Raw genomic sequence first — 111,015 nt, 5'->3', positions numbered from 1 at the left:
GGTCTCGCCGCCGTCCACGACGAGTTCCTGGCCGGTGATGAACCGGGCCCCGTCCGACGCCAGGTAGTGGAAGGCGGCGGCGATCTCCTCCGGCAGGGCGTGCCGCCCGGCCGGGATGCGGGCGTTGACCTCGTCGAGCATGGCCGGGGTGTACTCCGCCTCCTGCATCGGCGTGAGCACCGCCCCCGGGGTCACGCACGCGGTCCGCACCACCGGGCTCAGCTCCATGGCGAAGGTCTGGCAGAGCGAGGCGACCCCGGCCTTGGAGGCGTTGTAGTCCGCGTAGAGCGGGTAGCCGCGCGAGCCGTTGACGGACGCCGTGGCGAGCAGCACGCCGTGGCCCTGGCGGACCATGTGCCCGGCGGCGTGCCGCCACAGTGCCAGGACGCCCATGAGGTTGACGTCCAGCGTCCTGCGCGCCTCCGCCTCGGTGAGTTCGAGGACGCCGTGGCGGATGCTGATCCCGGCGTTGGCGATCACCACGTCGAGCCGGCCGGTGGATGCCTGGACGGCGGCGACGGCCTCGCCCACGGCGTCCCAGTCGGCCACGTCCACGTCGAGCCACCGGACGCCGGGGACCTCGCCGTCCGGCTTCGCCACGTCCAGGTTGACGACGTGGTCGCCGTCCAGGGCGAACCGGGCGGCGACCGCCCGGCCGATGCCGCTGGACGCGCCGGAGACGACGACCGTACGGCCCCCGGTCACAGGATCACCCGGTGGCTGTCCGTGGTGGACGTGTTCAGACCGCGCCGCAGGTTGCGGCTGACCAGCTGCTTCTTCAGCCAGCGGTCGGTGCCGTCGTAGCGGGCCCGGAAGGAGCGGCGGCCGTGCGCGGCCAGGTAGTTGTCCACGACGAGCAGGGAGCCCTGCTCCACGACCACGTCCTGCTGGACCCGTTCCAGCTCCTCCATGAGCCGGTCCAGGGCGCCGACGGCCCGGGGGTCGTCGTCCACGCAGCGCATGAAGGGCCGGTCGATGCGCAGGTACGGGTTGAGCCGGTCGCCGAGCAGGACCGCGCTGGGCACCGGCCGCTCCAGCATCCGGCGGGCCTCGGCGAGCGCCGGGTGGTCCGGGTTCCACGCCTCCAGCTGCCGGATGTGCTCGGTGTCGGGCAGGATGTGGAAGCTCTCGGAGGCGAGGATGTCGCGGTCCTCGTCGGAGAGCCGGATGTCGCGGACCGAGGCGACGATGGTCGGCACCCGGTCGTGGTTGCGCAGGCCGAGCAGCATCAGGTAGTCGCAGCGCTGCGGGTGGAAGCCGTCCTCGGTGTGGAACTCCAGGAGCGATGCGCTGCCGTAGCCGCTCTGGTTCTCCTCGTCGCCGGCGATCGGCAGGACGTTCTGCACGAGCCGCCCCTGCTGGAGGGTGGCCCAGGCGAACGGCTCGCCGAGCACCATCCCGCAGAGCGCGAGGGCGAGTTCCTGGTCGAGGGCGTTCTTGACGGTGATCGCCTCGCTCCAGTGGGCGGGGGTGGCGCCCAGGGCCTCGTCGTCCACGGGGAAGCCGTGGACCAGGCAGGCGGCGGACTGCTCGGTGCGCCGGAAGTCCTCCAGGAAGGCGCGCAGCCCGGCCGGCAGGACCTCGACGGCCTGCCAGGAGTGGTCGTAGAAGTCGGGGAACGACGGGTCGCCCGCGCTGTCGCGCAGCGAGGCGATCCCTTCCCCGAGCTCGGCGGTCTCGCGGCCGGTGAGGGTGTACGCGGCGACGCTCTCCAGGACGGTCATCGGGCACTCCCCCCGGTGGCGGCGACCAGGCTCTTGGGCCGCATGTCGGTCCACTCGGCCTCGATGTACGCGAGCGCCGACGCCCGGTCGGACTCCCCGAGCGCGGTCGTCCAGCCGGCCGGGACCTCCGCGAAGGCCGGCCACAGCGAGTGCTGCCCCTCGTCGTTGACGAGGACCATGAAGGTCCCCTCCTCGTCGTCGAACGGATTCGCCATCGTCGTGTCCTCTCTCTGGCCGGCCGGGGCCGGTCGGGTCCGGTCCTGTTGCGGCCCCATCGGCCGCGGGGTGGTGCCGCCCTCGGAACCGGCCGAGCAGGGTCCCTGCCGGGTCGTCGTGGGGCGTGGCCCCCGGCGCGCACGGGCGCGCCGGGGAGGTCTCAGGCGGAGTCGTCGTCCCACTCCGCGGTGAACTCGTCCAGCTCGTCCTGGTCCAGGGCGACCAGGGGCTCCTCGGGGGCCGCGGCGGGCTGCCGGGCCTCGGAGCCGAGCCGCTTCGCCAGCGCGGCCAGACCGGCCACCGTGCGGCCCGCGAAGACGTCGCGCGGGGCGATCTCGTACCCGGCCCTGCGCGCCCGGGTGACGAGCTGGATGGACGTGATGGAGTCCCCGCCCAGGTCGAAGAAGCTGCTGTCCGCGCCGGCCCGGTCGACCTGGAGCACCTCCTGGAAGAGCGCGCAGAACAGCTCCTCCGCCTCGCCGCGCGGGGCGCGCCCGGTCGCGGCGGCACCGAAGTCCGGGGCGGGCAGGGCGTTCCGGTCGAGCTTGCCGCTGGGGGTGACCGGCCAGGCGTCCAGCTCGACCACGGCGGCCGGGACCATGTAGTCGGGCAGCACCGCGCCGACCCGCTCCCGCAGCGCCGCCGGGCTGACCCGCTGGCCCGGTGCGGCGACGACGTACCCGACCAGGCGCCGGATGCCGGGGGCGTCCTCGCGGGCGACGACGACGGACCGGTCCACGGAGGCGTCGGCGGTGAGCGCGGCCTCGACCTCGCCGGGCTCGATCCGGAAGCCGCGCACCTTGACCTGCTCGTCGCTGCGGCCCAGGTACTCCAGCTGCCCGTCGGCGGTCCACCGGGCGAGGTCGCCGGAGCGGTACATCCGGGTGCCGGGGGCGCCGTACGGGTCGGCGACGAAGCGCTGGGCGGTGAGCGCGGTGCGGCCGAGGTAGCCGCGGGCGAGCCCGGCGCCCGCGATGTGCAGTTCGCCGGGGACCCCGGGCGGCACCGGGCGCAGCGTCTCGTCGAGCACGTAGACGCGGCTGCCGGCGACCGGGCGGCCCATGGGCGGGGCGGTGCGGCCGGCCAGGGGGGCGCTCATGGTGGCCATGACGGTGGACTCGGTCGGCCCGTAGGCGTTGACCATGCGGCGCCCGGCGGACCAGCGGGCCACCAGGTCGGGCGCGCACGCCTCGCCGCCGACGACGAGCGTGACGCCCTCGGGCAGCCCGCCCTCGGGGACCACGGCCAGCGAGGACGGCGGCAGCAGCAGGCAGTCCACCCCGTACCGGGCGACGGTGTCCACGAGCGGCTGCCCCGGCAGGAGCTCGCCGGCCGGTACGACGACGGCGCAGGACCCGGTGAGCAGCGCGGTGCACAGCTCCCACACGGAGGCGTCGAAGCTGGGCGACGCGTAGAGCAGGACCTTGCCGAGCGGCTTGGCGTCGAGCCCGTCCGCCTGGGCGGCCATCATCGAGGCCAGCCCGGCGTGGGTGACCAGGACGCCCTTCGGGGTGCCGGTGGAGCCCGAGGTGTAGATGACGTACGCGGCGGACGCCGGGCGCAGCGGGCCGGTCCGGTCGGCGTCGGTGAGGTCGGCGTCGGAGGTGGACTCGGGGACCGTCAGCTCGTCCACGTACAGCCGGGTGGGGCCGTCGTCCTCCTCGGCGGGCAGGCCCGCGGCGGCCTCGCGGGTGGTGAGGACGAGGTGCGGGGCCGCGTCGCGGAGCATGAACGCCACCCGGTCCGCCGGGTAGCCGACGTCCAGCGGCAGGTAGGCGGCGCCCGCCTTGAGCGCCGCGACGATCGACACCACGGAGTCCGTCGAGCGGGGCATGGCGACCACGACCAGGCGCTCCGGGCCGGCGCCGTGGGCTGCCAGGACGCGGGCCAGGCGGTTGGCGCGGGCGTCCAGCTCGGCGTACGAGAGGGTGCCCCCGGGTCCGGTCACGGCGGGCGCGTCCGGGCGGGCGGCGACCTGCCGGGCGAACAGCTCGGGGAAGGTGGCCGGGGTCGCGGTCCGGGCGTCGGCCGCCCGGTTGGGCTCGCCGACCAGGCGGTCGAGTTCGGGCGCGGAGAGCAGGCCGATGCGGCCGGCCGGCAGGTCCGGGGTGGCGACGAGGGCGTCCAGGACCCGGCCCACCACGGCGAGCAGCCCGTCCGCCTCGTCGTGCGTGAACAGGTCGCCCCGGTAGTTCAGTTCGAGGCTCAGGCGCTCGCCGGGCACCACGACCAGGCTGAGCGGGTAGTGGGTGGCGCCCGGGGCGGCGGTGTCGTCCACGGAGATCCGGAGACCGGGCACCTGCTCCTGGACGACGGCGCGGTCGACCGGGGTGTTCTCGAACCCGAGGACCGTGTCGAAGAGTTCGCCGTGGCCGGCGCTCTGCTGCACGGCGGCCAGGGAGACGTGGTGCGCCTCGCCGAGGGCGGCCTGCTCGTCCTGGAGCCGGGCCAGGACGCCGGTCAGGGGCTGGCCGGGTTCCCAGCGCACCCGGACCGCGATGGTGTTCATCAGCATGCCGACGACGGACTCGGCGCCGGGCAGCTGCGGGGTCCGTCCGGCGACGGTGGCACCGAAGACGATGTCGCGGCGGCCGGTGAGGCGGCCGAGGGCGACCGCCCAGGCGTACTGGAGGACGGTGTTCAGGGTCAGCCCGTGGGCGCGGGCGGCGGCGGTGAGCGCCCGGGTCTCGTCGGCGCCGAGGCGGTGCGCGACCAGGTCCGGCACGACGGCGGCGGCCGCGTCGGCGCCGGGCGCGACCAGGGTCGGCCCGTCGAGCCCGGCGAGCGCGTCCTTCCACAGCCGGTCGCCCGTACCGTCCTGGGCGGCCAGCCAGCCGAGGTGGTGGCGGTACGGGGTGACGGCCGGCAGGGACGCGGCGGCGCCGCCGTTCGCGTACAGCTCGAACAGGTCGCGGAACATCAGGGGCAGCGACCAGCCGTCGAGCAGGATGTGGTGGTGGGTCAGCAGGAAGAGGTGCCGGTCGTCGGCGAGCTTGACCAGGGTGACCCGGACCAGCGGCGGTTCGGCCAGGTCGAAGCGGCGGACCCGGTCCTCGGCGAGCAGCGCCGCGACCCGGTCGCGCCGGGTCTCCTCGTCGAGCCCGGTGAGGTCGATGTCCGTCCACGGCAGGGCGACGGCGGCGGGCACCACCTGGACGGCGGCCCCGCCGGCCGGGCGGACGAACGCCGCGCGCAGGTTGTCGTGGCGGGCGAGCAGCGCCTCGCAGGCGGTCCGCAGCACGCCCGGGGCCAGCTCTCCGGCGAGGTGCAGGGGGCGCTGGGTGTTGTAGACGTCCACGCCGTCCTCGGCGAGCAGGGCGTGGAAGTGCATGCCCTGCTGGAGCGGGGTGAGCGGCAGGACGTCCAGGTGGCCGGGGAAGTCCCGGTCCAGCTCGGCCCGTTCCTCGGCGCCGAGGGTGACGAGCGGCCCCTCCGGCGGTACGAAGGACGGCTCGGTGTCGGCGGTCGCGGTGGCGGCGGAGGCCAGCGCGGCGACGGTGCGGTGGGTGAAGACGTCCTTCGGGGTGAGCGACAGGCCCGCCTTGCGCAGCCGGGAGACCAGCTGGAGCGAGAGGATCGAGTCGCCGCCCAGGTCGAAGAAGCTGTCGTCGGCGCCGACCCGTTCGACGTGCAGCACCTCGGCGAACAGCTCGCACAGCAGCCGCTCCCGGTCGTTCCCGGGCGCCCGGCCGCCGGCCGCCCCCGCGAACTCCGGGGCGGGCAGGGCGCGGCGGTCCAGCTTGCCGTTGATCGTGAGCGGCAGCTCGGGCAGCGTGACGACGGCGGCGGGCACCATGTGCGCGGGCAGCACCCCGGCGAGCCGCCCGGTCAGCCCGGCGATGTCGGCGGAGGCGTCGGCGGGCACCACGTAGGCGACGAGGCGCTTGACGCCCGGCCGGTCCTCGCGGGCCAGGACGGCCGCCCGTGCCACGGCCGGGTCGGCGGCGCAGACCGCCTCGATCTCGCCGGGCTCGACGCGGAAGCCGCGGATCTTGACCTGGTCGTCGGCGCGCCCGGCGAACACCATCGTGCCGTCGGGCAGCCACCGGCCGAGGTCCCCGGTGCGGTACATGCGGGCACCGGGCGCGCCGAACGGGTCGGCGACGAAGCGTTCGGCGGAGAGCCCGGGGCGGCCCAGGTAGCCGCGGGCGAGGCCGGCCCCGGCGATGTACAGCTCGCCGTCCGTACCGGCGGGCACCGGGCGCAGCCGGTCGTCCAGGAGGTAGACGCGGGTGTTGTGCGCGGGGCGCCCGATGGCGGGGCGGTCGCTGTCGCCGGTGCGGCACAGCATCGCGTCGACGGTGCACTCGGCGGGGCCGTACAGGTTGTAGCCGTTCAGGCCCTCGGTGGCGCGCAGTTCGTCCCACAGGTCGTCGCCGACGGCCTCGCCGCCGAGCGCGAGCGTGGTCGGGCGGTGGCCCGCTCCGGCGCCGAGGAGGCCGGCCGCGAGGAGGGAGCGGGCGAAGCTGGGCGTGGTGTCGAGGACGTCGATCCGCCGCTCGGTGACGTACGCGGTCAGCGCGTGCGGGTCCTTGCGGGTCTCGTCGTCCACCAGGTGCAGTTCGTGGCCGCCGGTCATCCACAGGAGCTGGCTCCACGAGGCGTCGAAGACCAGGGCGTTGGTGAGCGCGACCCGCATCCGCCGGCCGCCCGCCGCCTCGGACTCCGGCGCGAAGAACCGGTCCCGGTGGCTGTGGAACATGTTCACCAGGGCGCGGTGCTCGACCGCGACGGCCTTGGGCGTGCCGGTGGAGCCCGAGGTGGAGATGGTGTACGCGAGGTGCGCGGGGAGCAGCGGGGCGGTGCGGTCGGCGTCCGTGAGAACGGCGTCGGAGGGTGCTCCGGCGCCGCCGTCGAGCTCGGCCGCGAGGGCGTCCAGCGAGAGCCGGTCCGGGCCGCCGTCCGGGAGTCCGGCCGCCACGGCGTCCGTGGTCACCAGCAGGACCGGCGCGGTGTCGGCGAGCAGCGCGGTGATCCGGGCGGCCGGGTACTCCGGGTCGATCGGCAGGTAGGCGGCGCCGGCCTTGAGCACGGCGAGGATCGCCACCACGGTGTCGGCGGTGCGGGGCAGGGCGAGCGCGACGAGGGTGTCGGGGCCTGCGCCGCGGGCGGCGAGGAGCCGGGCGAGCCGGTTGGCGCGGGCGTCGAGGGCGCCGAAGGTGAGGGCCTGCCCGCCGCCGACGAGGGCGGTCGCGCCGGGCGTGGCCCGCACCTGCGCCTCGAACACCTCGGGGAGGGTGGCGTCGGGCACCTCGCGGGCGGTGTCGTTCCAGGTGTGGAGGGTGCGGCGGCGCTCCTCCTCGGTGAGCAGGTCGACGCGGCCGGCCGGGGTGTCCGGGGCGGAGACGAAGCGTTCGAGGAGCAGCCGGAGCCGGCCGAGGAGGGCGGTCGCCGCCTCGGTGTCGAAGAGGTCCTGGCGGTGGTTGAGTTCGAGGCGCAGTGCGTCGCCCGGGTAGACCGCGAGGCTGAGCGGGTAGTGGGTGCCCTCGTGGGCCTCGTGGCCGGTGGCCTCCACGAGGGAGATGGCCATGCCGGGGATCGCCTTGGAGGCGGCCAGCGGGTCGATCGGGAAGCTCTCGAAGGCCACGGTGGTGTCGAAGAGTTCGGTGTGCCCGGTGGTCCGGTGGATGTCGGCAAGGCCCAGGTAGTGGTAGTCGCCGAGCCGGGCCTGCTGGTCCTGGAGCCGGGCCAGCATCGCGGACAGCGGCTCGTCCGGGTCGATGCGCAGCCGGGCCGGCACGGTGTTGATGAGCAGGCCGACCATCTGGTCGACGCCGGGGATCTGCGGCGGACGGCCCGCGACGGTGGCCCCGAACACGATGTCGTCGCGCCCGGTCAGGGAGGCGAGGAGCAGCGCCCAGGCGCCCTGGACCACGGTGTTGAGGGTGAGCCCGCGCTGCCGCCCGGCCGCGGTGAGCGCGGCGGTCAGCTCGGCCGGCAGGTCCGCGATGACGCGCTGCTGGCGGCCCGGGGTGCCCGCGGTGGCCGCCGGGGCGACCAGCGTCGGGTCGTCCAGGCCGTCCAGCGCCTCGGCCCAGGCCCGTTCGGCCTCGCCCCGGTCCTGGGCGTCGAGCCAGCCCAGGTAGTCGCTGAACGGGGCGACCGCCTCCAGACCGGGCAGGCCGGCGTCGCCCCGGGCGCGCCGGTAGAGGCGGAAGACGTCGCGCAGCACGATGGGCAGGGACCAGCCGTCGACCAGGATGTGGTGGTTGGTGATGACCAGGACGTGGCGCTCGGCGCCGAGGCGCACGAGGGTGAAGCGGACGAGCGGGGGCCGGGCCAGGTCGAAGCGGCGCTCGCGGTCGGCGGCGAGGAGCCGGGTGAGCCGGGCCCGCTGCTCGGACTCGCCGAAGCCGCTGAGATCGCTCTCCTCCCAGGGCACCTCGACCGCGCGGGCCACGGCCTGGACGGCCTGTCCGGAGCGGCGTTGCAGGAAGCCCGCGCGCAGACCGGAGTGGCGTTCCAGGAGCTGCCCGCAGGCGCGCTTCATGGCCTGCGCGTCCAGCGCCCCGGCCAGCTCCAGGGGCGTCTGCATGTTGTAGAAGTCGACGCCCTCGGTGTCGTAGAGAGCGTGGAAGAGCATGCCCTCCTGCAAGGGGGACAGCGGCAGCACCGCTTCCAGTGAGGTCTGCTTCACTTCGAATTCTCCCATTGGGCTTCGAGCTCTTCGAGCTCGTCCAGGTCGAGCGGGACGAGGGGCTGCTGGGCGGGGGCCCAGGTGCCCTCGCCCGCCGCGACGTCCGTGGCGTGGGGGGCGAGCGCGGCGACGGTCTTGTGGGTGAACACGTCGCGCGGGGTGAGGTCGAGCCCTTCGGTGCGGGCGCGGCCGGCCAGCCGGATCGACATGATCGAGTCGCCGCCGAGGCCGAAGAAGTCGTCGTCGATGGAGACCCGTTCCAGGCCGAGCACTTCGGCGTACAGGCCGCAGAGCAGCGTCTCGCGGGCGTCGCGCGGTTCGCGTCCGGCGGGGGCCGCCGAGAACTCCGGTACGGGCAGGGCCTTGCGGTCCAGCTTTCCGTTCGGGGTCAGCGGCAGGGCGGCGACCTCCATCAGGACGGACGGCACCATGTAGCCGGGCAGCGAGGCGGCGAGGTGTTCCCGGAGCGCGTCGGCGTCGAGGGCGTGTCCGGCAGCGGGGACGGCGTACGCGACGATGCGCGGGGCCCCGGCCCGGTCCTCCCGGACGATGACGGCGGCGCGGGCCACCGAGGCGTCGGCGGTCAGCACGGTCTCGATCTCGCCGAGCTCGATGCGGTGGCCGCGGATCTTCGTCTGGTGGTCGGCGCGGCCCAGGTACTCCAGCTCCCCGTCGGCCCGGCGGCGGCCGAGGTCGCCGGTGCGGTACATCCGGGTGCCGGGCGCGCCGTACGGGTCGGCGACGAAGCGTTCGGCGGTGAGCCCGGGCCGGCCCGCGTAGCCGAGGGTGACGCCGGGTCCCGCGATGCAGATCTCGCCGCTCACCCCCGGCGGCACCGGACGCAGCCGGGCGTCGAGCACGTACACCCGCAGGTTCGAGGCGGGGCGGCCGACGGGCACGGCGGCGGGTTCGGCGCCCGCGACCGCCAGGTGGCTGGTGGAGTAGACGGACACCTCGGTCGGCCCGTACAGGTTGTGCAGGGCGGCCCCGCTCACGGCGCGGAACCGTTCCACCAGGCCGGAGGTCATGGCCTCGCCGCCGCAGAACACCCGCCGCAGTCCGTCGCAGAGGTCCGCGCCCGGCTCCTGGACGAAGACCTCCAGCGTGGACGGGACGAACTGGGCGACGGTGACCTTCTCGCGGCGGATGAGGTCGGGCAGGTAGCCGGGCCGGGTGTGCCCGTCCGGCTCGGCGATCACGACGGCGGCGCCGGTGATGAGCGGCCAGAAGATCTCCCAGACCGAGGGGTCGAAGCTCATCGAGGTGCGCTGGAGGACCCGGTCGCCGGGGCCGAGCGGGAACGCGTCCTGCATCCAGTGCAGGTAGTTGGCGACCCCGGCGTGCGCCACGACGATGCCCTTGGGGCGGCCGGTGGAGCCGGAGGTGTGGATGACGTAGGCCGGGTGCAGGGGCAGCGGCCGGTCCGGGGCCGGGCCGTCGGCGGCCGGGGCGCCCGAGGTCAGGGCGTCGTAGTTGGCCGGGTCGATGACGAGGACCGGGTCGGCGTCGCTGAGCATGTTCCGCACCCGCTCCGCCGGGTACTCCGGGTCGATCGGCAGGTAGGCGGCGCCGGCGCGGTGGACGGCGTGCAGGGCCACGATCAGCTCCACCGAGCGGGGCAGGCTCACCCCGACGACCCGTCCGGGCCCGGCGCCCTTGGCCACGAGCGCGGCGGCGAGGCGGCCGGCCCGCGCGTCCAGTCCGGCGTACGTGACCGTCTCGTCGCCGCAGACGACGGCGACCGCGTCCGGGGTGCGGGCGGCCTGGGCCGCGAACAGCTCGGGCAGGGTGGCGTCCGGGAAGGCGCGGACCGGGCCCGCGCCCGCCGCGAGCGCCCCGGCCGTCTCCTCGGCGGTGAGCAGGGAGATCCCGGCGACCGGCCGGTCCGGGTCGGCCGCGAACGCCGCGAGGGCGAGCCGGAGCCGGGTGAGGACGGCGTCGGCCTCCGCCCCGGTGTACAGGTCGGCCCGGTAGGTGAGTTCCAGGCGCATCCGGTCGCCGGGGGCGGCGATCAGGCTGAGCGGGTAGTGCGTGGCGCCGGTGGCGTCGGACTCCTCGACGCTGATCCGCAGGCCCGGGACGGCCCGGCCGATGGAGGCGCGGTCCACCGGCGCGTTCTCGAAGACGGTGCTGGTGTCGAAGAGTTCGGGCATCCCGGTCAGCCGCTGGAGCACGGGCAGGCCGAGGTGGTGGTGGCCGGTGAGCGCGGCCTGCTCCGCCTGCACGGTGGCGAGGAGCTCGGCGAACGGCCGCGCGGGGTCGACGCGTACCCGGACCGGGACGGTGTTCATCAGCATCCCGACCATCTCCTCGACGCCCGGGAGCAGGGGCGGCCGGCCGGAGACGGTGGTGCCGAACACGACGTCGTCGCGGCCGGTGAGCAGGGCGAGGAGCAGCGCCCAGGCGCCCTGGACGACGGTGCTGGTGGTCAGGCCCCGGGTGCGGGCGGCCGCGTTCACCGCCCGGGTCAGCTCCTCGTCCAGCTCGGTGACGGCGAGGGCGGGGGCGCCGGTGGCGGCCTGGGCGCCGGGGGCGACGAGGGTCGGCTCGTCCAGGCCCGAGAGTGCGGTGCGCCAGGCGTCCTCGGAGGCCGTGCGGTCCTGGGCGGCGAGCCAGGCGAGGTGGTCGGAGACCGGGACGGCGGGCGGCAGCGCGGCCCCGGCGCCGCCGTCCGCGTACAGCAGGAAGAGGTCCCGCAGCACCAGCGGCAACGACCAGCCGTCGTACAGGATGTGGTGGTTCGTGAGGACGAGCAGGTGCTCGTCCGGGGCGGTGCGCACGAGGCCGAAGCGGATGAGCGGCGGCGCGTCCATCGGAAAGCGGCGGGCCTTGTCCGCGGCGAGCAGCCCGCTCAGCGCGGCGGACCGCTCCGGCGCGGGCAGGTCCGCGAGGTCGTGGAAGGCCCAGTCCGGTTCGAGGCCGCCGCAGATCACCTGGACCGGCACCCCGGACTCGGCGCGGTCGAACGCGGCGCGCAGCGCGGGGTGCCGGTCGAGCACGCCCCGGCAGGCCCGGCGCAGCGCCTCGGCGTCGAGCGGCCCGGCGAGCCCGAAGACCTTCTGCACGTTGTACGGGTCGGGGCCGGCGTCCGCGTCGCCGTCGCGGAGGGCGGCGCCGGAGTAGAAGGCGTGGAAGAGCATGCCCTCCTGGAGCGGGGCGAGCGGGAGCAGCGCCTCCGCGTTCCGCCCGGCCCAGCGGGCACGCAGGGCGGCGGCCTCCTCGGGTCCGACGGGCTCCGGGAGCGGCGGGGCGGCCGGAGCCCCGTCCCCGGGGGCGTCGACGCCCGCCGCGCGGGCGGCCATGGCGGCGACCGTGCGGTGCGTGAAGACGTCCTGCGGGGTGAGCCCGATCCCGGCGCGGGCGGCCCGGGTGACGAACTGGACGGCCACGATCGAGTCGCCGCCCAGGTCGAAGAAGTTGTCGTCGATGCCGACGGCGGTGGCGCCGAGGAGTTCGCCGATCAGCCCGCACAGCAGGCGCTCGCGCTCGTCGCGCGGGGCGCGGCTCTCGGCGGCGCCGGTGAACTCCGGTGCGGGCAGCGCGTTGCGGTCCAGCTTGCCGCTGGGCGTGAGCGGCAGCGCGTCGAGCACCACGACGGCGGCGGGCACCATGTACTCGGGCAGTCCGGCGGCGGCCAGCTCCCGCAGCGCGGCGGGCTCCGGCAGCGCGCCGGGGCGGGGCACCACGTAGGCGACGAGGCGGCGCACACCGGGGGCGTCCTCGCGGACGACGACCGTGGCGTGCCCGACGGCCGGGTCGGCCGCGAGGACCGCCTCGATCTCACCGGGCTCGATGCGGAAGCCGCGCACCTTGACCTGGTCGTCGCCGCGCCCCAGGTATTCCAGCTCGCCGTCGGCGGTCCAGCGCGCGAGGTCGCCGGAGCGGTACATCCGGGCGCCGGGCTCCCCGTACGGGTCGGCGACGAACCGCCCGGCGGACAGGGCGGGGCGGCTCAGGTAGCCGCGCGCCAGGCCGGAGCCGGCGATGTACAGCTCACCGGCCACGCCCGCCGGGACCGGGCGCAGCGCCTCGTCCAGGACGCGTACCCGGGTGCGGTGCACGGGGCGCCCCATCCGGGGGACGGTGCGCCCGGCCAGCGGGTCGCTCATGGTGGTGATGACGGTGGATTCGGTGGGCCCGTAGGCGTTGACCATGCGGCGCCCGGGCGACCAGCGCTCGACCAGGTCGGGCGGGCACGCTTCGGCGCCGACGACGAGCGTGACGCCGGGCGGGATGGAGCCCTCCGCCATCACGGAGAGCGCGGAGGGGGCGAGCAGCAGGCAGCTGACGCCGGTCTCGGCGATCAGGGCGGCCAGGGCGGGGCCGGGCCGGAGCCGTTCGGCGGGGGCGACGACCGCGCAGCCGCCGGTGAGGAGGGCGGTGCACAGCTCCCAGACGGAGGCGTCGAAGCTGGGCGAGGCGAACATCAGGACGCGCTCGCCTGGCCGCAGCGCGAGCCGGTCGGCCTGGGTGGCGGCGAGGGCGGCGATCCCGGTGTGCGGGACCAGGACGCCCTTGGGGCGCCCGGTGGACCCGGAGGTGTAGATGACGTACGCGGTGTGGCCGGGGCGCAGGGGCGCGGCGCGGTCCGCGTCGGTCAGGTCGCTGTCGTCGGCCTGCGGCGCCAGGGACGCCTCGTCCAGGACGAGTTCGTCCAGGAAGAGGTCGCCGACGAACAGCTCGTCCAGGAACAGCTGCTCGGGGAGGTCCGCGAGACCGGTGAGCCGGGCGGCGGCGGCGCGGGTGGTGAGCATCAGGGCGGGGCGGGCGTCGTCCAGCATGTACGCGATGCGCTCGGCCGGGTACGACACGTCGACCGGCAGGTGCGCGGCGCCCGCCTTCAGGACCGCCAGGACGGCCACGACCGCCTCGGGTGAGCGGTCCATGGCGACGGCGACCCGGGTGTCGGGCCCGGCGCCCTTGCGGGCGAGGAGCCGGGCCAGCCGGTTGGCGCGGGCGTTGAGCCGTTCGTACGAGAGCGTGGTCTCCCCCGCCCGTACGGCGTCGGCGTGCGGGGTGGCCCGGACCTGGCGCTCGAACAGCTCGGGGAAGGTGGCCCCGGCCTCCGGGCGGCCGGTGTCGTTCCACTCCACGAGGACCCGCTCGTGCTCGGCGGGGCCGAGGAGCGGGACCCGGCCGATGGGGAGGTCGGCCGGGGCGGTGGCCAGCGCGGTGAGGTAGCGCAGGAAGCGGTCCTGGTGGGCGGCGAGTTCGTCCTCGGTGTAGCGGTCGGCGGGGGCCTCGAAGTCGATGGCGGCGCCCTGGCCCGCGCCCTGGGGGCGGACGCTGATGTTGAGGTCGGGGACCGGGCCGCCCTGGAGGGTGCGGGCGTAGGTGGGGTGGCCGTCGAAGAGCAGGTCGCTGCTGGTGGGCAGGATGTTGACCTGCACCCCGAAGAGGTGGCCGCCGCTGCCGACCAGCTTGAGGTCGCGCCGCAGGTCGTCGTACGGGTAGTTCTGGTGCTCCAGCAGCTCGGCCAGCCGGGTCGCGACCTGGCGGAGCAGCTGGGAGCGGGTGGTGGCGGGGTCGACGGTGAGCCGCAGCGGGAGCTGGTTGGCCATCATCCCGGGGTTGTTGCGGGCGACGTCGGTGCGCCGGGCCGCGACCGGGACGCCGATGGTGAGGTCGCGCTGCCCGGTCATGCCGTGGAGGTACGCGGCGACCGCGGCGAGCACCGGCACCGTCCAGGTGGTCCGGGCCTCGCGTCCGGCGGTCCGGAGCGCGGCCAGCGCGGACTCGGGCAGTTCGGCGGTGCGGGTGGGCAGCACCTCTCCGGCCCGGCCCGGCACCGTACGGTCCGACAGGGTGGCGGTCTCCGGCCGCACCGCGAACCGGTCGAGCCAGTAGGCGCGGTCGCGGGTGAAGCGGTCGGAGGCGCGGTAGGCGGCCTCCTCGGCGACCAGCTCGGCGAGGGTGTTGAGCGGGGCGCCCGCGGACTCCTCACCGGCCGCCTCGGCGGCGTAGAGCTCGGCGACCCGGCGGGTGAAGAGGACGCTGCCGAAGCCGTCGATGAGGATGTGGTGGCAGCGCTTGTACCAGATGAAGTGCTGGGGGCCCAGCTTCAGCAGCACCTCGTTGAACAGCGGGTCGCGCACGAGGTCCAGGGCGGTGTGCCGGTCCTCGGCCATCCAGCGCAGCGCCTCGGCGTGCGGGTCCGGGCGGCCGGAGAGGTCGATCTCCCGCAGCAGCTCGCCCGCCTGCGGGACGGCCGTCTGGTACGGGCCCTGCGGGCCCTCGCCGAAGGCCACGTCGAAGGTGCCGCTCTCGACCTCGGCCCGGCGGACCGCGCGCCGGAGGACGCCGGCGTCCACCGGTCCCCGGATCTCCAGGTAGTCGGCCAGGTTGAACGTGGAGGTGGGTGAGGCGAGCCGGTGTGCGAACCAGACCCCGCGCTGGGCGGCGGTCAGCGGAAACGGGGTGCCTTCGGTGACGAGCGGAGTCATCGGACGACGACCACCTTCCCGGCGCGTTCCAGCGCGCCTCGGTCTGGTGCCCTGGGCCGGATCGCGGGGTGTTCGGCGCGGTCCGCAGGGCGGGACGTCCGGCGGTCGTGGGGCGCCGGGGTGACGGCGGGCGCGGCCGCCCCGGGACGTGCGGGGCGGCGACGGCAGGGTGTCGACGGGCCGGCGCCGTGGCATCGATGCTCGCCGAACGCGCGTGCGGTCACCAGGAAAGGGACCGGCAACCGGTGTCGCCGGCTGCCGGTCGGCCGCCGGGGCGAGTTACCGGATTCTTGCCTGGAAGAGGCCCGCCGCCGCTCGGCATGATGCGCAGCAATGCCCGCAGAGGCTGAGAGGACCACTGCTTTGACCCGTCCCGAGAGCTATCCCGACCGCGCCCTGCTGGAGTGGCTGACCGACGCGCCGGCCGACCGCGGGCTCTACTTCGCCGGACCCCGTGACAGCTGGGACTTCCACTCCTACCGGTCGCTGGCCCGGCTGACCCTCACCACGGCCGCCGCGCTGCGCGCGCACGGGGTGCGCCGCAACGACGTGGTGGTCGTGGTGCAGCGCTCCAGCCCGGGCTTCGCGGCCAGCCTGTTCGGCGCGCTCGCGGCCGGGGCGACGCCGTCCTCGATCGCGCCGCCGTTCGCGTTCCAGCGCAGCGAGGACTACCAGCGCCACGTCGACCACCTCTTCCGCACGGCGGCCCCGGCCCTCACCATCTGCGACGAGGACTCCTTCGAGGCGGTCAGCAAGACGGCCGCCGGGCTCGGCATCCGCCAGCCGGTCCTCTTCGACGAGCTGGTGCGCGGCGTGGAGCCGGCGCCCGCCCCGTACCCGCTGCCGGACCACGCGCTGCTCCAGTTCACCTCCGGGTCGAGCGGCTTCTCGCGCGGCGTCCGGGTCGCGTCCGACGCGCTGCGCGCCAACATCACCGCGATGCGGCGCCGGCTGCGGTGGCGCCCCGAGGACGCCGGCATCAGCTGGATGCCCGTGCACCACGACTTCGGCCTCACCGGCTGCCTGATCAACATGGTGGTCACCGGGTGCGACGGCTGGCTGATGCAGCCCGAGCACTTCCTGCGCGACCCGATGCGCTACCTGCGCTGCATGAGCGAGAACCGGATCGGCCTGACCGCGATGCCCAACTTCGGCCTCGCGTACATCCTGCGCCGGGTCCGCCCGGCCGCCCTGGAGGGCCTGGACTTCAGCGCCCTGCAGTCGGTCAGCCTGGGCGCCGAGCGCATCGACCCGGACGCCCTGGAGGCGATCGAGGCGCTGCTCGGCCCGTACGGCTTCCGGCGCGGCGTCTTCACCCCGGCGTACGGGGGCGCGGAGGCGACGCTCGGGGTGACCGGACTGGCCCCGGACGAGGGCTGGACGGCTTCCGCACCGGACGGCGAGGACGGGCGGCCCGGCACGGCCCGGATCGTCGGCTGCGGGCGCCCGATGGAGGGCGTCACGGTCTCCGTGCTGGACGAGGACGACCGGCCGGTGCCCGACGGCACCGTGGGCGAGATCGTCGTCGGCGGGACCTCGGTGCGCGGCAACAGCTATGTCGGCGAGGCGGGTTCGGCCTCCGGCACCAGTCTGGCGTCGGGGGTGCTGCGCTCGGGCGACGCCGGGTTCCTGCGGGACGGGCAGCTGTTCGTCCTCGGCCGGCTCGGTGACGGCATCAAGATGAACGGCAAGATGGTCTTCGCGGAGAGCCTGGAGGGCCGGCTGCACGAGCTGGGCGTCACCGAGCGCCGGGCGGCCGTGCTGCTGGGCTTCCGGGACGGCGTCGCGACGGCCGCCGTGGTGATGGAGGGCGCCAAGCCGGAGTGGGACGCGGTCGCCCGGGAGGTCGTCACGGAGTCGCTCCCCGACGCGGAACTGCTGCTCGTCCACGTCCGCCGCAGCGGCCTGGCGGTCACGTCGAGCGGCAAGCCGCGCCGCCGGCTGATGTGGAAGCGGCTGTGCGACGGCACGCTCACGGACACGGTGGCCTGAACCGTACGCGTACGGGAGGAGGGGGCCGGTCGGCGACCGGCCCCCTCTTCTGTGGCGTCTACGAGCGGAACGCCAGCACCACGTTGTGGCCGCCGAAGCCCGCCGCGTTGGACAGGGCCGCGAGGTCGCCGGCCGGCAGGGCGCGGGGCACGGTGCGGACCACGTCCAGCGCGATGGCGTCGTCCACGTCGGCCAGGTTCGCGACGGGCGGGGCCGTGCGGTCCCGCAGGGACATGACGGCGGCGAGCGCCCCCAGTGCGCCGGAGCCGCCGATCAGGTGGCCGGCCGCCGACTTGACCGCCGAGACGGCGTAACCGGACTCCCCCAGTACGTGGTTGAGCGCCCGGCTCTCCGCGATGTCGCCCTGCGGGGTCGACGTGGCGTGGGCGCTGACGTGCGCCACGTCCGCCGGGGCCAGGGCCGCGTCCGCGAGTGCCTTGCGCAGGGCGCTCGCCAGGCCGAGGCCGTCCGGTTGGGGCCGCACCATGTGGTGGGCGTCCGCGCTCACCCCGGCCCCCGCCAGCTCGCAGTAGACCCGGGCGCCCCGGGCCCGGGCGTGCTCGGCGGACTCCAGGACGAGGACGGCCGCGCCCTCGCCGAGGACGAACCCGTCGCGCTGCTTGTCGTAGGGGCGGGAGGCGCCCGCCGGGTCGTCGTTGCGCCGGGAGACCGCGTGCATCGAGGCGAACGCGGTGAGCGTCAGGGGGCCGATGATCGCCTCGCTGCCGCCGACCGCGACGACGTCGGCGCGGCCGAGCCGGATCATGTCCAGGCCCGCCGCGACCGCCTCCGCCCCGGCCGCGCAGGCCCCCGCCGGGGAGTGGGCGGCGGCGCGGGCGTTGAGCGCGAGGCTGACCGCCCCGGCGGCGCCGTTCACCATGACCATGGGCACGGTGTACGGGGAGATGGCGCGCTCCCGTCCGGTGCGCAGCTGCTCCTGGGCGCGCAGGAGGGCGCCGACGCCCCCGATGCCGCTGCCCAGGACGACGCCGACGCGTTCGGCGGGCGGCTGCCCGTGGTCACCGGCCGGGCCGCGGAAGCCGGCGTCCGCCCATGCCTCCTCGGCGGCGACGAGCGCGAACCGGGCGGCCCGGTCGAGCCGGCGGGCCCGGGTCCGGTCCAGGACGGTGTCGGGTTCGACGGCGGCCCGGGCGGCGATGCGGACGGGCAGTGCGCCGGCCCAGGGCTCGGTGAGGGCGCGGGCGGCGGACCGGCCCGCGACGATGCCGCGCCAGGTGGTGGGGGCGTCGCCGCCCAGCGGGGTGGTGGCGCCGAGGCCGGTGACGACGACCTCGGACAGGCGGGTACGGGCGACGGACATCGCCGGCCCTCTCCTTCCGCTTCGGGGTGCGGACGGGCCCGAGGGCCTGTCCTAGGCGGTGCGCAGCGCCTCGGGCCGGGCCAGGTTCTCGGCGAGGAACAGCTCGCGCAGCTTCGGGGTGAGCAGGCCGAGCTGCCGCAGGACGTGGATCACCTGCTGGAACAGCAGCTGCCGGTAGCCGAACATCATCGGGTCGGTACGGGCGAAGGCGAGGCCCCGTTCGACGTCGAGGCCCATGTTCTCCCAGACCTCGCGGAGCAGGAACCGGCGGGACATCAGGTGGACGGCCTCCAGCAGGAACGCCTCGCGCTCCTCGCGCTCCCGGGTCGTCATGTCGTTGTAGAGGCCGGTCAGGGAGACCACGCCGAAACCGATGTGGCGGGCCTCGTCCTTGGCGATCATCCGGGTGATCGAGGTGATCAGCGGGTCGCCGAAGCCGCTGCTGGCGAGCCGGGTCGCGGCCAGGGCGAGCCCTTCCACGATGACCTGCATGCCGAGGTAGACCACGTCCCAGCGGGACTCGGCGAGCAGGTCCCGCAGCAGGGACTTGAGGCCGGGGTTGATCGGGTAGGAGACGCCGATCTTCTCGTCGATGTACCGGGCGAACGCCTCGACGTGCCGGGCCTCGTCGGCGACCTGGGAGGCCGCGTACACCTTGGCCTCCAGATCGGGGACGGTCTCCACCAGCCGGGCCGTGGTGACGAGGGCGCCCTGTTCCCCGTGCAGGAACTGGCTGACCATCCACGCCTGGTACTCCCAGCGGAAGCTGTTGAGCAGTTCGCGGGGGACGGGGCTGTTCTCGGAGACGACGAACGAGGCGAGGCCCGCGCTCTGGTCGTCGGACAGCGGGGCGCCGAAGCGCACGTCGTAGTCCCAGTCGATGTCCGTGTCGGCGTCCCACTGGTTCTGCTTGTTGCGCTGGTACAGCTTCCAGATGCGGGTGTCGCGCCCGTCGTAGTCCCAGGTGAGGCAGGCGCGGATGGAGGCGTCGACCTCCATCAGGTCCTCGCGGGCCCGGTCGAGGGTGAAGAGCGTCGAGTCGGCCGTGCCGTCCTCGCCGCGCGGAGGGGCCGAGCCCTCAACGGAAACGTCGGTCATCGGGAACGCGATCCTTTCATCCACCGTGGCCCGTCGGCCCCGGCCCACACCCTCCCGTCCCCGGTGGCCGGCGGCCAGGAAGGCCCTGGGCAATTTGCGGGCATCAACAGCTGCCGGTCGGTTGCCTGGTGGCGTGTGCGCCCGCGCGCCGAGCATGGGCGCCCACGCCCCCGCAACCCGGCGGGCGCCACCTCCCACCACCCTCATGGAGCTGTTCCCATGACCCTGGAGCACGCCCGGCCGACCCTCGACGTCGTCGCCTCCCTCGAAAGGCTGCTCGGCGACCCAACCGACGGCGAAGGGCCGTTCTCGTTCGCCGGGATCGTCGCGGCCGAGGAGCGCGGCGAACTGCCCGCCGGAGCGAAGAAACTGCTGCTGGAATGGGGGTTCGCCGACTTCCTGGTCCCGGAGGGCGACGGCGGACGGCTGCGGAACCTGGAGACGGCCCTCCTGCTGACCCGCACCCTGGCCCGGCGCAACCTGACGTTCTCCGTGCTGTTCGGCTCCACCCTGCTGGGCGCCGCGCCCGTGTGGCTGTGGGGCACCGACGAGCAGCGCGCCCCGGTCGCCGCGGGGCTGGCCGCCGGGGCGATGGCCTGCTTCGGCATCTCGGAGCGCGACCACGGCAGCGACCTCGCGGCCGGCGGCACGACGGCCGTCTCGGACGGTGACGACGTCGTCCTCAACGGTGAGAAGTGGCCGGTCGGCAACGCGACCAGGTCGCGGTTCGTCAGCGTCCTCGCCCAGCACGACGGGCGCGGGCTGTCCCTGTTCCTGGTGGACAAGGAACGGCTGGCGGACGGCATGTGGACGAACACCCCGTTCGTGAAGGGCGCCGGTCTGCGCGGCCACGACCTGAGCGGGATCACGTTCCACGACGCGCGCATACCCCGCACGGCGCTGGTCGGCCGGCCGTACCGGGGGCTCGCCTCGGTGCTGAAGACGCTCCAGATCACCCGGACCGCGATCGGCGCGATGTCCCTGGGCACCATGGACTCGGCGCTGCGGATCGGGATGCGGTACGCGAATGAGCGGGTGCTCTACGGGGCACCGGTCAAGGAGATCCCCGTGGTGCGGGAGCACCTGGTGGGCGCCCATCTCGACCTCCTGATCGCCGAGTGCGTGGCGCTGCCCGTGGCGCGGGCCCTGTCGGTGGTGCCGTCGCGGATGAGTCTGTGGTCGTCGGTCGTGAAGTACCTGGTCCCGGTGATGGGCGAGGAGGTGCTCGACCACATGGGCAAGGTGCTGGGCGCGCGCGGCTACCTGCGCGAGGGCGTCGCGTCGGGGGCCCTCCAGAAGCTGCGCCGCGACCACGCCATCACGACGGTCTTCGAGGGCACGACGCACGTCAACCTGCACAGCATCGCGACCCAGTTGCCGACGGTCGCCGCCGTCGCGGACCGGCCGGCCGAGGGGGGCCGCGAGGTGCTGCGCGCCCTGTTCGACTGGTCGCGCGAGGCGCCGGTGTGGTCCCCGTCCGGCGATGTCCTCCAGCTCACCAGCGCCGCCCAGGACGAGATCACCCGGGGCTGGACGGATGCCGTGCGGGAGGCGGCGGCCGTCGCGAAGGAGCGGCTGGACGAGGAGTCGGCGGCCGAACTCGCCCTCGTACTGGCCGAGCTGTCGGCGCACCGGACGGCCCTGTACGCCGATGTGGCCGGGGCGGGCCGGGCGCCGGACTCGGTGGCGGCGTCCCGCGCGGCGGCCCGGCACTGCGTGCTGCACGCGGCGGCGTCCTGCCTGTACGTGTGGCTGTACGGGGGTGAGCGGGAGCGGAGCGCGGTGCGCGGCGACGGATGGCTGATTCTGGCGCTCCAGCGCCTCGTGCAACGGCTGGAACCCGGCCGGCTGCTGGGCGAGCGGCACCAGCGGGAATTTGTGCGCGGTGTGGAGGAATCGCTGGCGAAAGGTGAAGACTTCTCGCTTCTCCCTACCGTGTCTTGACCCTCTTTTGACCGGCACTAGGCCAACCGTGCCGTCAAAAGATGCGGACATATACGCATACACGCACCTACAGTCAACCCTTCACCGGAGCTACACTCCTGCGGGTCGAGGGGCCGATGGACAGGGGCCCCACAGGGGTGCGCACCGGTTGCGTCACTCCTCGGTATGCGTTGTGGGGGACAACAATGCTGAGCAGATTGGGCTTCGAATCCCATGAAGAGGATGTGTACCGGCTCATCCTCGAGAACCACGGGCTGCGGCCGAGCGATGTGCGGCAGCGGCTGAATCTGACCGAGGAGCAGGTGCGGCGGGCAGTCGACCAGCTGATCGACCGCAAGCTCCTGGCCGTCCCGCACCACGACGAGCTGCGGCCCGTGGACCCGAACCTGAGCCTGTACTCCCTGTTGAGCGATCAGCTCACCGAACTGCACGACCGGCAGAAGGAGTACGAGCGCACCCGGGCGGACATCCGCGCGATGCTGGCGGAGTTCGGGCATCTGTACCCGTCGCGTTCGCAGCCGGACGCGGAGCGCCTGATCGGCATGGACTCCGTACAGGAGCGCATGCAGGATCTGGCCGACGCGGCCCGGCAGGAGTGCATGACGTTCAATCCGGGCGGCGGCCAGTCGGCGGCGAGCCTCGCCGCGAGCAAACCGCTCGACAGCGACGTCATCGGGCGCGGGGTGCGGATGCGCACGGTCTACCTGGACAGCGTCCGCAACGATCCCACGACCGTGGAGTACGCCGGCTGGCTGACCGGCATCGGCGGCCAGGTGCGGACCGTGCCGGTGCTGCCGATCCGGATGGCGGTGATCGACCGCACGGTGGCGATCCTGCCCATGGACCCGGACCACACCCGCAAGGGCGCCGTCCAGATCAACTCGCCCGGGGTGGTGAAGGCGCTCGTCGAGCTCTTCGAACGGGTCTGGTCGGACGCCGTCCCGCTCGGCGACGGGCACGACCGCTGCGAGGAGCTGGACCAGCACGGACTCGCGCGGCGGGAACAGGAGTTGCTGCGGCTCCTCGCCCAGGGCCTCACCGACGCCGCCGCGAGCAAGAGCCTCGGTGTGTCCCTGCGCACGGTGCGCAGGATGACGGCCGACCTGAGCGAACGCCTCAACGCCCGGAGCCGGTTCGAGGCCGGTCTCCGGGCGGGGCAGCGCGGCTGGATCTGAACTAGTTCACCCCGGCGGCGACCGTGCAGACGGGCGCCGAGTCCCAGTTCAGGTTCCCGTCGGGCAGGTCCACGTCGAGACCGAGGTCCAGGTCCAGGCCGTCGGGCACGGAGTCCCAGTTCAGGTTCCCGTCGGGCACCAGGTCCCAGTTCAGGTTCCCCTCCACGGACGCGCCGGCGCCCTCGCAGCGCAGGGAGACCCCGGCGTCCGCGGGACCGGCGCCGGTGTCGGCCTGGGCGGTCGCACCCAGAGAAACGAACGAGAACACAACCGCGGCGGTCGCGAAGCCCAATATTCGACCAGCGCTGCTCATGTCTTTGTCCCCCCATTGTCATCCCCCGCCCGGTGGTCCTGGAACCGGCCTGCGACGGGTAACTCTGTTCTGTCCGTGATCCATTCTGGGCGAAAAGACGGCGCCGGGAAAGGTTTTCCGGTGGCAGCAAAGGACCAGCGGCAGCCTCATGCCACGTCGGCCGCCGAGCCGGGTGTCACCGCAGATGGCGAGGGGTGCGGCGAGCCGGCGGCCCGTCCCCGTGCCGCTCCTTTGGCACCGTGCTGCCATCGGGAAAATGCTGCCACCAATACCCCCTTCCGTGCGTGTGTTCGCATGAGCAGAATCCACCCGGCGGGGGTTTCTTCCATCATGTACGGACGACCCCCCGCCGGAAACGCCAACGTCAACATCTGGCCGGATTCCCTCCATCTCTCATTCGCCTCAACGGAATCCGGACCGCTTCGAAGGGGGAACTTCCCGATGCGCCGCACCATGCTCAAGTCCAAGATCCACCGGGCGACGGTCACCGAGGCCGACCTGAACTACGTCGGCTCACTCACCCTGGACCCCGACCTCATGGAGGCGGCGGACCTGCTGCTCGGCGAGCAGGTGGCCATCGTGGACGTCAACAACGGCTCGCGCCTGGAGACGTACATCATCGAAGGCGAGCGCGGCTCGGGCGTCGTCTGCATCAACGGCGCGGCGGCCCGGCTGGTCGCCCCGGGCGACATCGTCATCATCATCGCCTACGGGTCGATGGAGGAGGACGAGATCGGCAAGCGGGAGCCGCGCGTCGTCTTCGTCGACGAGAACAACCGCATCGCCCACGTCGGCAGCGACCCCGCCTCGTGACCAGGTGACACCGGACGCCCCCGTGCCCCAGGGCCTTGCCTTTGGATCAGGCCGGATCAGGGAGCGGGCTCTGGTGCCGTGCATCGCAAGGCGGAGGATTGAATCAACGCGGAGCGTTGGTGATTGACGACAACGCCGCGAGGCGCGGCACCAGAGCCCGCGAGCCCGGCATGATCCAAAGGCAAGGCCCTGGTCCGCTCCCGGGCGGACGGGGCGGGGCGTCACACCGCCACGGCCACGAGAGGGAATCGGGGGATCTGCACCATGATCGAGGCCATCGAACAGCCCATGTCCGCGACGCCGGACGTCCGCCGGCTGCGCCACCTGCTCGCCGAGCGAAGACAGGCGCGCGGCTGGACCCAGGAGGAGCTGGCGGAGCGCTCCGGGGTCAGCGTACGCACCATCCGCAACATCGAGACCGGCTCCAACAAGCGGCCCCGCCGCGCCTCCGTCGACCTCCTGCTGGGCGCCTTCGGGACCTCGCTCGCCGAACTCGCCGGCGCCGAGGGCCTCCACCCCGGCCACGAGGTCACCCCGCTCTTCCTGCCCCGGCAGCGCGGCGGCTCCGGGCACTGGCCGCACCCGGTCGACCCGGACCGCTGGCGCGGCCCCCGCCCGCTCACCGAGGCCATGGCCGGGCGCGACGACGACCTGCGCCATGTCCTGGGCACCATGCGGCGGGGCAGGCTGCTCGTCCTCACCGGACCCGGCGGCGTCGGCAAGACCCGGCTCGCCCTGACCGCCGCCGCCCGCCTCCAGGAACGTTTCCGCAACGGGGTCGGCGTGGTCGAGCTGGGCCCGTGCGTCCCGGAGTCGGCGGACCCGGCCGCCGCGCGGGACCAGGTGCACCGGGCCGTGGACGCGGTCCTCGCGGACGCGGGCGCCCGCGAACCCGGCCGGGAACTGGACCTGCTGCTCGTCGTGGACAACGCGGAACACGTCGTCGCCACGGTGTCCCGGCTGGTCCTGCGGCTCGTCGTGACGCACCCCGGGCTGCGGGTGCTCATCACCTCACGGCGACCGCCGGCCGTCCTGTCCGCGGACGTCTGGGAGGTGTCCCCGCTCCCGGCGGGCGAACCGGGCCCGGACGCGGCGGCCGGCGGGCCGAGGGGGGACGGCGAGGCCCTGCCCGCGGCCGTGGAGCTGTTCCTGCGCCGCGCCAGGTCCACCGTGCCCACGCTCGACCTGGGCAGCCGCCTGCCGCAGGTGGCGGAGCTGTGCCGGCGCCTGGACGGGCTGCCGCGCGCGATCGAGGCCGCCGCGCACTGCATCCGGACCGTGTCGCTGGAGTCCCTGCTGTACAGCGGGCCCGGGCTGTACATGTTCGACCGGTTCGACCTGTCGGCCGTCTCGCACCACAGGACCCTCGCGGACAGCGTGCGCTGGAGCTACGACCTGCTGACCGCCGAACAGCGGGACCTGCTGCACCATCTGGCCCGGACCTTCGACTCGTTCACCGTCGAGGACGTGGTGAGCGACCATCCGGCGGGCGCCTGGACGGCGGGCAGCGTCGTCTGCGGCCTGGCCGAACTCGCCGACGCCTCACTGATCCGCGTGCACCGCGGCACCCGCTACGGCTACCGGGTCTACGGCTGGATCAAGGCGTACATCGACACGCTCGACCAGGAGTCCGGCCGCACGCTCGGCGCCTGACGCCGCCCGGAACCCCCGCGCCCCCTCCCCCTCACCCCGCCCGCAGGGCCAGCGCCACCTGGTGGCCGCCGAAGCCCGACGCGTTGCTCAGCACGGCGGCCGGTCCGGCGGGCAGGGGGCGCGGGGCCGCCCGGACCACGTCCAGCTCGATGGTCTCGTCCAGCTCCTCGATGTTCACGGCGGCCGGCGCCACCCGGTCCCGCAGCGCGAGCACCGCCGCCACCGCGGACAACGCCCCGGCGGCGCCCAGGAGATGGCCCGTCATCGACTTGATCGCGGACACCGGGACCCCGCCCGGCCCGAACAGCGCGCCGATCGCCCGGCTCTCGATCATGTCGCCGCCCGGGGTCGAGGTGGCGTGGGCGCCGATCTGGACCACGTCCGCGGTGGTCAGGCCGCCGTCCGCGAGCGCCCGCTCCATCGCCCGGGCCAGGGACCTCCCGGTGGGCTCGGGCCGGGCCATGTGGTGGGCGTCCGCGCTCGTCCCGGCCCCGGCGACCTCGCAGTAGACCCGGGCGCCGCGGGCCCGCGCGTGCTCGGCCCGCTCCAGGACGAGGACCGCGGCCCCCTCCCCCATCACGAACCCGTCCCGGTGGACGTCGAAGGGGCGCGAGGCCCGCTCCGGGTCCTCGTTGCGCCGGGACAGCGCGGTCATGTTCGCGAAGCCGGCCATCGCCAGCGGATGGATCGCCGCGTCGGTGCCGCCGGCCACGACCACGTCGGCGCGCCCGAGCCGGATCAGGTCGAGCCCGGCCGCGACGGCCTCGGCGCCCGCGGCGCACGCGGTGGCCGGGGCCTGGGCGCAGGCCCGGGCTCCGACGACCATGCTGACCTGGGCGGCCGGGCTGTTGGCCATCAGCATGGGGACCGCGATCGGGGAGACCCGCCGGGCTCCTCCGGTCCGCAGCACCTCCTCGTTGGTGAGGGCCGTGCCGAGCCCGCCGAAGGCGGTGCCGACGACCGCCGCCGTCCGGTCGGCGTCGGGACCGCCGTCCTTCCCGGCCGGGGCGGTGAACCCGGCGTCCGCCCAGGCCTCGCGGAGCGCGACGACGGCGAACTGCCCGGCCCGGTCCATCCGCCGGGCCTCGATCCGGTCCAGGACGGACGCGGGTTCCACGGCGGCCCGGGCGGCGATCCGTACCGGGAGGTCCTTCGCCCAGCGCCCGGTGAGCGCGACCGCGCCGCTGCGGCCGGCGAGCAGCGCCTCCCAGGTGGCCGGGGCGGTGCCCCCGAGGGGGGTGGTGGCTCCGAGGCCGGTGACCACGACGTCGTGGAGGGTGCGGGACATGGGCTCGTTCTCCTCAGCGGCGTACGAAGGGGGGCGGGGTGTTACGCGGTGGCGTCGACGAGGCTCTTGGGCCGCATGTCGGTCCATTCGGCCTCGATGTACGCGAGCGCCGACGCCCGGTCGGACTCCCCGCGCGCGACGGCCCAGCCGGCCGGGACCTCCGCGAAGGCCGGCCACAGCGAGTGCTGCCCCTCGTCGTTGACCAGGACCACGAAGATCCCCTCCTCGTCGTCGAACGGATTCGCCATCACTGACTTCCTTCCTGTGGTTCCCGTACGGGTGCGAGCACCGCGGCCAGGGCGGCCGGAGTGCGGTGACGGTGGATCTGCACGAGGTCCGGTTCGACGCCCAGCGCCTCCCGGACGCGCCCGGCGAGCCGGAGCGCCCGCAGCGAGTCGCCGCCCGCGTCGAAGAAGTCCTCGCCGGGGCCGACCTGTTCGCGGCCGAGCACCGAGGCGAACAGCGCGCACAGCACCTCGGTGCGCTCCGGTGCGGCGGCGGGGGGCGCGGGCGGCACGGGCGGCGCGGAGCGCACGTCCAGGACGGGCAGCGGGGTCCCGGGCAGCGCCCCGGTCGCGGTCTCCGGGTCCTCGGCGAAGGCGGTGAGCAGCGCGGTGAGCCGGTCGAGCACGGCGGCGGCGCGTCCGGCGTCCACCAACTCGGCGCGGTGGCTGACCTCCAGGTACATCCGGTCGCCGGGGACGGCCATCAGCTTGAGCGGGTAGTGGTAGGCGTCCCGGCCGTGGAAGTCCGCGACGCGCAGCCCCGCGCCCGGCACGGCGGGCAGGGCGGCGGCCCGGGGGTAGTTCTCGAACACGATCGACGTGTCGTACAGCGGACCGGCGCCCGCGAGGCGCTGGACGTCGGCCGGGCCGAGGTGGTGGTGGTCGGCCAGTTCGGCCTGCGCGGCCTGTACGCGGACGAGCAGGGCGCGCAGCGGTTCGGCCGGGTCGGCCGCCTCGACGCGGACCGGCACGGTGTTGATGTACAGCCCCACCATGTCCTCGATGCCGGGCAGTTCGGGCGGCCGGACCGAGACGGTCGCGCCGAACACCACGTCCCGGCGCCCGGTCAGCTCGGCGAGCAGCAGCCCCCAGGCGCCCTGGACCACGGTGTTCGGGGTGACCCCGGCCGTGCGGGCGGCGGCGGTGAGCGCGGCGGTGAGGTCCTGCGGGAGTTCGGCGGTGATCCGCTCGGGGAGCGTCGTCAGGGTGCCGGTGTCGTGGCCGGGGGCGATCAGGGAGGGCCCGGGCAGGCCCTTGAGCGCGGTGCGCCACGCCTCGCGGGCGGTCTCGCGGTCCCGGCCGGCCAGCCAGGCGGCGTACTCCCGGGCGGGGACGGGCCGGGGCAGCGCGGCGGGGTCGCCGCCGCTCAGGTACAGCGTGAACAGATCGCGCAGCAGCACCGAGGTGGACCAGCCGTCGGTCAGGATGTGGTGGCTGGTGAAGACCAGGGCGTGCCGGTCCGGGCCCGTCCTGAGCAGCGTGAAGCGCAGCAGCGGCGGCCGGTCCATGGCGAACCGGGCCCGCCGGTCGCGGGCCAGGAATGCGTCCAGGCGGGGGCGGGGCGACGACCCGTCGGGGCGGGTCAGGTCCAGCTCGGCCCAGGGCACGTCGACGCGTCCGGCGACGGCCTGGACGGGTTCGCCGGCGTCCAGGAGCGGGAAGCCGGTGCGCAGCGCCTCGTGCCGGTCGGTGAGGGCCTGGCAGGCGCGGCGCAGGGCCGCGGTGTCCAGGGCGCCTTCGAGTGCGGCGACGAGCTGGACGTGGTAGACGTCGGCGGCCCCGCCGTCGTACCGGGCGTGGTGCAGCAGCCCCTCCTGGAGCGGGGTGGCGGGCAGCAGCCCGGCGAGCGGGCCCGGGTGCCAGGTGGCCTCCAGGGATTCCAGCTCGTCCTGTCCGATGTCCACCAGCGGTACGTCGGAGGGCGTGAGGCCGCCCGCTCCGGGCCGCGCGGTGTGGGCGACGAGGTCGCGCAGGGCGGCGAACCACGCCTCGCCCAGCTCCGCCGCGTCGGCCTCGGTGAGCAGGGCGCCGGGCCAGGACCAGGTCGCGGTGAGGCGGGGCCCGTCGGGCAGGTCGTGGGTGGCGGCGTTGACCTCGATGACGTGCGGCATGGGCAGCCCGTCATCGGTCCCGGGCACCACGGCGTCCGCCTCGGCCGCGATGTCCCACGCGCCTTCGCCGGGCCCGGAGAACCGGCCGAGGTAGTTGAACCCGATCTGCGGGGGCGCGTACGCGGCGAGCTTGCCCGCCGTGTCCGGGTTGAGGTGGCGCAGCAGCCCGTAGCCGATGCCGTGGTCCGGGACCGCCCGCAGCTGCTCCTTGACCCGCTTCACCGCCCGGTTCAGGTCACCGGGGCCGGGGTCGATCCGTACGGGGTAGAGGCTGGTGAACCACCCGGCGGTACGCGAGAGGTCGAGGCCGTCCGCGATCTCCTCGCGGCCGTGCCCTTCCAGGTCCACGAGCACCCCGCCCGCGCCGTCCGTCCCGCGCGCCCGGCGCCAGGAGTCGACGGCCAGGGCGAGCGCGGTGAGCAGGATGTCGTTGACCCCGGTCCGGAAGGCGGCGGGCACGCTGGTCAGCAGCGGTTCGGTGGACGCGGCCGGCAGGGTCAGGGTGAGCGAACGGGCACTCCCGTACACATCGCGTCCGGGGTCGAGCGGGCGCGCGGCGAGCGCCGGGTCGCCGCCCGACAGGACCTCCTCCCAGAGCGGCAGCCGGTCCGTGTGCCAGGGCTCGCGGGCCGCCGTGTGCAGCCGCTCGGACCAGGTGCGCAGCGAGGTGTGCACGGGGTCGAGTCCGGCCGTACCGCCGTCGTCGGCGGCACCCTCCCACGCCCGGTGCAGGTCCGGGAGCAGGACGCGCCAGGAGACGCCGTCCACCGCGAGGTGGTGCACGGTGAGCAGGAGGCGGCCGTCGGCGCCGGGGCCCGCGTCGAACCAGACCGCCTCGACCATGCGGCGCGCGGCGGGGTCGAGCCGGTCGCGCGCGGCGGCGGACTCCTCGGCAACCGCGGCCCGCAGCGCGTCCGGGTCCAGGCCGGCGGCGTCGCGGCGGCGCACCAGGTCCTCGGCGCGGACCGTGCCGGGCGCGGCGATGTCGAGGGCCCAGTCCCGGCCGCCCGGCCCGGTGGCCAGGCGGCGCATGCGGAGCGCGTCGTGCCGGTCCAGCAGCCGCTGCACCGCACGGGCCAGCCGGTCGGTGGTGCCCAGGTGCGGGACACGGACCAGGACCGACTGGTGGAAGCCGTCGGAGGGCCCGCCGCGCTCGCGGAGCCAGTGCATGACCGGGGTGGGCCGGAGCGGTCCGATGCCCGCGTCCGGGTGCTCGGCCGGGCGGTCGGCGACCGTCCGGGCGACCCGGGCGAGGGCGGCGACGGTCCGGTGCGTGAAGACGTCCTTCGGGGTGATCACCAGCCCCGACTTGCGGGCGCGGGCGACCAGTTGGATGGAGACGATCGAGTCGCCGCCGAGGTCGAAGAAGCTGTCGTCGACCCCGGGGTCCGCGACGCCCAGCACCTCGGCGAACAGCGCGCACAGGACCTCCTCGGCGCGGCCCGACGGCGCCCGCCCGCCGGAGCCGGTCGCGGCGGCCGGGGCGGGCAGCGCCCGGCGGTCCAGCTTGCCGTTCGGCGTCAGCGGCAGCCGGTCCAGCCGGACCACGGCCCCGGGCACCATGTACTCGGGGAGGGCACCGGCCGCGTGTGCGGTGAGCGCGGCCGGGTCCAGTTCCGGGGTCCCCGTGGGGACCACGTACGACACCAGGCGCTTCACGCCCGGCTGGTCCTCGCGGACGACGGTCGCGACCTGCGCCACCGAGGCGTGGCCCGCCAGGACGGTGTCGATCTCGCCGAGCTCCACGCGCAGGCCCCGGATCTTGACCTGGTCGTCGCTGCGGCCCAGGTACTCCAGGACCCCGTCGGCCGTCCAGCGCACCACGTCACCGGTGCGGTACATGCGGGCGCCGGGCTCCCCGTACGGGTCGGCGACGAAGCGCTCGGCGGTGAGGACGGGCCGGTGCGCGTAGCCGTGGGCGAGCTGCGCGCCCGCGAGGTACAGCTCGCCGGGCACGCCGGGCGGGACGGGCAGCAGCGCCTTGTCGAGCACGCGGAGGCGGGTGTTCCACACGGGCCGGCCGATGGGGACGGACCCGGCCCCCGCGTTCGGCCGGCACTGCCAGTACGTGACGTCGACGGCCGCCTCGGTCGGGCCGTACAGGTTGTGCAGCTCGGCGCCCGCCGGCCCGAGGAGGTCCAGGAAGCGGTTCTGGGTGGCGACGGGCAGCGCCTCGCCGCTGGAGAAGACGCGCCGCAGCCCGGTGCACCGCGCGGCGGCCGGTTCCTGGAGGAAGACCTGGAGCATCGAGGGCACGAAGTGGGCGACGGAGACGTCCTCGCGCCGGATCAGCTCCGCCAGGTGGGCCGGGTCCTTGTGGCCGTCCGGGCGCGCCACGACCAGGGTGGCGCCGGTGTGCAGGGGCCAGAAGAACTCCCAGACCGACACGTCGAACCCGCACGGCGTCTTCTGGAGCACCCGGTCCCCGGGCCCGATGGGGTAGCGGTCCTGCATCCAGCGCAGCCGGTTGACCACGGCGGCGTGCGGCACCATGACGCCCTTGGGCCGTCCGGTCGACCCGGACGTGAAGATGACGTAGGCGGCGCTCTCCCCTCCCGGCGCGTCCGGCGCGGCGGAGACGTCCACCGGATCGCCCGGCGCGTCCAGCAGCAGCCGGGGCGCGTCCGTCTCCGGCAGCGCGGCGGCCGTCGCGGTCTCGGTGAGCAGCAGCGCGGGCGCGGCGTCCTCCAGGAGCCACCCGATCCGCTCGGCCGGGAGGTCCGGGTCGACCGGCACATAGGCGGCGCCCGCCGCCTGCACCGCGTGCAGGGCGACGACCAGGGCGGCCGACCGGGGCAGCGCGACGGCCACGGTGTCGCCGTGCCGGACCCCGTGCCCGCGCAGCCGTGCGGCCAGGGCGCGGACCCTTTCGGCGGTCTCGGCGTACGTCAGCGTGGCGTCCTCGGCGACGAGGGCGACGGCGTCGGGCGTACGGGCCGCCTGCTCGGCGAACATCCGGGGCAGGGTGGTGGGCTCGACCGGATGCGCGGTGTCGTTCCAGGTGTCCAGCACCCGGTCGCGCTCGCCCGGGGTGAGCAGGGCGACCCGGCCCACCGGGGTCTCCGGGGCGGTGAGCCAGGTCTCCAGGAGGTGGCGGACGCGGGCGGCGACGCTTTCCGCCTCGGCCCGCTCGTACACGTCCGGCCGGTAGTTGACCTCCAGCCGCAGCCGCTTGCCGGGGGCGGCCATCAGGCTGAGCGGGTAGTGGGTGGAGCCGGCCGATCCGTCGCCCTCGACGGCGGTCAGCCGCAGCCCGCCGGCCGGGGCGCGCACGTCGTCCCAGCTCATCGGGGCGTTCCCGAACGCCACCGAGGTGTCGAAGAGTTCGCCGAGCCCGGCCCGCCGCTGGATGTCGGCGAGCCCCACGTGGTGGTGCGGTTCCAGCGCCGACTGCTCGCGCTGGATGCGGGCGGCCAGCGCGCCCAGCGCCTCGTACGGGTCGAGCCGCACCCGGACCGGGGCGGCGTTGATGAGCAGGCCCACGATGTCCTCGACGTCGTCGAGCCCGGCCGGGCGGCCGGACACGGTCTGTCCGAAGACCACGTCCCAGCGCCCGGTCAGCCCGCCGAGGACCAGCGACCAGGCGGCCAGGACCACGGAGTTGAGGGTGAGCCCGGCCGCCCGGGCGGCGGCGGTGAGCGCCCCGGTCGTCTCCTCGGTCAGCTCGGCGGCGGCCATGCGGGGCATCGCGGCGCCCCCGGCCGCGTCGGCCCCGGGCGCGACGAGGGTGGGCTCCCCGAGCCCGGCCAGCGCCTCGGCCCAGGCGTCCTCGGACGCGGCCCGGTCCTGCCCGGCGAGCCAGGAGAGGTAGCGGGCGAAGGGGACTGCGGGCGGCAGCGCTCCGCCGTCGCCCCCGGCCGCGTACAGCACCAGCAGGTCGCGCAGCACGATCTGGAACGACCAGGCGTCGAGCAGGATGTGATGGTAGGTCAGGATCATCGCGTGCTCGTCGTCGGCGAGCCGGGCCAGGGTGAAGCGGATCAGCGGCGGGCGGCCCATGTCGAAGCCCCGGGCCCGGTCGTCGGTCCGGTAGCGGGCGAGCCGGTCCTGCTGCTCGTCCGCCGGGAGCGCGCTCAGGTCGAGGTCCGTCCAGGGCACCGCGGCCCGCCGCCGCACCAGCTGGACGGGCTCACCCGTCTTCCGCTGCTGGAAGCCCGCCCGCAGCACCGGATGCCGTTCCAGGAGCGCCCCGCACGCGGCCCGCAGCCGGTCCGCGTCGAGCGCGCCGCTCAGCCCGAAGGCGACCTGGATCGTGTAGACGTCGACGCCCTCCTCGTCGTACAGGGCGTGGAAGAGCATCCCTTCCTGCAACGGCGACAGGGGCAGGGCCGCTTCGAGAGGAGACGGCTTCACGGGGGAGCCTCCGGCGGGAGAGGGCGGGCGGGGTGGTCAGGCGGCGGCGGAGCGGGACGGCTTGGCCGCGACGAACGCGGTGATCGCGTCGACGGAGCAGAAGTGCACTTCGTCCAGCTCGTCCGTGCCGACCTGGACGCCGAACGCGCGCTCCACGTAGGTCACGAGCTGGATGGTGAACAGCGAGTTGGCGAGGCCCGCGCCGAAGATGTTGAGGTCGTCGGCGACGGGCGTCGCCAGCTCCTCGGTCAGATAGGCCCTCACCTGGGTGCGGATGGCTTCGGTCTGCTCGGTCGTGGTCACCGGGACGGTCCTTCCTGTAGGGGGTGTGCGGGGACCGGCAGAACGCCGGCCAGTGCGGCGACGGTCGCCGCCGGTTCGGACTGCGGGAAGCCGTGCCCGCCGGGCAGCAGCGTGATGGTGTGCCCGCCGCCCGCGCAGGCCCGCCACTCCTCGGTCAGGGCGGGCGGTGCGAGCGTGTCGTCCGCCCCGCCGAACACATGGAGCGGGCAGCCGACCCGCACCGGCCCCGGGGTCACGATCCGCTCGGCCAGCGCCAGGTCGGCGCGGACCGTGCGGAACACGTACGCGGCGTACGCGGCGTGCCGCAGCAGCTCCGGGGGCAGCCCGCCGATCCGGGTCAGCCAGGCGGCCAGACGCCGGTCGTCGTACTCCGCGACCGACGCCGCCGGCGGGGTGTGCGGCGCCCGCGACCCGGCCACGACCAGCGCGGCGGGCGCGGGTGCACCCTCCCGGGCGGCCCGCACGGTCACCGCGTGGGCCAGCAGCGCGCCCAGGCTGTGGCCGAACAGGACGTACGGCACGTCGAGTTCGGGGAGCAGCCCGTCGAGCAGCCGGCGCGTCACGGTGTCCGGGTCCGGCGGCAGCGGTTCGGCGGCCCGGGGGCCCCGGCCGGGCAGCGTCACGGTGGCGATCTCGACGCCGGGCGGCAGGCGGTGCCGCCAGGCGGTGAACGCGGCGGGCCCCGCACCGGACTGCGGCAGGCAGATCACCCGCGTACGCGGCCCCTCCACGGCCCCGAACCGGCTGCCGATCCACGGGTTGTCCCGGGGCTTCGTCATCGGTCAGGCCAGGTATCCGGTGAGCCGGGCGAGCATGGACTCCGCGAGCCGGTCGCAGAAGGCGCCGGACGTCCGGTCCGGGTGGTAGCCGATCACCAGCCGCCCGTGCGTCCCGGCGGCCGGCCAGACCTCGGCGTGCACCTCGCCGGAGACCCCGGGGTAGCGCGGCCGGAAGAACTGGGACGGCAGCCCCTTCAGGGCCAGTTCGCCGAGGCCGTTGTCCTGGAGCACGAACATCGTCTGGAACATCCGGTTGCGGTCCGTGGACTCCGTCTTCAGCTGGAGCCCGGCGATCTCCGAGATCGACAGGTCCTGGGCCGAGAACGCCTCCGCGACGGCCGCCGCGGTGGCGGCGATCGAGGCGGCGGGCGAGGCGTCCGGGTCGGTCCTGGGCCGCAGCGGCAGGATGTCGATGAGGCAGCCCGCGGCCCGGCTGAGGACGCTGTTGCCGCGCCGGTTGACGGGTGTGCCGACACCGAAGTCGTGGTCGCCGACGAGTTCGGCCATGGCCTGCCCGTACGCGCTGAGGTACACGGCGAACGGGCTGACCCCGTGGCGCTGCGCGAGCCCCTCGACCCCGTCGGCGAGCCCGGCGGGCAGCGGCAGGTCGACCATCCGGCAGGGCGTCCCGCGCGGCGCCTCCGCACCGCCCGGGTACGCCAGCGGGGTCATGCCGTTGATCGTGCGGCGCCAGTACTCGCGCTGGGCGTCGAGGTCCACGTACGGCAGGTGCGCCTCCAGCGCCTCGGCCACCTCGCGCGGACCGGGGGCGGGCTCCAGGGCGGGCGTCCGGCCCTCGGCGTACGCGTTGTAGGCGGCCGACAGGTCGTGCGCCAGGACCTCCGACGAGCCGCCGTCGAACGCCACGTGGTGGACGGCGTACCCGAAGAGGGTGACGTGCGCCTGCCGCACCGCCACGAAGACCGGCCGCCACACGTCGCCGCGCACCAGCCGGAAGGGCTTGGCCAGTTCGCGGGCCAGGACGTCCTTCGCCTCCTCCTCGGTGTCCGCGAGGAACGCGCCGAGCGGCGGGGCGGGCAGCTCGGCGGGGCGGACGTAGGGCTGCTCCTGGAAGAGGTACTCGGCGCTCAGGTAGCGGTGCCTGCGGTGCAGGTACTCCACGGCGGCGGCCAGCGCGGCCCGGTCGGGGCGGCCCTCGATGCGCCAGCAGCGCACCGAGTGCAGCGAGAGGTCGTCGGGCTTGAAGACGTGCTTCATGAACATGAAGGTCTGCGTCGGCGAGAGCGGGGCGCGCGTCCCGTCGCCGGGCCCCGCGCCCTCGCCGGGTGCCGCGTGCGGACGCCCGTCCGTGGCGTGAATCCACTCCGCGAGCCCGGCCGCGGTCCGCTGCCGGTAGATCTGCGAGATCGGCACCGGCCGCCCGAGCGCGTCGCCGAGCCGGGCGCAGATCCGGCCGATCTCCAGCGAGGTCACGCCGAGCGCGGTCAGTCCGGTCTCCCACGGCACGTCGTCGGCCGGCAGCCCGGTGACCCCGGCGAGCGCGGCGGCGACGGCCGCCCGGATCTCGGGCAGCCCCCGCCCCGCCGCGTCCCGGCCCCGCTCCGGGCGGCCGGGGTCACCGGCCGCCACCCCCTCCGCTGCGACGGTCGCCGCGAGCGGGACGACGGCATGGGGGCCGGTGCTGGCGGGCATGGCGGGTCTCCTCTGTACGTCTGCCGGAACGGGCCGGGGGCCGGTCCCCGGTGATCCTGCCAACGCCCGGGAACCGCTTCCAGGCAGGAACCCGGCAACTGACGGCCCGCGCCGAACGGCCCCGTACTGCCGGTTCGTTGCCTGGTGGGCGGTGTTTCGCCCCGGCAGCATCGAATGGGACCAGTGCGCGAACCCCCGCCGAAAGGAATCCCAGGGCATGCGACGTGACGGTACGGAGACGGGGCCGCCCCAGGACGATCCGCCCGCCGGCGCCCGGCCCTCGCTGTGGCGCAACCGGGACTACGTCGGCTGGTGGGCGGGGCACGGCCTCTCCGCGCTCGGCACCAGCGTCTCGAACATCGCCTTCCCGCTGCTGATCCTGTACGCCACCGGATCGGTCGCCCGGGCCGGGGTGATCACCGCCGCCACGATGGTCGGCACCCTCGCGACCACGCTCCTCGGCGGGGCCCTCGCGGACCGCGTCTCCCGCCGCCTCATCCTGATCACCGGACCCCTGGTGCAGGCGGCGGCGCTCGGCGCGGTCGCGTACGCCGTCCACCGGGGCGAGTTCGCGCTGTGGCTGCTGTCCGCCCTGGCCTGCGTGGCCGGTGCCGCGTCCGGGATCACCTCGGGGTCGACGATCCCGTCGCTGCGCCGGATCGTGCCGAAGGAGCAGATCGGGGAGGCCACCGCCCGCTCGATGGGCCGGGACATGGCGGCCCGGGTCATCGGTGCCCCGCTGGGCGGGCTGCTGTTCTCGGCGGCGCGCTGGGCGCCCTTCCTGGCGGACGCGGTGTCGTTCCTCTTCGCGTCCCTGGGCGCCGCGCTCATCCGCCGCCCGCTCGGCCCGGACCGCGAACGGGGGGCGGAGCGCCCCGGCATCGGCCGGGACGTGGCGGCCGGCTACCGCTTCGTCCGGGACCACGCCTATCTGCGGTTCACGGTGATCTGGGTGGCGCTGCTCAACGCGGTGGCCCAGGGCTTCTTCCTGCTGCTGATCGCCCTCGTGAAGCACCGCGGCGGCGATCCGCAGACCATCGGCTTCGTCAACGCGACGGCCCTGGTCGGCGGGGTCGTCGGCGCGGTGATCGGCCCGCTCCTGCTGGCCAGGGTCCGCGCCCGCACCGCCCTGCTGGTCTCCGCCTGGGTCTTCGTGGAGTCGTTCGCCGTGGTCGCGCTGGTCCCCGAGCCCTGGCAGATCGGCGCGGTGCTCCTGGTGGCGACGGCCGCGATGGTCCCGCTGAACGTGATCCTGGAGTCGTACGAGGTCCGGCTCGTCCCCGACGAGTACAGCGGCCGGGTCTCCGCCGTGAGCCGCTTCGGCATGCAGGCCCTGCAATGGACGGGCCCGCTGGCCGCCGGCTTCCTGGGCGACCGGTTCGGGGTGCAGGGCGCGGTGCTGATCCTGATGGTGCTGATGGCCGCGCTGGCGGTCGCCCTGCACCTGACCCGCTCCCTGCGGGTGCTGGACGAGCCGGTGGACACGGTGGCGGAGCTGGCGGTGCCGGAGGCCCGGGAGGGGGCGGGGGTCTGAAACGTCGGGGGTTCGGGGGGGGCCGGACGTCCGGCGCGGGCCTCAGGCCCGGTCGAGCGCCCAGGTCTGGAGGGCGTACGGGCGCCCCTTCTCCTCGCCCTCGATGAGGGGTACGCCGAGCAGCCGGAAGCCGTTCGCGGCGGCGACCGCGACGCTGGCCGCGTTCTCCGCCTCCAGTTCCAGGATGACCCGGTCGACGCCCAGCTCCTCGAACGCGTACGCGGTCATCACCCGCACCGCCCGCCCGGCGAGCCCCTGCCCGCGGTGGGCGGGGCCGACCGCGTAACCCAGCTCGGTGCCCTCGGGGGCGCGCCGCAGCATGACCTCGCCGAGCGGGGCGCCGCCGTCGAGCGTGATGGCGAGCAGGACCGCCGTGCCGTCCGCGCGCAGCTGCCGGGCCTTCGCCAGCCGGGCGCGGGCGGCCTCGGCGTCGAAGGGCGAGACGATCGGCGTCCAGTACGCGATGTCCGGGTGGTCGAACAGCTCCGGCATGGCGGCGAGGTCGTCCTCGGTCCAGTCGCGCAGGACGAGCCCCTCACCCGTGAGTTCGACGTGCTCGGGAAAGGCGGGTGCGGCGCTGCTGGTCATGGTGCGGACCCTATCCGGGCGCTCCCCGGACACCAAGCCGTTTGTGCCGCCCCGGCCCGCTCAGCCCAGGGCCTCGTCCAGCAGCGCCGCCCACTGGGCGACCACCTTGCGGCGGCGGGCGGTGTCGTCGGTGAGGACGTTGGCGAGGCCGAGCCCCCGGGCCATGTCCAGCAGCCCCTGCACGGTCTCCCGCACCCCGGGCCGCTCCTCGTCGGCGCGCAGGAGGTGGACGGCGATGCGGTGGGTCTCGCGGCCCACCCGGGCCTCCAACTCCGTCACCCGGGGGCGCAGTTGCTCCTCGTTGGACGCGGCAACCCAGAGCTGGAGGGCGGCGCGGAAGAGGGGCCCGGTGTAGAGGTCGACCAGGGCGGCGACGACGGCGGCGCGGTCCTGGTCGGGGACGGCGCGCAGGGCGGCGGAGCGTTCCTCGGCGACGTATTCGACGGCGGCGGTGAACAGGTCCTCGCGGGTGGGGAAGTGGTGCTGGGCCGCGCCCCGCGAGACCCCGGCCCGTTCCGCGACGACGGCGACGGTGGACCCGGCCCAGCCGTGCTCGGCGAGGCAGGCCACGGCGGCCTCCAGGAGGCGCCGGCGGGTGGCGCGGCTGCGGTCCTGTTTGGGGCCCGGGCCGGTGGAGCCCGGAGTCACAACGCCCATGCGGGGTCCCGTCGTTCGAGGAAGGCCGTCATCCCCTCCCGGGCCTCGTCGGAGGCGAAGAGCCGGGCCGAGCGGGCGATGAGGTCTTCGGCGTGCTGGTCGAAACTCTGGAGCACAGTAGCCGTGACCAGCGCCTTGGAGGCCGCCAGCCCCTGCGGCGAGGCCCGCCGCAGATCGTCCAGTACGCCGTCGAGCGAGCCGTCCACGTCGTCGGCGGCCATCGTGACGAGGCCGATACGCTCGGCCTCGTCCGCGGAGAACTTCTCGCCGGTCAGGTAGTAGCGGGCGGCGGCGCGCGGGTCGATGCGCGGGAGCAACGGCATCGAGATCACGGCGGGCGCGAGCCCGAGCCGCGCCTCGGTGAGCGCGAAGGTGGCCCCGGTCCCGGCCACGGAGATGTCGCACGCCGCGAGCAGCCCGAGCCCGCCGGCCCGGACGTGCCCGGTGACCCGGGCCACCACGGGCTTGGGCAGCGCGACGATCCGCCGCATCAGGGCCACGAAGTCGTGCGGATCGGCCGGGGCGCGCAGATCGGCGCCCGCGCAGAAGGTGGTGCCGGTGTGGGTGAGGACGACGGCCCGCACGGACGCGTCGGCCGCGCACGCGTCCAGCGCCTCCGCAAGACCGGCGACGAGCCCGGCACTGAGGGCGTTGCGATTGCCGGGCGAGTCGAGCGTGAGGGTGGTGACGCCGCGCACGTGGGCGGGCGGGGCGAGCGGGCTCATCCGCGGTCTCCTTCTCTGCCGGCCGTCGCGTCGAGCGTGGCAGCAGGAACGAGAACAATCAAGCGCGCTTGCATGATTTCACGGAGCGGCGCGCGGAGCGGCGCGCGGAGCGGCGCGCGGCGGGGCGGGCAGCGCCGGTCGCGCCCCAGGAGACCGCCTCGCTCAGGAGTCCGCCGCGGACAGCCTCTCCGGTGCCGTGTCCTCCGAGGGGGCCAGCTCCTGGGTCCCCACGACGGACAGCAGTTCCAGCTGCTCGGCCGCCGGGCTCCCGGGCGGGGCGGTGAACCACAGCAATCGCTGCCGTCCGTCCTCGCTGAGGAGGTTGTGGCAGTCGAGCTCGATGACGCCGAGCATCGGGTGGACGATCCTCTTGTGGTCCATGCGCCGCACCGCGACGTCGTGGGTGTCCCAGAGGTCCGCGAACTCCTGGCTGCGGCGGCGCAGCGCAGCGACCATCTTCGCGACCTCCGCGTCCCGGCCGCGCCGGGCTGCCGCCGCCTGGAGGTCGGCCACGAACACCCGGGAGTGGTGGGGGTGGTCCTCCGCCGGGTGCATCTCACGGGCCCGCGGGTCGGTGAACCAGCGGTACACGAGGCTCGCCGCCGGGCCGCGGCGGTCCGGCGACCTGCCGAGCAGGGCCGAGGCCAGGCGGTTCTCCACCAGGGTCTCGTGCAGGTCGGTGATGACGCGCGCGGGGGTGTTGGAGAGCCGGTCCAGGAGCCCGAGGAGCGCGGGCTGCACATGTGCCGACGCCCCGCCCGCGGGCGGCGGGACCGGACGTTCGGCCAGGTGGAACAGGTGGTCGCGCTCGTCGCCGTTCAGCCGCAGGGCCCGGGCGAGGGCGGCCAGGGTCTGCGCCGAGGGCTGCACACCGTTCTTCGTGCTCCCGCGTTCCAGCTCGGTGTAGTAGTCGGCCGACAGCCCCGCCAGCTGCGCGACCTCCTCGCGGCGCAGCCCGGGGACGCGTCGGCGCGGGCCGTGGGGCAGGCCGACCTCGGCGGGGCGGATGCGGTCGCGACGGGTCCTGAGGAAGGCCCCCAGCTCTGGAAGGTTCACCGCTCCATGGTCGCTCGTACGGCGGAACGCAGCCAGGGGGTGGCGCCCCCCGGGTGGACACAGCCCTGGCTGGGCTCGGAGAACCGGCCGATCGTGGAGGACACCGCAGGGCGACGGCCGGGCCGCCGCCCGGCCCCCACCCCACTCACCACAGGAGTCAGTCATGCCGCTTACCGCTTCCCCCGACGCGTCCGCCGCCCCGGAGCAGCCCTCCGCCCCGCCCCGTGTCGCGATCGTCACCGGCGGCTCGCGCGGCATCGGCCGCGGCACCGTCGGCCGGCTGGCCGCCGACGGGTACGCCGTCGTCGTCGGTTACGCGGGCCGCCGAGACGAAGCCGAAGCCGCCGTGCGGGAGGCCGTCACCGCCGGCGGCCGGGCGCTCGCGGTGCGCGCGGACGTGGCGGACGAGCACGCGGTCGCCGCCCTGTTCGACGCGGCGGAGGCCGAGTTCGGCGGGGTCGACGTCGTCGTGCACGCGGCGGGGCGGATGCACCTGGCGCCGATCGCCGACATGGACCTGGCCGTCCTGGACGACCTGCACCGCACCAACGTCCGCGGCACGTTCGTCGTGGTCCAGCAGGCCGCCCGCCGGGTGCGCCCCGGCGGCGCGATCCTGACGTTCTCCACGTCGGTGCTGGGGCTGGCCTTCCCGACGTACGGCGCCTACGCCGCAAGCAAGGGGGCCGTGGAGGCGCTGACGATGATCCTGGCCCGGGAGCTGCGGGGCCGGGACATCACCGCCAACACCGTCGCGCCCGGGCCCACGGCCACCGATCTGTTCCTGGACGGCAAGGACGAGGAGACCGTCGCCCGCCTGGCCGCCCAGCCCCCGCTGGAACGCCTCGGCACCCCGGGCGACATCGCCGAGGTGGTCGCGTTCCTGGCGTCCCCCGCCGGCCACTGGGTCAACGGGCAGGTCGTCCGCGCCAACGGCGGAATCGTCTGAACCACCCCCTGACCGTCCGCATCACCCCATCTGGAAGAAGAAGGAAGAACCAGCCATGCCTTTCGCGAACTTCAAGGTCCCCGAAAAGACCCTCACGCCGAAGCAGAAGGAGGAGATCGTCACCCGCACCACCGAACTGTTCGTCGAGATCTACGGCGAGCGCGCCCGCGCCAACACCATGGTCCTGGTCGAGGAGGTCGCCGACGGCGGCTGGGGCATCTCCGGCAACGTGCTGACCCTCGCCATGCTCGGCGAGGCGGAGGCGGAGGCGGAAGCGGCACCGGCCGGCGCCTGACCGCACCGCCGCCGCCACGGGCCCCGCGGCCGTTCACCGCGGGGCCCGCCCGTCACCCCAGTGCGGCCCGCGTCACCGGGCGATCGGCGCGGCCCCCGTGGCGGCCACGGACAGGTCCCACAGCCGCGCCGCCGCGTCCGGGTCCACGGCGTACGCGCGCACGCCGTCGCCCTCGGGCGATGCGGGGTCGAAGAGACCGGCGACCTCGCAGTCCTCCAGGTAGAGACCGCCCCGGCCGGCCAGGAGCGGGGACGTGGCCGCCCACAGGCCGGTGGCGGCGCCCTGGGACGGGTTCTTGAAGCCCTCGCCGATCACCTTGCCGTCCTCGTCCACCCATCCGCGCTCGACCTGCTCCTGGAGCGTCATGTCGCGCTGCAACCCGGTGATGATCGCCCCGGGGTGGAGCGCGAAGGCCCGCACGCCGTCGCCCCGGCCGAGCGCGTCGAGGTGCACGGCGAAGAGCACGTTGGCCGTCTTGGCCTGGCCGTACGCCTGCCACTTGTCGTAGCCGGTGCGGAAGTGCGGATCGTGCCAGCGGATGTCCGTGATGCCGTGGCCGCCGGAGCTGTAGACGACGACACGCGCCCCGTCACGGGCGGCGGCGAGGAGCGGGTACAGCTCGCAGACGAGGGCGAAGTGCCCGAGGTGGTTCGCCGCGAACTGGCTCTCCCACCCGGGCCCGACGTGCCGCTCCGGGGTGGCCATGACCCCGGCGGTGGCGAAGAGCAGGTCGATCGTGGTCAGCCTCTCGCGGATGTGCGCGGCCGCCGCCCGCACGGTCCCGAGGTCGCACAGGTCCATGGCGACGACCTCGGTGTCGCCGCCCACCCCGTCGAGGGCGGCGCGGGCGGTGTCGGGCCGCCGCGCGGGCACGATCACCCGCGCCCCGGCGGCGGCGAGCGCGCGGGTCGTTTCGAGCCCGAGCCCGGAGTACCCCCCGGTCACGACGGCGGTCCGGCCGGTGAGGTCGAGCCCGGCGGTGACGTCCTGGGCGGTGCTGACGGCGGAGAAGGGCGAGCCGAGCGGCTTCTGTTCGGTGTGGGTCATGGCGACGAAGCTACGATCTAGACCTCGCTCTAGATCAAGTCCTACGCTCCACCGCATGACCACCACCACCGGCACGCTGAGCATCGGCGAGGTGTCCGACCGCACCGGCCTCAGCGTGCACGCCCTCCGCTACTACGAACGCGAGGGCCTGCTCGTGGGCCCGGTGCACCGCACCTCCGGCGGCCGGCGCCGGTACAGCGCGCTGGACGTCGACTGGCTCCTGATCTGCGTGAAGCTGCGCGAATCCGGCATGCCCCTGGCCGAGCTGAAGCGGTTCGCCGCACTCGTACGCCGGGGCCCCGGCAACGAGGCCGAACGCCTGCACCTGCTCGACACCCACCGCCGACGCGTCGACGCGCAGATCGCCGCCCTGGAGGAGTGCCGCTCGGTCATCACCTGGAAGGTGGGCATCTACGCGGACCACCTGGCCCGGGGCGAGGCGAACGGCCTCTGGGACCCGACGGCCTGACGGGCGCCGGCACCGCGCCGAGCCGGCCCGGCCCCGTCACCTCGCGGCCTTCAGCACATCCAGCTCGCACCCCGGCGCCGCCGGGTCGAAGCCGTGCTGGACCAGCCAGCGGTACGCGGTGAGGCTGCGCAGCGACCACCAGGCGCGGACGATGTCCGTGTCGACGCCGGCGCCGTACCCGGCGACGAGCTCGCCCAGGCGCTCCTCGTGCCCCAGGGTCAGCGTCGCCAGGTCGAACAGAGCGTCCCCCCGCGCCGCCTCGGACCAGTCGATGATGCCGGTGACCTCGTCGTCGTCGCCGGTGAACACATGGGTGATCTGGAGATCGCCGTGCACGAACACCGGCTCCCACGGCCGCAGCGCCGCTTCCGCGATCCGGCGGTTGCGGGTCACCAGCGCGGCGGGCAGGACCTCATGGGCCAGGAGCCAGTCGCACTCCCGCTCCAGCTCGGCCGCCAGGCCGTCCGCGCTCCGCCCGGGCCACGGCGGCAACGGCGCCTCGTGCAGCGTCCGGATCGCGGCGCCCGCAGCGGCCCACGCCTCCGGTGACGCGGGCGACGGCTCCCCGAGGCGGCCGAGCGCGGTGCCCCGGACGGCGGCGAGCGCCAGCACGGACGGCTTGCGCCACAGCACCTCCGGCGTCGGGACCGGGGCCAGCGCCAGCGCCTCGGCCTCGACGTCGGTCCGCGCCTGATCGGCGTCCACCTTCAGGAACACGTCCCCGACGCGCAGGGTCGTACGCTCGGAGTGGGCTACGACGACTTCGACCTCATCCATGCCGCCCAGTCTCCCGGCCACGACCGCTGCCGGCACCGGGTTTCCGGCTACCGCCCGTCCAGCTGCAACGGCGGATTCGGGTCGTTCTCCTCGCTCATGAAGTCCTTCATGCCCTGCCACAGCGAGCGGGCCCGGTGCACCGTGGCGCCCCGGGCGCCGGCCAGGACCTCGGCGCGCTCGCCGAAGCCGGCCGGGAGCGGCGGGAGGCCGAGCGCGGTCAGGGTGCGGATCAGGAGCTCCGAGGGGGCGCCCGGGTCGCGCAGCAGCCGCGCGATGTCGCGGGCGTCGCCCCGGCCGGCCGCCGCGACGAGCAGTTCCGCGTGCTGGTGCGCGGTCTCCTGGGAGGGCGTCGCACCGGCCCCCGCCCACCGGTGGCGGGCGGCCGTCCGCCCCTTGGCGACGACGGACAGCACCCGCGCGTCGCTCCCCTCGCACCGGGCGACCAGCGTGGTGAGCCCCGGGGAGTCGAACGCGCTCTCCGCCACCGCCGCCAGCCCGTCGAGCCGCAGCACCGTCGCCCGGCGCCCGCGCTTGCCCGGGGTCTCCTGCGAGGGGGCCGACTCCATCAGCGTCCACCGCCCGGCCGGCGCGAGCCACACGGTCGCGCCGCACAGCAGCAGCTCCTGCGAGACGTGCTGCGGCGGGCCGGGCACGTACGCGATCTCGTGGGCCGCCTCCACCCGCGCGGAGGCCGGCAGGGGCACGGCGGGAGCGGGGACGGTGCCGTTACGGGGGACGGAGGCGGCGAGTTCGGCGCGGGCGCCGTCCCGGATGTCCCGGAACGCCTTCAGCGGCTCGTCCATGTAACGCCACGGGGACGCGGTGGCGTACCGCCCGATGGAACGGTAGACGTCCAGCGATTCGGCCCAGCGTTCGCGCCCGTTCAGCGCCCACACCAGGTGGTTGCGGATGAGCCGGGCCGCGTGGTCCTCGGGCGGGCGCGAGGCGGAGTACGCCTGCGCGGTCGCGATGATCGCGTCGGCCTGTCCGGGGGTGGGGGCCCCTCCCTTCTTCTCCTGCGGGGTGACCTCGGCCAGCGCCACGACCTCCAGGGCGCGCAGCGGCGAACCCTCCGGCGCGCCGGCGGCGACGCGGGCCGCGTAGCCGAACATCTCCTCATGGCTGCCGTGCCACTTGGCGGCGAGGTACTGGAGGGCGTTCAGGTGGGTGGGCAGGTGGTGCGGCCCACGGCTGACCGCCTGGTTCAGACAGCCGTCGAAGACCTCGCGCGGCGCCTGGGCACCGATGCAGTGGGCCAGGGCCGCGGACCACGGCACCGGGTCGCCGGGGCTCGCCGCGACGGCCGCCTCGATGACCGGGAGCGCGTCGTCCAGCAGCGCGTGGAAGGCGCGGAACCGCTCTTCGCTCACGTCCTTGGCCCGCGCGGCCGTACGGACCGCCCACGCTTCCTCGATGCGCCGGAACGCCTCCACGACCAGCGCGTCGGGGTCCTCCGGCGACGCGTCCAGCCAGGTGTTCAGCCAGGCCGCGTCGTCCACGGCGATCTCCGCGAGGGCGGTGACGGCCTCGTGCCGGAGCGTCCAGTCGCCCTCGGCGCGGGTGGCGGCGAGGAGCGCGGCGGCCGGCGCGTGCGCACCCCGGCGGGCGGCGCCCAGCGCCTCGACGGCCCGTGCGTCCGGGGCGTCCACCTCCACCGCGTGGTCCGGCACCAGCCCGATCCCGGTCGCCTCCAGGTTCCGCACCATGCGTGCCACCTTGCCGAACACGTACGCCCCCTCCGTAGAACCGCCTGTAGCGGCCATGATCTCCGCCGCACCGCACGCGGGGCACTCCGGCACCCGAGTCGTGTCCATCCCGCCGCCCCTGCGTGACCCGGCGGGCGCGCCCCGTACCGTGCACCCATGGGATTCTCAGGTCACCTGGTCTTCGCCCGCAGTCAACACCGGCTCCTTGAGGCGCCGTTGTTCGCCGACATCGCCCCGGCACCGGGCGACGAGGCACACGAGTGGCCGATCCGCCCGGGCGGCTGGCGGACCCTGCAACTGGAAGTCGGCATCTGGGAGTACGAGATGCTGTCCGGCCTGGTCGAGTGGACCGGTGCGCCTGCCTGCGTCGCGCATGTCACCGACAGCGGCACCGCGCTCGTCACCGGCCTGGACCCCGAGGGCCGCCACTGGCACGCGTGGCTCAATCCGGACAACGCCGCGTCCGCGTTCCTCAGGACCGCCGCGGACGTGGGCGACGCGGGTGTGTGGGTCGACTCCCCGGAGTTCGAGGAGGCCCGCGCCCGTAAGCGGGCCGAACTCGAGGCCGAGATCCCCGCCAACGCCGGACGCGCCCTCGCCTGGGCGACAGCGGCCGGCGTCCGCACCACGGCGGAGCAGCACCACATCGAGGAACTGCTCCGCACCCACGCCACCTTCGCGGAGGACCTGTTCGCGTCGCTCCTGGACGAACTGGACTTCCCGGAGGCGCCGTTTGCCTGACCGGCATAGCCACACCCCTCCGACCTCACGAGGAGCCCGCCTAAAGTGTGCGCATGTCGCTCAGTCGCATAGTTCTGCCGTCGGGCCGCCGAGCCGACCTCACCGAGATGCGCATGTCCTCGACGTACGCCGGATTCCTGGAGGGATACCCGTCCAAGCCCGTCAATGAGATGGTGATCCGGAGGCTGCTACGGCAGACGGAGCAGGCGTTTCCCTCCACACCGTGCCATGTGGTGCCGCCGCGCCTCGAACATCCGGACCGGCCCGCCGGTGGCTTCGGGCCTGTCGTGGCGCTGCCCCCCATGGCCTGTGCCGGCCTCTTCCGCTCCACGCCGGTCGACCCCGGCCTGGACCCGGCTCTGCACCGCTCGTCCCTCGCCGTGATCTGGTTCCAGAGCACGCCGAACGTCCCGGCGGGCGAGGCTGCCGGCCCCGCGCTGCGCGACCTGCACTGGGACGAGCTGGCACGGGACTACGAGCTTTAGGCGACACCCCCTCGGAGGGGCAGCGCTTCCCGGAGGCGAGCTCGAACGTCAGGGACGCTCCACGCTCTCGTCCTCGTCCAGCCATTCGAGGTCGGCACTGCCCCGCCCCGCGGCCACCGCCGGCGTCACGGTGATGAGCTGCGCGGCAAAGTCCAGCAGCCGGGCGCGCGCCGCCGCCCCACACCGCCTGGGTCGCCCTTCGTCGCCGAGCGTCCGGCACCACCGGCAGGCCGAGCGCGGCCCGTGCCCCTACGCCTCACGCGCCCCCGCCTCGGCAGGAGCCGCGGCCGTCCCCGTCATCGGCGCCCCCCGGAACGACAGCACCAGGGCCAGCGCGCAGCCGCCGGTGATCGCCCAGTCGGCCAGGTTCATCACGCTGAAGTCCCGCACGGCGATGAAGTCGACCACGGCGCCCTGGAGGTCGCCCGGGGTGCGGAAGAGGCGGTCGGTGAGGTTGCCCAGGGCGCCGCCGAGGAGCAGGCCGAGCGCGACGGCCCACGGGGTGCTCGCCAGGCGGCGCGAGTAGCGGATCACGACGACGGCGACGGCCGTGGCGACCAGGGTGAAGACGATCGTCGTCGCCTCGCCCACTCCGAAGGCGGCGCCGGGGTTGCGCTGGACCCGCAGGACGAGCCAGTCCCCGAGGACGGACACGGTCGTCCGGCCTTCGAGCTTCGCGACCACGGCCAGCTTGCTCGCCAGGTCGACGGCGTACGCGAGGGCGGCGACCGCCCACAGCAGGCGGGCGTGCCCGCGCGCGCCCGTGCCGCTCGTCGTCACGTCCGGCATGCTCGCCCTCCTGACCCTCGTCGCGCCGCGAACGGCACGCTCCCCTCAGGGGAACGTATCCCGCTCAGGGGCTCCCCGTCACCGCCCGCCCGTTCCTCGTCGTGGAGGGGAGCGGGGGCGACCGTCACCGGCGGGGCGGAGTGAGCTTCTCCAAGTCGAGGTTGATCTCGAAGGGCACCGGCCGGGTGAGCGAGCCTCTGAAGATGCCGACGGGTACGTAGGTGGCGGTCGGCTCGTCCAGTTCGTAAACGTGGACGGCGGGCGATCCGTCCTCGTCCTCGACACGCCAGTAGTGCGGGATGCCGGCCTCCGCGTATTTCCGCAGCTTAACCGTGCGGTCCCGGTGCGCGGACTCCGGGGAGACGACCTCGACGGCAAGACGTACCTCGTCCGGTGCGAACCAGGTGCGGTCACCATCGAAGTCGGCCGTCGTCACCACCAGATCCGGCTCGGGCCGATTGCGCTGATCGAGTTTGATGGTCATCTCCCGTCCGACCCTCACATCGGCGGGTGCCTGCTCCATGAGAGCCACGGTGAGCGTCGTGACGAGATGGCCGTGCCACCACCGCTGCGGGGACATCATGAAAACGAGGGCTCCGTCGATCAGCTCGGTGTGGCGCGGTGCTTCCGGGAGGCGGTCCAGGTCGTCCGCGAACCAGCCTTCCGCGCGGGGCGGGCGCATCCAGTCGGGCAGTGCGGTCATGACCCAACCCTAGCGACTCGGCCCGCCCCTCACCCCCGCACGGCCTCCCGGTCCCGCAGTTCCCGCCGCAGGATCTTCCCCGACGCCGCCCGGGGCACCGTCCCGATGAACTCGACCGCCCGGACCTTCTTGTACGGGGCCACCCGCTCCGCGACCCACGCCGTCAGCTCCTCCGCCGTCACCGCCGCCCCGGGCCCCCGCACCACGTAGGCCTTCGGGATCTCGTTGCCGTCGGGGTCCCGGACGCCGATCACCGCCGCGTCCGACACGTCCTCGTGGCCGAGCAGCAGCGCTTCCAGCTCCGCGGGGGCGACCTGGTAGCCCTTGTACTTGATGAGCTCCTTCACGCGGTCGACCACGAAGAGCCAGCCCGCCTCGTCGACCCGGCCGACGTCGCCGGTGTGGACCCAGCCGTCGGGGTCGATCATCGCGGCGGTGGCGTCGGGGCGGCCCAGGTAGCCCTTCATGACCTGGGGGCCCCGGATCAGGATCTCGCCGGGCTCGCCGGGCGGGGCGTCGGCGGTCGGGTCGTCCAGGGACACGATCCGCATCTCGGTGCTCGGGAGCAGCGTGCCGACCGCGCCCGGGGGCGGGTCCTCGGCGGCGAGGGGGACGACGTGCGTGCCCGGGGACAGCTCCGTCATGCCGTACGCCTGGCGGACCGGCGGCAACCCCAGGCGGCGGGAGCACGCGGTGGCCAGGTCCGCGTCCAGGGGGGCGGCGGCGCTGACGATGTACTCCAGCGAGGACAGGTCGTAGCGGTCCACCACCGGGTGCTTCGCGAGGGCCAGCACGATCGGCGGAGCCACGTACAGGCCGTTGATGCGGTGGGTCTCGATCGCCGCCAGGAACTGGGTCAGGTCGAAGCGCGGCAGGACGACGACGGTCGCGCCCAGCCGCAGCGGGGCGTTCATCAGGGCCGTCAGGCCGTAGATGTGGAAGAAGGGCAGGACCGCCAGAATCCGGTGGCCCTCCCCCAACGGCACGAACGGGCCGAGCTGTTCCAGGTTCGTCGCCATCGAGCGGTGCGTCAGCATGACGCCCTTCGGGGCGCCCGTCGTGCCGGAGGAGTACGGGAGTGCCGCGACGTCCTCAGCCGGGTCCACGGCCACCATCGGTTCCGGGGCGGTCGTGGTGAGCATGTCCAGGAGCGAGGTGTGCCCCTCCGCGTGGTCGCAGACGAACACCTCCTCGATGCCGCCCACGAGTTCCGCGGCCCGGCGCGCGACCGCGAGCAGCGGGGACACCGTGACGATCCAGCGCGCGGAGGAGTCGCGGAGCTGCTTCGCGAACTCCTCCGCCGTCGCCAGCGGGTGCACCGGCGTGACCGTGGCGCCCGCCCGGGTCGCCGCGTGGAAGACGGCCGGGTACGCGATGGTGTTCGGGCTGTGCAGGGCGAGCACGTCGCCCTTGACCAGGCCGGCGGCGGCGAGGCCGGCGGCGATTCTTCGGTGGAACGCGTCGAGCTGCGCGTACGTGAGGCGGCTGCTCTCATTCGTCCCGTCGATCAGGGCGACGGTCTCCCCGAACCGCTCGGCGGCGTGCCCGAGCACCGCGTCGTGGATGGCGGCGTCGAGCGGCTGGACGTCGGGGTAATCGCTGCGGAACACGTGCGCCATGGTGGGTCGGTCCCTTCGGTGCGGTGCGGCGGCCTTCGCGTGCGTACCGGCAACTGTGCGCTTCTCAGTACGACTTGGGGAGACCCAGGGTCTGGTGGGATATGTAGTTCAGGATCATTTCCCGGCTGACCGGCGCGATCCGCGCCACCCGCGCCCCCGTGATCAGCGAGGCGAGCCCGTACTCGCGTGTGAGCCCGTTGCCACCCAGCGTGTGCACCGCCTGGTCCACCGCCTTCACGCACGCCTCGCCCGCCGCGTACTTCGCCATGTTCGCCGCCTCGCCCGCGCCGAAGTCGTCGCCCGCGTCGTACAGCCGGGCGGCCTTCTGCATCATCAGGCGGGCCAGTTCGAGTTCGATGTGGGCCTGGGCCAGCGGGTGGGCGATGGCCTGGTGGGCGCCGATGGGCTCCTTCCAGACCTGGCGGGTCTTCGCGTACTCGACCGCCCGGCCGAGCGCGTAACGGCCCATCCCGATACCGAAGGCCGCGGTCATGATGCGCTCCGGGTTCAGCCCCGCGAAGAGCTGGAGCAGCCCCGCGTCCTCATCCCCCACCAGCGCTTCCGCCGGCAGCCGCACGTCGTCCAGGACCAGTTCGAACTGCTTCTCCGGGGCGTGCACCTCCATGTCGATCCGGTTCCGCCGGAAGCCGGGCGTCTCGCGCGGGACGATGAACAGGCACGCCTTGAGCTTCCCGGTCCTCGCGTCCTCCGTGCGGCCGACGATCAGCGTGGCGTCCGCGATGTCGACGCCCGAGACGAACACCTTGCGGCCGGTGAGCAGCCAGTCCCCGCCGTCCCGGCGCGCCGTGGTCGTGATGCGGTGCGAGTTGGAACCGGCGTCCGGCTCGGTGATGCCGAACGCCATGGTGAGGGAGCCGTCGGCGAGGCCGGGGAGCCACTGCCGCTTCTGCTCGTCCGTGCCGAAGCGCGCGATCACCGTGCCGCAGATCGCGGGCGACACGATCATCATCAGGAGCGGGGAGCCGGAGGCGCCCAGCTCTTCGAGCACGATGGACAGCTCCGCCATGCCGGCGCCGCCGCCCCCGTACTCCTCGGGGAGGTTCACGCCCAGGAAGCCCGCCTTCGCGGCCTCCGCCCACAGTTCGCGGGGGTGGCCGCCCTCGCTGACGAGGGACGTCATGTACTCCCGCCCGTACCGCTTCCCGAGGGCGGCGACGGCGGCGCGCAGGGCCTGGTGCTCTTCGGTTTCGAGGACGGTGCTCGTGCTCATGCGGGCTGCTCCTCAGCGGGGTCGGTGACTACGGCGAGCAGGGCGCCGACCTCCACCTGGAGGCCGGGCGCGGCGTGCAGGGCGGTGAGCGTGCCGGAGGCGGGGGCGAGGATGCGGTGCTCCATCTTCATCGCCTCCAGCCAGATCAGCGGCTGCCCGGCGACCACGGCGGCCCCCTCCGCGAGCCCGTCCGCGAGGCGGACCACCGTGCCGGGCATGGGGGCGAGCAGGGAGCCGGGCTCGGTGCGGTCGGCCGGGTCGGTGAAGCGGGGCAGGGCGGTGAAGGTGTGCGCGCCGGATGCGGTGTCCACGTACGCCTTGGTGTCGTGGACGGTCACGTGGAAGGTCCGCGTCACCCCGTCGGTCTCCAGCGTGACGCGGCCGGGCGCGGCGGCCACGACGCGGACGCCGTCCTCGGGGACGGACAGCCCGTCGCGGCCGGAGCGGTACCTGATCTCGTGCTCGACGCCGTCCGGCTCGCTGCGGTAGCCCCGGGCCTGGGACCGGGAAGGCAGGTTCCGCCAGGCGCCGAAGCGGGCGACGCCACCCGCCCCCGTACCCCGCGCCGCCTCCGCCAGGGCTGCCGCGGTGGCCGCGAGCCGGACCGCCGCCTCGTCCGCCGGAGCCGTCAGTTCCGGCAGGTGCCGGTCGTAGAACCCGGTGTCCGGCCGCCCGCCCACGAAGTCCGGATGCCGCAACGACCGGACGAGCAGGTCCCGGTTGGTCACCGGCCCGTGGACGCGCGCCCGCTCCAGCGCGCGGGCGAGCAGCCGCACCGCCTCGGTCCGAGTCGGCGCCCGGGCGATCACCTTGGCGATCATCGGGTCGTAGTGCACGCCGATCGTGTCGCCGCCCGTGTACCCGGTGTCGAGGCGCACCCCCGGCTCCTCCGGCACGTCCAGCGAGAGCAGTGCTCCGGTCTGCGGCTGCCAGTCCCGCGCCGGGTCCTCCGCGTACAGCCGGGCCTCCACGGCGTGCCCGGCCGGCGCCGGGGGCCCGTCGGCGGGCAGCGGCTCGCCCTCGGCGATCCGGAGCTGGAGCGCGACGAGGTCGAGCCCGAACACCTCCTCGGTGACCGGGTGCTCCACCTGGAGGCGCGTGTTCATCTCCAGGAAGTACGGCCGCCCGTCCGCGGCGACCAGGAACTCCACGGTCCCGGCCCCCCGGTACCCCACGGCCCGGGCGGCGGCCACCGCCGCGTCGTGCAGCCGCCCCCGCAGCTCGTCCGGCAGACCCGGCGCCGGGGCCTCCTCGATGACCTTCTGGTGCCGGCGCTGGAGCGAGCAGTCCCGGGTCCCGAGCGCCCACACCCCGTCGTGCTCGTCCGCCATGACCTGGACCTCGACGTGCCGGCCGCGCTCCACGTACGGCTCGGCGAACACCTCGCCGTCCCCGAACGCGGACAGCGCCTCGGCCCCGGCGGCGGTCAGCTCGCCCGGCAGGTCCACGAGTTCCCGGACGATCCGCATCCCGCGCCCCCCGCCGCCGGCCGCCGCCTTCAGCAGCAGCGGCAGGTCCTCGGCGGTCGCGGCGGCCGGGTCCACCGGCGCGAGCAGCGGCACCCCGGCGGCGCCCATCAGCTCCTTGGCGCGGGTCTTCGACGCCATCAGCTCGATCGCCTTGACGGGCGGCCCGATCCACCGCAGCCCGGCGTCCTGCACGGCGGCGGCGAAGCCCGCGTTCTCGGAGAGGAACCCGTACCCGGGGTGCACGGCGTCCGCCCCGGCCGCGCGCGCGGCGGCCACCACCAGATCGCCGCGCAGATACGTATCGGCGGGGGCCGCGCCCGGCAGCCGCACGGCGGTGTCGGCCTCCCGGACGTGCAGCGCACCGGCGTCCGCGTCCGAGTACACGGCGACGGTGGCGATGCCGAGCGCCCGGCAGGTGCGGAAGATCCGGCAGGCGATCTCGCCGCGGTTGGCCACGAGCAGACTGGTGATCACTTCACTCCTCACATCCGGAAGACGCCGAAGCCGCCGCGGGCGCCCTCGACCGGTGCGGTGTGGATGGCGGACAGGCACAGGCCGAGCACGGTCCGGGTGTCGCGCGGGTCGATCACCCCGTCGTCGTACAGCCGCCCGGACAGGAACATCGGCAGCGATTCGGACTCGATCTGCTGCTCGACCATCGCGCGCAGGGCGGCGTCCGCCTCGTCGTCGTACGGGCGGCCCTTCGCGGCGGCCGAGGCCCGGGCGACGATGGAGAGCACCCCGGCCAGCTGCTGCGGGCCCATGACGGCGGACTTGCTGCCCGGCCAGGCGAAGAGGAAGCGCGGGTCGTACGCCCTGCCGCACATCCCGTAGTGCCCGGCGCCGTACGAGGCGCCCATCAGGACCGACAGGTGCGGGACCTTCGAGTTCGAGACGGCGTTGATCATCATCGCGCCGTGCTTGATGATGCCGCCCTGCTCGTACTCCTTGCCGACCATGTAGCCGGTCGTGTTGTGCAGGAAGAGCAGCGGGATGTCGCGCTGGTTGGCGAGCTGGATGAACTGCGCGGCCTTCTGCGACTCCTCGCTGAACAGCACGCCCTGGGCGTTGGCGAGGATGCCGACCGGATAGCCGTGCAGCCGCGCCCAGCCGGTGACCAGGCTCGTGCCGTACAGCGGTTTGAACGCGTCGAAGTCCGAGCCGTCGACCAGCCGGGCGATCACCTCGCGCGGGTCGAACGGCACCTTCAGATCACCGGGCACGATCCCGATCAGCTCGTCCTCGTCGTACTTCGGCGGCTCGGCGGGCCCCGGATCGGCGTGCGCCTTGCGCCAGTTGAGGCGGGCGACGATGCGGCGGGCCTGGCGCAGGGCGTCGTGCTCGTCCACGGCGAAGTGGTCGGCGAGCCCGGACGTACGGGCGTGCATCGCGGCGCCGCCGAGCGATTCGTCGTCGCTCTCCTCGCCGGTCGCCATCTTGACCAGGGGCGGTCCGCCGAGGAAGACCTTCGAGCGTTCCTGGATCATGACCGTGTGGTCGGACATGCCGGGGACGTACGCGCCGCCGGCGGTCGAGTTGCCGAAGACCACGGCCACGGTCGGGATGCCGGCGGCGGAGAGCCGGGTGAGGTCGCGGAAGAGCGCGCCGCCCGGGATGAATATCTCCTTCTGCGACGGGAGGTCGGCGCCGCCGGACTCGACCAGGCTGATGACCGGCAGCCGGTTGGCGAAGGCGATCTCGTTCGCGCGCAGGGCCTTCTTCAGCGTCCACGGGTTCGACGCCCCGCCGCGCACGGTCGGGTCGTTGGCGGTGATCAGGCACTCGACGCCCGCCACCACCCCGATCCCGGTGACGAGCGACGCGCCGACCGCGTACTCGCTGCCCCAGGCGGCCAGCGGTGACAGCTCCAGGAACGGCGTGTCCGGGTCGACGAGCAGCTCGACGCGCTCCCGGGCCAGCAGCTTGCCGCGCTTGCGGTGCCGCTCGGTGTACTTCTCGCCGCCGCCCTCCAGCGCCTTGGCGTGCGCGGCCTCCAGCTCGGCCAGCTTGTCGAGCATGGCTGCCCGGTTGGCCGCGTAGTCGGGGCTCGCGGTGTCGAGCCCGGTGGGCAGGACGGTCATGCGGGCACCTCCAGAAGGGTCACGGGTATCTCCAGGCAGCGGGCGCGCAGCCACTCCCCCAGCGCTTTGGCCTGCGGGTCGAACCGGTGCTGCGCGGCGACGCCTTCGCCGAGCAGCCCGTGCACGGTGAAGTTCAGCGCCCGGAGGTTGGGCAGGACATGGCGTACGACAGTGAGCCCGTCGGTCTCCGGGAGGAGCGCGCGGAAGCGGTCGACGGTCAGCTCGTGCGCCAGCCACCGCCAGGCGTCCTCGTCCCGGACCCACACCCCGACGTTGGCGTCCCCGCCCTTGTCGCCGCTCCGGGCCCCGGCGACCCGGCCGAGGGGGGCGCGGCGGGTCTCCCCCGGCTCCAACGGGTCCGGCAGCGGGGGCTGTTCGACCTCGCGGAGCTCCAGCGTCCGCACGGGGTGGTCAACCGTGTGGCGCGTCCCGTCGGGCAGTACGGCGATGTGCTCCACGTCCTGCGCCGGTACGTGCCGCGCCTCGAACACCCCGTACGGCGCGCCCTTCCCGGGCGGGGCGGTGACGTGGAAGCCGGGGTAGCTGCCGAGGGCCAGCTCGATCGCCGCACCCGACAACGCCCGCCCCACGGCGTCCTGTTCGCGGTCCCGGACCACCAGCCGGAGCAGGGCGCTCGCGGTCTCCTCGGTGTCGGCGTCGGCCCTGTCCGTACGGGCCAGCTCCCAGCGCACCTCCTCCGGCCGGCGCCCGGCGCGCGCGAAGGCGTCCGCGAACTGGTCCTGGACGAGCGCCGCCTTGGCCTCGATGTCCAGACCGGTGAGCACGAAGACGACCTCGTTGCGCCAGCCGCCGAGCCGGGTCAGCCCGGCCTTCAGCGTGGGGGGCGGGGCCTCGCCGCGTACGCCGGTGACCGCGACCCGGTCCGGCCCGTCCTGCGCCAGCCGTACGGTGTCGAGCCGCGCGGTGACGTCGGGGCCCGCGTACCGGGCGCCGCCGGTCTCGTACAGGAGCTGGGCGGTGACGGTGCCGAGGTCCACGACGCCTCCGGTGCCGTCGTGCTTGGTGATCACGGAGCTGCCGTCCGCGTGGATCTCCGCCACCGGGAAGCCGGGGCGGCGGACGTCGTGGTCGCGGAAGAAGGCGTAGTTGCCGCCCGTGGCCTGCGTCCCGCACTCCAGGACGTGCCCGGCGACGACGGCTCCGGCGAGCGCGTCGTGGTCCTCTGGCCCCCAGCCGAAATGGGCGGCGGCTGGGCCGGTGACGAGGGCGGCGTCCGTCACCCGGCCGGTGACGACGACCTCGGCACCGGCCCGCAGGCACGCCGCGATGCCTGCTCCCCCAAGGTACGCGTTGGCGGTCAGGTAACCGTCCGGTACGGGGATGTCGTCGCCCTCCACGTGCGCCACCCGCACCGGCACCCCGGCCTTCTCGGCCAGCTCCCGGATCGCGTCGGCGAGCCCGGCCGGGTTGAGGCCGCCCGCGTTGGCGACGATCCGCACCCCGCGCTCGCGGGCCAGCCCGAGCCCTTCCTCCAGCTGCCGCAGGAACGTGGTGGCGTAGCCGCGCGACGGGTCCTTGAGGCGGCTGCGGCCGAGGATGAGCATCGTCAGCTCGGCGAGGTAGTCCCCGGTGAGGACGTCGAGCGGGCCGCCGGTGAGCATCTCGCGCAGGGCGTCGAAGCGGTCGCCGTAGAACCCGGAGGCGTTGCCGACGCGGAGGGGGGAGGGGACTTCCGCCGCCCGGGTCATCGCTCCCCCTTCGGTGCCCGCCCCGCCCCCGCGGGACCCGCGAAGGCCTGCGCGATCGACAGCCAGGCGTCCGCGTCCGCCCCCTGCGCCCGCACCGCCAGGTCGTCGCGGTGGGCGCGCTGCGTGACGAGCAGGCAGAAGTCGTGCAGCGGCCCGGTGACCCGCTGGGCGGCGTCCTCGGGGCCGTACGCGATCAGCTCCCCGCCGGGCGCGGCGAGCTCCACCCGGAACTCCTCGGCGGGCGGTTGCTTGCCCCGTACGAAGAAGGCGTAGTCGCGGGCCCGGACCCCGATCCGGGCCACGTGCCGCAGCCGGGCGGTGGGGGTGCGGGTGACCCCGAGGGCGTCGGCGACGTCCTGGCCGTGGGCCCAGGTCTCCATGAGCCGCCCGGTCGCCATGGAGGCGACGCTCATCGGCGGCCCGTACCAGGGGAACTTCGTCCCGGCGGGCGCCGCGCGCAGGGCCTCCTGCAAGCGCTCGCGCCCCTCCCGCCAGCGGACGAGCAGCGCGTCCGGCGGGTACGCGGCGACGATCTCGTCGGCGGCCCGGTCCACGAAGCCCTCCGGGTCCGCCATGGCCCGGGCCACCTCGTCCCCGAAGCGGCCCGGGTCGGTGACGGAGATCAGCGCGACGTCGTCGGTCCAGCTCAGGTGGGCGATCTGATGGGCGAGGGTCCACCCCTCGGCCGGGGTCTCCCCCGCCCACTGTCTCGCGGTCGCCCCGGCGGCGAGCAGGTCGAGCTCCAGGCTCTCGCTGCGCAGATCGTCCAGCACGGCTGAGGCATCGGACACGGTGCGCTCCCCTCGGGGCGTGACGGCGTGCCCGGGAGCCTGCCAGGGGAGCGTAAAACAATCAAGCATGCTTGCATGATTTTTTTACGAGCGGAGCCGGGCGGTGCCCCCCGGCTCCCCTTCTACTCCCGCCCCACCATCTTCGCGGTGGTGCTCGCACCGTCCAGCGCCTCACGGATGATGTCGGCGTGGCCGCTGTGGTGGGCCGTCTCGCGGAAGATGTGCCACAGGACGTGGCGGACGGTCCAGCGGACCGGCTCGGGAGGCGACCAGGGGTAGGTGGGCAGCACGATCTCGCGATCGAGGTCGGGTTCCTCCCGCACGACGCGGTCGAACGCGGCCGCCATCGCGTGGAAGGTCTCCAGCAGTTCCGGCAGGGCCTCGGACGCGGTCATCCGGGCGTTGTCCGGATCGAGGTCGCTCCACTCGACCCTGGCCGGAGCGGTGCCGTCGATCACGGCGAGCCAGATGCGGTGCATCGAACCGAGGTGCTTGAGGATGCCCCCGAGGGTCAGCTCACTCACCGTCGTACGGGTCCGCGCCTGGTCGTCGTCGATCTTGTCGAGGGTGTAGAGGAAGTTGGTGCGCTGGTCGTCCATGAGCGCGAGAAGGTCGTCGCGTTCCGTCATGTGGCCCTCCAAGTAGGTTGCTGTCAGCCTATGTTGGGAGGGCCGGAGCGTTCGGGAGCGTGGTGGGCGGTCTCGAAATACGCCGCGCTCTCCTCGTCCGCCGGGTAGTACAGCTCGATCGCGATCTCGTCCAGCGTGATGTCCATCGGGGTGCCGAAGGTGGTGATGGTCGAGAACATCCGCACCTCGCGGCCGCCGAGCCGCAGGATCATCGGGATCACGACGTCGGACCCGGCGGCGATCGACGCGCCTTCCGTCCCGTCCCCGCCGGACGCCAGCAGCTCGTCGTACAGGGCGGCGAGACGGGCGTCGGGGGCGGCGGCGAGCTGACGGCCGACGCGGGCCCGGAACACCGTCCGCACGTCGGCGAGGTTGACGACCAGGGGCGCGAAGCCGCGCGGGTCCAGGCCCAGGCGCACGAGGTTGACCGGGGGGCGCAGCAGCTCGGGGGCGACGCCCGCGAAGAACGGCTCGACGGCCCGGTTGGCGCGCACGATGTCCCAGTGCCGGTCGAAGGCCACCGCCGGATACGGCTCATGCGCCCGCAGGACCCGCTCGACCGCCTCCCGGGCCGCGTCCAGCGCACCGTGGCTCAGGGAGCGCTCCGCGTACCGGGGCGCGAAGCCGGCCGCGAGGAGCAGCCGGTTGCGCTCGCGCAGGGGGACGTCCAGGTGCTCCGCCAGCCGGAGGACCATGCCGGCGCTGGGGTGCGACTTGCCGGTCTCGACGAGGCTGACGTGCCGGGGCGAGACGTCGGCCGCGAGCGCCAGGTCGAGCTGGCTGACGCCCCGGCGGTGGCGCCAGTGCCGCAGGAGTTCACCGACTGTCCGCACGAGCGCCGACCGTACCCGCCGCCGGGGCCGCCCGCCATGACATGGCATTTCATCGACAGCCGGGGCGGCGGCGGAAAGCATGGGCCGCATGAGCGAAGAGAACAAGGACATCGTGGGGCGGGCCCTGGCCACCCTGCTCGAATCCGGCAGCACCGAAGCCCTCGCCCCGTTCCTCGGCGACGGCTTCATCCACCACCGGCCCGACGGAACCTCGTCGGACAAGGCGGAGTGGCTGGCCGCCGTGGCGGCGGCGCTCGGCCCGACCGCCGGGATCGAGGTCGGGATCGATCACCTGCTGGCCGACGGCGACCACGTCGTGGTGCACTCGCGGCGCCGCCTCCCCGACGGCGGCCCGGAGATCGTGGTGGTCGACATCTGGCGCGTCGAGGAGGGGCTGATCGCGGAGGGCTGGGAGATCATCGAGCCGGTGGCGCGGGCTGCCGCGAACCTGACGTGGTGGGCTCCGGACGGGGGCTGACCGCGCCGGCCCCCTCACCGCTTCGCGACGCCCCGCACCTGGCTCCGTACCGCCCCCATGCTCGCGCCGATGACCAGCGCGATGGCGAGGGCGTCCGTGGCCGACAGGGCCTGGTGGAGGATGAGGAAGCCGGCCAGGGCGGCGATCGCGGGTTCCAGGCTCATCAGGATGGCGAAGGTGGGCGCGGGCAGGCGGCGCAGGGCGATGAGCTCCAGGGTGTACGGGAGTACGGAGCTGAGGACCGCGACGGCCGCGCCGAGCGCGAGCGTCGTGGGGTCGAGGAGCTTGGTGCCCGCGTCCATGAAGCCGAGGGGGAGCGAGAGGAGGGCGGCGACCACCATCGCCAGGGCGAGGCCGTCGGCCTGCGGGAAGCGGCGCCCGGTGCGGGCGCTGAAGACGATGTACGCCGCCCACATCGCCCCGGCCCCCAGCGCGTAGGCGGCGCCCACCGGGTCGAGCCGGTCGAAGCCCCCGCCGCTGAGCAGGACGACGCCGCCCAGCGCGAGGGCCGCCCAGACGACGTTGACCAGGCGGCGCGAGGCGATCACGGACAGGGCGAGCGGGCCGAGCACTTCGAGGGTGACGGCGGCGCCGAGCGGGATGCGGTCGACGGCCTGATAGAACAGCGTGTTCATGGCGCCCATGGCGACGCCGAAGGCGACCACGGTGCCCCAGTCCGCGCGCGAGTGGCCGCGCACCGTGGGCCGGCAGACGACGAGCAGGACGAGCGCGGCGGCGGCGAGCCGCAGCGTGACGACCCCGAGCGCCCCGGCCCGGGGCATCAGCAGCACCGCGATGGCGGCGCCGAACTGCACGGACAGCCCGCCCGCGACGACCAGCGCGACCGGGGCGAGCGCGGCTCGTCGCGCCCCGCCCCGCTTCCCCTCACCGAGCGCCGGGGAGGCGACCGCCTCCGGCACGGCGACGGCGGCGGCTGCGGCCGGTTCTGCGGCGGTGGTCTGCTCGTTCACCCGGGGCCTGTCCTTCTGCGTCCTGAAGATCGACAGTACATTGCATTGCACTGCCGAATATACGGTACTGCACTTTCTCGATGCAGCCCCCCACCCACCGTACGAACCCCGCGTACGTCCCCCGCAAGGGCGGCTTCTCGGCAGGCGGTCAGAAATTGACAAGTTGAAAACAGAAACAGAACAGAGGTCACCACAAGTTCTTCCCAACTGGTTCCTCAATTCTCATATAGTGACGGGGACTTACCTGTGAATCAGCTGTTCCAGTTGTCCCGCTTGTCTCTGGTGCCACGCTCGTCCGAACCGCCCCGTCCGCCGCCGTCCGCCCCAAGGACTCCGCTTTGCGCCCCTCTACCCGGCCGACCGCACTGGCCCTCGTGGTCACGGCGGCCCTCACCGCAGCCCTGAGCGCGTGGGCGACCTTCGCCGCTCCCGAATCGGCCAGGACCGCGGTGGCCTGGGGCTCCGGCGGGGCCGCCGTGCTGCTCGTGGCCGCCGTCACCACCGCCGTCCACGCCCGGGCCCTGGTGCGCCGGCTCCGCGAGACGCACGCCGCCGAGAGCGGCCGGTTCACGGCGGAGGTGTCCCGGATGGTCTCGGCCTCCGCCGCCGAGGCCCAGAAGTTCACCGCGGAGAACGCCCGCGTCAAGGCCGCCGCCGCCGCCGAGGCGGCGAAGGCCAAGGAGGAGGCCGAGGCCGGCGCCGCCCGCCTCACCGCCGAGAACGCCCGGCTGAAGGCCCGCGCCTCGCGCGCCGAGACCGAGCGCTCGGCGGCCCTCACCGCCTGCGCCAACGCGGCCGGCCGGATGCAGGCCCTGGCCACGAGCATGCTCGCCGACCTCCGCGAGATGGAGCACCGGCACACCTCGGAGGACGTCCTCGCCGACCTGCTCCACCTGGACCACCGCACCGCCCAGGCCGGCCGCCTCGCCGACTCCATCGCCGTGCTCACCGGCGCCCGCTCCGGGCGGCGCTGGGCCAAGCCCATCGTCATGGAGTCCGTGCTGCGCGGCGCGATGGGCCGGATCAGCGGTTACCAGCGCGTCCGGCTCCACTCCACCAGCGACGTCGCCGTCGCCGGCCACGCCGCCGAGGGCGTCATGCACGCCCTGGCCGAGCTCCTCGACAACGCGGCGAACTTCTCGCCGCCCACCGCCGAGGTCCATGTGTACGTGGAGGAGGTCCCGGCCGGCATCGTCGTCACCGTCGAGGACAGCGGCCTCGTCATGAGCGACGTGCAGCTGCGCCGGGCGGAGCGCGCGGTCGCCGCCGACGACACCGACCTCACCGGCCTGACCGGCACCCGCCTCGGGCTCGCCGTCGTCGGCCGGCTGGCCCGCAAGCACGGGCTGACCGTCTCGTTCCGCCCGTCCGCGCGCGGCGGCACCGGCGCCCTGATGATGCTCCCGCAGGAGATCGTCACCCGCACCACCGCGGCCCGGACCGCCCCGGACACCTCCGCCCCCGCGCCGGCCACCTCGCCCGCCTCGGCGTCCACCGCCACCGCCGCCGCTTCCGCTTCCGCTTCCGCCGAGCCCGAGCCCGTCCACACCCTGGGGACGGACCCCGCCGCCCGGCCCGCCGCCCCGGAGCCGATGCGCTCCGACTCCGCCTCGGACACCACCGGCAATCTGCCGAAGTTCGGCGAGAGCGGCCTGCCCAAGCGTTCGCGCGGGCGCACCCTGGCCGCCGCCGAGGCCAGGGCCCGGGCCACCGCCGCCGCCGAGCCCGCGGGGGACGCCGACGCGGCGGACGACGCACCCGACCCCAAGGCCCGGGCGGCCCGCTTCAGCAGCTTCCGCAACGCCGTACGGCCCGACTCCCCACCCCCGGAGGGCAACTCCCGATGACCGCGACCACCGACGAGAAGCTCAACTGGCTGCTGGAGGGGCTCCTCGAACGGACCCCCGGCGCCCGGCACGCCCTCGTGCTGTCGAGGGACGGCCTCAAGCTGTGCCGCACCCCCGAGCTCTCCGTCGACCAGGCCGACCAGCTCGCCGCGATCTCCGCCGGCATCCAGAGCCTGTCCCACGGCGCCTCCGTGGAGTTCGGCAACGGCAGCGGCGGGGTCCGCTCCGCGATGGCCGAGTTCTACGGCGGCATCCTGTTCATCGTGGAGGCGGGCGCCGGCGCCCATCTCGCGGTCGTCGCCGCCGAGAGCGCGGACGTGGGCCTCGTCGGCCACAACATGAGCGAGCTGGTCGAGCAGCTGGGCGAGCACCTGGTCGCCCCGCCGCGCGACCCCGCCGACGCGGTCGCCGCCGCCCGGGGCACGGCCGTATGACGCCCCGCCCCCGCCCCGGCAGGGACGACGCGCCGGACCGGCTCTACACCCTGACGGGCGGCCGCACCCGGTCCGACTCCGCCGCCTTCGACCTGGTCACGCTGGTCGTCGCCGAGTGCGAGCCGGCCCCCGGCATGCAGTCGGAACACGTGGCGATCCTGCGGATGTGCGAACGGCCCACCGCGGTCGTGGAGATCGCCGCCGATCTCGATCTGCCCGTCAGCATCGTGCGCATCCTGCTCTGCGATCTGCTCGACACCGGCCGGATCAGCGCCCGCCACCCGCGTACCGCACGCGTATCGGACCGGCTCCCCGCCCCCGACATCCTGGAACAGGTGCTCGTTGGACTCCGCAACCTCTGACCGCGCCGCCCTGAGAGCGACGGCCGACAACGGACTGAAGATAGTCGTGGTCGGCGGCTTCGGGGTCGGCAAGACCACCATGGTCCGATCCGTGAGCGAGATCCGTCCGCTCAACACGGAGGAGACGATGACCCGCGCGGGCGAGGCGGTCGACCACCTCGACGGCGTCGGGTCCAAGACGTCCACCACGGTCGCCTTCGACTTCGGCCGGATCAGCCTGGACGAACGCTCGGTGCTCTACCTGTTCGGCGCGCCCGGCCAGGAGCGCTTCTGGTTCCTGTGGGACCGGCTGTTCTCCGGCACCCTGGGCGCCGTCGTCCTGGTCGACACCCGGCGCCTGGCCGATTCCTGGTACGCGATCGACCGGCTGGAGCACCACGGCACGCCGTTCATCGTGGCCTGCAACGACTTCGGCGGCCCGCTCCACACCGAGCAGCAGATCCGGGAGGCGCTCGACATCTCCCCGGACGTCCCGCTGGTGGAGTGCGACGCGCGCGACCGGTCCTCCAGCAAGTACGTGCTGATCACCCTGGTCGAGCACCTGCACCGGCTGTCCGCCGCCCGCGCCGGGGAATCCGCCGACGCTGCGGCGGCCCCCGACGCCGGACGGACCGCGCCCGCCGACGGCGCCCCCGCCCTGACCCCGGAGCCCACCCCGTGACCGGATGCCCCCACGCCCCGGGAGCCGTTCCGCTGTCCGGCCCCCGGTTCCAGGGCGAACCGGCGGCGCTCTACCGCGAGCTGCGGCGCGACCACGGACCGGTCGCCCCGATCGTGCTGCCCGGCGACGTACCGGCCTGGCTCGTCCTCGGCTACCGCGAACTGCACCAGGTCACCGGGGACCCGGCCCTCTTCACCCGCGACTCGCAGCTGTGGAACCAGTGGGACGCGATCCCCGACGACTGGCCGCTGATGCCGATGATCAGCCGGACCCAGCCGTCGATCCTTTACACGGTCGGCGAACGCCACAGCCGCCGGGCGGCCGTGATCTGCGAGGCGCTGGAGGCCGCGAACCCCTTCGAGCTCAAGAAGAGCACCGAGGAGTTCGCGGACGAGCTCGTCGACGCGTTCTGCTCGGCCGGCTCGACGGACCTGATCGCCGATTACGCGATGCTCCTGCCCGTACGCGTACTGGCGAAGCTGTACGGCTTCTCCGACGACAAGGGCCCCGCCCTCGTCACCGCGATGAACGACATGATCAACGGCGGGCCCACCGCGCTGGCCGGCCAGCGGCACATCGCCGGCTCCGTGTACGCGCTGCTCGCCGACCGGCGCGCCGAGCCCGGGGACGACGTCGCCTCGCGGATGCTCGCCAACACCGCCGGGTTCACGGAGGAGGACGTGGCCCGCGACCTCATGGTGATGATGGCCGCCGGGCACCAGCCGACCGCCGACTGGATCGGCAACTCGCTGCGCCTGATGCTCACCGACGACCGCTTCGCCGCCTCGCTCTCCGGCGGCCGGCACAGCGTCGGCGAGGCCATGAACGAGGTGCTGTGGGAGGACACCCCCAGCCAGAACATCGCCGGGCGCTGGGCCGCCCGCGACACTCACCTCGGCGGCCGCCACATCAAGGCCGGCGACCTGCTCGTCCTCTCCCTCGCCGGGGCCAACGCCGACCCCCAGGTCCGTACGGACGGCTCCACGCTCACCGGCGGCAACAACGCGTTCTTCTCCTTCAGCCACGGCGAGCACCGCTGCCCGTTCCCGGCGCAGGAGACCGCCGAGGTCATCGCCCGTACGGCCATCGAGGTCATCCTCGACCGGCTCCCGGACGTCGACCTCGCCGTCCCCGCCGAGCAGCTGACCCGGCGCCCCTCCCCCTGGCTGCGCGGCCTGACCGACCTGCCCGTGACCTTCACGCCGACCCCCGCTCTCGGAGGCCCCAGATGACCGCGCCCACGACCGAAGCGACCGACCGCATCGTCCTCGACCCCTTCGTCACCGACCTCGCGGGGGAGAGCGCCCGGCTGCACGCGGCGGGCCCGCTCGCCCGGGTCGAGCTGCCCGGCGGCGTGCCCGTCTACAGCGTCACGCACTACGCGGAGGCGAAGGCGCTGCTCACCGACAGCCGCCTGGTCAAGGACATCAACGTCTGGGGCGCCTGGCAGCGCGGCGAGATCCCGCTCGACTGGCCGCTCATCGGCCTGGTCAACCCGGGCCGCACCATGCTCACCGCCGACGGCGCCGAGCACCGCCGCCTGCGCGGCCTGGTCGCGCAGGCGCTGACCGTGCGCCGGGTGGAGCGGCTGCGCGAGGGCATCGAGGCCCGTACGAAGGTGCTGCTCGACCGCCTTGAGGAGCACGCGGCGGGCGAAACGGTGGACCTGAAGGCGGAGTTCGCCTACCCGCTGCCGATGAACGTGATCAGCGAGCTGATGGGCATCGACTCGGCGGACCTGCCCCGGATGAAGGAACTGTTCGACAAGTTCTTCTCCAACATGACGCCCCGCGCCGAGGTCCCGCAGATGATGGCGGACATCCACACCCTGTTCTCGCGCATCCTGGACGAGAAGAAGGGGGCCCCCGGCGACGACCTGACCGGGGCGCTGCTCCTGGCCTCCGAGGACGGGGACCACCTCACCGACGACGAGATCCTCAACACCCTGAAGCTGATCATCGCGGCGGGGCACGAGACGACGATCAGCCTCATCGTGAACGCGGTGGTGGCGCTGGAGAGCCACCCCGAGCAGCGGCGGGCGGTGCTGGCCGGCGAGGTGGGCTGGGACGGGGTGATCGAGGAGACGCTGCGCTGGTCGGCGCCGACCTCGCACATCCTGATCCGCTTCGCCACGGAGGACATCGCGGTGGGCGACCGGGTGCTGCCGAAGGGCGAGGGCATCATGATCTCGTTCGCGGCCATCGCGCACGACGAGGGCCAGTGGGGGGCGTCGGCCACGGAGTTCGACGTGACCCGCTCCCCGAACCGCCACATCTCCTTCGGACACGGCCCGCACGTCTGCCCGGGCGCCGCGCTGTCCCGCCTGGAGGCCTCGGTGGCGCTGCCCGCGCTGTACGCCCGTTTCCCGGAGCTGTCCCTGGCCGTCCCGGCGTCCGAGCTGCGCAACAAGCCGATCGTCACGCAGAACGACCTGTACGAACTCCCGGTCACGCTGCGCTGACACGTACGCACGGAGGAACGCACGGATGTTCCTCCGACGACCACGAGTCGGAAGCCCTGTCTCATCCGACGGACAGGGTGCGTGGCCTCCGCACCGAGGCGTTACGCTCCGACTCGTGGCCGACATCCAGATTCCCGCTGACATCAAGCCCGCAGACGGGCGCTTCGGCGCCGGTCCCTCCAAGGTGCGGACCGAGGCGCTCGACGCGCTGGCCGCCACCGGCACGTCTCTGCTCGGTACGTCCCACCGCCAGGCCCCGGTGAAGAACCTGGTCGGCGCGGTGCGCGAGGGCGTACGCGACCTCTTCTCCCTCCCCGAGGGCTACGAGGTGATCCTGGGCAACGGCGGCTCCACCGCCTTCTGGGACATCGCGACGCACGGTCTGATCGAGTCGAAGTCCCAGCACCTCAACTTCGGTGAGTTCTCCTCGAAGTTCGCGAAGGCCGCCAAGCTGGCCCCGTGGCTGGCGGACCCGACCGTCATCGCCTCCGACCCGGGCACCCACCCGGACCCGCAGGCCGAGGCGGGCGTCGACGTCTACGCCTTCACGCACAACGAGACCTCGACCGGTGTCGCGGCGCCGGTCAAGCGCGTCGCGGGCGCCGACGAGGGCGCGCTCGTCCTGGTGGACGCCACCTCCGGCGCGGGCGGCCTCCCGGTCGACATCGCCGAGACGGACGTCTACTACTTCGCCCCGCAGAAGTCCTTCGCCTCCGACGGCGGCCTCTGGATCGGCGTCTTCTCGCCGGCCGCCCTGGAGCGCGCGGCCCGCGTCCACGCCTCGGGCCGGCACATCCCGGAGTTCTTCTCGCTGCCCACGGCGATCGACAACTCGCTGAAGAACCAGACGTACAACACCCCGGCGCTCGCCACGCTCTTCCTGCTGAACGAGCAGCTGACGTGGATGAACACCCAGGGCGGCCTGGACTTCACGACCGGCCGCACGGCCGCCTCCTCCGGCCACCTCTACGGCTGGGCCGAGGAGTCCAAGTACGCGACCCCGTTCGTCACCGACCCGGCCAAGCGCTCCCAGGTCATCGGCACGATCGACTTCGCGGACGAGATCGACGCCTCCGCGATCGCCAAGGCCCTCCGCGCCAACGGCATCGTGGACACCGAGCCGTACCGCAAGCTCGGCCGCAACCAGCTCCGCGTGGCGATGTTCCCGGCGATCGACCCGGCGGACGTCCAGGCCCTGACGGCCTGCATCGACTACGTGATCGAGAAGCTGTAGCCCGTACGCCCCGGAACGGCCCTGCGCACCGCGAGGTGTGCGGGGCCGTTTCTGCTTCACTCGACCCTACGATGATGTTCTCGCCACCAGCCGTCCCGGGAGGCCCTCGATGTCCGCAGCAGCCGTTGGCGCCGACCACGAGCGGGAACTGCTCAACACAGCGGACAAGCTCGCGGACCTGCACCCCGGCTACCGTTTCGAGATCATCGGGGGAGTCGTCACCGCCGCCCCGCTCCGGGACGGCCCGCACGCGAATGCTCTGACCACGGTCATGATCGCGCTCTTCGAAGCCGGGCTCGGCGACGAGGAGACGAAAGTCCTCCAAGGCATCGGCCTCTGGCTGCCGAGCGGTCCGGAGGACTACGCGATCCCCGACCTCGCCCTGGTCGACAGCGACTTCGATGAGCACCTGATCGAGTACAACTGCTACGACCCCGCAATCTTCCGCCTGGTCCTGGAGGTCACCTCCAGCAACTACAACCTGGACCTCCGGCACAAGGTCGCCGCGTACGCCGAGGCGAAGATCCCCGTGTACGTGATCCTCGACCGGAGGCACGACCGCGTCCACGTCCTCACGGAACCGCTGGGCAGCTCGTACGACCGCCACGAGGTGTACGCCCCCGGCCGGCAGGCACCGCTGCCCGCATCGATCGGCGCCGAGGTGAGCCTCGATGTCGCCGAACTGATCCAGGCGGGCCGCGCCAAGCCCCGCACCCCGGACGCCTGAGGCGCTAGAGGCCCAGCGCCCACCGCTCCTCGCCGTCCTCCCACTCCCCCGTCCGCGCCAGGCCGGCCCCGGCGGCCACGGCGGCGGAGGCCGCGTGCTCGGGGTGGATGTGGGCGGTCACGGCCGTCACGCCCGCCTCCCCCAGATGCGCCACCAGCCCCCGGGCCGCTTCCCCGGCGTACCCCCGCCCCTGCCACGGGACGCCCACCACCCAGGCGATCTCGGCGCGGTCGCCGCGCACGGTGGCCTGCACGTACCCCACGAGACCGGCACCGGCCCGCAGCACCCAGTTCCACCACAGCTCGCCCGCGTCCGGCGAACCGGCCGTCTGACGTGCGTACCGCGCCCGCAGCGCCTCCGGGGTCTCCGGGGCGCCCCCGGTGAAGGCGTGCAGGGCCGGGTCGGCCAGGACGGCGGCCATCTCGTCCGCGTACGCGACCCGCAGGGGCAGGGCCGCCAGGCGGGGCGTGGCGAAGGGGTCGGGGGTGCGGTGGCTCATGGTCCGGGGACCTTACGCGAAACGCCTGCGGGGTGCCCGCCGCCCGGATGAGCGCGGGGGCGTACGGGCGGACCATGGAGGTATGGATACGGTCCCGCAGCTCAAGCCCTTCGTGAAGCAGTACACCGTCCTGCTGAGCACGCGGCGGCAGGACGGGACGCACGCCGACACCCCGGTGCACATCGCGGTCGAGGGCGACCACGCGTACATCCGGACGTTCTCCTCGGCGTGGAAGGTGGAACGCATGCGCAACCACCCGGTGGTGCGGCTCGGCCCGTGCACCGTACGCGGCCACCCCACGGGCCCGCAGATCGAGGCCCACGCGCGCCTCCTCCCGGCGGGCTCGAAGGAGAACACCCACGCCTCGCGGATGCTGTCCCGCAAGTACCCCGCGACGCAGGGGGTCCTGGTCCCGCTGACCCACCGGCTGAAACGGGACCGGACCCTGCACTACGAGATCCGGCCCATCGAAGAGGGGTCCTAGGCGTCGCGCCGGCGCACCGCCCACCACCCCGCCGCCAGGGCCGCCGCCGCCCAGAGCGCGGTCACCGCGAGACCGGTCCAGGGGCCGGGGCCGCCGGCGGGGTCTTGGTGCAGGATCTGCTGCCCGGCCCGGTCGGGCAGATAGGCGGCCGCACCCCCCGCGATGTCGCCGACCACGAAGGACACGATCAGGAGGAACGGGACGAGCAGGCTGAGCACCGCGACGGCGCTGCGCAGCAGGAACGAGAGCCCCGTTGCGAACAGGGCCATCAGCGCGAGGTAGATCCCGCCGCCGACGCAGGCCCGCAGGGCCCCCGGCTCACCGAGGCCGATCGCGTGCTCGCCCGGGAACGCCTGGCCCACGAAGAAGGCCGCGAACGCGGTGACGAGTCCCACGCCGAGCGCGGCAGCCCCGACGATCGCCGTCTTGGCCGCGTAGAAGAGGCCCCGGCGCGGCACCGCCGACAGGGAGATCCGCAGGGCGCCGCCCACGTACTCGGCGGAGACGGCGGTCGCGCCGAAGGCGACCGCCGCGATCTGGGCGAAGTTGAGCGCGTAGAAGGCACCGAAGACCGGGTCGTCGCCGCCGGCCTCCGCCCGGCCCACGGTGGCGAAGACGAGCACGGTGACGGCCAGTGCGGCGGCGAAGACGGCGAGGAGCGATCCGAAGCTCGCCCGCACCGACCTGATCTTGATCCACTCGGAGTGCAGTACCGCGGTGACGGACATGGTCAGACCCCCTCGGACGCGGCCGGAGCGGACGCGGAAGACGCGGCGGTGAACTCCGCGTCGGCGGACGTGAGCGCGAGGTACGCCTGCTCCAGCGACGCACGCTCGTCGGCCAGTTCGAGAACGGAGACGCCCTCGCGCGCGGCGGCGACCCCCACGTGCTCGGCGGTGGCCCCGTCCACCAGCAACCGGCCGTCGCCGTCCTCCGTGACCGTGTGCCCCCGGGCCAGCAGCGCGGACCGCAGCCGGCCGGGATCAGTGGTGCGTACGCGCACCCTCGGGTGGCTGTGCCGGCCGATGAAGTCCGCCGTCGGGACGTCGGCGAGGAGCCGGCCCCGGCCGAGGACGACCAGGTGGTCGGCGAGCACGGCGGTCTCGTTCATCAGGTGACTGGAGACCAGGACCGTACGGCCCTCGTCGGCGAGGCGGCGCAGCAGATGGCGCATCCAGATGATCCCTTCCGGGTCGAGGCCGTTGGTGGGTTCGTCCAGCATCAGGACGGGCGGGTCGCCGAGGAGCGCGGCGGCGATACCGAGCCGCTGGCGCATGCCGAGCGAGAAGGTCCGGATGCGGCGGTGCGCGACGGCGGTGAGACCGGTCTCCTGGAGGACCTCGTCCACACGGCGGGCCGGGAGGCGGTTGCTGACCGCCAGGAACCGCAGATGGTCCCGGGCCCGGCGGGTCCCGTGAGCGGCCTGCGCGTCGAGCAGGGCGCCGACCGTGCGCAGGGGTTCGGGGAGCGTCGCGTACCGGTGGCCGCCGACCGTGACGGTGCCGGAGGTGGGGCGGTCCAGGCCGAGGACGAGCCGCATGGTGGTGGACTTGCCGGCGCCGTTGGGCCCGAGGAAGCCGGTGACCCGGCCCGGTTCGATGGCGCACGTCAGCCGGTCGAGGGCCCGGGTGCCGCCGTACTCCTTGGTGAGTTCCTTGACGTCGATGCTGGTCATGGCCCCAGCGTGGCCGGGGCGGGCGGGGGCGGGCATCCCCCGCCCGGGGAGGGCGCCTCCCCCGCGCGGGGGAGGACGGCGGCCCGGACCGCTCTGCCACGATGGCGGCATGCCGGGCCTCCTCCTCCAGCCGCTGACACGTGCGGTGACCTACACCCGCTGGCTGCATCTGCTCGTGGGCGTGATCGTGCCGCTCGTCTGCGGCGCGGTCTATCCCGGGCTGAGCGATCCGTCGCCGCGCGACTGGCTGTTGATCGCGGTCCTGCCGCTCCCGCTGGTCCTGGCCGCCGCCCTGGTGCCCTCGATCCGCCGTGCGGAGGGGTTGCAGGCGCGGCTGATGCTGTTCCCCGGACCGCATGCCCGCACCGGGAGCGACGAGGACCCCGGCGTCTCCACCGCCCCGGCCGCCTCCTGGAGCGACCGGGCGCGGACGGGCGTCTGGCTGGTCCTGCGGCTGGAGACGGGTCTCGCCCTCACTCTGGTCACCAACACGCTGCTGGCGCTCGCGCTGACGCTCACCGGGGCGGCCGCCGGGGAGCCGGGCCGCATCTTCCCGCTCCCGTACACGACGGGCACGAGCCCGTGGTACGCCCTGCTGGTGCCGGTGCCCGTACTGGTGCTGGTGCTGGTCTCCGCCGGGGCGGGCGCGCTGATGGCCCGGGCCGCCCGCCGCCTGCTCGGCCCCTCGGTCAAGGAGCGGTTGACGGCGCTGGAGCGGCGCACCGAGCGTCTGCTGGAGCGCAACCAGATCGCCCGCGAGCTGCACGACACCCTGGGCCACGCGCTGACCCTGGCCGTCGTGCAGGCGGGTGCCGCGCGGACGGCGGGCGACCCGGCCTTCACCGACCGGGCCCTCGAGGCCATCGAGGAGACGGGCCGGGCCGCGCTGGAGGACCTGGACCGCGTGCTGCTCGTGCTCCGTGACGGCGGAGGGCCGGTGGCCGCCCGTCCGGCGCTGGACGAGGCGGCCCGGCTGCTGGACTCGGCGCGGTCCTCGGGCGCGCGCATCGACGCCGAGGTGACGGGGGCGCTGGACCGGGTGCCGGGACCGGTGTCCCGGGAGGCGTACCGGATGCTCCAGGAGGCCCTGACCAATGTGCTGCGGCACGCGGGCCCGGTCCCGATCGGCGTGCGGATCGCCGTGGAGGCGGCCCGGCTGCGGCTGGAGGTCCGCAACCCGCTGCCCGGCCCGGAACCCGTGGCCGGATCGGGCGGCGGCGGTGGCAGAGGGCTGCGCGGCATCCGGGAGCGCGCCACGCTGCTCGGGGGCGAGGCCGGTGCGGGCCGGCAGGGCGGGGACTGGCTGCTGCACGTCGATCTTCCCCTGTAGCCGCTCCGCTCGCTGATCTACTCTGGCCGGATGCCCCTGTGCGTTCTCCTGGTCGACGACGAGCCGCTGGTACGGGCCGGGCTGCGCGCGGTGCTGGCGGCCCAGCCGGACATCGAGGTGGTGGGCGAGGCCGCCGACGGGGCCGCCGTGGTGCCCCTGGTCCGGCGACTGCGCCCCGATGTGGTCGTCATGGACGTGCGCATGCCGCTGATGGACGGCATCGAGGCCACGCGGGCGGTGCTGCGCACGATGGCGGACCCGCCGAAGATCGTGGTGGTGACGACCTTCGAGAACGACGAGTACGTGTACGGGGCGCTGCGCGCCGGGGCCTCCGGCTTTCTGCTCAAGCGGGCCCGGCCGGCCGAGATCGTGCACGCCGTGCGGCTGGTGGCCGAGGGCGACTCGCTGCTGTTCCCGGCGGCGGTGCGGCAGCTGGCCTCCGCCTACGGCCGGGACCCCGGCAACGCCGCCGCCCGGGCCGCCCTTGAGCGGGCCGGGCTGACCGAGCGCGAGAGGGAGGTCCTGCGGCTGATGGCACGCGGCCTGTCGAACGCGGAGATGGCCGGGCGGCTGATCGTGGGGACGGAGACCGTGAAGTCGCACGTCAGCGCCGTACTGGCGAAACTGGGCGCGCGGGACCGCACCCAGGCGGTCATCGCGGCGTACGAGTCCGGTTTCGTGGCCCCGGAGTGAGAACCCGGCACGGGCCCGTCGGCGCGTGCCGGGGCGCCCTCATCCCTTGCGGCGCCGCCGCCCCAGCAGGAGCAGCAGCCCGATCCCGGCGAGCACGGCGACGCCGGTCAGCGTCGTGCCCTTCACCGGCACGCCGTCCCCGTCGTCGGCGGTGTCCTTGATCCCCCCGGCCCGGTGCGCGGCCCCGCCGCCGCCCCCGTCCCCGGTCTTCTTCAGGTCCACCCTCACGACACTGCTCCGCTCGCCCTCGGAGCCGTACATCAGGGCGGAGCCGTCCGCCGTGTACGTCACGGACTCGGACTGCGGGAGCAGCGGCGACTCGACGTCGTAGTCCTTGCCGAGACGGCCGTTCGCGAAGGTGTAGCCGCGGGCGCTGAAGTAGGAGCGCAGGACGAGCTCCTTGCCGTCCGGCGAGAAGGCCCCGTCGGTCACCCAGGGGACCTCGCCGACCCGCTTGAAGACGTTGTCGCCGCCGGTGGTGAGCTTCGCGGGGCCCTCGTACAGGCCGCCGCCGTCCTCGTTCTTGGAAGCGATGTAGACGCGGCCGGTCTTCGGGTGGACCATCAGCGCCTCCGCGTTGCGGGGCCCGTCGGCGTACTTCACGTCGAACTGGGTGGCCCGGACGGTGGCGTCCTTCAGGGTCTTCGGCTCGGGGAAGCGGTAGATCCAGACGTGGTCCCAGCTGCCGTTCAGGTTGTCGCCGATGTCGCCGACGTACACGTTCCCGTCCGGCCCGATCGAGATGCCCTCGACGTCGCGGGGCTGCCCGACGCCCTTCATCGTGATCGTCGCGACGGTCTTCCCGGTCCGCGAGTCGACGGCGAAGACGTACGGGCCGTCGTCGCTGTCGTTGTGCGTCCAGTAGATCCCCGGGTGGAGTCGGCTCGCGGCGAGGCCGCTGGACTCGGTGATCCGGGGGTCCTCGATCGTGAAGCTCCGGTCGGCCCCGCCGTCGGCGAGCGCGGGGGCCGCGGCGAGGGCGAGGAGCACGGCGGCGCCGAGGGAGGAGGTCAGTCGGTACGAACGCATGGCACAAGTGTCCATCGTCACCTACCGGCGCGTAGCCAAGATCGGCCATGATGACGCCATGCGTTTCATGTGTGTCGGCGATTCCATGACCATCGGGCGCGCCGGCGACTTCACGTGGCGCTACCGCATGTGGCAGCACCTGGCGGCGGCTGCCGACGGCCCCCACGAGCTGGTGGGCCCGCGCACGGCCCTCTACGACGCGGATACGGGCACGGCCTCGTCCTCCGCGTACGCCGCCGACGACTTCCCGCCGCCCGCCCGCCGCCACCTCGCGGGCTGGGGCGAGGGCTGGCTCCACATGGCCCCGCTGATCGCGGACGCGGTGACCGCCCACCGCCCGGACGTCCTGCTGGTCTCCCTCGGCCTGATAGACCTCGGCTTCTACACGGACAGCGCGCAGACGGCGGAGAACGCCGGGGCGTTCCTGACGGCGGCCCGCGAGGCGAACCCGCACATCCGCGTGGTGCTCCTCCCGGTGATCCCGAACATCCGCGCGGAGACGGACGCCCCGTTCGCGGCGGAGTGCGCCCGCTTCAACGACCTCCTGGCGAAGACGGTGGCCAACCGGTCCACCCCGCCGTCCCCCCTCCTCCTCGCCTCCCACCCCCCGGCGTACGACATCCACACCTCCACGTACGACGGCACCCACCCGAACCCCACGGGCGAACACCACCTGGCCGCCGCCTTCGCGGACGCGATGCACGAGGCATGGGGGGTGGGCGGCCGGTACGCGGGGGCGGCGGTCGCGGCAGCGGCTACTTCAGGAACCTGCTGAGGTCGTCCGCGGTCCAGTCGGCCTGCCGTGTCGCGAGCGGCGCCTTCGTGGTCAGTAGTGGTAGCGGGCCGCGAGGATGACGATCTCCTTCGCCGTGACCAGGTAGACGAGCCGGTGCTCGTCGTCGATGCGACGCGACCACGCTCCTGGCAAGTGGTACTTCAGCGGCTCGGGCTTGCCGATGCCCGTGAACGGGTCGCGCCTGACGTCCTCGATGAGCTTGTTGATCCGAGCGAGCATCTTGCGGTCGTTCTTGAGCCAGGACGTGTAGTCCTCCCAGCCCTGGTCCTCGAAGACGAGCCTCACTCGTCCCCCGCAGCCGGATCGATCAGCTCACGCTCCGACACGTCGACGTGAGCCAGTGCGTTCTCGTAGGCCTTGAGCAGCCGCCGCGCATTCGCCGGGGAGCGCAGCAGGTACGAGCCCTCGCGCAGTGCCGCGTAGTCCTCGGCGGAGACGAGTACGGCGTTGCCGTGCTTGGAGACGATCTCGATGGCCTCGTGATCGTCGTTGACCTTCTTGATCAGCGGAAAGAGTGCCTTGCGGGCTTCACTCGCAGTTATGGACATGGCTCAGCCTTCCTCCAAGTGGTACTCGATAACGTACCACTTTCACCACCTTGGGGGCGCGGGGTCGCCGCGCCCCCTCACTTCGACGGCTTCGCCCGTACGTGCATCCGCTCCCCCTGCGGTCCGAACAGGCTCAGGAACTCCACCGGTTCCGGTCCGGCCGCCCCCCACCAGTGCGGCGTGTGGGTGTCGAACTCGGCCGCCTCGCCCGCCGTGAGGACCAGGTCGTGGTCGCCCAGGACCAGGCGGAGGCGGCCCGAGAGGACGTACAGCCACTCGTAGCCCTCGTGGACCCGTTGCTCGACCGGGCCGGCCGGGCCCGTCGCGCCCGGCATCACCTGCTTGTACGCGTTGACGCCGCCCAGATGCCGGGTGAGCGGGACGAAGGTCATCCCGTGGCGTTTGAAGGGGCGGAAGGTCACACGGGGATCGCCCGTGTCCGGCGCGCCGACGAGTTCGTCCAGCTGGACGCCGTACGCCTTCGCCAGGGGGAGCAGCAGCTCCAGGGTCGGTTTGCGGCCGCCCGATTCCAGGCGGGAGAGGGTGCTGAGCGAGATGCCCGTGGTCTCGCTCAGCTGCGTCAGCGTCGTCCCGCGCTCGGTGCGCAGGGCCCGCAGGCGGGGGCCGACGCCGGTCAGGACGGCGGCCAGGTCGTCGTCGCCCATGGGGCCGTCGCCGCCCATGGGGCCGTCGCTGCTGGGGTGCTCCTTCGCTGCCATGGCTCCATTTGCCGACCCGGCAACGCACCTTGTCAAACGGAAGCGCCTCCGGCGGCTCCCGGGGCACCCGGCTCGGCCGGGCCGATCATCGCCATCGACAACCGCGTGAACTCACTGGTCAGCCACGACGGCGGCACCTGGCGCGGCCTCCGCCCGTGGTGGGCGAGCAGCTCGTCCACCGACCGCGTCAGCACCTTCACCACCACCGCGAGATCGCCGTCCACCCCGTGCCCCCGCGTCCGGGCCCGCTCGGACTCGGCCGTCAGGAACTCCACCCACACCGAGCGCCACATCGTGAGGTGTTCGTCCATCGCCGGGCTCACGCCCAGCACCTCCACGAAGGCGACCCTCGCCGCCTGCGGGTCTCCCGTGACGGCCCGGACATACGCGTCGAAGAGCCTGCGGACGCGCTCCTCGGTCGGGCAGGTCTCCATGCCCTCCGCCGCCAGCTCCGCCTGCGCGGCCTGCATCCCCGCCATCGCGACCTCGTCGTACAGGTCGGTGAGCAGCGCCTCGCGCGAGGCGAACTCGCGGTGGAAATCCCGCACCTCCACCTGCGCCTCCGCGCACAGGTCCTCGACGGACGTGTGCGCGTAGCCGTACACCGCGAACAACATCCGCCCGGCCGCCATGAGTTGCGCACGCACCCGCGCGGGGTCGCGCACCGCTCGTACGCCGTCCCAAAGCTCCACCACGGTATCCACCACGGGTCCTCCTCAGTCCGTACCGGCCCCCGGCCACCACTGTCCTCGCCTCGCCGCATCCACGGCAAAGACCGCCACACCACGAACGGACGTGCGCCTCAGTACGCTGCGGCGTCCGTTTCCAGGATCGTCGCGACCCGTTCCCGCCAGGGCTGCCGCCGTGGCGGCCACTTCGCGAAGTGCGCCTCCTCGGCCGCCTGCCGGCCGCACGGGCCGCACAACGTCTCGTCCGCCCGGGGCCGGAACACGTGCTCCGGCCCGTCCCCCTCGCACGTCACATGCGGCCTGACCGTCGCCACCGGCGCGATCGGCGCGGGTACCTCCGGCAGCTTGTGTACGAGGCGGTGGCGTACGAAGCCGTAGGCCGACCGTACGCCTTCCGCCGGGAGGGCGTTCACCAGCGCCTGCCGCAGATCCGCCGCCTTCACGCCCCGCCGCAGCCAGTCCGCCGCCATCCCGGACAGGCCGCGCGCCTCGCGTACGCCGAGGTGCAGTTGCGGGTTCGCGTGCCGCAGCGAGAGCAACACGCGCTCGGCCTGGGCGACTTCCGCGTCGGTCGCCGTGACCGGCCCGGCCGCTTCGGCCACAGGCGCTTCGGCCGCAGGCGCTTCGGTGGGTGGGTGGGGAGTGTTCTTCTCACGTTCTTCCACAACCTCTGGTTGGGAAGCGCCGACCGACCGAGTGCCCGCTTGACCGCCCGCCCGTGGCCGATCAGTCGGTTTGGCCTGCGCGTTCGCCACCCTGAGCGCCCGCGCCTCCTCGTCCGTGAGCGGCACGTTGGAGAACAGCTGATCCGTCATCCACAGCCCGCCCTGTCCCTGCCACCGCCACTCATGGACGTAACCGGCTGCCTTCAGCTGGCCCTTGGCCTTCTGGTACGCCCGGCCCTTGATGCCGAGCCTCTTCGCGTGATCGCTCAGCGCTTCGCTCGCGCGGGACTCGGGCAATCCCTGCACATACATGATCAGAAGCTTTGCATCGCTGCTCAGATTCGGATGACGTACGACATCGTGCGTGGCCTTCACATAGGCGCGGGACGGCGAGATAGCATGCCAAAGCATCTTCGGTGGACCTCTGATCCATCTGTGGGTGAAGGCCCTCGGACCAGGTGTTGGGAGCACCGCCGAGGGCCGCCCCGTGCGCGGCGCGCACGGAGCGTAACGACGCGATCACCGTACAGCAGAAATTCCGTCTGCCACCACCTTGGTCAGCAGCTCGAACAGAAGTGCCGTTTCCACGAACGGATCATCGGCGGTCGGCTCGGAACGCCAGTCCAGCGGGTACGTCAGCCCGCGCAGCGCGGGCACCCCGACGAAGTCCGAGCCCTTCCGCACGAGCGCGTCCACGCCCGCCGGCCAGCGGTACGCACGCGCCGTGCCGGGCTCCACCAGGAAGTACATGCTCCGCATCCCGATCCAGGAGCGGATGATCGGACCGGCCTGGAAGTCCGTGAACTGCATGATCTCGTACGAGACTTGCTCGCCCAGCACGCCGGAGATCCGGACCGCGTCGAAGTGGATGCCCGCGTGCCGCAGGGCGTGGCCGCTGGCGGGAATCCAGCAGGGGGCCGAGTTCGGTGAATTTTTCGGTTCCATACGGTAAGCGTCGGCGTCCGCACTTAACGTGACCAGGGACACAAGGCGTCTGTGCACTGCTGTGCACTTGGAGGTGGGGCTGTGCACTCCAGTAGTACCGGCGACGGCACCGCTGCGATGTTCGGGACACTGTTACGGCACTACCGCGAGATGGCCGCGCTGTCCCAGGAAGCGCTGGGGTTCAAGGTCGGCTTCTCCAAGTCGCAGGTGGCGATGGTGGAGCGGGGGCAAAGGCCGCCGAAGGGGGACTTCGTCTCGAAGGCGGACTCGGCGACGGGGGCGAGCGGTGCGCTGATCGCTGCGGCACTCAAGTTGAAGTTCAGCAGCGTGGCGACCTGGTTCGAACCGTTCGCCGACGAGGAAGCCAAGGCCGTAGCGCGCTACGAGTACGAGTGCCACGTGGTACCTGGACTACTGCAGACCGAGGCGCACGCACGCGCTGTGTTCAGCCAAGCATGCCCGCCCCTGGACGACGAAGCGATCGAGAGACTGGTGGCCGGGCGCGTGGCGCGGCAAGCGCTGCTGACACGCAGGCCGCTTCCGGATATCAGCTTCGTTCTCGAACCCAGCGCGCTCCTGCGTCCCATCGGTGGGCGCGATGTGCACAGGGCCCAGTTGCAGCACATTCTCGAGATCAGCCAGTTACGACATGTGCAGCTCCAGGTGATGTCCCCTCAACGGGAGACCCACTCGGGTCTAAGTGGTTCCTTCGTCCTCCTGGAGACCGACGATCGGCGGCGGCTGGCGTATCTGGAGGTACAGGACCGCAACTTCCTCGTCAGTGAACAACCCCACCTGGGAGACCTGTTCGCCAAATATGGGAGGCTGCGGTCCGAAGCTTACGGACTTGAAGAGTCGCGCGAGTGGATCAAGCGAACGATAGAAGGACTATGAGTACTGACCTCAGGTGGTTCAAGAGCAGCTACAGCGGCGAAGGCGGTGGCAACTGCATCGAGGTCGCCCTCTCCTGGTCCAAGTCCAGCTACAGCGGCCCGAACGGCGGCGACTGCGTAGAGGTCGCCACCTGCCCCCACACCGTCCACGTCCGCGACTCCAAGGACACCACCGTCCCCGCGCTCGCCGTCTCCCCCGGCGCCTGGGACACGTTCATCCGCCACACCGCCGCGTAAGGCACTACACCGCATCCCGCTCCGCGAACACCTCACGCGCGGCTGTGAGGCCGTTGAGCGCGGCCGGGAAACCGGCGTAACCGGCCATCTGCGTGATGATCTCCACGGCCTCCTCCCGCGTGCCGCCCACGTTGAGCAGGCCGTGGAGGTGTACGCGGAGCTGCGGGCCGACCGTGCCGAGGGCGGTGCACAGGGCCACCGTGACGAGCTCGCGGGTCGGGAGGTCGAGGCCCGTACGCGCGTACACGTCGCCGAACGCGAACTCCAGCAGGTAGCGGGCGAGGTCGGGCGCGATGTCCTTGAGGGAGTCGATGACCTGCTGCCCGGCGTGCCCGTCGATGTCGGCGAGGGCCTGCCGGCCGCGTTCGAAGCGGTCGCCGCCCTGGTCGGCTGAGGAGTCGGCGGGGACGGGCGCGGCCTCGTCGGGGCGGGACTCGAAGACCTCGCGGGCGGCGGTGAGGCCGTTGAGCGCGGCCGGGAAACCGGCGTAGACGCAGACGTGGATGAGGACTTCCACGATCTCCTGGCGCGTGCAGCCGACATTGAGCGCGCCGCCGATGTGGAAGCGGAGCTGGGGCGCGGCGTTGCCCATCGCGGCGAGGGCGGCGACGGTGCTCAACTGGCGCTGGCGGCGGGTGAGTCCGGGACGGGTGTAGATGTCGCCGAAGCCGAACTCCACGATGTACCGGCCCATGTGCGGGGCGATGTCGGCGAGGCCGTCGATGACGGCGTCCTGGGCGCCGTTCGCGACCTCGCTGAGGGCCGCGTAACCACGCTCGTACCGGTCGTTGCGCTGTTCACTGGTCATGCGGGGACACGGTAGGAGTTGGAGTGCGCTCCAAGGCAAGCGGGCGCCGGGAAAACCCTTCGAGTGGACCCGCCGGTGACTGCGATGATGCCCGGATGGACGCGCCGACCCCCCTCGACCTGGACACCTGGCCGCGCCGGGAGCACTTCGCACACTACCGGCGCCGCGTGCCGTGCACGTACGCGATGACGGTGGAGGTGGACGTCACGGAGTTCACCGCCGCGCTGCGGCGCTCGCCGCGCAAGTCGTACGTGGCGCAGGTGTGGGCGCTGGCGACGGTGGTGAACCGGCACGAGGAGTTCCGGCTGTGCCTGACGGAGTCGGGGGACCCGGCGGTGTGGCCGGTGGTGCACCCGGCGTTCACGGTGTTCAACGCGGAGCGGGAGACGTTCGCGTGCGTATGGGCGGCGTACGACGCGGACTTCGGGACGTTCCACGACGCGGCGGCGCCGCTGCTGGCGGAGCACGCGGGGGCGACGGAGTTCTTCCCGCAGGGCGCGCCCCCGCCGAACGCCTTCGACGTGTCGAGCCTGCCGTGGCGCGCCTTCACGGGCTTCAACCTGAACATCCGTGACGGCTACGACCACTTGGCGCCGATCTTCACGCTGGGCCGGTACGTGTCGCGGGGCGACCGCGTCCTGCTCCCGCTCGCCGTCCAGGTGCACCACGCGGCGGCGGACGGCTTCCACACGGCGCGCCTGGTCGACGAGGTGGAGGCGCTGATGGCGGACGCGACGGGGTGGGTGTAGAGCCGAGGGCGTAGCGCGTGGGGGCCCGGAGAGCGGCCCTCAGGCGCCTTCGGCCAGCACCGCCCGAAGCGCGGCCTCGGCGGCGTCGAAGCAGGCGGGGAACGGGCCCTCGCCGTCGATCCAGCGGCCGAACGCCTCCTCGGAGACGATCGAGGTCACCCGTGCGGCCACGCGCGCCTCGGCCGGCTGGGCCCCGCGCCGTTCCAGGGCCCCTCGGAGGGCGGCGGTGACCTCGGCCGACTTGCTGCGCTCGCGTTCCAGCAACTCCGCGCTGGACTGGATGATGGCTCTGCGCCGTCCGGAGTCGGTGACGACGGCACTGGCCTCCGTGCCGACCTCGCGGAGGGCCGACAGCGCGGCCCGCAGAGGCGTGAGTCCGGCGTCCGCGGCGAGGACGGCGTCGGCCACGGCGGGCGGAAGGCGCTCGGAGCCGGCGAAGAGAATCTCCCGCTTGTCCGGGAAGTAGCGGTGGAAGGTCCGGCGGGTCAGCCCCGCCCGTTCCGCGATCTCCGTCACCGTCACGGCGTCGTAGCCGCGCTCGCCGAAGAGATCGAGCGCCGCCTCGCGCAGGCGTCCCGGTGCTCCAGCGTCCCAACGTGCCATGCCCGCATCCTAGCTCTTCGGGATGTCTCACTGTGACATCAGTGCTAGCGTAGTGATGACACAGTGAGACATCACCTGCGGAGGCGTAAGCGCTATGGCACGGAACGAGATATGGATTCTGGGAGCCACCGGGCGGGTCGGCCGGGCCGTCGCGGCGCAGATCCTGGCAGGCGGGTCCGTCCCGGTGCTGGTCGGACGCGATGCCGGCCGGCTGCGCGAGGCCGCCGCGGGCCTCGGGCTCGACGCCGGCGCGAAGACCGTCGTCGCATCGGGGGTGGACGCCATGGCGGCCGAGATCTCCCGGCAGCGGCCCGCCGTCGTCGTCAACACGATCGGCGACTATGCCGCGAGCGCCGTCGCGCTGGCCCGCGCCTGCATGCCGGGCGGGCACTATCTCGACCAGGCCAACGACCCGACCGCCTTCCACCGCCTGTTCGCCCTGCACGACGAGGCCGCCGCCGCCGGAAGCACCCTGGTGACCGGTGCGGGATTCGGCGTCGCCGGAACCGAGGCGATCGTGGCCCGCATGTGCGAGAACCGGCCCGTACCCAGCCACGTCCGGGTGGACGCCATCGCCTCGGTCGCCGTCGAGGAGGGGGAGCTGGGGACCGCCCTGGCCACCAGCGTCGTGGACGGCTTCGCGATGGGCGGGCGCCGTTACGAGGGCGGCCGGCTGGTCAGGACCCGCCTCGGCGGGGAGGTCCGTCACCTGACCCTGCCGGACGGGGAGCGCGTCTCATCGGTCGGCGTCCCGTCCGGCGAGCTCGTCGCCGCGCAACGGGTGAGTGGGGCCCCCTCGGCATCGGCGACCTCCGGTCTCGTCCCCGCCTCGTTCGCCGTCCGGGCGGTGCTGCCGCTGGTGTCGGCGGTCCTGCGCGTCCGCGCCGTGCGGACCTTCGCGATCGGCCGGATGGCCGGGATGAAGGCCAAGGCGGCTCCGCGCCCGCGCCCCCACACCTGGGGCCACGCCGTCATCACCTGGCCCGACGGAACCGTCCGCGAAGGCTGGCTGCGGGCGGGCGACGCCATGGACTTCACCTCCGCCGTGGCCGCGCGGACCGCGCTCGGCCTCGCGGCGGGCAAGGGCCGCCCCGGCGCCCACACCCCGGCCGCCGCCCTCGGCCCCGGCCTGGCCCTCGCGGCCGGAGCGGAATTCGTGGACGACGCCCGTGTCTGAAAGGCCCTACGCCGCGTCCGGGGCCGTCGCGTTGAGGACGCGTACCGCCTCCCGGGGGTCGTCCACGGCGAACCGCACCTCGCGGACGTCCTGCGGCGGCTGCCCGGGCTTGGGCGCGACGGGGTACGGCTCGCGCAGGAGGACGCTGAGGGAGGTGGAGTCGCCGACGGGCATCGCGAGCACGCCGTCGTCGATCTGGACGGCCCTGCGGTAACCGCTGTGGCGACTGGTGCGGACGGACTCGATGAGGTCCAGGGGGACGGCGACCTGCACGAAGTGCGCGAAGCGGAGGACGAGCCGGCCGCCCCCGACGACGTGCGGCCGGACGGACAGGGCGGCGACGAACCCGATGAGCCAGAGCACGCCGTACGCGGACAGGACGAGGAGGGCGATGCGCACGGGGGTCCAGGGCACGAGGAATTCGGCGAGCGCGATCTCCAGGGGCGCGAGGAAGACCATCACCCACATGATGGGCCTGATCTCACCCCCGTACGCCAGGACCGCGCACCCGTCGGGCACGTCCGGCTTCCGCCGCACCCAGCGCCACAGCGCCCGGAACAGCCCGAACTCCATCCCGACGACCTTGGCGAGAGGCCCGGGCAGCACGGCCCTCAGAGACCGCTCCAACGCGGCCTGCCCGTCGGCCCCCTCGCGCCGGGACGCCCGGTAGGCCCGCCCGGCCAGGACGACCTCGACCAGCACGACCCCGCCGAGCACCCCCTCGACGGCAAGACCCACGACGACGGCCTCGCCGACCCCGAAGACCCCGCCCCAGACGAGCCCCACTTCGACCAGCACCACAACCGGCGCCAGCCACCGAACGGCCCCGCCCCACTTCTCCCGCATGGCGACCCCCTCTCCCCCACTCTCCCCCAGAGGCCGGCCACCGGTCGAGACACCCTCTTTCGAGTGAACAGATCCGGCCGACCGGAGCCGTCGTCCCACGCAGCGCCCGCTTCGTTTGTTGCGGATACTGCGAATATTGCGGATACTGGAGCCACCGCCGAGAGACGACGCCCACCCGCCACGCAAACCTAGGGGCGCACCGTGACGAAGACAGACCTCAGGCCCGTGAAGCTCCCGCCCGAGAAGACCGCCGCGGCGAACCGGGCCCTCACTCGCGTCCGCGGCTACCTCACCGAACACCCCGACCTCGGACAGATCGCCGTCAAGCCTCTCGACGACGACGAGCGCGAGCCCCTCACCCTGCCTCGTGAGGCCGTCGAGCTGCTCGCCGGTCTCCTCGCTCACCTGGGGGCGGGCCGAGGCGTCTCCATCGTCCCCAGCACCGCTGAGCTCACCACCCAGCAGGCGGCAGACATCCTCAATGTGTCCCGCCCCTTCCTCATCGGCCTCCTGGATGCGGGCGAAATCGAGTGCCGCATGGTCGGAACACACCGCAGGATCACCGCTTCGTCGCTCATGGAGTACAAGCAGGCCGACGACCGGCGCCGTCGCGAGGCGGCGGACGAGCTCACGCGGCTCGGCCAGGAGATGGGAATGATGTAGTCGATGCCCTTCGTCGCCGTTTACGACGCGAATGTGCTCTATCCCAACGTCCTCCGCGATGTCCTCATCCGCGTCGCCGGGGCCGGCCTGGTGCAGGCGAAGTGGACGGAGAGCATTCTCGACGAGACGTTTCGCAACGTGCGGGCCAACCGGCCGGACCTGCCCCACGAAGCCCTCGACCGTACGCGACGGCTGATGAAGGCGGCCGTACGGGACTGCCTCGTCAAGGGGTACGAGCCGCTCATCGACGTACTGGAGCTGCCGGACAAGGACGACCGGCACGTCCTGGCTGCGGCGATCCGCGCCAAAGCCCAGGTGATCGTGACGTTCAACCTGAAAGATTTCCCTGGGGATGCCTTGGCGCCTTGGGACGTCGAAGCCGTCCACCCGGACGCGTTCCTCGAAGCGCAGATCGACCTGGCGCCGGAGATCGTGTACGGGGAGATCCAACGTATCGCCGACAGTTGGAAGAATCCGCCGGGCACGGTCGCCGATGTGATCGAAGGCCTCGACAGAAATCGCCTCGTTTCCTCCGCGGCCGCCCTGCGCGCACTCGCCTGACCCCGTATCAGCCCCGCAGCTCCGCCAGGTCCGCCGCCGCCATGTTCTCCTCCAGGTGCGTGAGGTCCCCGTGCCCGGGATGGCGAGCATGGCGGGGGATTCCGCGAGGAGGCGGGCGAGCTGTACCTGCGTGGCCGTCGGACCGACGACTCGGCCGCCCGCCTCCTCGGCCTCTCCCTCCGTACGTACCGCCGCCGCGTGGCCGACCTGATGGTCACCCTGCAGGCGGCGTCCCGCTTCCAGGCGGGGCTGCGGGCGGGCGAACTGCGGGCGCGGCGGGCGGCGCGCCGGGAGGCGTGACGCGCGCGACGCCCCCCGGGCGCGTTGCTACGGCGCCAGCGTGCGCAGTACGCAGAACTCGTTGCCCTCCGGGTCCGCCATGACCACCCAGCTGCGGCCCTCACCCTGGCCCACGTCCGTGCGGGTGGCGCCCAGAGCCAGGAGCCGGGCCACCTCCGCCTCCGTGGAGCAGTCGATGGGGCTCACGTCGAGGTGGAGGCGGTTCTTGACCGCCTTGGCCTCCGGGACCCTGAGGAACACCACTGTCGGCGGCATCTGGCGGGCCCGGACCTCCTCCACCGCGGGCTCCCAGGAGCCGATCTCGACCTGGCCCTCCGTGCGGTCGATCACCGTGAAGCCCAGAACCTCGCACCAGAACGCGGCGAGGCGCTCCGGGTCGTGGCAGTCGATGCTCAACTCGGTGAACCGGCTGGTCATTCCGCGGCCTTCCGTAGCGTGAACTCATTGCCGTCCGGGTCCAGGAGCACCCCGCCCGGTCCGGGCCGCGCGCCCAGCCCGACGAGGCGGGCGGTCTCCGTCTCCTCGTCCGCGTCCGGCGGGAGCGCCAGCTCGAAGTACAGGCGGTTCACGTCCGTCTTCTCGCGGACCGGCGGGCCGCCCCAGGTGAGCTTCGTGCCGCCCTCCGGGGACTGGACGGCCGTCTCCTCGTCCTGGTCCCAGACCAGCGGCCAGCCCAGGGCCTCGCTCCAGAAGTAGCCGACCGCCTGGGTGCCGTCGCAGGAGACGGCGCCGATCACCCCGGTGTCCGCGAGGAACTTGTTGCCGGCCGCGATCACGCAGAACTCGTTGCCGTCCGGGTCGGCGAGGACGATGTGGCTCTCCTCCGGGCTCTGGCCGATGTCGATGTGCCGGGCGCCGAGTTCCAGCGCGCGGGCCACCGTCTCCCGCTGGGCCTCCGGAGTCGCGCTCGTCAGGTCGAAGTGCGCCTGGTTCTGCCGGGTCTTGGGCACCTCGCTCGCCGTGAAGCGGAGCGCGTAACCCTCCCCGTCCGGGGGAACGACGGCCGTGCCGTCGCCGGACGGCTCCCAGCCCAGGAGCCCGGCCCAGAAGCGGGCCAGGGCGGGCGGGTCGGTCGCGTGGAAGCCTATCGCTGAAAGATGGGGCGTCATGGGCCGTACTTCTCCGATCCGTTGGCGTGCCGCCCGCGCATCCTAGGTACGGGGTGCGGGGGGCGCCTCCCGTTTTCGGCGCTCCTCAGTCCAGCGTGACCCGCGCCGTCACCGGCAGGTGGTCGCTGCCCGTCGCCGGAAGCGTCCGGACCCGGCCCACCGTCGCCTCCCTCGCCAGCACCTGGTCGATCCTGGCCAGCGGGAAGGACGCCGGGAAGCTGAACGCGAACCCGCGCTCCGAGACGTTCAGCCCGGACGTCAGGGGGGCGATCCCCCGGTCGTCCACCGTGGCGTTGAGGTCGCCCAGCAGGATCACCGGGCCCGTGGTCTCCGCGTCCAGCGCCCTGCCCAGCAGCCGGGCGCTCTCGTCGCGGCGGGCGGTGCCGAGGCCGCCCGCGCCGAGCCGGAAGGACGGCAGGTGCGCCACGTACACCGCGACCTCGCCGTGCGGGGTGCGGGTCACCGTGCGCAGGCCCCGGCTCCACGGCTCCGCGACGGACTCCGGCTTGATGTCCACCGCCCGGGTGCCGGTGAGCGGGTGGACCGACCAGATCCCGACCGTGCCCCGGACCTCGTGGAACGGGTACGCCGCCGCCAGCTCCCGCTCGTACGCCGGCAACGCCTCCGCGACCAGTTCCTCCAGCGCGATCAGGTCGGCGCCCCGGGCCGCCAGCGCGCGGGCCGTGCCCGCCGGGTCCTCGTTCACGTCGCTGACGTTGTGCTGCACCACGACGAGGTCACCCGGGCCCGGGTCCGCCGCCGGGAGCAGCAGCCCGCCGAACGCGTACGCCCAGGCCGCCACCGGCAGCACCACCGCCACCGCCCCGAGCACCGACCGGCGCAGTACGGCGAGGGTGAGCAGGGGGACGACGGCGAGGCCGAGCCAGGGGAGGAACGCCTCCAGGAGGCTGCCGAGCCGGCCGGGGGTGTTGGGCACGACGCCGGGGGCGACGAGCAGGAGCGCGGTCAGGGCGGCGAGGGCGGCCCGGACCCTGCCGTGCCGCCACCGGTCCGGACGGCTCCGGGTCCGCCCCGGGACGACGGCCCGCCCCGCCGCAACCGCACCGCTGAACATCCGCTTCACCATGAGCTGCCGTCCGCCCTCCTGTCCTCGCCCCTCAGGACGGGATTCCGGACGCGCCCGGTTCCCCGGCCCGCGGCGGACCGGCGTCCGCCCGGGTGGCCGCCAGTGGGGGGACATCGGCGGGCGTGCGGGTGGCTCACGGCCTCGCCGCCCCGGAGCCGCCGGGCGCACGGGCTTACGTTCCCGGGCATGAAACGCACCGCTGCCTTCGCCACGACGGCCTGCCTCCTGTGCCTGGCCGCCGCCACCGCCGCCACCGCCCCAGCGGCGGCCGACTACTCCGGCAATCCGCTGGCCGGGGACAACGGCTTCGGGGTGCTCGTCCAGGACGACGCCGTCCTGGGCAGCACGGAGACCGAGGGGTCGGTGGCCATCGGCGGGAACCTCACCTACGGACCGGGATACAACGTCGCGCTGCACACCCCCGGCACGTTCACCGCGCCCGGCGACGACCACCCGACCGCCCTGCTCGTCGGCGGCAGAATCGATCATGCAGCCAGTTCGCCGCAGGGCGTGCTCCAGGTCCTCAACGACGGCTATGTGAAGGTCGGCGACCCCACCGGCTCCTCCGTCCGCAACCTGGACGACAACAACGCGGAGGTCAACACCCGCGTCGTCGCCGAGGGCGCCGCCTACGAGTCCACGCCCCGGGTCCAGCAGACGGTGCGCCAGCCGGTGGCGTCCGTCACCGACACCACGGGGCTGCCCGACCTGGACGCGCTCTTCGCGGACTTCCGCGACCGCTCGGACGCCATCGACACCTGCGAGACCAACGTCGTCCTGCGCGACGCCTCCGGCACCCCGCTGCCCGACCAGACGGGCTTCCCCGCCGGCACGAGCGCGCACATCACCCTCACCGAGGGCGAGACGAACGTGCTCCGGCTGACCGGCGAGCAGCTGAACAACCTGTCCGAGATCACTTTCGACAACCAGCCGGACGCGGCTACGCCGTTCGTGGTCGACGTCGACACGACCGGCACGGACGGGACGTTCGTCTGGCACATCCCGAACCTCGCGGGCGTCTCCGGCGACCAGGCCCCGTACATGCTGTGGAACTTCCCCGACGCCACCGACATCACGATCGCCGACGGGGACTCGCTGGAGGGCACGGTCTACGCGCCCCGCGCCCACCTCACGGACCTCGACGCCTCCAACATCGAGGGCTCGATCGTCGTACGGGAGCTGACGGCCGGGCCGCTCAACGACGACGGCACCTCGGTGAACGCGGGCGAGATCCACGAGTTCCCGTTCGCCACCGACATCGACTGCGACGGCACGGGCCCCTCCCCGTCCCCGAGTCCGACGGGCTCCACGGAAAGCCCGACGCCCACCCCGTCCCCCACGGGCTCCACGGAAAGCCCTACCCCCACCCCGACGGGCGGCACGGAGAGCCCCACCCCCACCCCGACGGGCTCCACGGAAAGCCCCACCCCCACTCCCTCCCCCACGGACACCGCCCCCGGTCCGCACCCGACGCACAGCCACCCCACGGCACACCCGGGCCACGACGGCGGACACCACCACCGGCCGCCGCACGGCGGCTGGCTCGCCGACACCGGCACGTCCACCACCCTCTACGCGGTGGCCGGTGCCTTCGCCCTGGCCACGGCCGGGATCTTCCTGCTGGGCCGCAGGCGCAGGCCGAAGCACTGACGCGGCCTCACCGCCCCGGGAAGCGCTCCCCGCACACGCTGCAGAACACCGGGGCCGACTCCGGGGACATCCGCCCGCACTCCGGGCACACCCGGTCCAGCGCGCAGGGCGCCTCGCCGCCCTCCTGCGCGTACACCGTCGGCTTCAGCGTCAGGCCGGGGCGGCGGCGGTGGACCGTCAGGTAGGCGAGGCCGTCCGGGCCCGCCGTCAGGGAGCGGCGCGAGGTGCGGGGCAGCCAGGTCGCCGTCGTCGGCGTCAGGGCCAGGGGCTCCGCGCCGTCGCCCGGGACCAGCCGGCCGCTGCCCGCCAGGACCACCAGGAGGACGTCGAGCACGTCCTCCTGGTGCTCCCCGACCTCCGCACCCGGCGGCAGCCGCACGAGGTTCGCGTCCAGCTCCCTCCCCCGCCGGTCGAGCTGCCACAGGGCGCCCCGGTCGTCGGGGGATGCGGCGGCGAGCAGGTCGTCCAGCACGGCGAGTACCTCGGGAGTCGCGTTCACGCGCCCAGGCTACGACCGCGTATGCCTAAGGTGTACGCCGCCGACCCAGGGAGACGCAGCGTCATGTCCGACGACAGGTACCCCCCGATCGAACCCCACGACCACGGCCTGCTCGACGTCGGCGACGGCAACCACGTCTACTGGGAGGTCTGCGGCAACCCCGCCGGGAAGCCCGCCCTCGTCGTCCACGGCGGCCCCGGCTCCGGCTGCACCGACCGGCCCCGGCGGTTCTTCGACCCGGAGCGCTACCGCGTCGTCCTCTTCGACCAGCGCAACTGCGGCCGCTCCACGCCGCACGCGAGCGACCCGGCCGTCGACCTGCGGCACAACACCACGGACCATCTGGTCGCCGACATGGAACGCCTCCGCGCACACCTCGGGATCGGCCGCTGGCTGCTGTACGGGGGTTCCTGGGGGTCCACCCTGATCCTGGCGTACGCCCAGCGGCACCCGGAGCGGGTGAGCGAGATCGTGATCCCGGCGGTGACCACGACCCGGCGCTCCGAGATCGACTGGCTGTACCGGGGCGCCGGGCTCTTCCAGCCGGAGGCGTGGGACCGCTTCCGGGCCCACGTCCCGGAGGCCGCGAGCGACGCGACCCCGGACGTGCTCGCCGCGTACGCCCGGCGCACCGTGGACCCCGACCCGGCGGTGCGGGCTGCGGCGACGGCGGCATGGTGCGCCTGGGAGGACGCGGTGCTCTCGGGCGAGACGTACGCGGGACCTCCCCCGTACAGCGGGCGGCCCGGCCGGGCACGGGAGGCGCTGGTGCGGATCTGCTCGCACTACTTCTCGCACGGCGCCTGGCTGGAGGAGGGGCGGCTGATCCGGGACGCGGGGCGGCTGGCCGGGATTCCCGGGGTGCTGATCCACGGGCGGCAGGACATGGGCGGACCGCTCGGCACGGCGTGGGAGCTGGCCAAGGCGTGGCCGGACGCGGAACTGACGGTGATCGAGGACGCGGGGCACCTGGGCGGGGCGGCGACGAGCCGGGCGATCCTCGCGGCACTGGACCGGTTCGCGGGGGCGTAGCGAAACGCGCGCTTGCTTCGAGCGCGCTCGAAGGAGTTGGCTTGGGGCCCATGAAGTACACGCAGCTCGGACGCACCGGACTCAAGGTAAGCCGCCTCGTCCTGGGGACGATGAACTTCGGCCCCCAGACCAACGAGAGCGACAGTCACGACCTCATGGACGCCGCGCTGGAGGCGGGCGTCAACTTCTTCGACACCGCGAACGTCTACGGCTGGGGCGAGAACAAGGGCCGCACCGAGGAGATCCTCGGCACCTGGTTCGCCAAGGGCGGCGACCGCCGCGACAAGGTCGTGCTCGCCACCAAGGTCTACGGCAACATGGGCGCCGACGGCGAGGCGTGGCCGAACCACGACAAGCTGTCGGCCGTCAACATCCGCCGGGCCGTCGACGCCAGCCTGAAGCGGCTCCAGACGGACCACATCGACCTGTACCAGTTCCACCACGTCGACCGGGACACCCCGATCGACGAGATCTGGCAGGCCATCGACGTACTGATCCAGCAGGGCAAGATCCTGTACGCCGGTTCCTCGAACTTCTCCGGCTACAAGATCGCCCAGGCCAACGAGCGCGCCCGGCAGCGCGGCAGCTACGGCCTGGTCAGCGAGCAGTGCATCTACAACCTGATGGAGCGCGGCGCCGAGATGGAGGTCATCCCGGCCTCCCAGGAGTACGGCCTCGGCGTCATCCCGTGGTCGCCGCTGCACGGCGGCCTGCTCGGCGGCGCCCTCCGCAAGGAGCGCGAGGGCGGCGGCGCCCGCTCCACCTCCGGCCGCTCCGCCGACGCCCTGGCCGACCCGAAGGTGCGGGCGCAGGTGCAGGCGTACGAGGACCTGCTCGACAAGCACGGCCTGGAGCCCGGTGAGGTGGGCCTCGCCTGGCTGCTGACGCGGCCCGGGGTCACCGGCCCGATCTCCGGCCCGCGCACGCGGGAGCAGCTCGACTCGGCGCTGCGCGCGGTGGAGCTGGAGCTGTCGGCGGAGGTGCTGGACGCGCTGGAGGAGATCTTCCCCGGCCCGGGCCCGTCGCCGGAGAACTTCGCCTGGTAGGTCCTGGGGGAAGGGCCTAGCCGAGGGCAGCCGCCACGGCGACGACGGCGAACATCAGTACGAGCACGGCCGCCATGATGCGGTTTCTGGTCTTCGGGTCCACCCGACGAGCGTAACCGGCCCGGCATTCGTGAACGCGACGCGGCCCCGCCCCGGAGAACCGGGAGCGGGGCCGCGTGGTCGCGTGGTCGCGCGTAAGGACGTGGGCCCTACGCCGCCGTGGCCAGCCGCTCGCGCGGCACGAAGCGGACGTGCGGGCGGCCCGGGCGCAGGTCCACCTTCAGGCGCAGACCGCCGAGGCGGGCCAGGATCACGCCGATGCCGACCGCCGCCGCGAGGGACAGCGCGCCGCCGACCACCATGCCGGTGCGGGCGCCGTACGCGTCACTGATCCAGCCGACGATCGGGGCGCCCACCGGCGTACCCCCGGCGAAGACCATCATGTACAGGCTCATCACCCGGCCGCGCATGGCCGGGTCGGACGCCATCTGGACGCTCGTGTTGGCGCTGATGTTGGTCGTCAGGCCGATCATGCCGATCGGCACCAGCAGGACCGCGAAGACCCAGACGTTCGGCGCCAGCGCCGCGATGATCTCCAGCAGGCCGAACGCCGTACCGGCGGCCACCAGCATCCGCAGCCGCGAGGAGCGGCGGCGGGCGGCGAGCAGGGCACCGGCCAGCGAGCCGGCGGCCATGAGGATGTTGAAGAACGAGTACATCCCGGCGCCGCCGTGGAAGATCTCGTCCGCGAAGGCCGTCAGCCAGATCGGGAAGTTGAAGCCGAAGGTGCCGACGAAGCCGACCAGGACGATCGGCCAGATCAGCTCGGGGCGCCCGGAGACGTAGCGCAGCCCCTCCCGGAGCTGGCCCTTGGCGCGCGGCACGACGACGGACTTGTGGAGCTCGCTCGTCCGCATCATCGTCAGGCCGACGAGCGGGGCGAGGAACGACAGGCCGTTGAACATGAAGGCCCAGCCGCTGCCGACCGTGGTGATCAGCACACCCGCGACGGCGGGACCGATGAGCCGGGCCGACTGGAAGTTCGCCGAGTTCAGGCTGACCGCGTTGCGCAGCTGCGCGGGGCCGACCATCTCGGACACGAACGCCTGCCGGGCCGGGTTGTCGACCACGGTGACCATGCCGAGCAGGAACGCGATCAGATAGACGTGCCACACCTGGACCACGCCGGAGAGCGTGAGCACGGCGAGCACGACACCGCAGGCGCCCAGGGCGGCCTGGCTGACGAGCAGGAGCTTGCGCTTCGGCAGCCGGTCGGCGATGACGCCGCCGTACAGGCCGAACAGCAGCATGGGGAGGAACTGGAGTGCCGTGGTGATACCGACGGCGGCGGCGGACCCGGTGAGGCTCAGAACGAGCCAGTCCTGCGTGATGCGGGACATCCAGGTACCGGTGTTGGAGATCACGGCGCCCGTGGCGAACAGGCGGTAGTTGCGGATCTTCAGCGACGAGAAGGTCCCGCCGGTCTTGCTCTCGTGGGTGGAAGTCGGTGCGGGGGCGGAGTCTGCTCCGGATCCCGTACTCAAAAGGGTTCGCCTCCTCGGCGTGGACATCTTGCTGGGTGACGGGGACGGAGACGTGTCTCCTACAGGTGGGCGAGCTTCTCCAGCACGGGCGCCGCGTTGCGCAGCGTCTCCCACTCGTCCTCGTCCAGGCCCTCGGCGAGCGTGGTCAGCCAGGCGTTCCGCTTCTTGCGGCTCTCGGCGAGCATGGCCTCGGCCTGCTCGGTCTGGCTGACCATCTTCTGACGACGGTCATCGGGGTGCGGTTCCAGCCTGACCAGACCCTTCGATTCCAGCAACGCGACGATGCGGGTCATCGAAGGCGGCTGCACGTGCTCCTTGCGGGCCAGCTCACCCGGAGTGGCGGAACCACAACGGGCGAGCGTCCCGAGCACCGACATCTCGGTCGGGCTCAGCGACTCGTCGACGCGCTGGTGCTTCAGCCGGCGGCCGAGCAGCATGACGGCGGAACGGAGGGAGCTCACGGCGGCGGCACTGTCGCTGTCGTGGATCAGGTCAGGCATGTTTGTTAGCGTAACTCATTACCTACTCTAAAGACCACTTGTGGTACACGCGCGAGAGGGAGATCACTCCGCCCGTCCGGACCGGCACGGGGGGTGAAGGGGCTGGTTTACCAATCGATCACCCAAACGAGTGAGCCGAGGGCGGAAATTCTCGCGCGGCGGGCCGGTGGGGCGTAACCCTGCTTGGCATGGGATCGACAGTGCTCAGCCTGCGCATAGACGGTGAGCTGCTCGACCGGCTCAAGCAGCATGCCGCAAAACGCGGAATGAGCGTCCAGGACTATGTGGTCCGGACGCTCATTCGCGACGACTTCGACGAGCGCTTCCAGGCGGCCGTCGAGGAGACGGAGAAGTTCTACGGGCCGGAGAAGCTCTGCCCCGCGGACGGCGTGCCGGCCGAGGAGGTCAACTGACCCCCGGGGCCGGCCCGCGCCCCGCCCTTACGTGAGGCCGAGCGCCGGCATCATGTAGTAGAAGACGAAGACCGCCGACACCGCGTACATCGCCACCGGCACCTCCCGGCCCCGCCCGGTGGCCAGCCGCAGCACGCTGAACGCGATGAAGCCGATGCCGATGCCGTTGGTGATCGAGTACGTGAACGGCATCATGACCATGGCGAGGAACGCCGGGATCGCGAGCGTGAAGTCGCTCCAGTCGATGTCCCGCACCGAGCCCGCGATGATCAGGAAGCCCACCGCCAGCAGGGCGGGGGTGGCCGCCTGCGAGGGCACCATCGTCGCCAGCGGCGTGAGGAACAGCGCCACCGTGAACAGCAGCCCGGAGACGATGCTGGCCAGACCCGTGCGCGCGCCCTCGCCGACGCCCGCCGTGGACTCCACGAAGCAGGTCGAGGCGGAGGAGGAGGTGGCCCCGCCGGCGGCGACCGCGACACCGTCCACGAAGAGCACCCGGTTGATGCCCGGGAAGTTGCCCTTGGCGTCCGTCAGCTTCGCCTCGTCGCCGACGCCGAGGATGGTGCCCATCGCGTCGAAGAAACAGGACAGCAGCACGGTGAAGACGAACAGGATGCCGGTCAGGACGCCGACCTTGTCGAAGCCGCCGAACAGGCTGAACTGCCCCAGCAGGCCGAAGTCCGGGGTGGCCACGGGATTGCCCGGCCACTCCGGCACGGTCAGCCCCCACGCCTCGCCCGGCAGGTCGGCGACCGCGTCGATGATCAGCGCGACGACGGTCATCGCCACGATGGAGATCAGGATCGCGCCCGGCACCTTGCGGACGATCAGGATCAGGGTGAGCAGCGCGCCCAGTACGAAGACCAGGACCGGCCAGCCGTTGAGGTGGCCGTCGGAGCCGAGCTGGAGCGGCACGGTGGTGTGCGCGGCGTCCGGGATGCGGGAGACGAAGCCCGAGTCGACCAGGCCGATGAGCAGGATGAACAGGCCGATACCGATCGCGATGCCCTTGCGCAGCGAGCCCGGTACGGCGTTCATCACGCGTTCCCGCAGCCCGGTCGCGACCAGCAGCATGACCACGATGCCCGCGAGGACCACCATGCCCATGGCGTCGGGCCAGCTCATCCGGGGGGCGAGCTGGAGGGCGACGACGGTGTTGACGCCGAGGCCGGCGGCCAGCGCGATGGGCACGTTGCCGATGACGCCCATGAGCAGCGTGGAGAACGCGGCGGTGAGCACGGTCGCGGTGACCAGCTGGCCGCCGTCGAGCTGGTGGCCGTACATGTCCTTCGCGCTGCCCAGGATGATCGGGTTCAGCACGATGATGTAGGCCATCGCGAAGAAGGTCGCGAATCCGCCACGGATCTCGCGGGCTACCGACGACCCCCGCTCGGAGATCTTGAAGAAGCGGTCCAGGCCGCCCGAGGGCTGGGAGGCCGGAGGCGGCGTGGCGTCGACCTTAGCGGTGGCCGAGGGGGACATGTATGACCTCAGTACGTACGTAGAGGGGATCAAAAGTGGTCGGCTTTGGACTTTCACACGAATAATTCGAGCCAGCCATAAGCAGATTCAGTATGAATACATAAGGCGAAGATCGCTATCTCCGCGCGTAGACCCTTGAGCCGACTGGCCCGGCCGCGCTTGTGTACGCGCCGCATACACTGGCCGCATGGCGAAGTGGACACCCAAGCACGAGGCACCGGAGCCCTTGGAGGGCCCGGTCGTCGCGACCATCACCGGCGGCACGATCCTCTGGTTCGTCCTCTTCCTCGTCCAGATCCCCTTCTACAGCTGGTTCGACGACCACGGCCACCTGTGGTGGGTGTGGACCTGCCTGGCCGGCGCGGGCCTCGGCCTGATCGGCATCTGGTACGTACGGGGCCGTGACGCGGCCCTCAAGCGCGCGGCGGCGGCGACGGCGGCACAGGGCGACTGAGCCCTCGTACAACCACGGGACGATTCCCGTCGTCCCCCGGTACGGTCTTCGCCCGCTCCGGCGGGTGTCCCGGACCATCCGCCCGTACCGTCGGAACCATGACGCAGCGGACATCCGAACGATCCGGGGAGCAGCACGCCGGCGCTCCCGGGCGCGGGCTGACGGCGGCCGAGGTCGCCGAGCGAATATCGCGGGGCGAGGTCAACGACGTACCGGTGCGGTCCTCGCGGTCGCTGGCCGAGATCGTCCGGGCCAACGTCTTCACCCGGTTCAACCTGATCATCGGCGTGCTCTGGGTGATCATGCTGTCCGTCGCGCCGATCCAGGACAGCCTGTTCGGCTTCGTGATCATCGCCAACACCGGCATCGGCATCATCCAGGAGTGGCGGGCCAAGAAGACGCTGGACAGCCTCGCGGTCATCGGCGAGGCGAAGCCCGTCGTCCGGCGCGACGGGACGGCCGCCGAGATCCACACCTCCGAGATCGTCCTGGGCGACCTGGTCGAGCTGGGCCCCGGGGACAAGGTCGTCGTGGACGGCACGGTCGCCGAGGCGGACGGCCTGGAGGTGGACGAGTCCCTGCTCACCGGCGAGGCGGACCCGGTCCTCAAGAAGACCGGCGACACGGTGATGTCCGGCAGCTTCGTCGTCGCCGGCGGCGGCGCGTTCACCGCGACGAAGGTGGGGCGCGAGGCGTACGCCGCTCAGCTCGCCGAGGAGGCGTCCCGCTTCACGCTCGTCCGGTCGGAGCTGCGCAGCGGCATCTCGACCATCCTGAAGTACATCACCTGGATGATGGTGCCGACCGCGACCGCCCTGGTGATCAGCCAGCTGGTGGTCAAGGACAACAACTTCAAGGACTCCGTCGCCCGCACCGTCGGCGGGATCGTCCCGATGATCCCGGAGGGCCTGGTCCTGCTGACCTCGGTGGCCTTCGCGATCGGCGTCGTGCGCCTGGGCCGCAAGCAGTGCCTGGTGCAGGAGCTGCCCGCGATCGAGGGCCTGGCCCGGGTCGACGTCGTCTGCCTGGACAAGACCGGCACGCTCACCGAGGGCGGCATGGACGTCACCGAGCTGCGTGCGCTGGGCGGCTCCGAGGAACCGTATCTGCGCAGCGTCCTGGCAGCCTTCGGCGCGTCCGAGCCCCGGCCGAACGCCAGCCTCCAGGCCATCATCGACGCCTACCCCGCCCCGGCGGACGGCGGCTGGACGACCACCGGAACCCTGCCCTTCTCCTCCGCCCGCAAGTACAGCGGCGCCGCGTTCACCGAGGACGGCGGCGCCTCCTCCGCCTGGCTGCTCGGCGCGCCCGACGTGCTGCTGTCCGAGGACGACCCGGCGCTCGCGGAGATCGGGCACCTCAACGAACAGGGCCTCCGGGTGCTGCTCCTCGCCCGGGCGCGGGGCGAGCTGGACGCGCCGGACGCGGCCGAGGGAGCGGAGCCGGCCGCGCTCGTCGTACTGGAACAGCGGCTCCGGCCCGACGCGGGGCGGACCCTCGCGTACTTCGGCGAGCAGCGGGTCGCCACGAAGGTGATCTCCGGCGACAACGCGGTCTCGGTCGGCGCGGTGGCCGCGAAGCTCGGGATGGAGGGCGCGGATCACCCGCTGGACGCGCGCCGGATGCCGGAGGACGCGGACGAGATGGCCACCGCGATGGAGCAGAACGCGGTGTTCGGCCGGGTCACCCCGCAGCAGAAGCGGGAGATGGTCGCCGCCCTCCAGTCACGGGGCCACACGGTCGCGATGACCGGCGACGGCGTCAACGACGTCCTCGCGCTGAAGGACGCCGACATCGGCGTCTCCATGGGCTCGGGCTCCGAGGCGACGCGCGCGGTCGCCCAGATCGTGCTGCTGAACAACAGCTTCGCGACCCTGCCGTCCGTGGTCGCCGAGGGCCGCCGGGTGATCGGCAACATCACCCGGGTCGCCACCCTGTTCCTGACCAAGACCGTGTACTCGGTGCTGCTCGCCGTCCTGGTGGTCTGCTTCCAGGTCGAGTACCCGTTCCTGCCGCGCCACCTGACCCTGCTGTCCACGCTGACGATCGGCGTCCCGGCGTTCTTCCTGGCCCTCGCCCCGAACAAGGAGCGCGCCCAGCCGCACTTCGTACGCCGCGTCATGCGGTACGCGATCCCCTCGGGCGTGATCGCCGCCGCCGCGACCTTCGTGATGTACCTGATCGCCCGGCACCACTACTCCGGTACGGGGGCGCTGAACGCGGAGACGAGCGCGGCCACCCTCACGCTGTTCCTGGTCTCGATGTGGGTCCTGGCGATCATCGCCCGCCCGTACACCTGGTGGCGGATCTGCCTGGTGGCCGCGATGGGCCTGGCGTTCGTGGTGGTGCTCGCGGTGCCGTGGCTCCAGGACTTCTTCGCGCTCAAGCTGGTGGGCACCGAGATGCCCTGGACGGCGGTGGGCATCGCGGTCGTGGCGTCGGTGGCGCTGGAGTACGCGTGGCGGCTGGTGGGCCGCCGCTTCGGAGGGTGAAACGGCGGCCCCGGGCTCAGTCGAACCAGCGGTCCCGGGCCAGTTCGTCCGTGCGGGACGGGTCCTCCAGGAGCGCCGCGACCTCGAAGCGGCGGGGCCACTGGCCGGAGGCCCAGGCCAGGCCCGCCGCGACGCCCTCCAGCGTCGCGGCGTGCACCACGCTGTCCGGGGTGCGCCGCCAGTCCAGCTCCACGCCGCCCGCGCGGAGTTCGCCGTGTTCGACGTACGTGTCCGGGGTGGCGGGTCCGAGCAGGACGCGCACGGACTCGGGCACCTCGTGCTCCTCGCCGTCGCTCGTGACCCCGGCCTCGACGCTCTCGCCGAGCCGCCGCACCTGGAACAGCTCGGCCAGCTCCGCCGCGTGCGCCGGGGCGACGGGCAGCAGCGGCAGCCCCCCGGTCAGCGGCAGCAGGTCCGGCGCGTCCGCGATCACCGCGTCCGCCGCGTCGACCACCCGCACCTCGCCGTCCACGACCGCCCGCAGCTCGTCCGGCAGCGTGACCTGCTCCGGGTCGAGCGCGGACAGCGCAGTGTAGAGGGCGTGCAGGTGGACGCCGGTGACCGGGCGGTCCTCGTCGGCGAGCCGGCCCAGGAGCTCGGCCGCCCCGCCCGGCTCGTCCAGGAGGGCGGCGACCGAGGTCCGCACGCCCAGGGCGCGCAGCACCTCGGCGTCGTCGAAGCCGGTCGCGTCGGCGGAGTCGTACAGCCCGGCGAGCCGGGGGTCGCCACCGTGGGCGCGCAGGCCCGCCGGGCGGCGGCCGTCGAGCACCGGGTGGCCGCGCAGCCACCACGCGGTGTAGGGGCGGACGGACTCCGTGGTGCCGTCCGGGAGCAGCACCCGGACCGGCTGGGTGAGCGCGTCCCGCAGCGGCGGCTGCGCGAGCATCGCGAGGGCCTGCGGCCAGGCGTCGTCGTCCACCAGGTCCAGATCGCGTACGGCGACCAGCTCGGTGGCGACCGGCGGCACCGGACTGTCGGGGAGCTGGTCGAGGATGTCCTCGCACCACACGTCCACCGCGTCCAGCAGCCCGGCGTCGTCCGGCTCCGCGAAGTCGCTGTCCCGGGGCTCCAGTTCGTCCGGGTCCAGGACGACGTCGGTGGCCCGTACGAGCGCGAAGGTGGCGAGCACCCCGCAGGCGGTGAGCGGCTGTTCGCCCCAGCGCTCGGCCAGCTCCGTGTCGCACAGCGCGAGTTCGCCCTCGCGCATGACTCCGGCGAACGGGCTGTCCGGCAGCACGAGTTCCCCGGCGGGGGCGAGCTCGCCGTCCTCGTCGGGCAGCGCGAGCGCGCCGAGCCAGGGCTCCTCGCCCGGTTCCAGGGCGGCGTCGCGGACCAGCGTGAGCACGGTCTCCACCAGCTCGTCGCCGTCGAGCGCGTCCTCGTCCCAGACCTCGCCCGCGTCCAGGGACCCGGCGACGGCCGCCCGCACCTGCGGGGTCGTCAGCACGGCGCGCGGCGTGGCGGGCAGGGCCCCCAGCTTCTCCAGGAGCGGGTGGGCGGCGTCCGGGTGCGCGACCTTGAGCCCGAGCCGGCCGAGGCGGTCGAGAACGGCTCCGGACAGGGCGTCCGGCAGCGGGAGCAGGACCTGGCGGGGGCCGACGGTCGTACGGGGAGGGGCGTCCGGGGTGGCGCCCGCCAGCGGCACCGGGAGACCCGACAGCCGGTCCGGGTCCACGCCGGCCAGGCTGTCGTAGAGCCGTCGCCACCAGGCGGGTTCGCGCTCCAGACCGGCCAGGCGGTCGATCGCCTCGGTCAGCGGGACGCGGGCGACGCCGAGCGTACGCAGCTCGACGCGCCGTTCCAGACCGGCCGGCAGCAGGCACGGCAGCACCTCGGCCAGCACGGCGACCATCGCCGCGCCGGCGCCCTCCACCACCTCGGCCTCGACGGGGCGCAGCCCGACGGTGTCCTTGTCTTTCCGGAGGCCCTCGTCCCAGTCCTCCCAGCGCTCCGGTTCGCGCGGGGCGGCGGGCTCCAGGAACGCCACGCGCGGCAGCCGCTCCAGGATCGCGCCGCGCAGCGCGCCGTCGAGCCCGCCCTGCCCGAGGGGGCCCGGGACCAGGGAGATCGTCGCGACGGACACCGGCTCCCAGTCGCCGAGCAGCTCCGCGTACGCGTCGGCGGCGCGCTGCACCAGGAAGTCGGTGAGCGGTCCGGGGGCGGGGTGCCTGCGGGTGGTGTCCAGCGGCAGCGAGGCGATCAGCAGCGCGGGCAGGCCGAGCGGTTCGTCGGTGGGCGTCGGCGCGTGGACGACGGGTGCGGTACGGGGGTGGACCGGGGCGCCGTCCGCGTCCACCGGGACGGCCCAGGTCACCGACCAGTGCGGGCGGAGGCGTTCCTCCAGCGGGCGGTCGGCGAGCAGGGCGGGCTCGACCGGGCCCTGGTGGACGGCGGTGCGCCAGCGGTTCGTGCCGTGCGCGGAGTCCTCGATGTGCGTGTACGGGCCGTGCTGGGAGCGGCGGAGGGTGCGGACGCCCTCCGGGGTCTCCACGACCACCTCTTCCAGGCCGGTGAGCGTGAGGAGCAGGGCGTCGTCCACGGCGGCGAGGAGCCGGCCGACCAGGTCCTCGGCGACGCCGTCGCGCAGCGGCAGCACCACGACGGTGTCGTAGCCGTCGGGCGCGGTGCCCTCGGCGGGCAGCGGGAGGCGGAGCAGCGGTACGTGGCCGTCGCGGCGGCGCAGCTCGTCGCCGAGTCCGGGGCTGCCGACGGCGGCCTCCCGGGCGAGTTCGCGGGCCTCCGCCAGGGACCAGCGGACGCCGCCGTGCCGTCCGGTGACCGCCGGCTCGTCGCTCACCGCGAGCACGGCGGCGAACCCGACGCCGAACCGGCCCACGGCGCCCTCGTGTCCCTCGCGCTTCGCGGACGCGCGCAGCGTGGACAGCGACTCGACGCCGGTGGCGTCCAGGGGGGCGCCGGTGTTCGCCGCGGCGAGTACGGCCGGGGTGCCGTCCGTTGCCGGGTGCAGGGTGAGCCGCAGGCGGCCGGGGACTCCGGCGCGGGCGGCGGCGTCGGCGGCGTTCTGGGCCAGCTCGACCACGAGGCGGTCGCGGTAGCCGCCGAGCGCGAGGTCCTCCTCGGCGTTGGCGTCCTCGCGGAACCGGGCCGGTCCCGCGCCCCAGGCGGCGAGCACGCCACGCCGCAGCCGCGCGGTGCCGAACGGGTCGCCCTCCGTCGCGTTGATGCCCATGGGGTACTCCCTCTGCCGGTCCGGAACGCGTACCCCGCGAAGCTACCGGGTACGGCCCGGGCCCACCCACTCACCGCCCCCGGGGGCGCGGGCCCCCCGCCCGAAGGGTTCCGTCCTCAATCGCCGGACGGGCTGGGGTTCACGCCGGACGGGCCGGGTTGGCCGCCGGGTTCCGCTGGGACCCCGCACCGCACCCAAAGACCGGCACCGGCCACATCAAGCCCGTCCGGCGATTGAGGACGGAACCGGCCCGCCGGAGCACCCGAACCACTCCGGGCCCGGCCGGCCACTCAAGCCCGTCCGGCGATTGAGGACGGAACCGGTGCGCCGGAGCGGCCGGGCTACGCGGGGTCCCGGTCCTCCGGGGTCCCCGAGGCGGCAGCCTCACCGTGCAGCGGATACTCATCCACCCGCACCGTGTCCAACGCATGCGGCACCGCCGCAGGCGGCTTCGGCATGACAGCCGCCTCCGAGTGCCCCCCGCACCCGTACGACAGCGACACCACATGCCCGTCCGCCGGACCGAACTCGTTCGCGCACACGCCGAACGCCTGCCGCAGCGAGCCGGCCAGCGGCATCAGGAAGGCGCACGACGCGCACGACGCCGGCGCGGCCTGCGCCATCGGCGTCTTCGGGCCGAACTCCTCGTCCCAACGGTCCGCCGCCGCGTGCAGCCCGTAACGGGACAGCACCCGCGCCCGCCGCAGGCCCAGCTCCTCCGCCACCGCCGCGATCGACCCGCGCCTCGGCGCCTCCGGGCGCGTCGTCAGCTCGGCGTCCTCCACGTCGACGACGTCGGCCAGCTCACCGGTGACCGCGGCGACCGCCGAGTTCGGCGGAACCTCGTCCGCGCCGGTGTACCCCGGCTCCAGCCGAAGGTCGTCCGCCTCGGTCGGCAGCAGGTCGCCCGGCCCCATGTCGCCCGGCCGCAGCCGCTCGCTCCACGGCACCCACTCCGGCGCGAGCAGCGCGTCGCTGCCGGGCAGCAGCACGGTCTCGTCCAGGGTGACGTTCTTCGCGCGGGAGGCCCGGGCGACCGTCACGGCCCAGCGCCAGCCCCGGTAGCCGGGGTCCTTGCACTCGAAGTAGTGCGTGACGACCCGGTCCCCCTCGGAGACCACCGCCACATGCTCACCCACGATCCCCGGCGCGGCCGCCTCCTCCGCCGCCGCGCGGGCGAGGTCTACCGCCTCGGCGCACAGACGGTCGGGAGCGGGGGTACGGGCGGTACGGGCCGTACGGCCTCGCGTCGTCGCAGCACTCACAGGTCTCGCTTCTCTCCTACGCCAGTCTCACGAGCGCGCCAGCACATCGGCCATCGATTTCGGCCATACGGTCGCGGACGGAGCGGACCTGGGGGCCGCGTCGACGTCCGCACCCGTTGAGCCGACCTCGGGCACGCCTTCCACGATCCATTCTGCGGGATCGCCGAGAGGCGCGCGGCCGAGAACAACCGCCGGTGGCGCGCTACGCACGCTACCCTCTCCGCCGCTCCCCGCCCACCTGCCGTCCGAAACGCCGCCGTATCCGCACCCCGCGCCACCCCGTGACCGGCTCCGCGATCCGGCCCGGCACTGGCCCGACGGGGCGGTCCCGACCGCGCCCCGCCGGGAGACCGGTTCGCATGGCCCGGTCCTGGGGCACTATGACCAAGTGGCTTCAGCCAGGTCGCACGACGGTCCCGGCCCGCTCCGCAGTGCGGGCCGGTCGATCGGTCATGCCCTGCGCGCCCCCTTCACCGGCACCGCCCGGTCCATTCGCAAGGCGACGCACGCGCACGGGGCCGGTGAGAGCGGCCTCGGCAAGCTGATCGAGCTCCACGCGGTGAACGGCGCGGGCGATGTGATGATCACCGTCGCGCTCGCGTCGACCGTGTTCTTCTCCGTGCCGACGGACCAGGCGCGCGGCCGGGTCGCGCTCTACCTCGCGGTGACGATGGCGCCGTTCATCCTGCTGGCCCCGGTCATCGGCCCGCTCCTGGACCACCTGCCGCACGGCCGCCGCGCCGCGATGGCGGGCTCCATGCTGGCGCGGGCGGTGCTGGCCCTGACCATGTCCGGCGCGGTCGCGACCGGCGACCTGGAGCTGTACCCGGCGGCGCTCGGCGTACTGGTCTGCTCGAAGGCGTACGGGGTGGTGCGCAGCGCCGTGGTGCCCCGGCTGCTGCCACCGAAGTTCTCGTTGGTGAAGGCCAACTCGCGGGTGACCCTGGCCGGGCTGCTGGCGACCGGGGCCGCCGCGCCGGTCGGGGCGGGGCTCCAGACGATCGGCCCGCAGTGGCCGCTGTACGGCGCGTGCGCGATCTTCGGCGGCGGCGCGGTCCTGGCGTTCACGCTGCCGCCCAAGGTGGACTCGGCGAAGGGCGAGCGCCGGGCGCAGCTCGTGCCCCCGCACGGCGGGAGCGCGCCCCACCCGGAGCCACCGCGGCCGTCCGCGACGAAGACCGGGGGAACGAAGACCGGGGCGACGAAGACCGGGGCGACGAAGACGGGGGGCAGGGGCCGCGAGCGGCGGCCGGGGCTGCGGTCGGTCGGCCCGTCCGTGCTGCACGGCCTCCAGGCCAACGCGGCGCACCGCGCGCTCTCCGGGTTCCTGATCTTCTTCCTGGCGTTCCTGCTGCGCGAGCACCCGCTCGCCGGGCAGAGCGCCGCGATCTCCCTGGGCATCGTCGGCGTGGCGGCGGGCGTGGGCAACGCGCTGGGCACGGCGGTGGGCTCCTGGCTGCGGGCGCGGGGCCCGGAGATCATCGTCGCCTCGGTCCTGGGCGTGGCCCTGGGCGTGGCGGTCCTGGCGGCGGTCTTCTTCTCGACGGTCATGGTGGCCGCGCTCGCCGCGACGGCGGGCCTGACGCAGGCGCTGTCGAAGCTGTCGCTCGACGCGATGATCCAGCGCGATGTGCCGGAGGAGGTGCGGACCTCCGCGTTCGCCCGTTCCGAGACGCTGCTCCAGATGGCCTGGGTGGCGGGCGGCGCGATCGGCATCGCCCTCCCCCTCAACGGCGTACTCGGCATGTCCGTGGCCGCCGGGCTGCTGGCACTGGGCGCCTCCGCCTCCGTACGGGGGCTGCTGGGCGCCGCGCGACGCGGCTCGCCGCACCCCCGCGTGGCGTGAGCGGGAACGACCGATAGCCTTCGGCCCATGACCGTTGCGTTCTTCTCCGGTAAGGGCCGTCGAATCGGCGTCGCTCTTGGTGCCGTGTCCGCGGGACTCCTTGTCCTCTCCGCCTGCGACAAGCCGACGCCGCTCGCCACCGTGACGGTCGGCGACAACTCGGTGAGCGCCGAGGCCGTCTGCTACGACGACGGCAAGGCCCTCAAGAACTCCGAGGCCGAGAAGTGCCTCAACAAGGAGGCGGAGAAGACCGTCGAGGTCGCGATGTCGGACACGGTCCACTTCGGAGTCGACCCGGAGATCGCGGACAACGGCTGGACCCTCTTCATCGAGGGCCAGCGCGGCGAGCCGGAGCCGTTCAAGAAGACCTACCGGTCCATCTCGGGCAGCGCCTTCTTCTCCAGCCAGAGCCAGTCCGGCGAACCGGCCCCGAAGGAGACGCAGATCAGCATCGTGGAGACCAAGGGCGCGAAGGTGATCGGCATCTGGAGCTTCAAGCTGAAGAAGACCGACTGACGTGCGCGTGCTCGTCGTGACCGCGGTCCCGGTGGAACGGGACGCGGTCACGCGTGCGTACGGGGCCGGTCCGGCGGTCCACCGGGTGCGCGGCGCGGAGATCCACCGCGCCGGCCCGCTGGACGTGCTCGCGGGCGGCGCGGGCCCGGCCGCCTCGGCGGCGTCGACGGCGTACGCGCTGGCGGCGGACGGCTACGGCCTGGTGATCTCGGCGGGCATCGGGGGCGGATTCGGGCCGGCCGCACCGGTCGGTTCGCTGGCCGTCTCCCGCCGCATCGTCGCGGCGGACCTGGGCGCCGAGACCCCGGACGGCTTCGTGCCGGTGACCGGGCTCGGCTTCGGCCGCGACGCGCACATCCCGCCCCGCTCCCTCGTCCGCGCCGCCGCCGAGGCGACCGGGGCGACGGCCGGCGACATCCTCACCGTCTCCACCGTGACCGGCACGGCGGACCGCGCCGCGGCCCTGCTGGCCGCCCACCCGAACGCCGTCGCCGAGGCCATGGAGGGCTTCGGGGTCGCCGAGGCGGCGGACCTGGTCGCGGTGCCGGTCCTGGAGATCAGGGCCGTGTCGAACACCGTCGGCCCGCGCGACCGCGACGCCTGGCGCATCGGCGACGCGCTGACCGCGCTGACCGAGGCGTTCGGGAAGCTCATACCCGTACTGGAAGGCTGGACCCGCCATGACCGAGACGACACCGCGCACTGACGCGCTGCGCATCGCCTTCTCGCCCTGCCCGAACGACACGTTCGTCTTCGACGCCTGGGCGCACGGCAGGGTCCCCGGCGCACCGGCGCTGGACGTCACGTTCGCGGACATCGACATCACCAACGGCATGGCCGAGCGCGGCGAGCTGGACGTGCTCAAGGTGTCGTACGCGGTGCTCCCCTGGGTCCTGGAGGAGTACGCGCTCCTGCCGTGCGGCGGCGCGCTGGGCCGGGGCTGCGGCCCGCTCGTCCTCACCCGCGAGGCGGGCACCGACCTGACCGGGAAGACCGTCGCCGTACCGAGCGAGCGCTCGACCGCGTACCTCCTCTTCCGCCTCTGGGCGGCCGACGTGGTGCCGGGCGGGGTCGGCGAGATCGTCGTCATGCCGTTCGACGAGATCATGCCCGCGGTCCGGGACGGCAAGGTCGACGCCGGCCTGGTCATCCACGAGGCGCGCTTCACGTACCAGAACTACGGCCTGCACAACCTGGCCGACATGGGTCGGCACTGGGAGGACACCACCGGCCTGCCGATCCCGCTCGGCGCCATCATCGCGAAGCGCTCGCTGGGCGCGGACACGCTGAAGCTGCTCGCCGAGTCGGCGCGTGCCTCGGTCCGGATGGCGTGGGACGACCCGGAGACCTCCCGCCCGTACGTCCTCGCACACGCCCAGGAGATGGACCCGTCGGTCGCGGACCAGCACATCGGCCTGTACGTGAACGAGTTCACCGCGGACCTGGGCGAGGACGGTTACGCGGCGGTCCGCGGCCTGCTGACCCGTGCCGCGGCGGAGGGCCTGGTCCCGCCGCTGGCGCCGGACGCGCTGTCGTTCGTCTGAACGCACGCTTCCTTCACGTACCGCGCGCCACAAACGCGGTGCGCGGTGCCATGGTTGACCGGCCGGCGTGTCCGACGCCGGTACATGGACCCTGGGGGGTTTTCACATGCGTACCCGCGCCGCCGCGGCCTCCGCGGCCGTCGTCCTGCTCACGCTGCTGGGCTCGGCCGCCTGCTCGGCCTCTTCGGACGGCGCGTCGCCGTCCTCGGAGACCGGGCGGGCGGCCCGGAGCCGGCCCGCGCCCGACCCGTCGAAGTGCGCCGTCCCCACCGACGAGATGCCGGAGGAATGCGAGGTCCACGCGTCCTTCGCGGCCACCCACGAGGCGGTTCCGGCCGAGGGAACGCCGACACCGGCGCCCTGACGCGGAGGTGGGCGCCCCCACCCGCCCGGGGACGCCCACATCGCGGTGTGCCGTCGCGGCTACACGTCGAGCTGGTCCGCGACCGCCCGGAGCAGGCCGGCGATCTTGGCACCCGCCGCCTTGTCGGGGTAGCGGCCGCGTTCCAGCATCGGGGTGATGTTCTCCAGGACGGTCGTCAGGTCCTGGACGATCGATGCCAGCTCGTCCGGCTTGCGGCGCTGGGCCGCCGCGACGGACGGGGTCGGTTCGAGGATCGTCACGGAGAGCGCCTGGTCACCGCGCTGGCCGGCGACCACGCCGAATTCGACGCGCTGACCGGGCTTGAGGGCGTCGACCCCGGCCGGAAGCACGGACGAGTGCACGAAGACGTCGCTGCCGTCGTCGCGGGAGAGGAAGCCGAAGCCCTTCTCGCTGTTGAACCACTTGACCTTGCCAGTCGGCAAAGCACGCACCCCATCTCAACCCGTATGCCGGAACGAATGCCCTCAGCAGGTCAGGCCGTCCTGTGGTCGTGCTCCCCTGCTGGCTGAAGCCTCTACAGGGGAAGTACCCCTCGTCAAGCCTGGTCATCCGGACCGTGTCCGGAAACGGCACCTGCGTCACCCGGACCCGGTTCCGCGCCGCCCGGGAACTACCCTGAGGGCGTGAGTACCTCATCTTCCGGCGCGGGCGACCGGCTGGTCCGGACCGGCGCGATCGTCTTCTTCATCGGCGCCCTCTCCACCCTCGCCACCATGGCCCCGCTCTTCCTCGGCACCCATCCGCTGCCGTCCATCGCGTGGTCCCTCTGCATGCTGATGGGCGTCGGCTTCCTGATCGCCGCGGCGGGCGTGATCCGCTCGGCCCGCGCGGGGTCGCGGGAGCGGTAGGCACACCCTGCCGCCTTTGGCCGGAAATGCGTTGCACTTGCAACGCACCCGGGCGGGGTGGAGTCGATCCTGTCCCTGGTCGGGCTCGCCGCGAAGGACCTGAGCAAAGACGTCAGGGGCTACGGCAGGAACGTGGAGGACGCGGCGTTGTCCGCGGGGACGATCAGCGGTCCCTACTGCGGTGAGGCGCCGGCGGGTCCGGTGGGCGCCGTACCACCGAGCCGAACTACGTTCCCGTAAGGAAACGCCATGACAAGACTGCTGCGCGCACCCCGGGAATGCGGATCGTGGTACTGGGACCTGTACGACTTCGCGGAGCCGGGGCTGAGGTCGGCCCTCGCCGTCGCAGCGCGCATGTGTGACGTTCTGGCCGGGCTCGAACTTCTTACGCCGACCGCGCTCAGATACAGGTGGTACGTCCTGGACGTAGGGGCCACAGGCGTGACAACCACTCTTGGGCTCACCGGGGAACTGAGTGATCCGAGCGTTCCGGAGCGAGTCGTCGGCAGCCGTCCGACAGCACAACCGGCCGCCGATATCGCCGACATCGACGTGCTCGGCGCGGGAAAGTGGATCGACGCGGATGGCCGGTCCTGGACCGAATTCGAGCTGGTGAACCTGAGTCTTTCGACTGCCCCGACCGGCCTCTCGGCGGAGATCAGAGTGCACCACGACGTGTGGGGATGGCATGACTTCGCAGGCCGGCCCCAGCCTGCGGTGTACGAGAAGAACGCGCCACGGCTCACGGCCGCCCTCACCGAACTGACCAGCCTGCTCGGCATGGCCCCCGAGCCCGGGGAACCGACGTACTTCGGAGCTTCTACACGTGAGGGGATCGCCACGCGCGAAGTACAGGAGGACGGCATGGGCCCCGACGTGACCGACAGACTGTGAACGGATTCGTAAAGGCGCCTGCGTGATCACCTCGACTCCTGTCGGCGAGTGGGTATGGGAGCTTTCCCCGGGCCAGGACGCATTCCGGCCCAGCGACGCCGCACGGACTGCGGCAGGACTGTGGGGTCGACTGGCGGACCAGGGTCTCGCCGCATCCGGCGGGACGGCTGCTCTGCGGGTCCTCGACCGGGACAACCCGCGGAACGTCCGGATGGAGCTGAGCGGGCTGGGCCTCGGAGCGCCACCGTGGGCACCGGCTTCGCCCTTCGCCCGGGCGGTGCGGGAGGCGGACGCGCTGGAGGGGGACCTCGTCGTCGTCATTCGTCTCGAGTGCCCGGGGAAATGGCTGGAGCCCGGAGGCACCCACCGCGCCGAAAGGCTGTTCGTCGTTCAGGTGGAGGTATGGGGCGGCACCCTGCTCGTCACGATGCTGGAGACGTACTCCGATGCCTGGCTGACGGTGGACACCCGCGGCAGGGAGCAGCCCGAGGTGCACGCGCTGAACGCGCCCCGGCTCGCCGCCGCGCTAGACGGCATCTCGGCGCTGCTGGGCGGCCCGCCCGAACCGGGTGAGGAGAACAGGTACGCGGCACCGAGCACGACCGGATTCCGGGACGTACGGGCCGAAGGCCCCGCCTACGACGACGCCTGGGGGACCTTCGAGACGCTCGACCGCACACGGCTGCTCGACTCACGTCTGCCCGAGTCCGAGGACGACTACGAGCAGACCGCCGCCGGGCCCGTCCGGTACCTCACGGTTCGGCGGGACGACCGGACACTGGGATTCGTCTGGGCGGCCACCGACGATTCCGCCGCCGGGTACGTGCCCCGTACCGCAGCCGGTGACGAGGCGTTCGACGCCGGAGCCGCTTGGCTGACGGCCCTCAGGGAAGCGCGGCGGAGCGGACTCACCCCCCTCGCGGCACTGCGGGACGCGGGCCTGCGCCCCGCGCCGCCGGAAGCCGGTGTCATCGCCCGGGAGGGGCCCTTGGAAGCACCGTCCCTGGAAGCGTTGGAGGAGCTGTCCGGCCGGTACTGACCGCGCCCACCCGCCCATAACCCCACTCCACGGAGCAGCATGACCCAGGACGTCATCGCCCTCACCCCCCGGATGCCCGACACCAGAAGGGCGTGTGGGTCGAGTCGCCCGTGTGGTGGACCGAGGCGCGGGCGTCCAGTTTCGGCGGCGGAGGCGACGCGGCGCGCGGGGTCCGTCGCGGGACGGCTGACAGCGGTACTCGGGGGGCGCGGTCCGGCCGCCCTGGGCCGGTCACACCGAGGGGCGCCCGGCCTCGCGGGACCCGACACCGTCGCCGGCCTCGGCCTCACCGGCGCGGCTCTCGCCGGCACCGCAGAGCCGAAGGTATAGCTGACTTTTGACGGGGTGTCGGGACTGTGCTTCGCTGCCGTGGGCATGTTGTTCCGCTGCCCGGAAGGCCGCTCTCATGACCCACCTCGTGTCCCTCATCACCCCCGTCCACCGGGCCGGACTCGCGTATCTGCGGGAGACGTACGACTCCCTCGTGGCGCAGGTGCTGCCCGACGGGTGGGAGTGGGAGTGGCTGATACAGGAGGACGGGGCGGGGGTCGGGGCCGCGGAGCTCCTGCCGGACGATCCCCGGATCAAGGTCGCCTCCTCGCGGCGGGGCGGGCCGCACGTCTCGCGGACCGTGGCGCTCGGGCGGTCGTACGGGGAGCTGGTCAAAACGCTGGACGGCGATGATCTGCTGACCGACGGGGCCCTGGCCCGGGACATCCGGGTGCTGACCGAGCGGCCCGAGGTCGGGTGGGTCACCTCGGCGGTGCTCGACCTGATGCCGGACGGCAGCCGCGTCGGCTTCCCCGACCCGGCGGAAGGGCCGGTCGAGCCCGGCACCGTCCTCGCGCACTGGGAGCGGCACCACCGGGCGCAGGTCCACCCGGCCACCCTGTGCGTACGCCGGCAGTTCGTCGTCGCCCTCGGCGGGTGGACCGCCCTCCCGGCCTCGGGCGACACCGGGCTGCTGCTCGGGCTCGACGCGTTCAGTCCGGGCTGGTTCACCGCCGAGGTGGGGCTCCTCTACCGGAAGCACGACGGCCAGATCACCACCGACCCGGCGCACGCGCGGGGGCCCGAGTGGGATGCCCGGATGCGGCTCATCGGGGAGCGGGCGCGGGCCTTCCGGGAGCTGTTCGGTGCGGCCGGCGCGCGTTAGCCCGCGGTGCGCCGCGTGTACGCGTCGAGCCAGGCGGGGAGTTCGGTGAGGGAGGCGAGGACGGTGTCCGCTCCGGCCGTACGGAGTTCCTCCGCGTCGCAGGGGCCCGTCGCGACGCCCACCGGGACGGCGTTCGCGGCCTGGGCGCCGCGGACGTCGCCGATGTGGTCGCCCACGTAGACCGTGGCGCCGTGCTCCTTCAGCGCGACCGCCTTCTGCTCGGCCCAGAGGTTGCCCGC

The 111,015-nt window shown here is 73.6% G+C and carries 102 protein-coding genes (2 of these 102 running past the window's edge); 46 read left to right on the top strand and 56 right to left on the bottom strand.

What is annotated here, in order from left to right:
- From ACFUJY_RS11510 to ACFUJY_RS11490, 5 genes are all read right to left on the bottom strand, one after another.
- Positions 1 to 705, bottom strand: the 5' portion of a protein-coding gene (locus ACFUJY_RS11510) for an SDR family NAD(P)-dependent oxidoreductase (RefSeq protein WP_383297733.1). 42 nt of this gene lie to the left of the window's left edge; the window shows 705 of its 747 coding nt (coding positions 1–705); its start codon is at positions 703 to 705; its stop codon lies off the left edge, out of view.
- The gene (gntD, locus tag ACFUJY_RS11505) at positions 702 to 1,724 is read right to left on the bottom strand and encodes a guanitoxin biosynthesis L-enduracididine beta-hydroxylase GntD (RefSeq protein ID WP_383297731.1); all 1,023 of its coding nucleotides are present in this window, start codon (positions 1,722 to 1,724) and stop codon (positions 702 to 704) included. Before gntD ends, ACFUJY_RS11510 begins: the two co-directional genes overlap by 4 nt.
- On the bottom strand, positions 1,721 to 1,939 hold the full coding sequence (locus ACFUJY_RS11500; RefSeq protein WP_383297729.1) for an MbtH family protein: 219 nt from the start codon (positions 1,937 to 1,939) through the stop codon (positions 1,721 to 1,723). The genes gntD and ACFUJY_RS11500 overlap by 4 nt, the downstream gene beginning before the upstream one ends.
- A 161-nt stretch (positions 1,940 to 2,100) precedes the next feature.
- Positions 2,101 to 8,577, bottom strand: coding sequence for an amino acid adenylation domain-containing protein (locus ACFUJY_RS11495; RefSeq protein ID WP_383297728.1), 6,477 nt, complete (start codon positions 8,575 to 8,577; stop codon positions 2,101 to 2,103).
- The gene (locus tag ACFUJY_RS11490; protein ID WP_383297727.1) at positions 8,574 to 15,020 is read right to left on the bottom strand and encodes an amino acid adenylation domain-containing protein; all 6,447 of its coding nucleotides are present in this window, start codon (positions 15,018 to 15,020) and stop codon (positions 8,574 to 8,576) included. The genes ACFUJY_RS11495 and ACFUJY_RS11490 overlap by 4 nt, the downstream gene beginning before the upstream one ends.
- Positions 15,021 to 15,383: 363 nt before the next feature.
- On the opposite strand from ACFUJY_RS11490, the gene ACFUJY_RS11485 reads away from it, so the two are divergent.
- Positions 15,384 to 17,012: an AMP-binding protein gene (locus ACFUJY_RS11485; RefSeq protein ID WP_383297726.1), complete on the top strand. Its 1,629-nt coding sequence runs from the start codon at positions 15,384 to 15,386 to the stop codon at positions 17,010 to 17,012.
- 58 nt (positions 17,013 to 17,070) lie between these two features.
- Here the strand turns inward: ACFUJY_RS11485 and ACFUJY_RS11480 are convergent, their stop codons facing one another.
- Together ACFUJY_RS11480 and ACFUJY_RS11475 are read right to left on the bottom strand one after the other, a co-directional pair.
- On the bottom strand, positions 17,071 to 18,333 hold the full coding sequence (locus tag ACFUJY_RS11480; RefSeq protein ID WP_383297724.1) for a beta-ketoacyl-[acyl-carrier-protein] synthase family protein: 1,263 nt from the start codon (positions 18,331 to 18,333) through the stop codon (positions 17,071 to 17,073).
- A 51-nt stretch (positions 18,334 to 18,384) separates the two neighbouring features.
- Complete coding sequence (locus ACFUJY_RS11475) at positions 18,385 to 19,431, bottom strand: ferritin-like domain-containing protein (RefSeq protein ID WP_383297722.1); 1,047 nt, start codon at positions 19,429 to 19,431, stop codon at positions 18,385 to 18,387.
- A gap of 219 nt (positions 19,432 to 19,650) precedes the next feature.
- On the opposite strand from ACFUJY_RS11475, the gene ACFUJY_RS11470 reads away from it, so the two are divergent.
- Entirely contained in the window at positions 19,651 to 21,375 is a 1,725-nt protein-coding gene (locus ACFUJY_RS11470) for an acyl-CoA dehydrogenase family protein (RefSeq protein ID WP_383297720.1), read from the top strand.
- Positions 21,376 to 21,560: 185 nt separating this feature from the next.
- Entirely contained in the window at positions 21,561 to 22,550 is a 990-nt protein-coding gene (locus ACFUJY_RS11465) for a LuxR C-terminal-related transcriptional regulator (RefSeq protein WP_383297718.1), read from the top strand.
- Position 22,551: 1 nt separating this feature from the next.
- Here the strand turns inward: ACFUJY_RS11465 and ACFUJY_RS11460 are convergent, their stop codons facing one another.
- Positions 22,552 to 22,863, bottom strand: a complete 312-nt coding sequence (locus tag ACFUJY_RS11460) for a hypothetical protein (RefSeq protein ID WP_383297717.1) — start codon at positions 22,861 to 22,863, stop codon at positions 22,552 to 22,554.
- 441 nt (positions 22,864 to 23,304) lie between these two features.
- Between ACFUJY_RS11460 and panD the strand changes: the two genes are divergently transcribed.
- Positions 23,305 to 23,676, top strand: coding sequence for an aspartate 1-decarboxylase (gene panD, locus ACFUJY_RS11455; RefSeq protein WP_383297716.1), 372 nt, complete (start codon positions 23,305 to 23,307; stop codon positions 23,674 to 23,676).
- 264 nt (positions 23,677 to 23,940) lie between these two features.
- A complete protein-coding gene (locus ACFUJY_RS11450; protein WP_383297714.1) occupies positions 23,941 to 25,329 on the top strand; it encodes an ATP-binding protein in 1,389 nt (462 codons plus the stop codon).
- A gap of 31 nt (positions 25,330 to 25,360) precedes the next feature.
- Here the strand turns inward: ACFUJY_RS11450 and ACFUJY_RS11445 are convergent, their stop codons facing one another.
- From ACFUJY_RS11445 to ACFUJY_RS11420, 6 genes are read right to left on the bottom strand one after another with little or no spacing between them, the layout of a single operon-like run.
- The gene (locus tag ACFUJY_RS11445) at positions 25,361 to 26,617 is read right to left on the bottom strand and encodes a beta-ketoacyl-[acyl-carrier-protein] synthase family protein (RefSeq protein WP_383297712.1); all 1,257 of its coding nucleotides are present in this window, start codon (positions 26,615 to 26,617) and stop codon (positions 25,361 to 25,363) included.
- 41 nt (positions 26,618 to 26,658) lie between these two features.
- Positions 26,659 to 26,865, bottom strand: a complete 207-nt coding sequence (locus ACFUJY_RS11440) for an MbtH family protein (RefSeq protein WP_383297711.1) — start codon at positions 26,863 to 26,865, stop codon at positions 26,659 to 26,661.
- Complete coding sequence (locus tag ACFUJY_RS11435; protein WP_383297709.1) at positions 26,865 to 33,086, bottom strand: amino acid adenylation domain-containing protein; 6,222 nt, start codon at positions 33,084 to 33,086, stop codon at positions 26,865 to 26,867. The genes ACFUJY_RS11440 and ACFUJY_RS11435 overlap by 1 nt, the downstream gene beginning before the upstream one ends.
- A gap of 36 nt (positions 33,087 to 33,122) precedes the next feature.
- Positions 33,123 to 33,389: an acyl carrier protein gene (locus tag ACFUJY_RS11430; protein ID WP_383297707.1), complete on the bottom strand. Its 267-nt coding sequence runs from the start codon at positions 33,387 to 33,389 to the stop codon at positions 33,123 to 33,125.
- Entirely contained in the window at positions 33,386 to 34,168 is a 783-nt protein-coding gene (locus ACFUJY_RS11425) for a thioesterase II family protein (protein WP_383297705.1), read from the bottom strand. The genes ACFUJY_RS11430 and ACFUJY_RS11425 overlap by 4 nt, the downstream gene beginning before the upstream one ends.
- A gap of 3 nt (positions 34,169 to 34,171) precedes the next feature.
- Positions 34,172 to 35,821: a condensation domain-containing protein gene (locus tag ACFUJY_RS11420; RefSeq protein WP_383297704.1), complete on the bottom strand. Its 1,650-nt coding sequence runs from the start codon at positions 35,819 to 35,821 to the stop codon at positions 34,172 to 34,174.
- A 217-nt stretch (positions 35,822 to 36,038) separates the two neighbouring features.
- Between ACFUJY_RS11420 and ACFUJY_RS11415 the strand changes: the two genes are divergently transcribed.
- Positions 36,039 to 37,355, top strand: a complete 1,317-nt coding sequence (locus ACFUJY_RS11415; protein WP_383297702.1) for an MFS transporter — start codon at positions 36,039 to 36,041, stop codon at positions 37,353 to 37,355.
- 42 nt (positions 37,356 to 37,397) lie between these two features.
- Here the strand turns inward: ACFUJY_RS11415 and ACFUJY_RS11410 are convergent, their stop codons facing one another.
- The 4 genes from ACFUJY_RS11410 to ACFUJY_RS11395 form a co-directional block, all read right to left on the bottom strand.
- The gene (locus ACFUJY_RS11410; protein ID WP_383297700.1) at positions 37,398 to 37,943 is read right to left on the bottom strand and encodes a GNAT family N-acetyltransferase; all 546 of its coding nucleotides are present in this window, start codon (positions 37,941 to 37,943) and stop codon (positions 37,398 to 37,400) included.
- A gap of 60 nt (positions 37,944 to 38,003) precedes the next feature.
- The gene (locus ACFUJY_RS11405) at positions 38,004 to 38,600 is read right to left on the bottom strand and encodes a TetR/AcrR family transcriptional regulator (RefSeq protein ID WP_383297698.1); all 597 of its coding nucleotides are present in this window, start codon (positions 38,598 to 38,600) and stop codon (positions 38,004 to 38,006) included.
- Entirely contained in the window at positions 38,588 to 39,325 is a 738-nt protein-coding gene (locus ACFUJY_RS11400; protein ID WP_383297696.1) for an enoyl-CoA hydratase family protein, read from the bottom strand. The genes ACFUJY_RS11405 and ACFUJY_RS11400 overlap by 13 nt, the downstream gene beginning before the upstream one ends.
- A gap of 162 nt (positions 39,326 to 39,487) precedes the next feature.
- On the bottom strand, positions 39,488 to 40,381 hold the full coding sequence (locus ACFUJY_RS11395; RefSeq protein WP_383297695.1) for a helix-turn-helix domain-containing protein: 894 nt from the start codon (positions 40,379 to 40,381) through the stop codon (positions 39,488 to 39,490).
- Between the two features lie 163 nt (positions 40,382 to 40,544).
- Here ACFUJY_RS11395 and ACFUJY_RS11390 point away from each other — a divergent pair, with 163 nt between their 5' ends.
- Positions 40,545 to 41,327: an SDR family oxidoreductase gene (locus ACFUJY_RS11390; protein ID WP_383297693.1), complete on the top strand. Its 783-nt coding sequence runs from the start codon at positions 40,545 to 40,547 to the stop codon at positions 41,325 to 41,327.
- 55 nt (positions 41,328 to 41,382) lie between these two features.
- Positions 41,383 to 41,622, top strand: a complete 240-nt coding sequence (locus tag ACFUJY_RS11385) for a tautomerase family protein (RefSeq protein WP_383297691.1) — start codon at positions 41,383 to 41,385, stop codon at positions 41,620 to 41,622.
- A 72-nt stretch (positions 41,623 to 41,694) separates the two neighbouring features.
- On the opposite strand, the gene ACFUJY_RS11380 is transcribed toward ACFUJY_RS11385, so the two are convergent.
- Entirely contained in the window at positions 41,695 to 42,669 is a 975-nt protein-coding gene (locus ACFUJY_RS11380) for an SDR family NAD(P)-dependent oxidoreductase (protein WP_383297689.1), read from the bottom strand.
- A gap of 55 nt (positions 42,670 to 42,724) precedes the next feature.
- Here ACFUJY_RS11380 and ACFUJY_RS11375 point away from each other — a divergent pair, with 55 nt between their 5' ends.
- The gene (locus tag ACFUJY_RS11375) at positions 42,725 to 43,138 is read left to right on the top strand and encodes a MerR family transcriptional regulator (protein ID WP_383297687.1); all 414 of its coding nucleotides are present in this window, start codon (positions 42,725 to 42,727) and stop codon (positions 43,136 to 43,138) included.
- Positions 43,139 to 43,174: 36 nt separating this feature from the next.
- Here the strand turns inward: ACFUJY_RS11375 and ACFUJY_RS11370 are convergent, their stop codons facing one another.
- Both ACFUJY_RS11370 and ACFUJY_RS11365 read right to left on the bottom strand, forming a co-directional pair.
- Positions 43,175 to 43,915 (bottom strand): phosphotransferase family protein, encoded by a 741-nt coding sequence (locus ACFUJY_RS11370; protein WP_383297686.1) that lies wholly within the window; start codon positions 43,913 to 43,915, stop codon positions 43,175 to 43,177.
- Between the two features lie 47 nt (positions 43,916 to 43,962).
- Entirely contained in the window at positions 43,963 to 45,621 is a 1,659-nt protein-coding gene (locus ACFUJY_RS11365; protein ID WP_383297685.1) for a hypothetical protein, read from the bottom strand.
- 156 nt (positions 45,622 to 45,777) lie between these two features.
- Here ACFUJY_RS11365 and ACFUJY_RS11360 point away from each other — a divergent pair, with 156 nt between their 5' ends.
- Both ACFUJY_RS11360 and ACFUJY_RS11355 read left to right on the top strand, forming a co-directional pair.
- Entirely contained in the window at positions 45,778 to 46,362 is a 585-nt protein-coding gene (locus ACFUJY_RS11360) for a hypothetical protein (RefSeq protein ID WP_383297683.1), read from the top strand.
- Between the two features lie 53 nt (positions 46,363 to 46,415).
- Positions 46,416 to 46,847: a hypothetical protein gene (locus tag ACFUJY_RS11355; RefSeq protein ID WP_383297681.1), complete on the top strand. Its 432-nt coding sequence runs from the start codon at positions 46,416 to 46,418 to the stop codon at positions 46,845 to 46,847.
- 249 nt (positions 46,848 to 47,096) lie between these two features.
- Here ACFUJY_RS11355 and lspA read toward each other — a convergent pair whose 3' ends face one another.
- The 10 genes from lspA to ACFUJY_RS11305 all read right to left on the bottom strand — a co-directional run bounded on the left by lspA (position 47,097) and on the right by ACFUJY_RS11305 (position 58,701).
- Complete coding sequence (gene lspA, locus ACFUJY_RS11350) at positions 47,097 to 47,636, bottom strand: signal peptidase II (RefSeq protein ID WP_383297679.1); 540 nt, start codon at positions 47,634 to 47,636, stop codon at positions 47,097 to 47,099.
- 124 nt (positions 47,637 to 47,760) lie between these two features.
- Entirely contained in the window at positions 47,761 to 48,339 is a 579-nt protein-coding gene (locus ACFUJY_RS11345) for a Uma2 family endonuclease (RefSeq protein ID WP_383297677.1), read from the bottom strand.
- Between the two features lie 29 nt (positions 48,340 to 48,368).
- On the bottom strand, positions 48,369 to 49,958 hold the full coding sequence (locus ACFUJY_RS11340; protein ID WP_383297675.1) for an AMP-binding protein: 1,590 nt from the start codon (positions 49,956 to 49,958) through the stop codon (positions 48,369 to 48,371).
- Positions 49,959 to 50,022: 64 nt separating this feature from the next.
- Positions 50,023 to 51,189: an acyl-CoA dehydrogenase family protein gene (locus ACFUJY_RS11335; RefSeq protein ID WP_383297674.1), complete on the bottom strand. Its 1,167-nt coding sequence runs from the start codon at positions 51,187 to 51,189 to the stop codon at positions 50,023 to 50,025.
- A complete protein-coding gene (locus ACFUJY_RS11330; RefSeq protein WP_383297672.1) occupies positions 51,186 to 53,132 on the bottom strand; it encodes a biotin carboxylase N-terminal domain-containing protein in 1,947 nt (648 codons plus the stop codon). Before ACFUJY_RS11330 ends, ACFUJY_RS11335 begins: the two co-directional genes overlap by 4 nt.
- Positions 53,133 to 53,140: 8 nt before the next feature.
- Positions 53,141 to 54,739, bottom strand: a complete 1,599-nt coding sequence (locus ACFUJY_RS11325; protein WP_383297670.1) for an acyl-CoA carboxylase subunit beta — start codon at positions 54,737 to 54,739, stop codon at positions 53,141 to 53,143.
- The gene (locus tag ACFUJY_RS11320; protein WP_383297669.1) at positions 54,736 to 56,448 is read right to left on the bottom strand and encodes an acyclic terpene utilization AtuA family protein; all 1,713 of its coding nucleotides are present in this window, start codon (positions 56,446 to 56,448) and stop codon (positions 54,736 to 54,738) included. The genes ACFUJY_RS11325 and ACFUJY_RS11320 overlap by 4 nt, the downstream gene beginning before the upstream one ends.
- Positions 56,445 to 57,239 carry a TIGR03084 family metal-binding protein gene (locus ACFUJY_RS11315; protein ID WP_383297667.1) on the bottom strand — a complete coding sequence of 265 codons (795 nt, stop codon included), beginning with the start codon at positions 57,237 to 57,239 and terminating at the stop codon, positions 56,445 to 56,447. The genes ACFUJY_RS11320 and ACFUJY_RS11315 overlap by 4 nt, the downstream gene beginning before the upstream one ends.
- Before the next feature lie 122 nt (positions 57,240 to 57,361).
- Complete coding sequence (locus ACFUJY_RS11310) at positions 57,362 to 57,868, bottom strand: DinB family protein (protein ID WP_383297666.1); 507 nt, start codon at positions 57,866 to 57,868, stop codon at positions 57,362 to 57,364.
- Between the two features lie 23 nt (positions 57,869 to 57,891).
- Positions 57,892 to 58,701 (bottom strand): helix-turn-helix domain-containing protein, encoded by an 810-nt coding sequence (locus tag ACFUJY_RS11305; RefSeq protein ID WP_383297664.1) that lies wholly within the window; start codon positions 58,699 to 58,701, stop codon positions 57,892 to 57,894.
- Between the two features lie 88 nt (positions 58,702 to 58,789).
- On the opposite strand from ACFUJY_RS11305, the gene ACFUJY_RS11300 reads away from it, so the two are divergent.
- The gene (locus ACFUJY_RS11300) at positions 58,790 to 59,179 is read left to right on the top strand and encodes a nuclear transport factor 2 family protein (RefSeq protein WP_383297662.1); all 390 of its coding nucleotides are present in this window, start codon (positions 58,790 to 58,792) and stop codon (positions 59,177 to 59,179) included.
- Positions 59,180 to 59,193: 14 nt separating this feature from the next.
- On the opposite strand, the gene ACFUJY_RS11295 is transcribed toward ACFUJY_RS11300, so the two are convergent.
- Entirely contained in the window at positions 59,194 to 60,150 is a 957-nt protein-coding gene (locus ACFUJY_RS11295; protein ID WP_383297661.1) for a DMT family transporter, read from the bottom strand.
- A 338-nt stretch (positions 60,151 to 60,488) separates the two neighbouring features.
- Here ACFUJY_RS11295 and ACFUJY_RS11290 point away from each other — a divergent pair, with 338 nt between their 5' ends.
- From ACFUJY_RS11290 to ACFUJY_RS11255, 8 genes are all read left to right on the top strand, one after another.
- Positions 60,489 to 61,997, top strand: coding sequence for a sensor histidine kinase (locus tag ACFUJY_RS11290; protein WP_383297659.1), 1,509 nt, complete (start codon positions 60,489 to 60,491; stop codon positions 61,995 to 61,997).
- On the top strand, positions 61,994 to 62,431 hold the full coding sequence (locus ACFUJY_RS11285; protein WP_383297657.1) for a roadblock/LC7 domain-containing protein: 438 nt from the start codon (positions 61,994 to 61,996) through the stop codon (positions 62,429 to 62,431). The genes ACFUJY_RS11290 and ACFUJY_RS11285 overlap by 4 nt, the downstream gene beginning before the upstream one ends.
- Entirely contained in the window at positions 62,428 to 62,793 is a 366-nt protein-coding gene (locus tag ACFUJY_RS11280; RefSeq protein WP_161211670.1) for a DUF742 domain-containing protein, read from the top strand. Before ACFUJY_RS11285 ends, ACFUJY_RS11280 begins: the two co-directional genes overlap by 4 nt.
- Entirely contained in the window at positions 62,774 to 63,454 is a 681-nt protein-coding gene (locus ACFUJY_RS11275) for an ATP/GTP-binding protein (RefSeq protein ID WP_383297655.1), read from the top strand. The genes ACFUJY_RS11280 and ACFUJY_RS11275 overlap by 20 nt, the downstream gene beginning before the upstream one ends.
- The gene (locus ACFUJY_RS11270; RefSeq protein WP_383297653.1) at positions 63,451 to 64,686 is read left to right on the top strand and encodes a cytochrome P450; all 1,236 of its coding nucleotides are present in this window, start codon (positions 63,451 to 63,453) and stop codon (positions 64,684 to 64,686) included. The genes ACFUJY_RS11275 and ACFUJY_RS11270 overlap by 4 nt, the downstream gene beginning before the upstream one ends.
- Entirely contained in the window at positions 64,683 to 65,915 is a 1,233-nt protein-coding gene (locus ACFUJY_RS11265) for a cytochrome P450 (RefSeq protein ID WP_383297651.1), read from the top strand. Before ACFUJY_RS11270 ends, ACFUJY_RS11265 begins: the two co-directional genes overlap by 4 nt.
- 115 nt (positions 65,916 to 66,030) lie before the next feature.
- Entirely contained in the window at positions 66,031 to 67,149 is a 1,119-nt protein-coding gene (serC, locus tag ACFUJY_RS11260) for a phosphoserine transaminase (protein WP_383297649.1), read from the top strand.
- A gap of 109 nt (positions 67,150 to 67,258) precedes the next feature.
- Positions 67,259 to 67,876: a Uma2 family endonuclease gene (locus ACFUJY_RS11255; protein ID WP_383297647.1), complete on the top strand. Its 618-nt coding sequence runs from the start codon at positions 67,259 to 67,261 to the stop codon at positions 67,874 to 67,876.
- Between the two features lie 4 nt (positions 67,877 to 67,880).
- Here ACFUJY_RS11255 and ACFUJY_RS11250 read toward each other — a convergent pair whose 3' ends face one another.
- Positions 67,881 to 68,375, bottom strand: coding sequence for a GNAT family N-acetyltransferase (locus ACFUJY_RS11250; RefSeq protein ID WP_383297645.1), 495 nt, complete (start codon positions 68,373 to 68,375; stop codon positions 67,881 to 67,883).
- A gap of 82 nt (positions 68,376 to 68,457) precedes the next feature.
- On the opposite strand from ACFUJY_RS11250, the gene ACFUJY_RS11245 reads away from it, so the two are divergent.
- Positions 68,458 to 68,859, top strand: a complete 402-nt coding sequence (locus tag ACFUJY_RS11245) for a PPOX class F420-dependent oxidoreductase (RefSeq protein WP_383297643.1) — start codon at positions 68,458 to 68,460, stop codon at positions 68,857 to 68,859.
- Here ACFUJY_RS11245 and ACFUJY_RS11240 read toward each other — a convergent pair.
- Entirely contained in the window at positions 68,856 to 69,587 is a 732-nt protein-coding gene (locus ACFUJY_RS11240; RefSeq protein ID WP_383297641.1) for an ABC transporter permease, read from the bottom strand. The genes ACFUJY_RS11245 and ACFUJY_RS11240 overlap by 4 nt on opposite strands.
- Positions 69,588 to 69,589: 2 nt before the next feature.
- Positions 69,590 to 70,534, bottom strand: coding sequence for an ABC transporter ATP-binding protein (locus ACFUJY_RS11235; protein ID WP_383297640.1), 945 nt, complete (start codon positions 70,532 to 70,534; stop codon positions 69,590 to 69,592).
- Between the two features lie 109 nt (positions 70,535 to 70,643).
- On the opposite strand from ACFUJY_RS11235, the gene ACFUJY_RS11230 reads away from it, so the two are divergent.
- Together ACFUJY_RS11230 and ACFUJY_RS11225 are read left to right on the top strand one after the other, a co-directional pair.
- Complete coding sequence (locus ACFUJY_RS11230; RefSeq protein ID WP_383297638.1) at positions 70,644 to 71,864, top strand: sensor histidine kinase; 1,221 nt, start codon at positions 70,644 to 70,646, stop codon at positions 71,862 to 71,864.
- 30 nt (positions 71,865 to 71,894) lie between these two features.
- Positions 71,895 to 72,557 carry a response regulator gene (locus ACFUJY_RS11225; RefSeq protein WP_383297636.1) on the top strand — a complete coding sequence of 221 codons (663 nt, stop codon included), beginning with the start codon at positions 71,895 to 71,897 and terminating at the stop codon, positions 72,555 to 72,557.
- Positions 72,558 to 72,596: 39 nt separating this feature from the next.
- Here the strand turns inward: ACFUJY_RS11225 and ACFUJY_RS11220 are convergent, their stop codons facing one another.
- A complete protein-coding gene (locus ACFUJY_RS11220) occupies positions 72,597 to 73,586 on the bottom strand; it encodes a WD40 repeat domain-containing protein (protein WP_383297634.1) in 990 nt (329 codons plus the stop codon).
- Here ACFUJY_RS11220 and ACFUJY_RS11215 point away from each other — a divergent pair.
- Complete coding sequence (locus ACFUJY_RS11215) at positions 73,585 to 74,361, top strand: GDSL-type esterase/lipase family protein (RefSeq protein ID WP_383297632.1); 777 nt, start codon at positions 73,585 to 73,587, stop codon at positions 74,359 to 74,361. The genes ACFUJY_RS11220 and ACFUJY_RS11215 overlap by 2 nt on opposite strands.
- A 51-nt stretch (positions 74,362 to 74,412) precedes the next feature.
- On the opposite strand, the gene ACFUJY_RS11210 is transcribed toward ACFUJY_RS11215, so the two are convergent.
- From ACFUJY_RS11210 to ACFUJY_RS11185, 6 genes are all read right to left on the bottom strand, one after another.
- On the bottom strand, positions 74,413 to 74,667 hold the full coding sequence (locus ACFUJY_RS11210; RefSeq protein WP_018519503.1) for a Txe/YoeB family addiction module toxin: 255 nt from the start codon (positions 74,665 to 74,667) through the stop codon (positions 74,413 to 74,415).
- Entirely contained in the window at positions 74,664 to 74,930 is a 267-nt protein-coding gene (locus ACFUJY_RS11205) for a type II toxin-antitoxin system Phd/YefM family antitoxin (protein WP_383297630.1), read from the bottom strand. Before ACFUJY_RS11205 ends, ACFUJY_RS11210 begins: the two co-directional genes overlap by 4 nt.
- 77 nt (positions 74,931 to 75,007) lie before the next feature.
- Positions 75,008 to 75,595 carry a helix-turn-helix domain-containing protein gene (locus ACFUJY_RS11200; RefSeq protein WP_383298066.1) on the bottom strand — a complete coding sequence of 196 codons (588 nt, stop codon included), beginning with the start codon at positions 75,593 to 75,595 and terminating at the stop codon, positions 75,008 to 75,010.
- Between the two features lie 86 nt (positions 75,596 to 75,681).
- Positions 75,682 to 76,356, bottom strand: coding sequence for a TetR/AcrR family transcriptional regulator (locus tag ACFUJY_RS11195; RefSeq protein WP_383297628.1), 675 nt, complete (start codon positions 76,354 to 76,356; stop codon positions 75,682 to 75,684).
- A gap of 95 nt (positions 76,357 to 76,451) precedes the next feature.
- Positions 76,452 to 77,414 carry a hypothetical protein gene (locus ACFUJY_RS11190; RefSeq protein ID WP_383297626.1) on the bottom strand — a complete coding sequence of 321 codons (963 nt, stop codon included), beginning with the start codon at positions 77,412 to 77,414 and terminating at the stop codon, positions 76,452 to 76,454.
- Between the two features lie 108 nt (positions 77,415 to 77,522).
- Positions 77,523 to 77,948 carry a hypothetical protein gene (locus ACFUJY_RS11185; RefSeq protein WP_383297625.1) on the bottom strand — a complete coding sequence of 142 codons (426 nt, stop codon included), beginning with the start codon at positions 77,946 to 77,948 and terminating at the stop codon, positions 77,523 to 77,525.
- 81 nt (positions 77,949 to 78,029) lie between these two features.
- Between ACFUJY_RS11185 and ACFUJY_RS11180 the strand changes: the two genes are divergently transcribed.
- Both ACFUJY_RS11180 and ACFUJY_RS11175 read left to right on the top strand, forming a co-directional pair.
- On the top strand, positions 78,030 to 78,842 hold the full coding sequence (locus tag ACFUJY_RS11180; RefSeq protein ID WP_383297623.1) for a Scr1 family TA system antitoxin-like transcriptional regulator: 813 nt from the start codon (positions 78,030 to 78,032) through the stop codon (positions 78,840 to 78,842).
- Entirely contained in the window at positions 78,839 to 79,078 is a 240-nt protein-coding gene (locus ACFUJY_RS11175; protein WP_383297621.1) for a DUF397 domain-containing protein, read from the top strand. Before ACFUJY_RS11180 ends, ACFUJY_RS11175 begins: the two co-directional genes overlap by 4 nt.
- Before the next feature lie 4 nt (positions 79,079 to 79,082).
- Here ACFUJY_RS11175 and ACFUJY_RS11170 read toward each other — a convergent pair whose 3' ends face one another.
- On the bottom strand, positions 79,083 to 79,886 hold the full coding sequence (locus tag ACFUJY_RS11170; RefSeq protein WP_383297619.1) for a carboxymuconolactone decarboxylase family protein: 804 nt from the start codon (positions 79,884 to 79,886) through the stop codon (positions 79,083 to 79,085).
- Positions 79,887 to 79,981: 95 nt separating this feature from the next.
- Here ACFUJY_RS11170 and catA point away from each other — a divergent pair, with 95 nt between their 5' ends.
- Complete coding sequence (catA, locus tag ACFUJY_RS11165; protein WP_383297617.1) at positions 79,982 to 80,635, top strand: type A chloramphenicol O-acetyltransferase; 654 nt, start codon at positions 79,982 to 79,984, stop codon at positions 80,633 to 80,635.
- A gap of 39 nt (positions 80,636 to 80,674) precedes the next feature.
- Here the strand turns inward: catA and ACFUJY_RS11160 are convergent, their stop codons facing one another.
- Complete coding sequence (locus ACFUJY_RS11160) at positions 80,675 to 81,238, bottom strand: helix-turn-helix domain-containing protein (RefSeq protein WP_383297615.1); 564 nt, start codon at positions 81,236 to 81,238, stop codon at positions 80,675 to 80,677.
- A gap of 94 nt (positions 81,239 to 81,332) precedes the next feature.
- Between ACFUJY_RS11160 and ACFUJY_RS11155 the strand changes: the two genes are divergently transcribed.
- Positions 81,333 to 82,415, top strand: coding sequence for a saccharopine dehydrogenase NADP-binding domain-containing protein (locus ACFUJY_RS11155; RefSeq protein WP_383297613.1), 1,083 nt, complete (start codon positions 81,333 to 81,335; stop codon positions 82,413 to 82,415).
- Positions 82,416 to 82,421: 6 nt separating this feature from the next.
- Here ACFUJY_RS11155 and ACFUJY_RS11150 read toward each other — a convergent pair whose 3' ends face one another.
- Positions 82,422 to 83,261, bottom strand: coding sequence for a hypothetical protein (locus tag ACFUJY_RS11150; protein ID WP_383297611.1), 840 nt, complete (start codon positions 83,259 to 83,261; stop codon positions 82,422 to 82,424).
- A 201-nt stretch (positions 83,262 to 83,462) separates the two neighbouring features.
- On the opposite strand from ACFUJY_RS11150, the gene ACFUJY_RS11145 reads away from it, so the two are divergent.
- Both ACFUJY_RS11145 and ACFUJY_RS11140 read left to right on the top strand, forming a co-directional pair.
- Positions 83,463 to 83,924, top strand: coding sequence for a helix-turn-helix domain-containing protein (locus tag ACFUJY_RS11145; protein WP_383297609.1), 462 nt, complete (start codon positions 83,463 to 83,465; stop codon positions 83,922 to 83,924).
- 3 nt (positions 83,925 to 83,927) lie between these two features.
- Positions 83,928 to 84,485, top strand: coding sequence for a PIN domain-containing protein (locus ACFUJY_RS11140; RefSeq protein WP_383297607.1), 558 nt, complete (start codon positions 83,928 to 83,930; stop codon positions 84,483 to 84,485).
- 327 nt (positions 84,486 to 84,812) lie between these two features.
- Here the strand turns inward: ACFUJY_RS11140 and ACFUJY_RS11135 are convergent, their stop codons facing one another.
- The 3 genes from ACFUJY_RS11135 to ACFUJY_RS11125 all read right to left on the bottom strand — a co-directional run bounded on the left by ACFUJY_RS11135 (position 84,813) and on the right by ACFUJY_RS11125 (position 86,981).
- Positions 84,813 to 85,202, bottom strand: coding sequence for a VOC family protein (locus ACFUJY_RS11135; protein WP_383297606.1), 390 nt, complete (start codon positions 85,200 to 85,202; stop codon positions 84,813 to 84,815).
- Positions 85,199 to 85,894 (bottom strand): VOC family protein, encoded by a 696-nt coding sequence (locus ACFUJY_RS11130; RefSeq protein WP_383297604.1) that lies wholly within the window; start codon positions 85,892 to 85,894, stop codon positions 85,199 to 85,201. The genes ACFUJY_RS11135 and ACFUJY_RS11130 overlap by 4 nt, the downstream gene beginning before the upstream one ends.
- A gap of 85 nt (positions 85,895 to 85,979) precedes the next feature.
- The gene (locus tag ACFUJY_RS11125) at positions 85,980 to 86,981 is read right to left on the bottom strand and encodes an endonuclease/exonuclease/phosphatase family protein (RefSeq protein ID WP_383297603.1); all 1,002 of its coding nucleotides are present in this window, start codon (positions 86,979 to 86,981) and stop codon (positions 85,980 to 85,982) included.
- Positions 86,982 to 87,167: 186 nt separating this feature from the next.
- Here ACFUJY_RS11125 and ACFUJY_RS11120 point away from each other — a divergent pair, with 186 nt between their 5' ends.
- Positions 87,168 to 88,631 (top strand): collagen-binding domain-containing protein, encoded by a 1,464-nt coding sequence (locus ACFUJY_RS11120; RefSeq protein WP_383297601.1) that lies wholly within the window; start codon positions 87,168 to 87,170, stop codon positions 88,629 to 88,631.
- Between the two features lie 7 nt (positions 88,632 to 88,638).
- Here the strand turns inward: ACFUJY_RS11120 and ACFUJY_RS11115 are convergent, their stop codons facing one another.
- Positions 88,639 to 89,130 (bottom strand): hypothetical protein, encoded by a 492-nt coding sequence (locus tag ACFUJY_RS11115; RefSeq protein WP_383297599.1) that lies wholly within the window; start codon positions 89,128 to 89,130, stop codon positions 88,639 to 88,641.
- Between the two features lie 63 nt (positions 89,131 to 89,193).
- Between ACFUJY_RS11115 and pip the strand changes: the two genes are divergently transcribed.
- On the top strand, positions 89,194 to 90,162 hold the full coding sequence (gene pip, locus ACFUJY_RS11110) for a prolyl aminopeptidase (RefSeq protein ID WP_383297597.1): 969 nt from the start codon (positions 89,194 to 89,196) through the stop codon (positions 90,160 to 90,162).
- A gap of 50 nt (positions 90,163 to 90,212) precedes the next feature.
- Entirely contained in the window at positions 90,213 to 91,208 is a 996-nt protein-coding gene (locus ACFUJY_RS11105) for an aldo/keto reductase (protein WP_383297595.1), read from the top strand.
- 209 nt (positions 91,209 to 91,417) lie between these two features.
- Here the strand turns inward: ACFUJY_RS11105 and ACFUJY_RS11100 are convergent, their stop codons facing one another.
- Together ACFUJY_RS11100 and ACFUJY_RS11095 are read right to left on the bottom strand one after the other, a co-directional pair.
- Positions 91,418 to 92,752 carry an MFS transporter gene (locus ACFUJY_RS11100; protein WP_383297593.1) on the bottom strand — a complete coding sequence of 445 codons (1,335 nt, stop codon included), beginning with the start codon at positions 92,750 to 92,752 and terminating at the stop codon, positions 91,418 to 91,420.
- A gap of 59 nt (positions 92,753 to 92,811) precedes the next feature.
- A complete protein-coding gene (locus ACFUJY_RS11095; RefSeq protein WP_018101514.1) occupies positions 92,812 to 93,252 on the bottom strand; it encodes a MarR family winged helix-turn-helix transcriptional regulator in 441 nt (146 codons plus the stop codon).
- Positions 93,253 to 93,440: 188 nt separating this feature from the next.
- On the opposite strand from ACFUJY_RS11095, the gene ACFUJY_RS11090 reads away from it, so the two are divergent.
- On the top strand, positions 93,441 to 93,665 hold the full coding sequence (locus ACFUJY_RS11090; RefSeq protein WP_185992975.1) for a hypothetical protein: 225 nt from the start codon (positions 93,441 to 93,443) through the stop codon (positions 93,663 to 93,665).
- 27 nt (positions 93,666 to 93,692) lie between these two features.
- Here ACFUJY_RS11090 and ACFUJY_RS11085 read toward each other — a convergent pair whose 3' ends face one another.
- Positions 93,693 to 95,147 (bottom strand): NCS2 family permease, encoded by a 1,455-nt coding sequence (locus tag ACFUJY_RS11085; protein ID WP_383297591.1) that lies wholly within the window; start codon positions 95,145 to 95,147, stop codon positions 93,693 to 93,695.
- A gap of 187 nt (positions 95,148 to 95,334) precedes the next feature.
- Between ACFUJY_RS11085 and ACFUJY_RS11080 the strand changes: the two genes are divergently transcribed.
- Both ACFUJY_RS11080 and ACFUJY_RS11075 read left to right on the top strand, forming a co-directional pair.
- The gene (locus ACFUJY_RS11080) at positions 95,335 to 95,601 is read left to right on the top strand and encodes a DUF2530 domain-containing protein (RefSeq protein WP_383297589.1); all 267 of its coding nucleotides are present in this window, start codon (positions 95,335 to 95,337) and stop codon (positions 95,599 to 95,601) included.
- 98 nt (positions 95,602 to 95,699) lie between these two features.
- Positions 95,700 to 98,093 carry a cation-translocating P-type ATPase gene (locus tag ACFUJY_RS11075; RefSeq protein WP_383297587.1) on the top strand — a complete coding sequence of 798 codons (2,394 nt, stop codon included), beginning with the start codon at positions 95,700 to 95,702 and terminating at the stop codon, positions 98,091 to 98,093.
- A 16-nt stretch (positions 98,094 to 98,109) separates the two neighbouring features.
- Here ACFUJY_RS11075 and ACFUJY_RS11070 read toward each other — a convergent pair whose 3' ends face one another.
- Together ACFUJY_RS11070 and ACFUJY_RS11065 are read right to left on the bottom strand one after the other, a co-directional pair.
- Positions 98,110 to 101,283, bottom strand: a complete 3,174-nt coding sequence (locus ACFUJY_RS11070) for a sacsin N-terminal ATP-binding-like domain-containing protein (RefSeq protein WP_383297585.1) — start codon at positions 101,281 to 101,283, stop codon at positions 98,110 to 98,112.
- A gap of 341 nt (positions 101,284 to 101,624) precedes the next feature.
- Positions 101,625 to 102,548, bottom strand: coding sequence for a DUF3027 domain-containing protein (locus tag ACFUJY_RS11065; protein WP_383297583.1), 924 nt, complete (start codon positions 102,546 to 102,548; stop codon positions 101,625 to 101,627).
- 388 nt (positions 102,549 to 102,936) lie between these two features.
- On the opposite strand from ACFUJY_RS11065, the gene ACFUJY_RS11060 reads away from it, so the two are divergent.
- The 5 genes from ACFUJY_RS11060 to ACFUJY_RS11040 all read left to right on the top strand — a co-directional run bounded on the left by ACFUJY_RS11060 (position 102,937) and on the right by ACFUJY_RS11040 (position 106,818).
- Complete coding sequence (locus tag ACFUJY_RS11060) at positions 102,937 to 104,394, top strand: MFS transporter (protein WP_383297581.1); 1,458 nt, start codon at positions 102,937 to 102,939, stop codon at positions 104,392 to 104,394.
- Between the two features lie 27 nt (positions 104,395 to 104,421).
- On the top strand, positions 104,422 to 104,910 hold the full coding sequence (locus ACFUJY_RS11055; protein WP_383297579.1) for a DUF2771 domain-containing protein: 489 nt from the start codon (positions 104,422 to 104,424) through the stop codon (positions 104,908 to 104,910).
- Between the two features lies 1 nt (position 104,911).
- The gene (locus tag ACFUJY_RS11050) at positions 104,912 to 105,616 is read left to right on the top strand and encodes a futalosine hydrolase (RefSeq protein ID WP_383297577.1); all 705 of its coding nucleotides are present in this window, start codon (positions 104,912 to 104,914) and stop codon (positions 105,614 to 105,616) included.
- On the top strand, positions 105,591 to 106,454 hold the full coding sequence (locus ACFUJY_RS11045) for a 1,4-dihydroxy-6-naphthoate synthase (protein ID WP_383297575.1): 864 nt from the start codon (positions 105,591 to 105,593) through the stop codon (positions 106,452 to 106,454). The genes ACFUJY_RS11050 and ACFUJY_RS11045 overlap by 26 nt, the downstream gene beginning before the upstream one ends.
- 106 nt (positions 106,455 to 106,560) lie before the next feature.
- Positions 106,561 to 106,818, top strand: a complete 258-nt coding sequence (locus ACFUJY_RS11040) for a hypothetical protein (RefSeq protein WP_383297573.1) — start codon at positions 106,561 to 106,563, stop codon at positions 106,816 to 106,818.
- A 59-nt stretch (positions 106,819 to 106,877) separates the two neighbouring features.
- Here ACFUJY_RS11040 and ACFUJY_RS11035 read toward each other — a convergent pair whose 3' ends face one another.
- Positions 106,878 to 107,261, bottom strand: a complete 384-nt coding sequence (locus tag ACFUJY_RS11035) for a cold-shock protein (protein WP_383297571.1) — start codon at positions 107,259 to 107,261, stop codon at positions 106,878 to 106,880.
- Positions 107,262 to 107,462: 201 nt separating this feature from the next.
- On the opposite strand from ACFUJY_RS11035, the gene ACFUJY_RS11030 reads away from it, so the two are divergent.
- The 5 genes from ACFUJY_RS11030 (at position 107,463) to ACFUJY_RS11010 (ending at position 110,776) form a co-directional block, all read left to right on the top strand.
- Positions 107,463 to 107,687, top strand: a complete 225-nt coding sequence (locus ACFUJY_RS11030) for a hypothetical protein (RefSeq protein ID WP_328901497.1) — start codon at positions 107,463 to 107,465, stop codon at positions 107,685 to 107,687.
- A gap of 57 nt (positions 107,688 to 107,744) precedes the next feature.
- Positions 107,745 to 107,927 carry a DUF6507 family protein gene (locus ACFUJY_RS11025; RefSeq protein WP_383297569.1) on the top strand — a complete coding sequence of 61 codons (183 nt, stop codon included), beginning with the start codon at positions 107,745 to 107,747 and terminating at the stop codon, positions 107,925 to 107,927.
- A gap of 9 nt (positions 107,928 to 107,936) precedes the next feature.
- The gene (locus tag ACFUJY_RS11020; protein WP_383297568.1) at positions 107,937 to 108,581 is read left to right on the top strand and encodes a hypothetical protein; all 645 of its coding nucleotides are present in this window, start codon (positions 107,937 to 107,939) and stop codon (positions 108,579 to 108,581) included.
- 211 nt (positions 108,582 to 108,792) lie between these two features.
- Complete coding sequence (locus ACFUJY_RS11015) at positions 108,793 to 109,620, top strand: hypothetical protein (RefSeq protein WP_383297566.1); 828 nt, start codon at positions 108,793 to 108,795, stop codon at positions 109,618 to 109,620.
- 406 nt (positions 109,621 to 110,026) lie between these two features.
- Entirely contained in the window at positions 110,027 to 110,776 is a 750-nt protein-coding gene (locus ACFUJY_RS11010) for a glycosyltransferase (RefSeq protein WP_383297564.1), read from the top strand.
- Here the strand turns inward: ACFUJY_RS11010 and ACFUJY_RS11005 are convergent.
- On the bottom strand, positions 110,773 to 111,015 hold the 3' end of the coding sequence (locus ACFUJY_RS11005; RefSeq protein ID WP_383297563.1) for an HAD family hydrolase. Its footprint extends 384 nt past the window's final position; only the last 243 of its 627 coding nucleotides appear in the window; its start codon lies beyond the right edge, outside the window — the gene reads right to left on this strand; it ends in the stop codon at positions 110,773 to 110,775. The genes ACFUJY_RS11010 and ACFUJY_RS11005 overlap by 4 nt on opposite strands.

It is taken from the genome of Streptomyces sp. NPDC057249, from assembly GCF_042669245.1.
Lineage (GTDB): Bacteria > Actinomycetota > Actinomycetes > Streptomycetales > Streptomycetaceae > Streptomyces.
Note: the sequence above shows the minus strand (reverse complement) of the source record. Positions and strands in the feature narration are given on the sequence as shown.

What these genes read in the sequence shown, in the direction of transcription:
- gntD (WP_383297731.1), bottom strand. Translation starts at nt 1,724, where the DNA reads ATGACCGTCCTGGAGAGCGTCGCCGCGTACACCCTCACCGGCCGCGAG.
- ACFUJY_RS11500 (WP_383297729.1), bottom strand. Translation starts at nt 1,939, where the DNA reads ATGGCGAATCCGTTCGACGACGAGGAGGGGACCTTCATGGTCCTCGTC.
- ACFUJY_RS11490 (WP_383297727.1), bottom strand. Translation starts at nt 15,020, where the DNA reads ATGACTCCGCTCGTCACCGAAGGCACCCCGTTTCCGCTGACCGCCGCC.
- ACFUJY_RS11480 (WP_383297724.1), bottom strand. Translation starts at nt 18,333, where the DNA reads ATGTCCGTCGCCCGTACCCGCCTGTCCGAGGTCGTCGTCACCGGCCTC.
- ACFUJY_RS11475 (WP_383297722.1), bottom strand. Translation starts at nt 19,431, where the DNA reads ATGACCGACGTTTCCGTTGAGGGCTCGGCCCCTCCGCGCGGCGAGGAC.
- ACFUJY_RS11470 (WP_383297720.1), top strand. Translation starts at nt 19,651, where the DNA reads ATGACCCTGGAGCACGCCCGGCCGACCCTCGACGTCGTCGCCTCCCTC.
- ACFUJY_RS11465 (WP_383297718.1), top strand. Translation starts at nt 21,561, where the DNA reads ATGCTGAGCAGATTGGGCTTCGAATCCCATGAAGAGGATGTGTACCGG.
- ACFUJY_RS11460 (WP_383297717.1), bottom strand. Translation starts at nt 22,863, where the DNA reads ATGAGCAGCGCTGGTCGAATATTGGGCTTCGCGACCGCCGCGGTTGTG.
- panD (WP_383297716.1), top strand. Translation starts at nt 23,305, where the DNA reads ATGCGCCGCACCATGCTCAAGTCCAAGATCCACCGGGCGACGGTCACC.
- ACFUJY_RS11450 (WP_383297714.1), top strand. Translation starts at nt 23,941, where the DNA reads ATGATCGAGGCCATCGAACAGCCCATGTCCGCGACGCCGGACGTCCGC.
- ACFUJY_RS11445 (WP_383297712.1), bottom strand. Translation starts at nt 26,617, where the DNA reads ATGTCCCGCACCCTCCACGACGTCGTGGTCACCGGCCTCGGAGCCACC.
- ACFUJY_RS11440 (WP_383297711.1), bottom strand. Translation starts at nt 26,865, where the DNA reads ATGGCGAATCCGTTCGACGACGAGGAGGGGATCTTCGTGGTCCTGGTC.
- ACFUJY_RS11425 (WP_383297705.1), bottom strand. Translation starts at nt 34,168, where the DNA reads ATGACGAAGCCCCGGGACAACCCGTGGATCGGCAGCCGGTTCGGGGCC.
- ACFUJY_RS11420 (WP_383297704.1), bottom strand. Translation starts at nt 35,821, where the DNA reads ATGCCCGCCAGCACCGGCCCCCATGCCGTCGTCCCGCTCGCGGCGACC.
- ACFUJY_RS11415 (WP_383297702.1), top strand. Translation starts at nt 36,039, where the DNA reads ATGCGACGTGACGGTACGGAGACGGGGCCGCCCCAGGACGATCCGCCC.
- ACFUJY_RS11410 (WP_383297700.1), bottom strand. Translation starts at nt 37,943, where the DNA reads ATGACCAGCAGCGCCGCACCCGCCTTTCCCGAGCACGTCGAACTCACG.
- ACFUJY_RS11405 (WP_383297698.1), bottom strand. Translation starts at nt 38,600, where the DNA reads ATGGGCGTTGTGACTCCGGGCTCCACCGGCCCGGGCCCCAAACAGGAC.
- ACFUJY_RS11400 (WP_383297696.1), bottom strand. Translation starts at nt 39,325, where the DNA reads ATGAGCCCGCTCGCCCCGCCCGCCCACGTGCGCGGCGTCACCACCCTC.
- ACFUJY_RS11390 (WP_383297693.1), top strand. Translation starts at nt 40,545, where the DNA reads ATGCCGCTTACCGCTTCCCCCGACGCGTCCGCCGCCCCGGAGCAGCCC.
- ACFUJY_RS11385 (WP_383297691.1), top strand. Translation starts at nt 41,383, where the DNA reads ATGCCTTTCGCGAACTTCAAGGTCCCCGAAAAGACCCTCACGCCGAAG.
- ACFUJY_RS11380 (WP_383297689.1), bottom strand. Translation starts at nt 42,669, where the DNA reads ATGACCCACACCGAACAGAAGCCGCTCGGCTCGCCCTTCTCCGCCGTC.
- ACFUJY_RS11375 (WP_383297687.1), top strand. Translation starts at nt 42,725, where the DNA reads ATGACCACCACCACCGGCACGCTGAGCATCGGCGAGGTGTCCGACCGC.
- ACFUJY_RS11370 (WP_383297686.1), bottom strand. Translation starts at nt 43,915, where the DNA reads ATGGATGAGGTCGAAGTCGTCGTAGCCCACTCCGAGCGTACGACCCTG.
- ACFUJY_RS11365 (WP_383297685.1), bottom strand. Translation starts at nt 45,621, where the DNA reads ATGGTGCGGAACCTGGAGGCGACCGGGATCGGGCTGGTGCCGGACCAC.
- ACFUJY_RS11360 (WP_383297683.1), top strand. Translation starts at nt 45,778, where the DNA reads ATGGGATTCTCAGGTCACCTGGTCTTCGCCCGCAGTCAACACCGGCTC.
- ACFUJY_RS11355 (WP_383297681.1), top strand. Translation starts at nt 46,416, where the DNA reads ATGTCGCTCAGTCGCATAGTTCTGCCGTCGGGCCGCCGAGCCGACCTC.
- lspA (WP_383297679.1), bottom strand. Translation starts at nt 47,636, where the DNA reads ATGCCGGACGTGACGACGAGCGGCACGGGCGCGCGCGGGCACGCCCGC.
- ACFUJY_RS11345 (WP_383297677.1), bottom strand. Translation starts at nt 48,339, where the DNA reads ATGACCGCACTGCCCGACTGGATGCGCCCGCCCCGCGCGGAAGGCTGG.
- ACFUJY_RS11340 (WP_383297675.1), bottom strand. Translation starts at nt 49,958, where the DNA reads ATGGCGCACGTGTTCCGCAGCGATTACCCCGACGTCCAGCCGCTCGAC.
- ACFUJY_RS11335 (WP_383297674.1), bottom strand. Translation starts at nt 51,189, where the DNA reads ATGAGCACGAGCACCGTCCTCGAAACCGAAGAGCACCAGGCCCTGCGC.
- ACFUJY_RS11325 (WP_383297670.1), bottom strand. Translation starts at nt 54,739, where the DNA reads ATGACCGTCCTGCCCACCGGGCTCGACACCGCGAGCCCCGACTACGCG.
- ACFUJY_RS11320 (WP_383297669.1), bottom strand. Translation starts at nt 56,448, where the DNA reads ATGACCCGGGCGGCGGAAGTCCCCTCCCCCCTCCGCGTCGGCAACGCC.
- ACFUJY_RS11310 (WP_383297666.1), bottom strand. Translation starts at nt 57,868, where the DNA reads ATGACGGAACGCGACGACCTTCTCGCGCTCATGGACGACCAGCGCACC.
- ACFUJY_RS11300 (WP_383297662.1), top strand. Translation starts at nt 58,790, where the DNA reads ATGAGCGAAGAGAACAAGGACATCGTGGGGCGGGCCCTGGCCACCCTG.
- ACFUJY_RS11285 (WP_383297657.1), top strand. Translation starts at nt 61,994, where the DNA reads ATGACCGCGACCACCGACGAGAAGCTCAACTGGCTGCTGGAGGGGCTC.
- ACFUJY_RS11280 (WP_161211670.1), top strand. Translation starts at nt 62,428, where the DNA reads ATGACGCCCCGCCCCCGCCCCGGCAGGGACGACGCGCCGGACCGGCTC.
- ACFUJY_RS11265 (WP_383297651.1), top strand. Translation starts at nt 64,683, where the DNA reads ATGACCGCGCCCACGACCGAAGCGACCGACCGCATCGTCCTCGACCCC.
- ACFUJY_RS11255 (WP_383297647.1), top strand. Translation starts at nt 67,259, where the DNA reads ATGTCCGCAGCAGCCGTTGGCGCCGACCACGAGCGGGAACTGCTCAAC.
- ACFUJY_RS11250 (WP_383297645.1), bottom strand. Translation starts at nt 68,375, where the DNA reads ATGAGCCACCGCACCCCCGACCCCTTCGCCACGCCCCGCCTGGCGGCC.
- ACFUJY_RS11245 (WP_383297643.1), top strand. Translation starts at nt 68,458, where the DNA reads ATGGATACGGTCCCGCAGCTCAAGCCCTTCGTGAAGCAGTACACCGTC.
- ACFUJY_RS11240 (WP_383297641.1), bottom strand. Translation starts at nt 69,587, where the DNA reads ATGTCCGTCACCGCGGTACTGCACTCCGAGTGGATCAAGATCAGGTCG.
- ACFUJY_RS11235 (WP_383297640.1), bottom strand. Translation starts at nt 70,534, where the DNA reads ATGACCAGCATCGACGTCAAGGAACTCACCAAGGAGTACGGCGGCACC.
- ACFUJY_RS11230 (WP_383297638.1), top strand. Translation starts at nt 70,644, where the DNA reads ATGCCGGGCCTCCTCCTCCAGCCGCTGACACGTGCGGTGACCTACACC.
- ACFUJY_RS11225 (WP_383297636.1), top strand. Translation starts at nt 71,895, where the DNA reads ATGCCCCTGTGCGTTCTCCTGGTCGACGACGAGCCGCTGGTACGGGCC.
- ACFUJY_RS11215 (WP_383297632.1), top strand. Translation starts at nt 73,585, where the DNA reads ATGGCACAAGTGTCCATCGTCACCTACCGGCGCGTAGCCAAGATCGGC.
- ACFUJY_RS11220 (WP_383297634.1), bottom strand. Translation starts at nt 73,586, where the DNA reads ATGCGTTCGTACCGACTGACCTCCTCCCTCGGCGCCGCCGTGCTCCTC.
- ACFUJY_RS11205 (WP_383297630.1), bottom strand. Translation starts at nt 74,930, where the DNA reads ATGTCCATAACTGCGAGTGAAGCCCGCAAGGCACTCTTTCCGCTGATC.
- ACFUJY_RS11200 (WP_383298066.1), bottom strand. Translation starts at nt 75,595, where the DNA reads ATGGGCGACGACGACCTGGCCGCCGTCCTGACCGGCGTCGGCCCCCGC.
- ACFUJY_RS11190 (WP_383297626.1), bottom strand. Translation starts at nt 77,414, where the DNA reads ATGCTTTGGCATGCTATCTCGCCGTCCCGCGCCTATGTGAAGGCCACG.
- ACFUJY_RS11185 (WP_383297625.1), bottom strand. Translation starts at nt 77,948, where the DNA reads ATGGAACCGAAAAATTCACCGAACTCGGCCCCCTGCTGGATTCCCGCC.
- ACFUJY_RS11175 (WP_383297621.1), top strand. Translation starts at nt 78,839, where the DNA reads ATGAGTACTGACCTCAGGTGGTTCAAGAGCAGCTACAGCGGCGAAGGC.
- ACFUJY_RS11170 (WP_383297619.1), bottom strand. Translation starts at nt 79,886, where the DNA reads ATGACCAGTGAACAGCGCAACGACCGGTACGAGCGTGGTTACGCGGCC.
- catA (WP_383297617.1), top strand. Translation starts at nt 79,982, where the DNA reads ATGGACGCGCCGACCCCCCTCGACCTGGACACCTGGCCGCGCCGGGAG.
- ACFUJY_RS11160 (WP_383297615.1), bottom strand. Translation starts at nt 81,238, where the DNA reads ATGGCACGTTGGGACGCTGGAGCACCGGGACGCCTGCGCGAGGCGGCG.
- ACFUJY_RS11155 (WP_383297613.1), top strand. Translation starts at nt 81,333, where the DNA reads ATGGCACGGAACGAGATATGGATTCTGGGAGCCACCGGGCGGGTCGGC.
- ACFUJY_RS11150 (WP_383297611.1), bottom strand. Translation starts at nt 83,261, where the DNA reads ATGCGGGAGAAGTGGGGCGGGGCCGTTCGGTGGCTGGCGCCGGTTGTG.
- ACFUJY_RS11140 (WP_383297607.1), top strand. Translation starts at nt 83,928, where the DNA reads ATGCCCTTCGTCGCCGTTTACGACGCGAATGTGCTCTATCCCAACGTC.
- ACFUJY_RS11135 (WP_383297606.1), bottom strand. Translation starts at nt 85,202, where the DNA reads ATGACCAGCCGGTTCACCGAGTTGAGCATCGACTGCCACGACCCGGAG.
- ACFUJY_RS11130 (WP_383297604.1), bottom strand. Translation starts at nt 85,894, where the DNA reads ATGACGCCCCATCTTTCAGCGATAGGCTTCCACGCGACCGACCCGCCC.
- ACFUJY_RS11125 (WP_383297603.1), bottom strand. Translation starts at nt 86,981, where the DNA reads ATGGTGAAGCGGATGTTCAGCGGTGCGGTTGCGGCGGGGCGGGCCGTC.
- ACFUJY_RS11120 (WP_383297601.1), top strand. Translation starts at nt 87,168, where the DNA reads ATGAAACGCACCGCTGCCTTCGCCACGACGGCCTGCCTCCTGTGCCTG.
- pip (WP_383297597.1), top strand. Translation starts at nt 89,194, where the DNA reads ATGTCCGACGACAGGTACCCCCCGATCGAACCCCACGACCACGGCCTG.
- ACFUJY_RS11105 (WP_383297595.1), top strand. Translation starts at nt 90,213, where the DNA reads ATGAAGTACACGCAGCTCGGACGCACCGGACTCAAGGTAAGCCGCCTC.
- ACFUJY_RS11095 (WP_018101514.1), bottom strand. Translation starts at nt 93,252, where the DNA reads ATGCCTGACCTGATCCACGACAGCGACAGTGCCGCCGCCGTGAGCTCC.
- ACFUJY_RS11090 (WP_185992975.1), top strand. Translation starts at nt 93,441, where the DNA reads ATGGGATCGACAGTGCTCAGCCTGCGCATAGACGGTGAGCTGCTCGAC.
- ACFUJY_RS11085 (WP_383297591.1), bottom strand. Translation starts at nt 95,147, where the DNA reads ATGTCCCCCTCGGCCACCGCTAAGGTCGACGCCACGCCGCCTCCGGCC.
- ACFUJY_RS11080 (WP_383297589.1), top strand. Translation starts at nt 95,335, where the DNA reads ATGGCGAAGTGGACACCCAAGCACGAGGCACCGGAGCCCTTGGAGGGC.
- ACFUJY_RS11075 (WP_383297587.1), top strand. Translation starts at nt 95,700, where the DNA reads ATGACGCAGCGGACATCCGAACGATCCGGGGAGCAGCACGCCGGCGCT.
- ACFUJY_RS11070 (WP_383297585.1), bottom strand. Translation starts at nt 101,283, where the DNA reads ATGGGCATCAACGCGACGGAGGGCGACCCGTTCGGCACCGCGCGGCTG.
- ACFUJY_RS11055 (WP_383297579.1), top strand. Translation starts at nt 104,422, where the DNA reads ATGACCGTTGCGTTCTTCTCCGGTAAGGGCCGTCGAATCGGCGTCGCT.
- ACFUJY_RS11045 (WP_383297575.1), top strand. Translation starts at nt 105,591, where the DNA reads ATGACCGAGACGACACCGCGCACTGACGCGCTGCGCATCGCCTTCTCG.
- ACFUJY_RS11040 (WP_383297573.1), top strand. Translation starts at nt 106,561, where the DNA reads ATGCGTACCCGCGCCGCCGCGGCCTCCGCGGCCGTCGTCCTGCTCACG.
- ACFUJY_RS11020 (WP_383297568.1), top strand. Translation starts at nt 107,937, where the DNA reads ATGACAAGACTGCTGCGCGCACCCCGGGAATGCGGATCGTGGTACTGG.
- ACFUJY_RS11015 (WP_383297566.1), top strand. Translation starts at nt 108,793, where the DNA reads ATGGAGCTGAGCGGGCTGGGCCTCGGAGCGCCACCGTGGGCACCGGCT.
- ACFUJY_RS11010 (WP_383297564.1), top strand. Translation starts at nt 110,027, where the DNA reads ATGACCCACCTCGTGTCCCTCATCACCCCCGTCCACCGGGCCGGACTC.